Source organism: Dactylosporangium sp. NPDC000244, from assembly GCF_040300725.1.
Lineage (GTDB): Bacteria > Actinomycetota > Actinomycetes > Mycobacteriales > Micromonosporaceae > Dactylosporangium.
Genome location: NZ_JBEPEH010000042.1, coordinates 8,797 through 115,747, shown reverse-complemented (window position 1 = coordinate 115,747; position 106,951 = coordinate 8,797). Strand labels below are relative to the sequence as shown.

Sequence of the window (106,951 nt, the reverse complement as noted above, 5' to 3'; positions counted from 1 at the left end):
CGGGCGGCGCGAACCGGGCGGCGCGAACCGGGCGGCGCGAACCGGGCGGCGCGAACCGGGCGGCGCGAACCGGGCGGCGCGAACCGGGCGGCGCCCGGGAGCTGTGCGACGCGGTGCGGGGTCAGCCGAGGATCGTGGCGAGGTAGTCGCGCACCGGGCTGGCCGGGCGCCCGATCAGCTCCTCCAGCGCCGGCCCGGTCGCGGCGAACTCGCCCCGCCGGGACGCCTCGAACATGCCCAGGAGCAGGCGGGCCTGCTCCGGCGGTACGCCATGGGCGACCAGGCCCGCGGTCCACTCCTCGTCGTCGGCGACCACGCGGCGCACCGTGCGGCCCGTGAGGTCGGTGACGAGCGCGGCGACGGCCTCGAGGTCGAGCGCGACCGGCGCGGTGAGCGGGGGAGTCGGGCCCTCGAAGACCGCGCCGGTCAGGATGGCGGCCGTCGCCTCGGCGAGATCGGCGTGCGCCGTCCACGACACCGGCCCGTCCGCCGGCGCGACGAGCTCGCCGGTCTCCAGCGCGCCGCCGAGCAGCCGCCCGATCGTGCTCGTGTAGAACCCGTTGCGCAGCGACGTCCACGGCGTGCCGGTCGAGGCGAGGTGCGCCTCGGTCGCCGCGTGGTCGGGCATCGGCGCGAACCGGGAGTCCACGGCGGCGCCCTGGTGGCTGGTGTAGAGGATGCGCCCGGCCCCGGCGGCGTGCGCGGCGTCGACCGCGGCCCGGTGCTGGGTCAGGGCGGCCGCGCCGAGCGTGTTCGAGGAGACGATGAGCACCTGCCCGGCGCCCGTGAAGTCCAGCGTCTCCGGCGCGGTGAAGTCGCCCTTCCGCACCTCGACGCCGTCGAGCGCCACCTTCTGCGGGTCGCGCACGCTCACCGCGATCCGCTCGGCCGGCACCCGCCGCAGCAGGTGCTGCACGACCTGGCTCCCGAGCGCGCCGGTGGCCCCCGTGACGATGATCAGATCATTGTTCATGGCTCCAGCATAACGCCGTTAATAACGTCGTTAGCAAGCCTGTGTTATCGTCGTTACATGGATTCGCGGCGGCAGGGCATCGTGGAGGTCGCCGCGCGGCTGCTGCACGAGCGGGGCGCGGCCGCGGTGACCATCCGCGCGGTCGCCCAGGCGGCCGGGATGCAGGCCCCGACCATCTACCGCTTCTTCGAGGACAAGGACGCGCTGCTCGACGCGGTCGCCGAGCACGTCTTCGCCACCTACGTCGCCGGCAAGGCCCAGTCCGCGGGCGACCTCGACCCGGTCGCCGACCTGCGCGCCGGCTGGCACACCCACGTCGGCTTCGGCCTGGCCAACGGCGCCCTCTTCGCGCTGCTCAGCGACCCGGCCCGCACCCACCCGTCCCCGGCCGCGGAGGCGGGCGCGGCCGTCCTGCGCGCCCGCGTGCACCGGGTCGCCGCCGCGGGCCGGCTGCGGGTGCCGGAGACGCGGGCCGTGGAGCTGATCCACGCCGCGGGCACCGGCGTGGTGCTCACGCTGCTCGCCACGCCCCCCGAGGACCGCGACCCGTCGCTGGCGGACGAGATGCTCGAGTCGGTGCTCCGCACGATCCTGCACGACGCCGCACCGGTGCCGCGCGACGACGCCACGGCTCTCGCGGTGGCCTTCCGCGCCGTGGCCCCGACCCTGCCCACGCTGACGCCCGGCGAACGGTCCCTGCTGACGGAGTGGCTGAGCCGGTAGGCGCTGATCCTGGCGGCGGGCTAGTGCTGCTCGCGGGCGAGCCGGCGCAGGGCCGCGAGCCGGGTGTCGTCGGCCCGGGACCACTGGGCCAGGTCCTTGAGCCGCTTGGCCAGGGCCGCCTTGTCCCCGATGGTCGCGGCGAGCAGCTCGAGGACCGCGAAGTCCTCGTTGCGCGCGGCCGCGGCCACGGTGTCGAGGCTCGTGACCGCGCCCCGGGCGAGCAGGTCCCGCGCCAGGTCCAGGCTCACCGCGGCCGCGCCGAACCGCAGCGCGTTCGTCGCCGGGGCGTCCCGGGCCAGCAGCCACCGGGCCGTGCGCTCGCGGCCGTGCTGCACGGCCACGTCGAGCGGGGTCAGGCCGGAGCCGACGTCCTCGGACAGGTCGCAGCCCAGGCTGGCCAGCCGGTCCAGGAGCGCGAGGTCGTCCGCGGCCGCGGCGTGCTGGAGGGCCAGCCGGCGCAGCCGCGCGTCCCCGCGCACGGTGCCGCGCTCGACCGCGGAGCGCCAGTCGAGCACCGCGCCGCGGACGATCGCGCGGAGCTTGTCGCCGAGGCCGCCGCCGAGCTCGTCGACGGCGTCGCGGAGGCGCTCGCCGCTGTCGCCGTCCGCCCACGGGTCGGTCTCCAGCGCCAGCCGCGCGAACAGGCCGTGGACGTCGTCCGCGACGCGGCCCGCCCGGTCGCCGGGGCGGATCTGCCACGCGGGCGGCAGGCCCTGCTGCCACGCCATGACGCTGCCGCGGTCCGGGCCGGCGGTGGTGGCGTAGACGCGGTCCAGGTACTCGAAGCCGCCGAACGGCAGGTAGGTCAGCCGCTCGACCTCGCCGATCTCGGCCTCGTGGTCGATCCAGCCCCACAGGTCGCGGTAGCCGTCGCCCGGGCGGAACAGCTCGCTGCACGAGAACGGCACGTCCACGCCGCCGAGCTCGACCCGCAGGTCGTAGTCGAGCCACCCGCCGAACGACACCCGCCACAGCGCGACCAGGCCCTCCGGCACCGGCCCGGCGCACCGGTCCCGCACGGCCGCGAGCTCGTCGTCGCCGATGGGCGGCCGCGCGTCGAGGATGACCCGCCCTGCGAAGACGGCGATCCCGGCCTCCCGCGCGCCCCGGGACTCGGCGTCATGCAACGGCTCCATGGCCCGAGCCTAGGCCCAGGGAGCGGCTGACCGCGGTGGTGCCGAACGCTACTGGGCGGCGAGGACGTCCACGACGAAGCGCAGCGCGCCCGCCGGCTGGCCGCCGGTCGGGTTCTCGCCGTAGGCCAGGGCCGGCGGGATGTCCAGCTGGACCCGCGAGCCGACCTTGATGCCGACGAGGCCCTGGTCCCAGCCCTTGATGACCTGGCCGCCGCCGAGGCTGAACGTGAACGCCTGCTTGTGGTCCCAGGAGGCGTCGAACTCCTTGCCGTCGGCGTAGGTCACGCCGACGTAGTTCACGGTGATCGACTGGCCCGCCGCGGCGGCCGGGCCCGTGCCCTCGATGACCGTCGTCTTCACGAGGCTGGTCAGCGTGCCGCCGCCGGCCTTCACGTCCGGCTTCTTCGACAGGGCCGGGTCGGCACCCTCGGGGACCGGCGGGAACGGGGCCTCGGTCGCGGCGACGGACGGGCTCGCCGCCGGGTCCGAGGAGCCGCCGTAGCGGACCACCAGGATCGCCAGGGCTGCGATCACGGCGAAGACGGCCACCGCGGCGCCCACGGTGGTCAGCACCCGCCGGCGCTGGGCGGCGCGCGCGGCACGGGCCTTGGCGGCCTTGACGGCGGCGCGCTTCTCGGCCTTGGACAGCAGATCCGTTCGCTCGGTCACCGCAACACCGTACGGCACCGTTGCCGAGACCCTCCGTGAGGGGACGGCCACGGTGACGTCCCGGCGCTCACGGCTCCCGCAGCGCCCGCAGCCCGCGCCGGGCGGCGGCCAGCGTCGGGTGGCGCGGGTCCACGACCGGCTCCAGCACGGCGATGGCCCGCTCGTAGTACTCGGGCCGCCTCCGGGCCCCGCCGAGCCCGACGAGGGTCGCGGCCAGCTGCGGATGGTCCGGCCCGAGCAGTCGTTCCTTGAGCCGCAGCGCCCGCTCGTAGCCGTCGGCGGCCGCGCCGAGGTCGCCGAGCCGGTGCCGGACGGCGGCGAGATTGTGCGTGACGAAGGCGACCTCGACGGGATCGCGCATCGCCCGCAGCGCGCGTTCGAGCTGCGCCGCGGCCTCCTCGGTGCGCCCGCACCCGTCGAGCAGCGCCGCCCAGGCGGCCCGGTCGGCGGCCGTGGCCGGGTGGTCGGCCCCGTGCAGCGCGGCCCGGATCCCGACCGCCCGCCGCGCGGCCGGCTCCCCGGTCGCGTGCCGCCCCTGCGCGTGCGCGACCCCGCCGAGGTTGTGCAGCAACGTGGCGAACCGGTCGAGGTCGGGCCGCCGCCGTGCGCGCAGCCCGCGCAACGCCCGCCGATACCAGGTCTTCGCCTCGCCCAGCCGTCCGGTGAGCTTGTGCAGCACCCCGAGCTCGCCGCGGATGTCGACGGCGGGCAGGCCGTGCCGCCCGTGCCGGCTCTCCGCGTGCGCGAGGGCGAGCCGCAGCAGCCGTTCGGCGGCGCGGTAGTCCCCTCGGTCACGCCGGCGCACGGCGAGCACGAGCATCCGCCGCACGCCGGCGCGCATCGCCGCCTACTCCTCGACGACGGTCTCGTTGTGGTTCGGCGAGATCCGCCAGTCCCAGACCAGGTCGTCCCACGACCCGTTGCCCGGCGCGACGGGCTTCTCGACGGGCTCCTCGACGACGACCTCGTTGTGGTTGGGCGAGATCACCCACTCCCAGAACCGCTGACCCTGCTGGCGCATCGGCGTCCTCCGATCTGTCCACGACCTCCGAGTAAGGCCGTGCACCAAGACGGCGTTCCGTGCCGTTCCATCAGGGGCCGGTCCGTCAGCCGGGGGCCGGGGCCGCGCCGATGTACGCCAGGGCGAATCCCGCCGTCGGCACCCCGAACAGCAGTGACAGCAGGGCCATGCGGAAGATCGACGGGCGCCGGGTCAGGGCGGCGTAGGCGGCCGCGAGCACGGGCGCCATCAGCAGCTGCGGCACCAGCGTCGCGCGCGGGACCAGCGCGTCCAGCGCCGCGCACACCAGCGAGAAGGCCAGGGCCGCGGCCCACAGCGCGAGGCCGACCGCGAAGACCACGCCGCGGCCGAAGCGCACGGCGACCGTCGTGTAGCCGGCGCTCGCGTCCGCGGCCAGGTCCGTCACCGTGGTCGGGATGTAGAGCGCCGCGGCGAAGAGCAGGCCGATCAGCGCGAACTGCCACGGGAACTGCCACGGCGGGCGGGTGATGGACCAGCCCGCGGCCGGGGACACCACGCCGACGACCAGCGCGTTCACCGCGACGTCCCAGCCCGGGCGGGTCTTGAGGCGGCCAGAACCACGGCCGGGACACGGCGACGAGCAGCACCGCGGGACGATCCATGACCCCCGTCATGGCTACTACGATCCTCCATGTGGACTGTGGTGATGCTGTGACGTTCGTCAAGACCGTCGACTACCACACCGGTGGCGAGCCGTTCCGGATCGTGCCCCATCCGCCGGTCGAACTGCGCGGGGCCACGGTCGCCGAGCGGCGCGTGTTCGCCGGCCAGGATCCCGCCGCCGACGGGCTGCGGCGGCTGCTGTGTCACGAGCCGAGGGGCCACGCCGACATGTACGGCGGGTTCATCACGGACCCGGACGACGGCGGGGCCCGGTTCGGCGTGCTGTTCTGGCACAAGGACGGCTTCTCGACCGCGTGCGGCCACGGCACCATCGCCCTCGGGGCCTGGGCGGTGCGCTCCGGGCTCGTGACCGCCCCGCCCGACGGGTCCGTGGACGTGCGGATCGACGTGCCGTCCGGGCGGGTCACCGCGCGCGTCCACCTGGCGCAGGGGCGGGTCGTCGCCGTCGACTTCGTCAGCGTCGCGTCCTACCCGATCGCGACGCGCAGGCTCACCACGAGCCGCGGGGAGATCGAGGTCGCCGTGAGCTTCGGCGGGGCCATCTACGCGCAGGCGGATGTGGCGGGCGTGGGGCTGCGGGTCGTGCCCGAGCATCACCAGGAGCTCATCGCGCTCGGCCGGGAGATCAAGCGGGCCCTGCACGGCGACCCGGCCGCCCGCCACCCCGTCGACGAGCGGCTCAGCGGGGTGTACGGCACGATCCTGTACGAGTCCCTGGGCACCACGGACGCGGGCGAGCTGCACCAGCGCAACGTCACGATCTTCGCCGACGGGGAGCTGGACCGCTCGCCGTGCGGCTCCGGCACCGCCGCCCGGGTCGCGACCCTCCGCGCCACCGGCGAGCTCGGCGAGCGCCAGACCCTCGTGCACGACTCGATCGTCGGGTCGCGCTTCACCGCCGTGGCGACCCCGGGCCCCGGCGGCTCGGTGATCCCCGTGATCACGGGCATGGCCTACCCGACCGGCGAGCACGTCTTCACCGTCGACCCCGAGGACCCGATGACGCCCGGATTCGTGCTGCGATGACGATCCCGTACTACGACGCGGCCGCCATCGCCCGGCTCCTGCCGCCCGCCGCCGCCGTCGCGGCCATCGAGGCGGCCCTGCGCGACGGCCTCGACCCGTCGGCCGGGGTGCCCCGCTCCTCGGTGCCGCTGCCCGCGGGGGAGCTGCTGCTCATGCCGGCCGCGTCGGCGACGCACGCGGGCGTGAAGCTGGCCACCGTCGCGCCCGGCAACCCGGGGCGGGGACTGCCGCGGGTCAACGCGGTGTACGTCCTCTTCGACGGCGAGACGCTGCGCCCCGCGGCCCTGTTCGACGGCGCGGCCCTGACGACCCTGCGCACGCCGGCGGTGTCGGTCGCCGCGGTCCGGCCGTTTCTCAAGGACACGCTCGGCGTCGTCGTCTTCGGCGCCGGGCCGCAGGGCCTCGGCCACCGCGACACCCTCGCCGCCGTGGCCGAGCTGTCCCATGTGGACATCGTGCGGCGCGGGACCGGGGTGCCGGCGTCGATCCGCACCGCCGACGTGGTCGTGTGCGCGACGACCGCCCGCGAGCCGCTGTTCGACTCCGCGCTCCTGCGCGACGACGTGGTGGTGATCGCGGTCGGCTCGCACGAGCCGGACGCGCGTGAGGTCGACACGGCCCTGTGCCGCAGCGCCACCGTCATCGTCGAGGACGTCGCCACCGCACTGCGGGAGTGCGGCGACGTCATCCTGGCCGGACTCGCCCCGCACGACCTGCACCGGATCGGCACGGTCGCCACGGCGAGGCGAGTCCTCTTCAAGGGCTCCGGAATGGCGTGGCAGGACCTCGTCGTGGCCGAGGCCGTGCTACGCGCCGACCAGGGTGCGGACCCGCTGCGCGCCGAGTGACAGCAGCAGCGTGGGCAGCCGCGGGCCCGACTCGCGGGAGACCAGCAGGCGGTACAGCAAGGAGAAGAACTCCCGCTGGGCGACCTTGAGCTCCGGGGTCGGCTTGGTGTCCAGGGGCAGGCCGAGGCGGATCTTCGGCACGCCGTACACCAGGCTGGTCAGCCCCTCGAGCGACCACTGGTCCTCGAGGCGTTCGGCCAGCAGGGCGAGCGCGGCCCGCTGCTCGTCGTCGAGGGACGCCAGCAGCTCGGCGTCGGGCTCGGCGCGCACGTGGGTGCGCTGCTCGTCGGCCACGTAGCTGGTGACCCAGCGCACCGCGCAGTCCAGCCGCGGCCGGGCGTCATCGAGCGTGACGATCGGGTTCGCGGGGTCGACGTCGGTGAGGATCCGCAGCATCTGGGCCGGGTCGCCGACGGTGATGTCGGCGACGGAGGCGAGCATGCGGAAGGCGAGCGGGCGCGGCGTCACCGGCAGCGGCCCGGCGGCGGTGCCGACCGCGCGGTGGTAGGCGGCGGCGTCGGCCGGCGCCGCGGTGCCCTCGCCGACCTTGCGCCCGAGCGTGTCCCACTCGTCGTAGATGCGCTGGATCTCGTCGTCGAACGCGACCTTGAACGCCTGGTTGGGGCGGCGGCGGCTGTAGAGCCAGCGCAGCAGCGGCGCCTCCATGATCTGCAGCGCGTCGGCCGGGGTCGGCACCCCGCCCCGGGAGCTGCTCATCTTCGCCTGCCCGGCGATGGCGACGAAGGCGTACATCGGGCCGATCGGGGCCTTGGCGCCGAAGATCTCGGCGACGAGCTGGGTGCCGACGACGTACGACGAGCCGGGGGAGGTGTGGTCGACCCCGGACGGCTCGAAGTGCACGCCCTCGTAGGCCCAGCGCATCGGCCAGTCGACCTTCCACACCAGCTTGCCGTTGTGGTGCTCGCCCAGCAGGATCGTGGCGCCGTGGCCGTAGGAGCAGGTGTAGGTCAGCTCGGTGGTCTCGTCGTCGTAGGCGGTGACGGTGGTGGTGTCGCGGTTGCAGACCGAGCAGTAGGGCCGGTACGGGTAGTAGCCGGTCGCGCCCTCGCCGTCCTCGTCGTTCTCCTCGGGGGCGATCTTCGTGCGGTACTTGCCGAGCACCTCGTCGATGTGCTGCCGTTCGCGCATCGCGAGCAGGATCTGCTCGACATACGCCCCCGAGCGGTACATCTCCGTCTGGCTGATCCCGCGGTACTGCACCCCGAGCTGCTCCAGCGAGGCCGCCATCGCCGCCTTGAAGTGCTCGCCCCAGCTGGCGTAGGGGCTGCCGGGCGGCGCGGGCACGGCGGTCAGCGGGCGGCCGATGTGCTCGCTCCACGACTCGTCGACGCCCTCGATGCCGGCCGGCACCTTGCGGAAGCGGTCGTAGTCGTCCCACGACAGGATGTGCACCACGTCGTGGCCCCGGCGCCGGATCTCGTCGGCGACCAGGTGCGGGGTCATCACCTCGCGCAGGTTGCCGAGGTGGATCGGGCCGGAGGGGCTCAGGCCGGACGCGCAGACGATAGGCTTGCCGGGCGCGCGGTCCTTCGCGGCCTCGATGACCTCGTCGGCGAAGCGGGCAACCCAGTCGTCAGCGATACTGTGCGTCACCCGACCATCTTGCCCGACCCGGTCGACCGAATTTCAGTCGACCCCCGACTGCTCGAGCAGCGTTTCGATCCGGGACATCAGCTCGCTGGGCTCGAACGGCTTCACGAGATAGTCGTCGGCGCCGGCGTCGAAGCCGGTGCTCACGTCGAGCCACTGCCCGTGCGAGGTGAGCATGAGCACCGGCATGAGCTCGGTGTCGGCCCGCTCGCGCAGCGCCCGGCAGACCTCGATGCCGTTGATGCCGGGCATGCTCACGTCGAGGATGGCCAGGTCCGGGTGCTCGCGCCGGGCCGTGTCCAGCGCGCTGCCGCCGTCGGCGCAGGCCAGCACGTGGTGGCCGGAGGTGTCGAGCAGGAAGGTGAGCAGATCGCGGATGGCCAGATCGTCCTCGGCAACCAGGACCGTCGACATGACTTCCTCCCCGAATCGCGCTGAGACCAGTATACGGAGAAAACCGGTCAAATATGGTTGAGAGGTGCATTCGGGGCGACGGTACGTACCGCTCGGGCTGGCCGCGGTCGTGCTGCTGCTCGGGCTGCTCGCGACCGCGGGGGTGAGCGTCGCCCTCGCGCAGAAGGAGGGCCGCTCGGCCGCCCAGGCGATGGACCGGCAGGTCGACCTCGCGCAGGCGGCGGTCGGCGGGGAGGTGCAGCGCTACCTCGACACGATCGACACGATCGCGGCCGCCCTGGGCTCGCACGACGCGCTGACCCCGGCCGCCTTCGACCGGGCCACCGTGCGGGTGCCGGGGGAGAACCTGGCCGGGGCGACCGCCGTGGTCTTCGTGGTGCCCGCGGCCACCGCCGAGGTGCGCGCGGTGCAGGACGCCTGGCGGGCGACCGGGGCGGCGGGCCTGACCCTGCAGCCCGCCCCCGGCACCGACCGGCACTACTTCGCCGTCTACGGCCGCCAGCTCGACGGGCGCGTGCCGGCCGCCGGGGGCGCGGATTTCGCGGCGGTACCGGAGGTCGCCGACGTCCTGGGCGAGGCCCGCAGTCTCGGCGGGGCCGCGGTCTCCACCGCCGCCGTCGACGCCCGCGACACCGCGCTCCCGCCGGCCCAGCGCCGCCGCACGCTGAACCTGGCCACCCCGGTGCTCGCCGTGGACGGGCGGCTACGCGGCTTCGTGCTGCTCGGCCTGCGCGGGCCGGACTTCTTCGGCGGCGCGATCGGCTCGGTCCTGCACCCGCGGGTCACCGCGACCCTCTCGGCCGCGCAGGAGGGCGGCGGGCTGCTGCCGATCGCGACCGTGCACCCGATCGCGCCCCCGTCCGACGCGCTGGAGCGGACCCGGGACCTCGACATCGCCCAGCGGCGGTGGCGCCTGGAGGTGGCCGCGGACCCGCACGAGCTGCCGGGCGCCTTCACCGACCGCCCCCTCGTCGCGGCCGCCTCCGGGGTGCTGCTCAGCGTCCTCATCGCCGCGCTCGTGCACGTGCTGGGCTCCCGGCGGGCCAAGGCGCTCGTGCTGGTGCGGGCGGCGACCCGGGACCTGCGCGCGGCCGGGCGGGAGGCCCGCGGCCAGGCCGCCCTGCAGCAGGCGATCCTCACCAGCGTCGGCGAGGGAGTGACCGTCGTCGGCGAGGACGGCCGGGTGCTGCTGCACAACCCGGCGGCCCGGGCGCTGCTCGGCACCGCCGACGACGCCGAGCACCTCGAGGACTGGCCCGCGCACTACGGCGCCTTCCGGCCCGACCGGGTCACCCCGTTCCCGGCGGCCGAGCTGCCCATGGTCCGGGCGCTGGGCGGCATCCCGGTCGACGGGGTGGAGATGGTCATCCGCAACGCGACCCACCCCGACGGCATCCTGGTGAGCGTCAGCGCGCGGCCCCTCGACCGCTCCGGCGGGGGCCCGGGCGGGGCGGTCGCGGTGCTGCACGACATCACGGCGCTGCGGCGCTACGAGACCGAGCTCGCCCAGTTCGCGGCGGTCGTCGCGCACGACCTCAAGAGCCCGCTCACGGCGGTGCACGGGTTCGCGGCGGTCGCGGCCGACGCGCTGGGCGGGGTGCCGCCGCGCACCGGGACGGCCGGGGCGGCGCTGCAGCGGGTCCGGCAGGGCGCGACCCGGATGCGGGACATCATCGACGACCTGCTCGCCTACACCACCGCCCGCGACGCCCCGCTCAACGTGGCCGAGATCGACCTGCGGGCGCTGGTCGAGTCGGTGGTGGCCGAGCGGACCGCGCCCCGCCCCGCGGCGTACCTGTCGCCGGCGGTACCGGATGCCGCCCCGCCCGCGCCGTCGGTGTGGATCGGGCCGCTGCCCGCGGTGCGGGCCGACGCCGGGCTGCTGCGGCTGGTCGTGGACAACCTCGTCGGCAACGCCATCAAGTACACCCCGGCCGGGGTCGCGCCCCGGGTGGAGATCTCCGCGACCGAGGGGCCGGACGGCGTGCGGCTCGAGGTCGCCGACCGGGGCATCGGCATCCCGGACGAGGAGAAGGGGCGGGTGTTCGAGTCGTTCCGCCGGGCCCGCGCGCTGGACTACGGTGGCACGGGCCTCGGCCTGGCCATCTGCCGGCGGATCGTGGAGCGCCACGGCGGGGCGATCGCGGTGCAGGACAACCCCGGCGGCGGTACCCGCTTCAGCGTGCTGCTGCCGCACCGGACCCCGGGCGGGGAGCCGGACACCGGCGAGGGCTGGGAGCGTCTGCAGCGCCCGGCCGCCGCCGTCCGGGCCGCGAACCATAACGTGAAATGAAGTCTCATTTAGGAACCTTGACATCGAGGCACTCCGATCAAAGGATCTGGCAGGCAGCTTGCCTGACAGACTTCCTCCGGAGGCACCTCGTGAACCACCCCCTCAGGCTGGCCGGCCTGGGCGCCGCGGCACTGCTCACCGTCGGCACCGTGACGACCGTCGTCGTCATGCAGGGCGCCGACGCCGCCACCGAGACCCTGCTCTCCCAGGGCCGCCCGGCGACGTCCTCGTCGGTGGAGAGCTCGTCGCTCGGCGCCGCCCAGGCCTTCGACGGCAACACCGGCACGCGGTGGGCCAGCGCCGAAGGCTCCGACCCGCAGTGGATCCGCGTCGACCTCGGCGCGGCCAAGCGCATCACGCACGTGAACCTGAACTGGGAGGCGGCCTACGGCAAGGCCTACCGCATCGAGACCTCGGCCGACGGCAACGCCTGGACCACCGTCTACAGCACCACCACCGGCGACGGCGGCACCGACGACCTCACCGGCCTGTCGGGCACCGGGCGTTACGTGCGGCTCTTCGGCACGGCCCGCGGCACCCAGTGGGGCTACTCGCTGTGGGAGCTCAAGGTGTACGGCAGCAGCCTCACCGAGGGCACCCCGACCGCCTCGCCGTCGGCGTCGCGCACCGGCGGCCCCTCGGCCTCCGCCTCGCCGTCGGCGTCCCCGTCGCGCAGCGCGTCCGCCAGCGCCTCGCCCACCAAGAGCCCCACCGGCACCCCGGGCAAGGACCTGACCGACCCGCGCAAGAAGGACATCGCGATGCAGCTGGTGTCCTCGGCGGAGAACTCCTCGCTGGACTGGAAGGCGCAGTACAAGTACATCGAGGACATCGGCGACGGGCGCGGCTACACCGCCGGGATCATCGGCTTCTGCTCCGGCACCGGCGACATGCTCGAGCTCGTCCAGCTCTACACCCAGCGGGTGCCCGGCAACGTGCTGGCGAAGTACCTGCCGGCGCTGCGCAGCGTCAACAACAGCGACTCGCACGCCGGGCTGGACCCGAACTTCACCAAGGACTGGCGCACCGCCGCGGCCGACCCGGCGTTCCAGCAGGCCCAGAACGACGAGCGGGACCGGGTGTACTTCAACCCGTCCGTCAGCCAGGCCAAGGCCGACGGCCTGCGGGCCCTGGGCCAGTTCATCTACTACGACGCGATCGTCATGCACGGCCCCGGCAACAGCTCCGTCAGCTTCGGCGGCATCCGCAAGGCCGCCATGGCCAAGGCCAAGACCCCGGCCCAGGGCGGCGACGAGGCGACCTACCTCAACGCCTTCCTCGACGCGCGGGTCGCGGCGATGAAGACCGAGGAGGCGCACAGCGACACCAGCCGGGTCGACACCGAGCAGCGGGTGTTCCTCAACAACCGCAACTTCGACCTCGACCCGCCGCTGTCGTGGAAGGTGTACGGGGACCCGTACAACATTTCCGCTTGAGGTTTCACGACTGCGGGACCCGGGCGTCGCCGAGGATCGAGGAGATCTCGTCGGCGGCGCCCGGCCGCGCGAACAGGTACCCCTGCCCGAACTCGCACCCGAGATCCTGCAGCGTCGACCACTGCTCGGCGGTCTCGATGCCCTCGGCGACCGTCTGCAGCTGCAGCGCCCGGCCCAGCTGCACGACCGCCTCGGCCAGCGTGGCGTCGCCGCGCTCGGTGTCGATGCCGTCGACGAACGAGCGGTCGATCTTGAGGATGTCGACCGGGAAGCGCTTGAGGTACGACAGCGACGAGTACCCGGTGCCGAAGTCGTCGATGGCCAGGCGCACGCCGAGCGCCTTGAGCCGGCCGAGGGTCTCGATGGTGGAGTCGGTGTCCTGCATGAGCAGCGACTCGGTGATCTCCAGGACGATCTGGTGCGGGTCGACGCCGGTCTCGGCCAGGATGCCGGCGACCTCCTCGACCAGCCCCTCGTGCTGGAACTGCCGCGCCGAGAGGTTCACGTTGACCCGGATCCCGGCCGCGGCCGGGAACTGCTCGCACCAGGCGGCCAGCTGCTCACAGGCCTGGCGCAGCACCCAGCGGCCCAGCGGCACGATGAGCCCGGTCGACTCGGCCAGGGGGATGAACGTGTTCGGGCCGACCAGGCCGTGCACCGGGTGCTCCCAGCGCACCAGGGCCTCGACGCCGATGAGGCGGCTGGTCGGCAGGTCGACGATCGGCTGGTAGTGCACCAGGAACTCGTCGTGGGCCAGGGCGCGCTCGAGCTCGGCGCGGTCCTCGGCCTCGCGCATGATGCCGGCGTACATGGCCGGGTCGAACAGGGCGTAGCGGTCGCGGCCGGCGCCCTTGGCGGCGTACATGGCCAGGTCGGCGTTACGCAGCAGCTCCCCGGGGTCGGGCCCGTCGTCGCCGTCGCCGGCCTTGGCGGTCGCCACGCCGATCGACGCCGAGCAGACGACCTCGCGGTTGCCCAGCCGCAGCGGCCGGCGGATCGCGGCCAGCAGCCGCTCGGCGAGGTCCATCGCCTCGATCTCGGTGATGTCCTCCACGAGGATCGCGAACTCGTCGCCGCCGAGGCGGGCCAGGGTGTCGGCGGCGCGCAGCTGCTGGTGCAGGCGCAGCGCGGTGGTGGCGATGAGCTGGTCACCGGCGGTGTGCCCGAGGCTGTCGTTGACGAGCTTGAAGTCGTCGAGGTCGACCAGGAACAGGGTGATCCGGCCGCCGCCGCGCCGGTTGCGGGCGATGGCGTGCTCGAGCCGGTCGCGGAACAGGGCCCGGTTCGGCATCCCGGTCAGCGAGTCGGCGAACGCCTGCCGGGTCAGCTCCTCCTCCAGCTCCTTGCGGCCGGTGATGTCGCGGATGCTGATGACCGTGGCGAAGAGCGGCGCCTCGGTGGTCCGGTTGGTGCCGATGACCTCGGCCCAGATCCAGGCGCCGTCGGCCCGGCGCACGCGGGACTCGGTCCGGGCGGTGTAGCCGGGCCCGCCGCCGATGACCCGCTGCCACCACTCCTGGGACACGGGCAGGTAGTCGGGGTGGGTGATGTCGGAGAGCAGCTCGCTGGTCACGAACGCGGTGTCGTAGCCGAGCACGGTGCGCACCGACGGGCTCGCGTAGGTCACCCCGAGGCCGTCGCCGCGGATCGCCAGCACCGCGTCGGACGAGGCCTCCAGCAGCGCCTCGATCTTGTTCTCGGCGCGGCGCCGGGCCCGGTCCATCCGGCTGCGGTTGCTCGCGGTCTGGGCGCAGAACCAGGTGACGCCGAGCATGAGCGAGACGGTCAGCGCGGCCAGGGTGGGCCCGACGGGCCGGTCCCGGGTGATGACCAGGGCCAGGTACCCGGCGATGCTGAGCGTGCCGAGCCCGATCACGGAGCCCTTGTCGGCCAGCGCGGCCGTCGAGGCCAGGATGAGCATGACGCCCGCCGGGTAGATCGCCAGCGCGGCGGTGTCGTAGGCGGTGAACCCCAGCAGCAGCACCAGGTTGGCCAGCCACCACCCGACGAGCGCACGGGGGAGCCAGGGGGCCTGGATGTACCGCTGCCACGGCAGCATCGCCAGCCCCGCCTGCCCCAGCGCGGCCACGAGTATGGCGGCGACGATCCACGGCCCGCCGTGCCAGTCCAGCCGGACCCGCACGGCGCCGATCAGGATGACCCCGACGCCGATCCACGTGCCCAGCCTGACCTGGCGGGCCCGGTAGTCGATCTCGTGCTGCTCGAGCGCGCTGTCCGGCATGGCCACACCGATCGGTGCGCGGGCGGCGTTTCTGAGTGCGGTTCTGGTGCAGTATGGGGTGACGGGCCGGTGGCTACCGCAGCCGGTCGCGTACGAGCGGCCACGCGTCCAGCGGTGCGAGCCGCACCGGCGGCTCGTCCTCGCCGTCCGCCCCGGCGACCACCGCGACGAGCGCGCCGCCGTCGCGGGAGAACCTGATGCCGGTCTGCTCGCCCCAGATGGTCGCGCTCCCGCCCGCCGGCAGCAGCGGCAGGTACGCGCCCGCGAAGACGGCGGGGGACTGCCGGCCCGGCGGCGGCTCGAACGGACCGGACCAGCCGGTCCGGTCGACGTGGGCCGCGCGCTCGCCCGCCGGGAGCGGGTGCGGGGGCGCGGCCGCGAGCTCGCCGGCCCGGCGCACCTGCCAGGCCATCTTCACCTCGATGCGGATCGCCGGGTCGCCGCTCCAGGCCACCGCGAGCCCCTCGTCGGCGAGCGCGTCGGCGATCTCCCGGCCGGCCGCCGCGATGGCCTCGCCGTCCTCCGCGCGGGCCCCGTAGGCGATCGACAGGCCGCCGCTGGCGACGCAGGAGCCCTCGTCCTGCTCGTGGTAGAAGGCGAAGCCGCGGGCGCCGGGCCGGTCGCGCAGGATGGCCCGGATCTCGTGCCCGCCGTCGGTCAGGGTCTGCGTGAACGACTCGCGGGCCACGATCCCGGCGGCGTCGAGGCGGGCGAAGGCGGTCGTGAGGCGGTCGTTGTCGGTGACGGCCGGCCAGGTCGCCGCGTCCGCGCGGTGCTCGGCGAACGCCTCGGCGACGAGCACCCACGCCGTGGCCGGGTCGCCGCCGCCCGCCACGACCTCGCGCACGATCTCCACCGCGGTGCGCCGCCCGCGCGGGACCTCGTGGCGGATGTACCGCCGCAGGTATTCGTCCACGGCGGCAGGGTAGCGGCGATCCGTCGCAACCGGCGTCGCGTTCACGACTGCACGGCGGGCAACTGTCCGTCTCGATAGGCTTCCGCTCATGGATCTGTGGCGTTTGGGTGCCGGCGCGCTGGCCGCCGTGCTGTCGGCCGGTCCGTTGCCGCTGCTGGAGCCGTCCGGGTCCGCCGCCGCCGACACGGCCGCCGCGGTGCCGTGCCCCTACACGTCCATCGCCACCATCCCGCCCACCCCGCCCTCACCCGAGCGGGACCCGGCCGCGCCCGTCGTCGGCGGCGCGCAGCTGGCCACGAAGGGCCTGGCCGTGCCGCCCGGCGCCCCCGCCCCGCCGGTCACCTCGGCGATGGCGTGGGTGGTCGCCGACCTCGACACCGGCGAGGTGCTCGGCGCCTGCGCCCCGCACCTGCGCCGCCGTCCGGCCAGCGTCCAGAAGCTGCTGCTCGCCGCGACGGTCCTGCCCAAACTCGACCCGAACCAGGTCGTCGAGGCGACCCCGGCCGACCTCGACCTGCCCGGCGACAGCTCGCTGGTCGGCATCATCGCCGGGGGCCGGTACCCGGTCTCGACGCTGTGGTACGGCCTGCTGCTGCAGTCCGGCAACGACGCCGCGAACGCCCTCGCCCGGGTCGGGGGCGGCGACGGCGGCGTCCCGGCGACGATCGCGGCCATGAACGCCGAGGCGCACCGGCTCGGCGCCGACGACACGCACGCGGTCACCCCGTCGGGGCTGGACGCTCCCGAGCAGTACACGAGCGCCTACGACCTGGCCCTCATCGCCCGGGAGAACCTGGACCGGGCGGCGTTCCTGCAGTACGACAGCGCCCTGACCTTCCAGTGGCCGGCCCAGCCGCCGAAGGACCCGAAGGGCTTCCAGATCCAGAACGAGAACAAGCTGCTGACCGAGTATCCGGGCGGGATCGGCGGCAAGACCGGCTTCACCGACGAGGCCAGGCACACGTACGTCGGCGCCGCCAAGCGCGGCGACCGGCGCCTCGTCGTCACGATCATGGGTGCCGAGATCGTGCCCGCCCGCGCCTGGAAGCAGGGCACGACGCTGCTGGACTGGGGCTTCACCCGGCCCGCCGGCGCCTCGGTCGGGCACCTGGTCACGCCCGAGGAGGCGGCCCGGCTGCACGCCCCGCCGCCGTCGGCCGCCGCCGCGGCCGCGGCCGCCCGGGGCACCGCGGGCGCGCAGGCCCCGGCGCCCGGCCGCTCGCTTTCGTTCAGCGTCGTGGCCCTGGCCGTGCTGGTGGTGCTGTTCGCGGCCGGCACCGTCGTGATGCTCCGCCGCGCCCGCCGGATCCGGACCTGAACCGCCGGTAGAACTGCCGTCGTGATCCCCGCGGCGGGACCCCTAGGTGGCGCCCGGTACCGCGGTACTAATGGCCCGGCGGAGATCGGGACCGCGGTACCAGGGATCGGGGCCTCGGCGAACCTAGCGTTCACGGTGAGAACGCGGGAGCTCCGAGGGGGAGACGATGATCGAGGCGCGGCAACTGACGAAGCGGTACGGCGACAAGACGGCCGTCGACGGCGTGACCTTCACGGTCCGGCCGGGAGCGGTCACGGGCTTCCTCGGGCCGAACGGCGCCGGCAAGTCCACGACGATGCGCATGATCATCGGGCTGGACGCCCCGACGAGCGGCTCGGTGAGCGTGAACGGCAGGCGGTACGCGCGGCACGCGGCGCCGCTGCACGAGGTCGGCGCGCTGCTCGAGGCGCGGTCGATCCACCCGGGCCGGTCCGCGTTCGACCACCTGATGGCGCTCGCCCACACGCACGGCATCCCGCGCGGCCGGGTGAGCGAGCTGATCGAGCTGACCGGGCTGCAGCCGGTGGCCCGCAAGCGCGCCGGGGCGTTCTCCCTCGGCATGGGGCAGCGCCTCGGCATCGCCGCCGCGCTGCTCGGCGACCCGCAGACGATCATGCTCGACGAGCCGGTCAACGGGCTCGACCCCGAGGGCGTGCTGTGGATTCGCAACCTGCTCACCGACCTCGCGGCCGCCGGGCGCACCGTGTTCGTCTCCTCGCACCTGATGAGCGAGATGGCGCTCGTCGCCGACCACCTCATCGTCGTCGGCCGCGGGCGGGTGCTGGCCGACACCACCGTGCAGGAGCTGGTCCGCACCGCCGGCGGTGACACCGTCGCCGTCGCCACCGCCGACCCGGAACAGCTGCGCCGGGTCCTGTCCGGTCCCGGCGTCGAGATCACCGGCCGGCCCGGATCGGAGCAGCTGAGCGTGACCGGCATGTCGCCGCGGGCCATCGGGCTCGCCGCCGCCGAGCACGGCATCGCCCTGTTCGAGCTCACCGCGAAGGCGGTCTCGCTCGAGGAGGCCTTCATGGAACTGACCAAGGACGCCGTCGAGTACCACGCCACGACCACCCCTGCGAGGGCAGCCGCATGAGCATCGCCACCGAGACCCGCCCGAGCGCCGCCGTGCCGGCGCGCACCGCCGACCCGGCCCGCAAGGTGACCGGCGCCCGGGTGCTGCGCTCGGAGTGGTACAAGCAGTGGTCACTGCGCTCGACCTGGATCACACTCGGGCTCGGCCTGCTGTTCCTGCTCGCGTTCGGGACGATCGCGTCGCTGCGGTACAAGTCGATGACCGGCTCCGGTCAGCAGATGGACCCGGACTTCGCCGACGCCACGACGTACAGCCTCGCCCTGTTCGGCACGACGTTCGCGACGATCGCGCTCGGGGTCCTCGGGGTGCTCTCGACGTCCGGCGAGTACACGACCGGCATGATCCGCTCCACGCTCGCCGCCGTCCCGCGCCGCCTGCCGGTGCTGTGGTCCAAGGCCGCCGTGTACGGCGTCGTCGCCTTCGCCGTCGGCGCGGCCGGCGCGTTCGGGGCCTTCCTGATCAGCAGCGGCGTGCTGTCCGGCACCGCCAAGGCCATGGGCATCTCGGCCGACGGGGTCGTGACGGGCCTGCTCGGCGCCGCGGTCTACCTGGGCCTGGTCGGCGTCATCGGGGTGGCGCTCGGCGCGCTGCTGCGCTCCACGGCCGGCGGCATCTCGGCGTTCGTCGGCCTGTTCCTGCTGGTGCCCGGCCTGATGATGCTGCTGCCGAAGTCCTGGCGGGCGGACATCACGCCGTACCTGCCCAGCAACGCCGGCGAGTCGATCTTCGCCCTGCATCACGTCACCGGGACGCTCACCGCCGGCAACGGGCTGCTGGTGCTGCTCGGCTGGACCGCGCTGGCCCTGGCCGGTGCCGCGATCCGGCTGGTCCGCTCGGACGCCTGAGCGGACTCCCAGGGCCGCTGTCCGGGGGCCGCGCCGTGCACGTTCACGGCGCGGCCCCCGCTGCCGCGGGGAGAGGATGGGAACGTGAGCGCCGAGGACACCGCCTGGCTGTTCCGGGCCGGGCAGCGGGTGCGGCAGTGGGACGCCCGGCACCCGTGGGCGCTGGACACCGCCGTCGTGCTCGTGGTCTTCCTGGTGTTCTGCGTGCCCGACCTCGTCCCGGGCCGGGAACATCGCGACTCGCCGCTGATCCTCACGCAGCGGCCGGTGCCGCAGATGCTGCTGCTGCAGGGCGCGCTGCTGGTGCCGCTGTGGTGGCGCCGCCGGGCCCCGCTGCTCGCGTGCTGCGCCGTCGCGGCGGTCTTCATCGCCGAGTGGGCCGCCGGCGTCATGCTGCGCGCCGACGTCGCCCTGCTCGTCGCCGTCTACAGCCTCGTGCTGCACGGCCGGCTGAGCCGGCTGCCGTGGGCGGCGCCCGCGCTGCTGGTCGCCTCCGCGCTGGTGGTCGTGCGGGCCTCCGGCGTCCTGTCGGCGTGGGACGTGCTGTTCTTCGTCGCCAGCGTCGGGACCGCGGCCGTCGCGCTCGGGTTCGCGGTGCGGGTCCGCCGCGCCCAGCTCGCCGCGCTGCGCGACCGCGCGGTGCAGCTGGAGATCGAACGCGACCAGCGCAGCCGCCTGGCCGCCGCGACCGAGCGCACCCGGGTGGCCCGCGAGATGCACGACATCCTCGGCCACAGCCTGTCGGTCATCATCACCCTCGCCGACGGCGGCGCCTATGCCGCGGACGTCGCGCCCGAGCGCAGCAAGGAGGCGCTGCGGCTCATCGGCGACACCGGGCGCCGCTCGCTGGGGGAGCTGCGCCGCATGCTGGGCGTCCTGCGCGAGCAGGCGGACGGGCTCAGCCCGCAGCCCGGCATCGCCGACCTCGAGCCGCTGTGCCGGCGCGTCCGCGCGGCCGGGCCGGAGGTCGAATACCAGAGCGGCGGCGAGCTGGAGGCGCTGGATCTCGGAGTACAGCTGGCGGCCTATCGCATCGTGCAGGAAGCCCTCACGAACACGCTCAAGCACGCCGGCCCCGGCACGCGGGTCCGCCTGGCGCTGCGCGTGGAGGGCGCCAGGCTGCGGATCGTCGTGCGCGACACCGGCCCGCCCGGCGGCGCGGACCGCACGGCCCGGCCCGGCGAGCAGGGGCACGGCCTGATCGGCATGCGGGAGCGCGCGGCACTCTACGGCGGGTCCGTGACCGCCGGCCCGGACCCCGGCGGAGGATGGAGCGTGGTGGCCGACCTCGACCTGACCCCGCCGCCCGCACCCGGAGGCGACCCCGCATGATCACCGTCCTCATCGTGGACGACCAGCCCCTGCAGCGGCTGGGCTTCCGCATGCTGCTGGAGAGCAACCCGGACACGGAGGTTCTCGGCGAGGCCCAGAACGGCGCGGATGCGGTACGGCGGGCCGCCGAACTGCATCCGGACGTCATCCTGATGGACGTGCGGATGCCCGGCATGGACGGCATCGAGGCGACCCGCCGCATCGTCGAGTCCGGCGGGCGCTCGCACATCCTGATGCTCACGACGTTCGACCTGGACGAGTACGTGCACGCCGCCCTGCGCGCCGGCGCCAGCGGCTTCCTGCTCAAGGACGCCCACCCCGAGGAGCTGCTGGCCGGCATCCGTGCGGTCGCGGGCGGCGACGCGGTGATCGCGCCCGCCCTCACCCGCCGCCTGCTGGACGCGTTCGCCCACCACCTCGGTGGCGGCGCGGCCCGCCCGGCGCCGGACCCGCGCCTGGACACGCTGACGGACCGCGAACGCGAGATCCTGGTCGCGATCGGCAACGGCTGGACCAACGGCGAGATCGCCGAGCGCCTGGTCCTGGCCGAGTCGACGGTGAAGAACCACGTCGGCCGGGTGCTGGCCAAGATCGGCGCGCGCGACCGCGTGCAGGCGGTCATCATCGCGTACGACCTGGGCCTCACCCGGCCGCACTGAGCCGCCTCAGCGGCAGGCCTCCCGGGCGGCCTGGATGTGCCCGCTGAGCGCGTCGCCGAGCCGCGCGGCCTTCGCGGCCCGCTCGCCCCGGTCGCCCTGGGCGTCGAGCCGGACGTCGAGCAGCGCGTCCGTGCCGTCGGCGATGCCGATGAGCGCCGCCCGCAGCTTCGGGTGCAGGAAGAGGCTGTCCGCGAAGGCGCGGTTGTGCGCGTCCTCCCGCCGCTGCCGGTCGATCTCGCCCGCGTCGATCGGCAGGTCGAGGAAGGCGGCCCCCTGCTCCGCCGTGGCGTGCGCCGGGCCGCTCCCGCCCAGCTCGCCCACCACGATGGTGATCACGCCGCAGGCCTGGGCCTTCTGCCGATGCTCCCGCATGACGGTCTTGCCGGCGCCGATCAGCAGCAGGACGACCAGAACGGCCCCGGCGACCTTGAACCCGGGCCGCGTGCGGCGCTTGGGCTTCTCCGGCGGCAGGAGGTAGGCGACGGGCGGTGGCGGTGGCTCGTACGCGGGCGGCGGGGGCTGCTGCGGGTACATGTTCTGCGGCTGCCCGGCCGCGTCGAGGTCGACGTAGGTGGCGTACGGGTTCGAGGAGCGGCCGGTCGGCGCGGGGGTCATGGGCACTCCGGGGTGGGGGCGGGCCCTCTAGCTCGGCCCGGCCCCGTCCGACCTGAGCGTTTCGCCGGATCCCGGTGCCAGCGTGTGGACAGCTGTTGGCAGGGTGCCAAGAAGCGTAGAGTGCCGGGGCATGGGCTACCCGCCGGAGCCGTGGTCGTTGTGCGGCCGCATGACCGTGTCGGTGTGGGCGATCCCGGTCGCCGAGGTGCCCGCGCTGCCGGCCGAGCTCAGCCGGGCCGTGCGGATCGTGCGGGCCGGGTCGCGGGCGCTCGTCGGCGCGGCGTGGGTGGACTACCGGCCCGGCGGCGACCTGAGCTACCGGGAGCTGCTGGCCGCCGTGCTCGTGCGGGCCGGGCTGCGGACCCGGGTGACGATCTCGCACATCTGGGTCGACAGCGCCGACTCCCGCGACGGCGGGCGGGAGCTCTGGGGGATTCCCAAGGACCTCGCGGCGCTGGAGATCACCGACGCGCGGGCCGCGGCGGCGTCGATCGCCTCGGCCGAGTTCGCCGCCGCGCGGCCGCGCTTCCGGCTGCCGATCCGGTTCCGGTGCACGCAGGCGTTGCACGGGCGGCCCAAGACGACGCCGGTCCGGGCCACGGCCAAGTGCGGGACGGCGAAGGTCGAGTGGGAGTTCGAGCGGGGCGGGCCGCTGGGGTTCCTCGCCGGGCGCAGGCCGCTGCTCTCGCTGGTCGCCGACGACTTCCGGATGTCGTTCGGGGCCGCGGCTCAGCGGTAGTCGGAGCGGGCCAGGCGGGCGGTCCGGGCGCGGTACTCCGAGGCCATCCCCGGCCAGTTGGTCACCACGCGGCCGGCGGCGGTGCGGTACCAGCTCGTGCAGCCCGTCCACACGCTTCCGCCCAGGCGGCGCTGCATCTCGGCGTCGAAGGCCGCCGCGACGTCGGCGCGCACCTCCAGGGGGCCGGACTCGGCCACCGCCCGGACCGCCTGGACGATGTAGCGGGCCTGGGACTCGTGGAAGTACACGACGGAGGTGTTGCCGGTGTTCGTGTTCGGGCCGTACATGAGGAACAGGTTCGGGAAGCCCGGCACCGTGATCCCCAGGTGGGCGTAGGCGCCGTCGCGCCACTCGTCCTCCAGGCGGCGGCCGTCGCGCCCGGTCACGGCCAGCGGGGCCAGGAACTCGGTCGCCGCGAAGCCCGTCGCGTAGACGAGCAGGTCGCAGTCGTACGCCGAGCCGTCCGCCGTGCGCACGCCCGCGCTCGTGACCTGGACGATGTCGTGCGTCACGAGGTCCACGTGCTCGCGGTGCAGCGTGCGGAACCAGTCGCCGGTGAACAGGACCCGCTTGCACCCCATCGCGTAGTCCGGCGTCACCCCCGGCCCCAGCCGGCGGGCCTGGAGCAGGCGCTGGGCCTGCGAGACGGCGCGCACGAAGCGGCGGGCGATCGGGCGGCCGGTCATCGCGCGCCCAGTGACCACGGTCAGCAGCCAGGTGCCGGCCCGGGCCGCGCGCATGAGCGGCGGGACACGGCGGTTCAGGGCCCTGCGGATGCGGCCGTACCGCCGGTTCGGCTTCGGCAGCGTCCAGGGCGCGGAGCGCTGGAACACCGTGACCCGCGCCGCCCGGTCCGCGATCGCGGGCACGAGCTGGACGGCGCTCGCCCCGGTGCCGATGACCCCGATGCGCCGGCCGGTGACGTCGATCGCCGGGTCCCAGGCCGCGGTGTGCACGGCGAGCCCGGCGAACGCCTCCGCGCCGGGCAGCGCGGGCACGACCGGCCGCGAGAGCTGTCCGGTGGCCGGGATCAGGATGTCGTACTCCGCGGTGCTCTCCAGCCCCGTGGCCTGATCGGCGAGCGTGAGGCGCCACGCGGTGCCGGTCCACGCCGCGGCCGCGACGGCGGTGCCGAGGCGCAGATGCGGCCGCAGCCCGAAGCCGTCGGCGCACGTCCGCAGGTACCGCAGGATCTCGGCGTGCGGCGGGAACCGCTGCGACCAGTCGGGGTTGAGCGCGAAGGAGTACGAGTACAGCGGCGCGGGGATGTCGCACGCGCAGCCGGGGTAGGTGTTGTCGCGCCAGACCCCGCCGACCTCCGCCGCCCGCTCGTAGATCGTGACGTCGCCGAACCCGGCCCGGCGCAGCAGATGCGCGACCGCGATCCCCCCGAACCCGGCCCCGGCCACGGCGATCCGCGTCACGAGGGTCCCCGGGGGAACACCTCGCGGACGAGGGTGATGAGCGTGGTCGCGAGCATCGCGTGGACCTGCTCGCGGGTCAGGGCGCCGCGCTCGAGCCACTCGCGGGCGGTCGCCTTGGCCAGGCCGCAGTACGCGCGGATCATCGCCCGGCGCTCGTCGCGGTGCCCGTCCTCGCCGGCCAGGCCGATCGCGACCAGGATGCTGTCCGCGGCGACCTCGTCGGCCTCGGCCAGGACCCGGCGCACGTCGGGGTCGCCGGCGTCGACCGCGGCCAGCCAGGAGGCGCTGTGCCGCGCGACGACGTCCAGGAACCAGGTGACGCTGGCGTCGACCCGGGTCGCCAGACCGCCCGCGGGCAGCTGCTCCACGGCGACCGGCGGGATGGTGACGAGCACCCGCACGGCCTCGACGTAGAGGTCCCGCTTGGTGCCGAAGTAGTGGTTGATCAGCCCGCGGGCCACGCCGGCCGCCTCGGCGATGCCGGTCGTCGACACCTCGGCGTAGGGGCGCTCGCCGAAGAGCCGCACCGCGCACGACAGGATCTGCGCGCGCCGCTGGTCGGGCTCGAGGCGGCGCCCGCGCTCGGCGACGGTTCCGGTCACGCGGCCGTCCCCAGCACCGGGTCGCGGGCCGCCACGGCGTCCACGCGGACATAGGGCGCGCCCAGCGGCGGGCGCGGGTCCGGGTCGCCGTGGTTCGGCCACAGGGACAGGGCCCGCTCGGCGAGCGCGGTGATGGTCAGCGACGGGTTCACGCCGAGGTTCGCGGTCACCGCGGCGCCGTCGACCACGTGGAGCCCGGGGTGGCCGAAGACGCGGTGGTACGGGTCGATGACGCCGTGCTCCGGGTCCGCCCCGATCGCGGCCCCGCCGATGAAGTGCCCCGTCACCGGCCGGCCGGCGAGCTCGGTCACGGAGCCGAGCGCCACGCCGTCGATCTTCCCGGCCACGCGCCGGGCGACGTCGTGGGCGACCGGGAGGTACACCGGATTCGGCTCCCCGATCCCGCGCCGGCTCGTCAGGCGCCGCCCGCCGAGGGGGCCGCGGCGGGGGCCGACGGTGATCGAGTTGTCCTTGGGCTGCATGGCGAGCAGCACGATCGTCTGCTGCGACCACCGGCGCGGCCAGAACAGCCGCGGCCAGTCCCGCCAACCGGCCAGCGTCCGGCCGAGCCCGGCCAGCCAGCGCGGGGTCCGGCCGGTGTCGCCGACGAGGACGGCGGCCATGAGCCCGAGCAGGTTGCTGCCCGGGCCGTAGCGCACCGGCTCGATGTGCGTGTCCGCGTCCGGGTGGATCGAGGAGGTGATCGCCACCCCGTCGGTGAAGTCGGCGTCGCGGCGGCGGGAGCGCGGGCCCAGGATCGACTCGGAGTTGGTCCGGCTCAGCTCGCCGAGGCGGGGCGAGAGGTTCGGCAGGTCGCCCCGCCGCCGGGCGTGGTGCAGGATGCGCTGGGTGCCGAGCGCGCCCGCGGCCAGGATCACCTCGCGCGCGGTGAACGTGCGGGCGCGCCGGCGCAGCTTGCCGCCGGTGCGCACGGCCCGCACGGTGTAGCCGCCGCCGGGGCGGGGCGTCACCCGGGTCACCGTGGTGCGCTCGTGGACCTCGGCGCCGGCGCGTTCGGCGAGGTACAGGTAGTTCTTCACCGTCGTGTTCTTCGCCCCGACGCGGCAGCCGGTCATGCAGCAGCCGCAGAACGTGCAGGTGGTGCGCGCGGGGCCGGCGCCGCCGAAGTACGGGTCGGGCACCGTCTCACCCGGGCGCTCGCCGAAGAGCACGCCGACGGGGGTGCGGCGGTAGGTGTGCGCGACGCCGAGGTCCTCGGCCACGGAGCGCAGCACCTCGTCGGCGGCGGTGGTGCGCGGGTTCTCGGCCACCCCGAGCATGCGCGAGGCCGTGTCGTAGTGCCCGCCGAGCTCGGCCTTCCAGTCCGTGATCCCGGCCCACTGCGGGTCGGCGAAGAAGACGTCCGGCGGCCGGTACAGCGTGTTGGCGTAGCCCAGCGAACCCCCGCCGACGCCGGCCCCGGACAGCACGAGCACGTCCGGCAGCAGCGTCATGCGCAGGATGCCGTAGCAGCCGGCGGCGGGGGCGAACAGATAGTCGCGCAGCCGCCAGCTCGTCTTCGCGAAGTCCGCGTCGGCGAAGCGGCGGCCGGTCTCGAGCACGCCGACTCGGTAGCCCTTCTCGGTCAGCCGCAGCGCGCTCACGCTGCCGCCGAACCCGGATCCCACGACGATGACGTCGTACTCCATGCGAGCCACCTTGAGCCCTTGTTGTCGGGCTGTCAACAAGTACGATACGCAGGTATGGCGCCGCTGGTCCTCCTGCACGGCCTGGGCAGCCGCCGCCAGGTGTGGGACCCGCTGCGGCCCGCACTGCCGGCGCGCCTCGCCGACGTGCGCGCGCTCGACCTGCCCGGCTTCGGCGCGACCCCGGCTACGGGGGCCGCCTCGGTGCCCGCGCTCGCCGACTGGGTCCTCGCGACCGTGCCGCCGCCCTTCCACGTCGCCGGCAGCTCGATGGGCGCGGGCGTGGCGCTCGAGCTCGGCCGGCGCGGGGCGGCGCTGTCGGTGACGGCCTTCGCGCCGATCGGCTTCTGGGGCCCGGTCTCGCGGCGCTGGTGCCAGGCCTCGGTGACCGCGGCGCGGGCCTGCGCCCGCACGTGCGGCCCGGCGCTGCCCCGGCTGGCGTCGGCGGCGGCGGGGCGGGTCGCGCTGTTCGGGCTGTTCTTCGGGCACCCCACGCGGGTCGATCCGGTCGCGGGGGTGGCCGACGCGCGGGCCCTCGCGGCGGCGCCCGGCTTCGCGGCGGCCCGGGACGCCTTCGCGGGGCACCGGTTCGGCGACGCCGGGGCGCTGGCCGACATCCCCGTGACGGTCGTGTGGGGCTCGCGGGACCTGATCCTGCCCGCGTTCCAGGCGCGCCGCGCCGCGCGGCTGCTGCCGGGCGCCCGGCACGTGCGGCTGCGGGGCTGCGGCCACCTGCCGTTCAACGACGACCCGCACATGTGCGCCGAGCTGATCGCCGCCACGGCGTAGCGCTTTGTTCTTGCCACCGCGGAGGCCGGGATGCCTGGCGGGAGCGACGGTCCGCAGGTGACGCGGGCCCGAGCCATGATGCTCTTCCGCCTTTACCCTTGACGCATTCCCTTATCGGCATATGATTGACGCATGGCACGAGCGGCTACCACCACGGACGCGTTCAACGCCGTCGCCGAGCTGCGGCGGCGGCAGATCCTCGATCTGCTCGCGCAGGGCGAGCGGCCGGTCGGCGACTTCGTGGACCTGCTCGGCCTCGCGCAGCCCCAGGTGTCCAAGCACCTGCGCGTGCTGCGCGAGGTCGATCTGGTGCGGGTGCGCGAGGTGGGCCGGCAGCGGGTCTACCGGCTCAACCCCGGGCCGCTCAAGCCGCTCTACGAGTGGCTCGCGACCTACGAGCGGCGCTGGAACGAGCGATTCGACAGCATGGACGACGTCCTGGACGACCTCAAGGCGAAGGAGACCGACTGATGACGACGACGACCAGGGGCACGGCGAAGGTCACGCTCCCGACCGACCTGCAGATCCTCATCACCCGTGAGTTCAACGCACCCAAGGCGCTCGTGTGGCGGGCCTACACCGAGCCCGAGCTCGTGAAGCGCTGGTGGGGTGCGGGGATGGGCGAGATGCAGTCGGCCGAGATCGACCTGCGCGTCGGCGGCACGTGGCGGTACGTGCAGGTCATTCCGGGGGGTGCCGAGGTCGCGTTCCACGGGGTGTACCGCGAGATCGAGGCCCCCGACCGGCTGGTGAACACCGAGGTCTTCGAGGGCCTGCCCGACCCCGACGCGCACACCGGGCTCATCACGGTCACGCTCGCCGAGACCGGCGGGCGGACGCTGCTGGAGATGCGCTGCGAATACGGCGACCAGGAGACCCGCGACGCGATCATCGCCTCGGGCATGGAGGTCGGGCTGCAGCGCTCCCTCGACAGCCTGGAGTCGGTCGCGGTGGAACTCTAGGTTCCCAGCAGCGGCGGCAGGGCGAACAGCATGACCGTCGACCACGTCACGTGGGTGAGGATCGGGGCCAGAATGCCGCCGGACGCGCGGCGCTGCAGGCCCAGCACGGTGCCGAGCACCGCGGCGGCGAAGACCAGCATCGGGTTGGCCGTCGCGATCGTGGCGAGGGCGTAGACGACGGTCGAGATCAGCACCGGGTGGCGGCGGCCGATCGCGGCGAACAGGGCGCCGCGGAAGAAGACCTCCTCGGCCAGGCCGTTGAGCAGGGTGACCGCGGTGATCGGGACGATCGCGCCGTAGCGGGCGTGGTCGAGCACCTCGCCGGTGAAGGCGCGCAGCGGCGGGATGTGCGCCACGACCAGCGCGCCGGCCACGAACACGCCCCCGACGAGCAGGCCCGTCGCGATCGGGGTCAGCACGGGGCGGCGCAGCTGGTCGCGGTAGAGGATGCGGCCCAGGTGCAGGCGGCCCGACAGCAGGCTGCCCGCCACCCAGGTCGCGGCGACCGCGAACGTCGTGGCGTAGAACAGCGGGTCGCCGGGGCGGATCGTCAGCGACCAGCCGAGCAGCGCCGCGCCCACGACCAGGGTCACCGCGACCACGATCCGGCGGCGGCGGAAGGCCGCGTCCGGCTCGTCGTGGGTGCGCGGCACGCGGTCGACGAACGCGGCCCGGGCGAGGTCGCGCAGGGCCCTCACGAGCCGCTCACACCCAGCTCCGCGCGGACCTCCTCGACCCGCCGGCGGGCCAGCGAGGCGGCCTGCGCGGCCTCGGTCGCGGCGGTCGCGGTCCGCTGCGCCTCCTGCCCGGTCACGTCCGCCTCGCGCTCGGCCAGCGCCAGGCGCACCGCGTCGTCGTAGCCCAGCGCCGGGCCGGTGAACAGCTCGGCGATCGGGTGCTCGCGCACCACGGTCTCGGCGCTGAGGGAGTCCACGAGGGTGCGCGCGGTCGGGATGTCCACGTCGGTGACCAGCGACAGCCACATCGACGACAGTCGCGGGGTGAGCAGCGGGACGGTGACGTTCGGCAGGAACTTGCCGCGGATCGCCGCCACCCGCTGCAGCATGTCGGCGAAGCTGAGCACGTCCGGGCCGCCCACCTCGAAGACGCGGCCGCGCGCCGCCTCGCTGTCCGCGACGCCGGCGAGGTAGCGCAGCATGTCCGGCAGCGCGACGGGCTGGGTGCGGGTGGTGACCCACTGCGGCGTGATCAGCGCCGGCAGGTGGTCGACGAGCTGGCGGGTGATCTCCCACGAGATGCCGCCGTGCCCGACGATGACCGCCGCCCGCAGCGTCGTCACCGGCACCGGACCCGCCTGCAGGATCCGCTCGACCTCGCGCCGTGAGCGCAGGTGCTCGGAGAGCGCGTCGCCGTCGGCGCCGAGGCCGCCGAGGTAGACGATCCGCTCCAGGCGCGCCTCGGCGGCCGCGGCGGCGAAGTGGCGCGCGGCGGCGGCGTCGCGCTCGGCGAAGTCGTCCAGCCCGAGGGAGTGCACCAGGTAGTAGGCGACGTCCACGCCCTCGAGCGCGGTCCGCAGGCTCGCCGGGTCCGTGACGTCGCCGGCGACGGGCTCGCCCTCGCCGGTGTACTGCCCCGGCCGGCGCGTCATCGCACGCACCCGGTGCCCCCCGGCGAGCAGCCGCGGGACGAGTCGCGACCCGACGAACCCGGAGGCGCCGGTCACCAGGACGGTCAAGGTCATGTCTTCTCTGATACCACGGCGGTGGAACGTTCATGCCCCATGACGCCCGGGCGCACCGGCGGGTCGTCCCGGGCGTTGCGCGTCGGCCGCGGCTCGGCTATGTTAGCGCTCACATTCACGGCGTTCCATCCGTACCGCCACACGGAATGAGGTCGAGAAACCATGCGCAAGGCCCTCCTCGGGGCCGCCTTCGCGGGTGCGCTCGTTGTGAGCGCTCTCGTCGGGGTCGGCACCTCTCAGGCGGCGACGTCGCAGCCCTGCGACATCTACGCCACCGGCGGCACGCCCTGCGTCGCCGCGCACAGCACCACCCGGGCGCTCTACGGCACCTACAACGGCCCGCTCTACCAGGTCCGGCGGGCGTCGGACAACGCCACCCAGGACATCGCGCCGGTCGCCGCGGGCAGCTACGCCAACGCGGCCGCCCAGGACAGCTTCTGCGCGAACACGTCCTGCGTGATCACGATCATCTACGACCAGTCCGGCCGCAACAACCGGCTCACCCAGGCCCCGCCCGGCGGGTTCAACGGCCCGGCGGCCGGGGGCTACGACAACCTCGCCAACGCCACCGCGGCGCCGGTGACGATCGGCGGGCACAAGGCGTACGGCGTGTTCGTCGCCCCGGGCACCGGCTACCGCAACAACAACACCAACGGCATCGCGACCGGCGACCAGCCCGAGGGCATGTACGCCATCTTCGACGGCACGCACTACAACGCCGGCTGCTGCTTCGACTACGGCAACGCCGAGCGCAACAGCCGGGACAACGGCAACGGCACCATGGAGGCCATCTACTTCGGCAACATCAAGGCCTGGGGCTACGGCACCGGCAACGGCCCGTGGATCATGGCCGACCTCGAGAACGGGCTGTTCTCGGGCGTGAACCCCGGGTACAACAGCAACGACCCGAGCATCGCCAACCGGTTCGTGACCGCGATCGTCAAGGGCGAGCCGAACCACTGGTCGATCCGCGGCGCCAACGCGCAGTCCGGCGGCCTGTCGACCTTCTACAACGGGGCCCGGCCGAACGCGTCCGGCTACAACCCGATGAAGAAGGAGGGCGCGATCATCCTGGGCATCGGCGGCGACAACAGCAACAGCTCCGCCGGCACCTTCTACGAGGGCGTCATGACCTCGGGCTACCCGAGCGACGCCACCGAGAACTCGGTCCAGGCCAACATCGTCGCCGCGAACTACAACACCTCCGGGCAGGGCAGCGGCACCACGCTCACGCCGGGCCAGTCGATCTCGCTGCGGGCGACGACGGCGTGCTGCACCACGCGGTACATCAGCCACTCCGGCAGTGCCGTGAACACGGCGGTGGTGAGCGCGTCGAGCGCGGCCACGGACAAGGCCAACGCCTCCTGGATCGTGCGCGCCGGCCTCGGCAACAGCTCCTGCTACTCGTTCGAGTCCAAGAACACCGGCGGGCAGTACCTGCGGCACCAGAACTACCAGATCTCGTTGCAGGCCAACGACGGCAGCGCCCTGTTCGCCCAGGACGCGACGTTCTGCTCCGAGGCCGGCAAGAACGGACAGGGCAACGCGTTGCGGTCGCTCAACTTCTCCGACCGGTACATCCGCCACTACAACAACCTGCTCTACATCGCGAGCAACGGCGGCTCGAACACGTGGGACGCCGCGGCGCTGTGGTCCGACGACGTGAGCTGGGTCGTCACCGCCCCCTGGACCCCCTGAGGCCCTATCCAACCTCCATCGAAGTCGGTAAGTTCGGGCGACATGAGGTCTCGCATCGTCGCGATCACGCTCGGACTTGCCGTCGTCCTCGGTGCCGGCGGCTTCGGATGGCCGCCGGCACCGTCGTGGCGGCTGCTCGACACCGGCTCCACCGCGCGCCTGCGCGGCCTCGCCGCCGTGAGCGACCGGGTGGCCTGGGCCTCCGGCACCGGGGGCACCGTCCTGCGCACCGTCGACGGCGGGCGTAGCTGGCGCTCCGTCGGGCCGCCGGACACCGCCGGCCTGCAGTTGCGCGACATCGAGGCCTTCGACGCCGAGCACGCCGTCGTCCTGTCGATCGGCAATGGCGAGGACTCCCGGGTGTACCTCACCGACAACGGCGGCCGCACCTGGACCGAGACCTTCCGCAACACCGACGAGGCCGCGTTCTACGACTGCTTCGCGTTCTTCGACCGCCGCCACGGCCTCGCCCTCGGCGACCCGGTCGACGGCCATTTCCAGCTCCTGGCCACCGAGGACGGCGGCCGGCACTGGGCGCCGCAGCGCGCCGAGCTGCCCGCGGCCCTCGACGGCGAGTTCGCCTTCGCCGCCAGCGGCACCTGCCTGGTGACCGCCGGCCGCCCCGGCCCGGACGCCTGGTTCGCCACCGGCGGCGGCTCCGCGTCCCGGGTCCTGCGCACGACCGACCGCGGCCGCCACTGGACGGCCGCGACCACCCCGGTCCCGTCGGGCGCCTCGGCCGGCATCTACTCCCTCGCCTTCCGCGACCGGGCGCACGGCCTCGCGGTCGGCGGGGACTTCGCCGCGCCGGCCGCGGCCCCGGACGGCGCCGCCACGAGCCGCGACGGCGGGCGCACGTGGACGGTCGCGCGCACGGTCCCCGGCGAGTACCGCTCCGGCGTGGCCTGGCGCTCGCCCCGCGACGACACCGCCTACGCGGTCGGCCCGACCGGCAGCGACTGGACCCGCGACGGCGGCCGCACCTGGACCCGCTTCGACACCGGCAGCTTCGACGCCGTGGCCTGCGCGGACGGCGCCTGCTGGGCCTCCGGTGAACTGGGTCGCATCGCCCGCCTGCGCTGACCGGGCTCGCCCCCTGAGCCTCGTGACGGCGTTCACGCGCCTGCTCGGCGTGCGGCATCCGATCGCGCTCGCCCCGATGGGCGGCTCGGCCGGGAGCTGCCCCTGCTCGCGGCCCCCGGCGGCCCGTGGGGAGCCGGCTCCGCGATCACCGGGGCGCTGCTGGCCGGCCGGGGCGAGGACACCTCGCGGAGCCGCATCCTGGACGTGGCGCGGGGCGCGATCCCGCCGCTGCCGGTCTGGGCCGGCGAGGCGGTGGACCTCGTCGGCTCCGTGGCGTCGGCGACGGACCTGGTGCGGGACATGGCCGGGCAGGCCGAGCGGGTGCTCACCCGGGCGGGCCGGCCGGGCTGAGCCGGGGCCGGCGGCACGGGCGCGGACGGCCGATCGCCCCCGTCTTGTCGATCGGCCGTCCGCGGTCCCGCGGGCCGGTGCGCTCCGGCCCGATACGCATGACACGCCCTGGCGCGCCGCGAGGTTACAAAGCGGATCGTGCCGCATTCACGACAGTGACGACGGCGCCGCGAGCCAGGCGAGCATCGCCGCCCAGTGGGCCGGGGCCGGGGTGTGGCCGGCGTCGGCGGCGATGCGCACCTCGGCGCCGGGGATGCGCGCGGCGACCAGCGGCGCGTCCGGCACCGCGCGGCCCCGGTCGCCGGCGCCGGCCCAGATCAGGGTGCGGACGGCCGCGTCGCGCAGGCGGAAGCGCCACGGGTGGATGTCGGTGGCCAGCCAGTCCGCGGCCACGCCGGCCGAGTGCGGGGCGAACGCGGCGGCGGCCCGCGTGACGTGCCGGCGGCCGAGCCCGGGGACGTGGCGCAGCCGCCAGGCCTGCCGCCGCTCCCGGCCGTGGACGGTGTGCAGCTCCCGGTCCGGCCCGGTCAGGCTCGCCGCGACCACCCCCGTGAGGCGGTGCGGGTGGCGGGCCGCGCACGCCAGGGCGAAGGGCGCCCCGCCGGAGAAGCCGAGCACGCCCCAGCGCTCGATGCCCAGGGATCGCCGCAGGTGCTCGACGTCGTCGGCGACGCCGAGCAGGGCCGGGCGCGCGGCCGGGTCCGAGGCGCCGTAGCCGGGGCGGTCGACGCAGAGCAGGCGGATGCCGGTCGCGGGCGGGCGGTCGCCCGGCGCGCCCGGGGTGCCGTGCAGGAACAGCACCGGCGGGGCGGCCGGGTCGCCGTGCTCGGTCCAGCTCAGCCGCCGGCCGTCGGGAAGACGCGTCTGCATGGGTCTCACCTTCGCCGTGTGTACGCTTCCGAGACCATGGAACCGTTTCCCCTCCCGCCCTGCGAGCCCGGCGGCCAGGACCTGCGCGAGGTGGCCGCGGCCGCCGACGCGTGGGCGGCGTCGCCCGCGATGGGTGAGCTGGTGGCCGAGTTCGGCGGCGCGGCCGGGCAGTCGCTCGCGGAGCTGGCCGGGTTCTGCGCGGTCTGGGACTACCGCGGCGGCGTGAAGGAGCGCTTCGACACCGAGCGGATCGACTTCGAGCCGGAGCGGGACCGGCGCGTCCGCGACCTCCTGCACGCGCTCGGGATGGGCGGGCGGCCCGCCCCTGCGCACCGCGCATACGATCACGTGCTCGTCCTCGGGGGTGGAATCCGGGTGACCCTCGGGCGGACCGACTACACGGCCCGCCTGCTCGACGCGGGACTCACGACGCGAACGCTCACCGGGCTCGCCAGCCTGCGGTGGCGCGACGACCGCGAGTTCCGCGAGGGGGCGCGGCTCGGGCTCGGGCCCGTCGACACCGAGGCCGACATGATGGCCGAGGCGTTCAAGCGCTTCCTCGGCATCGGCGAGCCCGCGGCGGCGCACGAGCATCACCGGTCGTGGGACGGCGGCATCCACGTGCTCGCGGCGCCCTCGACGCGGCCGGGGCTGCGGGCCAACACCGCCGACACGCTCACCGGGTGGGCGGAGATCGTCGAGCGGCCCCGCCCCGGCGACCGGGTCCTGCTCGTCACGAACGCGCCCTACGTGCGCCACCAGCACTGTGACGCGATCCGGCTGCTCGGCACGCGGTACGGCTGTGGCATCGAGACCATCGGCTTCGACGACGCCGCGATGACCGAGTGGGGGCGGCCGCTGAGCACCACCGAGCTGCTGCAGGAGGTGCGCTCGTCCATCCTGTCCATGAGCAACCTGCGGCGGCACGCTCAGGACAGCGCGGCGACCACGTCCCGGTAGGCGTCGGTGCCGACCGAGAACGCGCCGTAGTACGGGAAGTTCATCTCCACCACCAGGTAGAGGTTGGTGGCGATGACCGCCGCGGCCAGCACGAGCAGCGTGCGGCGCACCGCGGTGTCGTCGAGGCCGAACAGCGGGCACAGCGCCAGGAGCGCCAGCGTCGCGGTGAGCACGCCGATCCACATCACCGGGGACATCTGGCGGTCGTCGGCCTCGGACTTCGCCGCCTGCCGCATGGCCTCGGCGTGGCCGATCGTGCGCAGCGCGTCGGTGACGAACGCCTTCTGCGCCTCCGTCGCCGGCTGCAGCCCGGCGATGACGCCGGTGAGGTGGTCGAGGTCGGCGATGCGGCGCGGGTCCGGGTCGGCGTTCAGGTGCGCGGGCCAGCCGGCGATGATGTCGCGCTCGTACCGCACGATCTCCGCCCGGACGGAGCGCTGCACGTCGGCGCCGAAGACCGCGCTGCCCGGCACGAGCGGGGTCAGCGCGACGGCCTCCTCGCGGGCGGTGTCCTGCGCGTCCTTGTAGCCTTCCCACAGCGACACCACGCACAGCCCGATGACGATCGCGTAGGCGACGCCGACGGTGGCGACGATGACGCCGGTGACCTCGTTGTGGCGCTTGAGCCGGCGGTGCGGCAGGTGCCGGTGCACGGAGGTGTCGAAGGCGAGCGTGAGGCCGGGCAGCCCGGCGATGAGCAGGACTCCGACGAGCCACGCGGGGGCGTCCCGCACGAGCCACAATTCCACGCGATCACACGGTAATGGGCCCCGGGTGCGGCCGGCCCGGAACGCGCGATCCGGTCACTCGCGGTGATCATCTTGCTACGGTCGGCGCCATGAGCTCGCAGGCGCTGGACACCGCCCTGACCCTCGAACCCGGACGAGCGCATCCGTTCGGGGCCCGATGCGACGCCGAGGGCGTGAACTTCGCACTCTTCTCGGAGCATGCCACCGGGGTCGAACTGCTGCTGTTCGACTCGTACGACGCCGAGCGGCCCGCGCACACGCTCCGGCTCGACCCGCTGACCAACCGGAGCTTCGCGACCTGGCACGGCTACGTGCGCGGGCTGCGGGCGCCGGCCTTCTACGCCTTCCGCGTGACCGGCCCCGAGGGCGGCGGCAACCGCTTCGACCCGCAGAAGGCGCTCGTCGATCCCTACGCCAAGGGCGTCTCCCGCGCCCGCTGGGACCGCGACGCGGCCTGCCGCCCGGGCGACAACACCGCGAGCTCGCTGCGCTCGGTGGTCATCGACGTGGACGCGTACGACTGGCGCGGCGACCGCCCCCTGAACCGCCCGCTCGCCGACCAGGTGATCTACGAGCTGCACGTCGGGGGCTTCACGCGCTCGCCGAGCGCCGCGGTGGCGCACCCGGGCACGTTCGCCGGCGTGGTGGAGAAGATCCCGCACCTGCGCCGGCTCGGGGTCACCGCGGTCGAGCTGATGCCGGTCGCGGACTTCGATGACACGGGCCGCAACTTCTGGGGGTACAGCACCGCGGCGTTCTTCGCCCCTCACGCGCGGTACTGCCGCAACCCCGAAGGCGGCGAGCACCTCGACGAGTTCCGGGACATGGTGCGGGCCCTGCACGCGGCCGGCATCGAGGTGATCCTCGACGTGGTGTTCAACCACACCGACGAGGGCAACCACCTCGGCCCGCTGTTCGCCTTCGCCGGCCTGGACAACGCGAACTACTACCACCTCGACCCGGCCGACCCGCGGTACTACGCCGACTACTCCGGCTGCGGCAACAGCCTCATGGCCAACCACCCCATCGTCACCAAGCTCATCCAGGACTGCCTCGAGTTCTGGGTGCGCGACATGCACGTGGACGGGTTCCGCTTCGACGAGGCCGCGGTGCTCACCCGCGGGGCCGGCGGCGCCGTGCTCGACGAGCCGCCCGCGGTCTGGCAGATCGAGCTGTCCGAGACCCTCGCCGACACGAAGATCATCGCGGAGGCGTGGGACGCGGCCGGCGCCTACGAGGTCGGGCGCTACCCGGGCTACCGCTGGGCGGAGTGGAACGGCCGCTTCCGCGACACCATGCGCCGGTTCGTGCGCGGCGACGCCGGGCTCGTGGGCGAGGTCGCCGACCGGCTCGGGGGCAGCGCCTCGCTGTACCAGGCCCGCGGGCACGCCCCGTCCAACTCCGTCAACTTCGTCACCTGCCACGACGGCTTCACCCTCGCGGACCTGGTCTCCTACGGCCACAAGCACAACGAGGCCAACGGCGAGGGCAACCGCGACGGCAACGACGACAACATGAGCTGGAACTGCGGCGCGGAGGGACCGACCGACGACCCCGGCGTGCTGGCGCTGCGTGAACAGCAGATGAAGAACCTGGCGACCCTGCTCATGCTGTCCCGCGGGGTGCCGATGATGCTCGCGGGCGACGAGTTCGCCCGCACCCAGCAGGGCAACAACAACGCGTACTGCCAGGACAACCCGATCGGCTGGGTCAACTGGCACCTGGCCGGGAGCAACGCCGGACTGCTGCGCTTCTGGCGCGGCCTCATCGCCTTCCGGGACCGCCACGCGACCCTGCGCGCCGCCGAGTTCTACACGCCGGACGAGGCGGCCTGGCACGGCACCGACCTCGGCGCCCCGAACTGGTCCGATCCGCAGGCCCGGGCGCTGGCGTGCACCGTCCGCGGCCGCGCGGGCGGGCCCGACCTGCACGTCATGATGAACATGTACTGGGAGCCGCTGGACTTCCAGATCCCCGTCGACGGCCGCCGCTGGGTGCGGGCCATCGACACCGCCCTGCCCGCGGGTGACGACCTGCGCGACGAGGGCGCCGAACCGGCCGTCGCCGGTCCGCAGTACACCCTGCACGGCCGCAGCATCGCCGTGCTCCTGTCCCACGCGTAAGAGGAGCCACCCCGTGCCCAACGCCATCGACTTCACGTTCTCCGATCTCATCGCGGGCTACGTCATCAGCTACGACGACACCAGCCGCACCATCGAGCTGAACACCTCCGACGGGCGCCCGTACCGGATCACGCTCACCGACACCACGACGGCCGAGATGGTGCGCAACCTCGGTGACGGCTACCTCGACGCCACGGCCCAGCTCGGGAAGATGCTGCAGCACGGGCGCCTGGTGCACATCTACGGGATCTTCTACCCGCAGCAGGAGCACACGGCGTTCGAGGCCAAGCACGTGCTCATGTTCGGCAAGGAGCCCGACGAGTTCCGGTTCGAGGCGCCCGGCTGGTGGGTCGACCAGATCGCGCGGATCGCCGACTTCTACCTCGACGAGGAGTTCGGCCCGGGCGCGACCGCGTTCGACTACCGCGCCTACCGCACCGACCTGTCGATGGAGGGCGCGAAGACCGGGGTCGCGCGCCAGGAGACCGACACCGTCTCGCGGCTCGTCTACGGGCTGGCCACCGCGCACCTCATGACGGGGCGGGAGCGGTACCTGCGGGCGGCGGTCGCGGGCGCCAACTACATGATCGACAACCTGTGCAGCATCGACCGGAGCCAGCAGATCGCGTACTGGTACCACGCGCTCGTCATCAACCCCGACGGCACCGAGCGCAAGGTCTTCGCCTCCGAGTCCGGCGACGACTTCGACGCGATCCCGTGCTACGAGCAGATCTACGCCCTCGCCGGCATCACGCAGGTGTACCGCATCACCGGCGACCCGCGCCTGCGCGAGATCATCGACCTGACCGTGAACCTGTTCCAGCACTACTTCAAGGACCCCGAGCGAGGCGGGTACTACTCGCACATCGACCCGGTCACGTTCGACCCGCACAGCCCGTCCCTCGACGACGGCACCCGCACCAACGCCGACCGCAAGAACTGGAACTCGATCGGCGACCACATCCCGGCGTACCTCATCAACCTCTACCTGGCCACGGGGGAGCGCCGCTACGCCGACGAGCTCGCCGAGCTGTGCGACATCATCACCGCGCACTTCCAGGACTACGACAGCAGCCCGTTCGTGCAGGAGAAGTTCCACGGCGACTGGAGCCACGACCGCGAGTACGGCCAGCAGCTCGACCGGGCCATCGTCGGGCACAACCTGAAGATCGCGTGGAACCTGACCCGGGTCAACAACCTGCGCCCGAACGCCGACTGGGTCGCCTTCGCCCGGCGCATCGCCGACCTCATGCCCGCCGTCGGCATGGACCGCCAGCGCGGCGGCTGGTACGACATGGTCGAGCGGCACACCGCGCCCGGCGAAAACGTCCACCGGCTCGTCTGGCACGACCGCAAGGCCTGGTGGCAGCAGGAGCAGGGCATCCTCGCCTACCAGATCCTCGACGCGGTCTTCGCGCACCCGTTCTACAGCAAGTACGCCCGGGAGAGCTCCGCCTTCTACAACGGCTGGATGCTCGACACCACGGCCGGCGGCGTGTACTTCAACGTGCTCGCCAACGGCAACCCGTTCATGCTCGGCGGGGAGCGCAGCAAGGGCTCGCACTCGATGGCGATGTACCACAGCGCCGAGCTGTGCTACCTCTCCGCCGTCTACCAGAACCTGGAGACCGAGGGCCAGCCGCTGGAGCTGTACTTCGCGCCGCGGCCGGGCGCGTTCGGCGGGACCCTGCGCGTCGCGCCCGACCTGCTGCCGCCCAGGGCGGTGCGCATCGCGCAGGTGTGGGTCGACGGCCACGAGCACGCCGACTTCGACGCCGGCGCGATGACGGTGAACCTGCCGCACAGCACCGAGCCGCAGACGGTGCGCGTGCGCCTGACCGGCCGGACGGTCGCGTTCAGCGCCGACACGCTGCGCATCGGCGACGGTACCGCGAAGATCAGTCTCGCCGGGTCCCTCACCCCGCCGCGAATGGAGGTGCTGCGCTCGGCCCTGGACGGCGCGCTCGACCACGGCTGCCGGCGGCTCGAGCTCGACGCGGCCGAGCTGGTGTACCTCGACCCGGAGGCGACCCGCTACCTCGCGATGCTCAAGCAGCAGCGCGAGGTCGAGCTGCGCGTCACCGGCGCGGCCGGGCAGGTCGAGCGGGAGCTGCGCGACAGCCGGCTCGACCAGGAGCTTGTCCGGTGAGGCTCGCCGGCCACCGCATCGCGGTCCTCATCGAGAGCGACTTCTACGAGCACGAGATCTGGTACTACTCCTACCGCTTCCCGGAGGAGGGTGCGGAGGTGCACTTCCTCAGCCGCCTGTGGGGCCGGCCGCGGCTGACGTTCACCGGGCACGAGTACAAGGCGCCGTTCGTGTGCGAACGGTCCTTCGAGGACCTCGACGACGCGGCGCTGCGCGGCTACTCGGCGGTCATCGTGCCCAGCGCGTTCGTCTCCGACCGGCTGCGCTACAGCGAGGACCTGCACGACCTGCCACCGGCGACGCGCTTCCTGCAGCGGGCCTTCGCCGAGCCCACGATCGTCAAGGGCGTCATCTGCCACGGCCTGTGGCTGCTCTCGCGGACCCCGGAGCTCGTCCGTGGCCGCGAGGTGACGTGCCATCCCAACCTGTACGGCGACGTGCTCAACATGGGCGCGCGCTACGTCGACCGGGACGTCGTCGTCGACGGCGACCTCGTCACCGGGCGCACCGGCGCACAGGCCGGCCTCTTCGCCCGGGCCGTCATCGACCGGGTCGCGGCCGCGGTCCCGGCGCCGGTGTGAGGGGGAGGATCATGACCAAGCAAGCGGCGGAGCGGCTCATCGAACCGTTCTACGACCTGTTCCGCAGCAAGCGGCGGGACTGGGACGCCGGGTTCGCCGTCCTGGCCGACGACTGGCGCTCGTACTACACCAACGGGCGCTACCGCACCAAGGCCGAGACGCGGCCGTACATCGAGGGCCTCTTCGACCTGGTGCCCGACATCAACGTGGAGATCCTCCACCTCAGCGCCGACGGCGTCTACATCGCCGTGCGCAGCGAGCTGTCGGGCACCCCGGCCGGCGACTTCATGGTCCCGCACACCGGGCGCTCGTTCAGCATCATGACCATCGACGTGCACGAGATCGGCGACGACGGGCGGCTGTCGGTCCTGCACCACCTCGAGGACTGGGGCGCCGCGATCCGCCAGTTGCAGGGTTCGGACTCGTCGCAGGAGGAACAGTGAGAATTCTCGTCATCGCCTCGAACTACGGCGTGTGGGCCGAGGAGCTGCAGGGTCCCTGGGACGCGCTCAAGGAGGCCGGGCACGACCTCACGCTGGCCACCTATCTCGGCAAGACCCCGCTGCCCGGCGTCATCAGCATGGACCCGCAGTTCGTCGACCCGATGCAGAAGGTGAAGATGAACCCGCCGGAGCTGCTGGCGCGGGTCAACCAGATCCTCGACACGGGCGAGTGGGCGGACCCGATCCGCACCCGCGACGCCGACATGGGCGACTACGACGCGCTCGTCATCGTCGGCGGGGCCGGGTCCGCGCTGGACGTCGCCGGCAACGGGCTCGTGCACCGGCTCGTGCTCGACGCGTACCGGTCCGGCAAGACGATCGGCGCGCTCTGCTACGCCGTCGCCGCGCTCGCCTTCACCCGGGACCCGGACGACGGCATGCGCTCCGTGATCCACGGCCGGCACGTCACCGCGCACCCGCACGCCTGGGACTTCGTCGAGGATCTGGAGTACGACGTGGTCCGCGCGACCCCGGACAACCCGCGGCTGCAGCTCAAGACGAGCGGGTTCGTGTTCCCGTTGCAGTACATGGTGCAGGACGCGGTCGGCCCGGACGGGACGGTCGCCTCGGACCCGAGGACCTCCCGCGAGCACCCCAGCGTCGTGCACGACCATCCCTTCGTCACCGGGCTCTCGGTCGAGTCGGCGCAGGCGTTCGGCGCCAAGCTCGTCGAGGTCCTGGCCAGGAATCCGGTGAGCGCCCATGCCTGAGCTACCCGATCCGTCGACGTCGTCCTTCGTGCGCGACAACCTCACGGTCCACACGTTCACGGCGCCCGACGAGTTCCTCGCCAACTCGACCCATGTGCTCGAGACCGCCGGCGCGCTGGTGGTCATCGACGGGCAGTTCGTCGCGCCCTACGCGATCGCCTTCCGGCGCTTCGTGGACGCGCTGAACAAGCCGATCCGCAAGCTGTACCTCAGCCACGCCCACGTCGACCACTGGTTCGGCCTCAGCACCGCCTTCCCCGACGTGCCCGTCTGGGCCGCCGAGGCGACGATCGAGGAGCTACGCCACACCGGGGAGGCGCAGCGGGCGGAGCGGCAGGCGCAGTACGGCCCGTTCGTCCCCGACGCCGTCGTGATGCCGCAGCACGTGGCCGAGCCCGGCTTCGACACCGTCGACGGGGTCGACTACCGCATCGACGTCGTGCGCGACGCCGAGTGCTCGGCCCAGCTGGTGCTGACCCTGCCCGGGCACGGCGTCACGATCGCGCAGGACCTCGTCTACAGCGGCACGCACGTGTACGTCACCCGCGCCGCCGCCAACACCGTCGCGCTACTGCGGGTCATGGCCACGTCCGGCTCCGACGTGTTCCTCGCCGGGCACGGCCCCGTCGCCGACGCCGCCGAGGTGCTGCACAACGCCGACTACCTCGCCTTCGCCGAGCAGCGCCTGGCCCACGACGACCCGGCCGCCTTCCGCGAGGCGCTGGTGGCCGCCTACCCGCAGCGGCGCTGCCCGCAGCTGCTGGACATCTTCATCCCGCGCCTGTTCGAGTCGTCCACCGTGGAGGTCAACCCGTGAGCAAGAACGTGCTGTGCGTCGTGTCCGAGCACGGGTTCTGGGCGCAGGAGCTGCTGCTGCCCGTCGACCGGCTCGAGGCGGCCGGGATCAGCGTGCACTTCGCCACCCCGACCGGCGCGCAGCCGCTGCCGGACGGCGGGAGCCTCGACAGCTCCTATGTGGACCCGCCGCTCGGCCGGCCGGTCACCTCGCCCGAGATGGGGGAGCGGGCCCGGACCACGGACTGGGAGACGTACTTCAAGGACCGCCAGAGCCTCGCCGAGCTACTGCCCGTCCGGCCGTACCTGAGCTCGGGAAGCTACATCGCGGCGATGGAGGAGTACTACGACCGGAGGCAGGCGGCCTGGGACGCGATCGTGCCCCGCTACGACGCCCTGCTCCTCGTCGGCGGCAGCGGCCCCATCGTCGACATGGTGAACAACCCGCGCGTGCACGACCTCGTGCTCGGCTTCCACGCGGCCGGCAAGCTCATCGCCGCCGAGTGCTACGCGGTGACCTGCCTGGCCATGGCCCGCGAGCTCGACGACCGGCGCCCGATCATCGAGGGGCGGCACGTCACCGGGCACACCATGGAGTACGACTACACCGCGGGCTGGGCCGTGAGCGCCAACGGGGCGCCGCTGGTGTTCGAGGCGCCGCCGTTCTCGCTGGAGTACATCCTGCGCGACGCGGTCGGGCCGCACGGGCGCTTCCACGGCAACGTCGGGCACCGGCTCTCCGTGATCCTCGACCACCCGTTCCTGACCAGCCGCTCGGTGGGCGAGAGCGACCTGTGCGGCTCCGTGATGGTGCGGGCGCTGACGGAGGACCTGCGGGTGTACGGCTTCGCCGATGCTCTCGTCTGAGCGCTCCCTCGCCGCGGCGCTTTCGTCTGAGCGCTCCCTGAGCGCGGCGCTTTCGTCTGAGCGCTCCCTGAGCGCGGTGCTTTCGTCTGAGCGCTCCCTGAGCGCTCTGAAGGCGCTGGAGCTGCTCGGCGCCCGCACGCCGCACCCCGACCAGGTGCGGGCCGAGGTGCTCGCGCTGTGGCCGGCCGGGGGTCCGGTGCTGGCCCTGGCCGGGGCGGTGCTGCGGCTGAACATGGTCGGCGGGGCCGGGGACATGCTGGGCCCGACCCTCACGGAGATGGCCTCGCGGGCGGCGACCCGCGAGGAGCACTTCATGACGATCGCGGTCGCCGACGAGTGCTCCTGGCCGGACAGATCCACAGTGGACGGCTCGATCGCGTTCTTCCGGGCCATGGAGCGCGAGGACGGCACCTTCGGCCCGGACCCGCTCGACAACGCCATCGCCGCGAGCGCCCTGCTGCGCATCGGGTGCTCGCTGCGTGATCCGTCCACTGTGGGCAAGCTGCTGCTGGATGCGCTCGATGGCGATCTCTGGCTGCGGTACTGCGCGATGCGGGCCCTGTCCCTGCTGCGCATGACCCCGATGCCGGTCGCCGTGCCCGTCGACGACGGCATGTCCGCCGACGAGCTCTACCAGCGGCTCAGCATCACCGAATGGCTGACCGGCCCCGTCTTCGCCGCGGCCCGGGCCGGCGACCTCGACGCCCTCGCCCGCCACCTGCGCGGCGGCGGCGACCCGGACCTGCGCGACCCGCGGGGCTGGACGCTGCTGTGCGCGGCGGCGGTGCGCGGGCAGGCCGCCGCGGTCCGGATGCTGCTGGACGCCGGCGCCGACCCCGGCGTGCGGGTCGCCGACGCCGACGCGCTGCCGGTCTTCTGGGCCGCCCAGCACGGCGACCTCGCCACCGTGCGGGCGCTGCTGGAGCGCCACCCCGAGCACGTCCACGCCACCAGCGCGGTCAACGGCCACACCGTGCTGCTGCAGGCGGTCTTCTTCGGCAGCGCCCGGCACCGCGACCTCGTCGCCTGGCTGCTCGAGACCTTCGATCCCGCGGCGCTGCTCGTGGCCTGCAACGTCCGCGGCTACACGGCCCGCACGATGGCCCAGCTGTGGCACAACGAGCCCATCCTGGCCCTGCTGCCCGACCTGCCGCTCGCCGAGGAGCAGGCCGCCTACCGCGCCCGGCTCCTCGCCTCGATCGCCGGCGAGCCGGACCCGCCCCTCGACGCGCTCGTCGCCGCCCTCGCCGACCCGCGCGACGAGGCCCGCATCGCCGCCTGCCTCGCGGCGCCCGGCCTCGACCTGAACCGCCAGGGCGGCCCGCTCGGCCAGACCCCGATCATCGCCGCGGTCACCGGCACCGACCCCGACGAGGAGACCGCCGCCGCCCGGCTGCGCGTGGTGCGCGACCTGCTGGCCCGCGGCGCGGACCCCGATCGGCCCGAGCGGCACCCGATGGCCGTCGACGCCGTCATCCGGGCCGCCGTACTCAACCACTTCGCCTGCCTGCGGGCGATCGCCGAGCACATGCCGCCGCTCGCCTTCGCCGCCGCCCTCAACGAGCGTCCGGCGATCAACGGCCAGACGGCCCTGGACGACACCGTGCACCGCGCGCTCACCGCCCCGCCGTCCACCGTGGACAGCCACCTCGAGCAGATCCGCTGGGCCGTCGCGCACGGGGCCCGCGCCGACATCCCCGACCACACCGGCGTCACCCCGCTCGGCCGGGCCACGGCGGCGCTCGCCGACCCGGTGCTCAAGCCGCACGCGGCCGCCGTCCTCGCCGCCCTCAGCGCACCCGCCGATCCGTCTCGGGGTGCTCACTCAGGGTAATCGGGTCGGCGGGGCGGCGGTCGGGTCCGATAGCATCGATGTGTGCCGAGACACGGGGAGGTCGGCATGACATCACCCATCGATCCAGCGCATCTGATTCCAGAACCGCCCGGACCGCAGCCGCCGCCGGGTTTTGTTCCGTCGGCCTTCGGCGCGGCGCGCTACTGTGCGTTGTCGCGGCCGAGCCCGGGCTGGTGACCAAGGTCCAGGCCTACGCCCGCACCCGGCTCACCGCCGGCGGGTTCGCCCGCGCGGAGCGCAGACCCGAGCCGGTCGACGCGTCGTCGCGGGGCGGCGTATAGGTTGGCGGAGGTCGTACGGGACCGAACGATGCCTCCACGCGCGGCGCGGCCCGAACCGTGCACATCCGGGACGGGTGCCGCGCGCCGCGCCGGGTATGGGGGCACGAGCCGTGCGGGGTTCCGTGTCGGCGCGGGAGCATGAGGGCTTCGGAGGGCACATGTCGTACCGCTGGGAGATCTGGACCGACGGGCCGTCTCGGTTATCGACGGCGGCCGAGGGGGCCGGCCGCCTGCTCGAGACCATGCGCGCCCTGGCCGCCGTGTTCCCGGGGGAGGCCGACACCGTGCGGATGACCGCCGGCGGCGGCCAGCTGCCCGTGGCGGACGACGCGACCGCCGAGGGGCTGCGGGAAGCCCTCGCCGCCAGCGGCAACACCGGCGTCGAGGTCCTCGGGCTCGGCCGCGGGCGGCTCTGGATCACGTGGCGCGACCCCGATCCGGGGCGGGCCGGGGCGCGGGCGGAGCTGCGGATCGGGACCAAGCCGCTGATGAACCCGGCCCTGGAGGAGCGGCTGCCCGGCGTCGCCGCGCTCGTCGCCGAGGCCGGGCGGATCTGGGCGGCCGACTACGCCTGGATCGACCTCGTGCACGTGCGGCAGGACTGGAACCACTGGCGCCGCGGGCTGCCGGTGTTCTCCCTGGCGACCTGGCTGCGGGACACGGCCGCGCGGGTGGACACCGCCGGGCTCGACGTAGACACCACCGACGTCGGCGGCGGGCGGCTCGTCACGCTGCGGGTGCCGCCGGCCGCGGTCGGCAACGACGAGGACGGGGCGGTGAGCGGCGGGCGGGCCCTGGTCCGCGCCCTGGCCGCCCGGACGGTGCTGGCCGACGGGCGCCGGCTGCTCGAGGCCAACCCCGCCCTCGCCGACTGAGCACCGGCACACGCCACCGCCGCCCGTCCGTCGCTGCCAAATCGCTGCCGCTCGTCCGCCCGTCCGCCGCCCGACTGCCCGGTGGTCGCCGCTCGTCTGCCGCCACTCGTCCGCCGTTCGGCCGCCGCCACTCGTCCCCGCCGCCGCGGTCCGGCCGCCGTCGCTGTCCGTCTGACGCGCCGGGCCATCGCAACTGGTTCGCCGCGGTCCGGCCGCCGTCGCTGTCCGTCCGACGGGCCCGGCCATCGCAACTCGTTCGCCGCCGTCCGCCGTCCGCCGTCCGCCGTCCGCCGTCCGCCGTCCGCCGTCCGCCGTCCGCCGGGGTCGGGGAGTGCCGACGCCGCTTCGGAAGCCGGCGCGGGGCCCGGCGCGGACCCGCGTTCGCGTGCCGAGCGGTGCGGTGCCGCGCGGCGGCGTGTGCGCCACGGCGCCGGCAACGGTCGTACCGCACCTGCGCGGCGCGATCGGCCCCGCCGTGGTCGCGGACCGTATCGGCGCCCTGCCGTGCGAGTGATTTCCGGCGCACCCTATCCTGAGACCATGGTCGATATATGGGTCAGCCTTGTCTGAGGTGTCGGCCGCGTGCATCTCGTGTGTGGACACGATCGTCGCCATCGTGCGCAAGGTCACCCCGCCCGAGGCCGTCCGCTCGGTGCTGCTGGCCGAGGTCGACGACCACTACACCGGCGCGCGCATGGAGTTTCACTCGGCGACCGGGCCGCTGGACAGCAGCGGCTGGGTGGCGTTCGCCGATCCGTGGACCGACGAGCTGAGCGACACGCTGCTCGCGCTGCGCGCCGCGATGGTCGCCCGGGGCAGCCCGTCGCGGTTCGGCCTGACCTTCACGGTCGAGGGGGACGGGGGGTTCGACGTCAGCGTGACGTACGAGATGCCTCCGGATCTTCCGTGGATCCACTGACCGGTGCGGCGAAGAACGCGGCGAGCGGCTCCACGATCGAGTCCGGCGCCCGGTTGATGCCGTCGTGCCCGCTGCGCGCGACGGGCAGCACGCGCGCGTGCGGCAGGGCGTCGGCGAGGGCCGCGTTGAGCTGGACGTAGTAGGGCGGGCCGGCGGCCCCGTAGGCCAGCAGCACCTCGGCCCGCACCGCGGCCCAGCGCGTGGCCGGCCCGCCGGCGAGGCGGATCTGGTTCGACTCGTCGAGCGTCGTGGCCAGCAGCCCGCCCATCATCCGCCCGATCGAGGTGCGCAGGAACAGCCGGCAGATCGCGATCTGCATCCCCAGCGGCAGCCGGGACGTCCCCGAGTGCGTGTTGATCCCGGCGCTGGTGAGCGCCATGGCCCGCGCGGTCTGCCCGGCCCGGGCCGCGGCCATCGCCGCGTCGAGCCATGCGGCCGGGAACATGCCGTCGATGTTGACGGCGGCGTCGTAGAGCGCGAGCCGCCGGATGGGCAGCCGGAGCGCGGCCTGAAGCGCGATGAACCCGCCGGAGCTGTGCCCGATGACGTTGCCCGCCCCCGTATGTGCGAGCACCGCCCCGAGGTCGTCGATGTCCTGCTCGAACGTGTAGGGCTCCCGGCGCGGCCCGGCGTCCTCCCGCCCGCGCCGGTTGTAGCGGTGCACGGTGAACCGGTCGGCGAGCTTGTTCGCCAGCCGCTGGTAGATCCCGATCGTGACCCCGCCGCCGTGCACCACGACGATGCCGGGCCCGCTGCCAACACTGTGCACCACGATGTCCGCCCCGTCGGGCGCGACGATCCGCTGCTCCATGCCTCCCCCTCGCGTACGGCAACTGCGAACGATGTTAGCAGTTTAGCGGGCCGCGAGACCAGGGCCGCCGGGCCGGTGCCCGGCCCGGCGGGCATGACGGGTCAGCGGATGACGCGGCAGACCAGGGCGTCCGACGCGCCGCGGGACGCGCTCATCACCACGTCCGGCGTCAGGTACTTGCACGCCAGGTACGGGTCGCCGCTGCCCACGTACTGCAGCGGGCTCGAGCCCGTGTAGCAGCGCAGCCCGCTGCTCTCGTAGAAGCCGATCCATGCCGTGGAGTAGCGCGAGTGGCAGTAGTCGCCGATGGACAGCGGGCCGAAGGGGATGTCGACGGTGGCGGCCTGCGCGGGGGCGGCGAAGGCGACGGTGGCGGCGCCCGCGAGGACGGTGCCGGCGGCGAGGGTCAGGAGACGGCGCATCTTCATGGCGGGAATTCTCGGCAGAACAAGTGGCACCCATCAATGGCTGCCGAGCCGTCATATGCAAAAGAGGAGCACATATCGCTCCTCCATTCTTAACGTATACCGCAGGTGGGGGCTTGCGGCAAGGCCCCGGTCGGGGCGCAGAATCGGCGGTCTCGTGCCAATAAGGGGGAATTCGCGCATGACCGAAGTGTTCGCGCTGTCCGAGCCGGCCAAGGACGATCCGGCGCTCGTCGCCGCCGACGAGAAGCACTTCGCGGCCATCGCCGCGCGGCTCGGGCAGGTGACCGCGGAGCTCGAGGCGCGGCTCGACGCCGAGCGCCGGGCGCCCGGAGGGATCGGGCAGGCCGCGATGGACCGGGACCAAGAGGTGTACCGCCTGACCGCCCGCCTGCGCACCCTGCGCCGCTACAGCCTGGACCTGTGCCTGGGCCGGATGGTCGCCGAGGACGGCGGCGAGCCGGTCTACGTCGGCCGGCTCGGGCTCACCGGCGCCGACGGCGGGCGGCTCCTGCTCGACTGGCGCTCGCCGGCCGCGGAGCCGTTCTTCGGCGCGACCCACGCCAACCCGATGGGCCTGGCGAGCCGCCGCCGGTACCGCTGGACCCGCGGCCGCATCACCGACTACTGGGACGAGGTGTTCACCGCCGCCGGGCTCGAGGGCCACGCCGCGCTCGACGACCAGTCCGCGTTCATCGCGAGCCTCGGCGGCGACCGCTCGGCCCGGATGCGCGACGTGCTCGGCACCATCCAGGCCGACCAGGACGCCATCATCCGGGCCGGCTCCGGCGGGGCCCTCGTCGTCGACGGCGGGCCGGGCACCGGCAAGACCGTCGTCGCGCTGCACCGCACCGCCTACCTGCTCTACGCCGACCCGCGGCTCGGGCACCGCCGCGGCGGCGTGCTCTTCGTCGGGCCGCATCAGCCGTACCTCGCGTACGTCTCCGATGTGCTGCCGAGCCTCGGCGAGGAGGGGGTGCAGACGTGCACGGTGCGCGACCTCGTGGCCGAGGGCGAGGCGGCCGCGGCCGAGCCGGACCCGCGGGTGGCCCGGCTCAAGTCCTCGGCGCGGATGGTCCACGCGATCGAGGAGGCGGTGCGCTTCTACGAGCGGCCGCCCACCAAGCCGACGCTCGTGGCGACCGAGGACGCCGACCTGCGCGTCACCGCCGAGGACTGGGCCGAGGCGTTCCTGGCGGCGGAGCCGGGCATCCCGCACAACGAGGCCCGCGACCTGGTCTGGGCCGAGCTCGTCGAGATCCTGGCCGACCGGCACGAGGCCGACCCGCGGGAGCTGCGCCGCAACCGGGACCTGGGCTCGGCGTTCGGCCGCGCGTGGCCCCTGCTGGAGGCGGCGGACCTGGTCGGGGACCTTTATTCGGTACCGGCCTATCTGCGCAAATGCGCGCCGTGGCTGAGCGACGAGGAGGTACGGCTGCTGCGGCGATCGGAACCGTCGGCGTGGACGGTCTCGGACCTGCCGCTGCTCGACGCCGCCCGGCAGCGCCTCGGCGACCCGGACGCGGTGCGGCGCCGGCACCGGCAGTCCGCGGAGGCGGCCGTCGAGCGGGAGCGCATGCGCGAGGTCGTGGACGACATCGTGGCCGTCGCCGACGACGAGTACGGTGCCGGGCTGGTCTCGATGCTGCGCGTCGAGGACTTCCACGATGCCCTCGTCGACGAGGCGGCGCTCACGCGGGTGGACCCGGACTCGCTGGCCGGCCCGTTCGCGCACATCGTGGTCGACGAGGCCCAGGAGCTCACCGACGCCGAGTGGCAGATGCTGCTGCTGCGCTGCCCGTCGCGCAGCTTCACCATCGTGGGGGACCGGGCCCAGGCGCGGCACGGGTTCACCGAGTCGTGGCGGGAACGGCTCGAGCGGGCCGGGTTCGACCGGATCGAGCTCGCGTCGCTGACCGTCAACTACCGCACGCCGGCCGAGATCATGGCCGAGGCGGAGCCGGTGATCCGGGCCGCGCTGCCCGACGCGAACGTGCCGGTGTCGATCCGCCAGGGCGGGGTGCCGGTCGCGTACGGTACCGCGGCCGAACTGCCGTCCATCGTGGACGAGTGGCTCGCCGGGCACGCCGGGGGCGAGGGCGTCGCGTGCGTCATCGGCGCCCCGGGGTTCCCGGGCACGGACCGGGTGCGCTCGCTCACCCCGGAGCTGTCCAAGGGGCTCGAGTTCGACCTGGTCGTGCTCGTCGACCCGCAGGCGTTCGGCGAGGGCGTCGAGGGGGCGGTCGACCGGTACGTCGCGATGACCCGCGCCACCCAGCGGCTCGTCATCCTGACGAGCTGAGCGGCTGCGCCCCGAGCGCCAGCACCAGGCCGTCGTCGTGGTGCTTGACGTCCTCGGGCCAGTCCAGGTCCGCGGACGCGACGAGCTCGGCGCAGGCCCGGTCGGACCAGTGCAGCACCCCGCGGATCGGCAGGCAGCCGGTGAGCCGTCCGGTCCGCGGGTCCTCGGCCATCGGCCAGCCCCGGGTGCGCAGGTGCGCCGCGACCGTCGCGGCGATCTCGTCCGGGGACTGGCCGGTCTCGCTCCAGAACTCGATCAGCTCGGTGCACACGCCGGTGCCGGTCCGGCAGTCGACGTCGACCCGCCGGTCTTGCAGGGCCGCGGGGAACGGCACCAGGTCGTTGCGGTCGATGTCCACGTCACCGGAGCCGGGGCGCTGCCCGCCGGGGCCGCCCGCGACGATCCCGGCCAGGCACAGCAGCACGACGGCGCCGCCCGCGCCCGCGAGCAGGACCGTCTTGCGCCGCTCGGGATCGGCCGCGACCACCCGGGCGGCGAACGCGGCGATCCAGGCGACGAGGGCCAGCGCGAGGTACGGCAGCAGCCAGTCGGTCTGCGGCGGGCGCAGCGAGTCCGGGCGCTCGGTGGAGAACAGGACGAGTCCGGCGAACGCCACCAGCAGTGCCCCGGTCACGGCCGCCCCCGAGCGCCACGCCGGGGCGATGAGCGCGGCGATGATCGGCGGCACCACGAGGAACAATGCGGTGGTGAACCACTCGCCGACGGGCCCGGCGGTGAACCAGGCGGTCCACAGCGCGGTGGCGAGCGAGACGGCGGCGGCGCCCCGGCGCCAGTGACGAGCGAGCACGGCGCATTGGATCACCCGGCCCGGGGCGACGCCAGAGGAATTTGGTGCCGGAAGAAATTCGGGCCCGGCGTGCAACCCGGTGGAGGGCCGCGACCGTGAGTAGCGCATGACGGATCGGGACACGGCATTCGCCGAGTACTTCGCCGCGCGGTCGGACGCGATGCGCGGCACGGCGTTTCTGCTGTGCGGCGACTGGCACCGGGCCGAGGACCTCACCCAGACGGCGTTCACGAAGCTGTACCTCGCCTGGAACCGGGTCTCGCGGCACGAGGTGCTCGACGGGTACCTGCGGCGCACGCTCGTGCGCACGTACCTCGACGAGCGGCGGCTCGGCTGGTGGCGGCGCGTGCGCACCAGCGACACGCCGCCGGAGCCGCCGACCGTGGACACCGGGCCCGAGGAGCGGGTCGCGGTGCTGGCCGCCCTGAGCGCGGTACCGGCCCGGCAGCGCGCCGTGCTGATCCTGCGCTACTGGGAGGACCTCTCCGTCGAGGAGACCGCCGAGCTGCTCGGCTGCTCGGCGGGCACGGTCAAGAGCCAGGCGGCCCGGGGACTGCAGACCCTGCGCGCCCGGCTGAGCCCGACGTTCACCACCGACTGACCACCGCTGCGACGAAAGAGCGCGAACATCATGGACGAACTGGAGTTCCGGGCCTCGCTGCGCGACGCCCTCGACCACACCACCGCGCCGCCGAGCATGCCGCCGGGCGGTGCCCTGCAGGCCGGCCGCCGCGCGGCCCGGCGCCGCACGCTCGCCACCGGGGCCGCCGGGGCCGGCGTGCTCGCCATCGTCACCGCGCTCGGCCTGGTGGTGGCCACCGCCGGCTCGGGCGCCCAGCAGGCCGCCGGCCCCGGCGCCCCGAGCCCCGTCCCGCTGGCCAGCGGCAACGGCCCCAGCGCGAACGGCACCCCCAGCCCGGTGCCGATCGGGATCGGCGGGGAGACCAAGCCCGTCTGGCCCACCGGCGTGGACGGCTCGCCGCAGGGCGACCGCACCGCCCGGGCCGGCCGCAAGGCCGACGCCGCGAAGGCCCTCGCCGCGCACGTGATCTCGCTGGTGCCGGCCGGCTACACCGCCGTTCCCGACGCGCCGATGAACATCGTGCAGGCCCAGTTCGAGGACAAGGTCGGCGGCCAGGACCGCTGGAGCTACCTGGTCACCCTGGAGATCCGCAAGGGCGCCACCGCCGGGCAGCTGATCGTGGAGGTGTACGAGCCGGGCCTGCGCCCCGGCGCCGGCCTGTGCGACCTGATCTTCTGGTCCGCGCCGGGCACCTGCACGACCGTGCAGTCCGGCGGCCAGACCGTCGCGCTGTCGACCGGCAGCAAGACCGACGACCGGCTCGACAAGTGGTCGACGTACCGCTACCCCGACGGCACGACCGTCTACGTCGCGCAGTCCCGGCAGGGCAACTTCACGCCGGAGAACACCGCCCCGCCGCTGACCGACCTGCCCTTCGACGACCAGCGGCTCGCCGCGCTCGCCCTGGACCAGGCCTTCCACATCGTCGCCTGAGCGCCCGCACCGGAGGCGGCACCCGGGTCGCCCGGCCCGGGTGCCGCCGCCGTATCGTGCCGCCCATGACCGAACCCGTGCAGACCCGCGGCGAGCAGCGCACCGAGCTGCTGGCCGTCGACACCAACCACGACGGCGTCAACGACGTCCTCGCCATCGACACCGACGGCAACGGCAAGGCCGACCTGTTCCAGCTCGACAGCGACGGCGACGGCCAGGTGAACGTCACCATGGTCGACCTGGACGAGGACGGCGTCATGGACACGAAGGTCGACGGCGACGGCGGGCACCCGCTGCCGTAGCCGGTCGCGCCACCCGACCGAGGGCCGCCCCCCGCCGCACCGGAGGCGGCCACCACCTCGGAATCGCCCTCGGCTCCGCGCCGCCGCGCGGCGGCCTTCCCGCCCTGTCGGCCTCGATCGCCTTCGCTTATGTGTTCACACGCAAGTACCGGTTGGCCCGGGCTCGACGTGTACCTGGGGGAGTTCGGCGTTGACGGCCTCCCAGGAGATGTCGCCGGCCGGTAGGTGCCGCGCGTTGGCGCGCGCGGCTGCCGCGGCGACGCGCAGCGACTCCGCTACGTCCACGGCGGTCCCGCGCAGCCGGTGCGCGGCGAAGCCGGCGAGAAACGCGTCGCCGCTGCCGACCGGCAGCGCGCCGGCGATCGGCTCGTGCGTCACGGCGAGCCGGGTGCCGTCGTCGCCGAGGTACCGGGCCCCGGAGGAGCCATCGGTCACCACGACGGCATGAGCCCCCATCGACCGGAGCGCGGCCAGCGGATCGGCCGCACCGTGCGTCGCGGCCGCCGCCTCGTGCGCGTTCACCTTGACCAGCGCCGGCCCGCGCCGCACCGCCTCAATCAGCGCCGGGCCGTCGGAGTCGACGACGACGGCCACCTTCCGGGCCGCCGCGAGATCCACGATCTGGGCCAGCGCGTCGACCGGCAGTCCCGGGGGCACCCGCCCGGACACCGCGACCAGGTCGCCCGGCTCGAGCGCGGTGATCTCGCCGGCCAGCACGTCGCGCAGGACGGGCCAGACGGTCGGCGGTACGGGCGGGACCGGCTCGTACACCTCGGTCAGCACGCCGGCGTCGTCGAGCAGGCACAGGCACTGCCGGGTCTCGGCGCCGCTGTCGACGAACCGCACGTCCAGTTCGCCGGCGAGCGCCCGTACCGTGCGGCCGGTCTCGCCACCGACCAGGGACACCGACCGGACCCGCACGCCGAGCCCGGCCGCCGCGCGGGCCGCGTTGAGGCCCTTGCCTCCGGCCTGGACCAGGATCTCGCGGGGCCGGTTGATCGCGCCGAGCCGCGTCTGCGGCAGCCACGCGTACCGGTCCAGTGACGTCGCCAGGCCGACGACGAGCAGGCGGCTCACCCGGCGAGCAGGGCGGGGTCGGGCACCACGGTCATCGGACCCTCGGTGCGGATCGCGGCGGCGGCGACGCGGACACCGGCCCGGGCCGCCGCGACCGGGTCGGCGCCGGCGAGGGCCGCGGCGATGAAGCCCGCCGCGAATGCGTCGCCCGCCCCGTCGGTGTCGACCGGCTCCCCGGCCAGGGCGGGGACGTGGGTCGTGCCGGAGGCCCCGGCCACCGATGCGCCGCCCGCCCCGTATGTCGTGCATACGGTCGCGCCGGCCGCGACGAGGGCCCCGGCGTCGACGCCGAGCGCCTCCAACTCGCCTTCGCTGGGCAGCAGCACGTGCGCGAGCCGCAGCGCGTCGACGAGCGCCGCCCGCGAGGCGGGGTCGAGCGCCTCCGGTCGCACGTTGGGGTCGACGGAGATCCGCGCGCCGGCCGCGTGGGCCCGGGCCAGGGCCGTCAGCGCGGTGCTGGCCAGCGGCTCGCCGAAGATCAGCGCCGAGCCGGACAGGTGCAACCAGGCCGCCCGCTCTGGCAGATCGGCGAGGTCCGCGACGGTGACCCGGGCGGCGGCCGTGCCCGCCACCCGGAAGTCGAACTCGCGGTGCTCGCCACGGTACGTGATGTAGGCCGTGGCGGTCGGCGCGTCGTCGCTGACCGCCAGCCGGTCGATGGCGACGTGGCCGGCCGCGAGGCCGTCGGCCATCACCTTGCCCAGAGGGTCGCGGCCGACGCCGCCGACGAAGCTCACCGGCACGCCGAGCCGCCCGGCCACGTACGCGGCGATCGCCGGCGAGCCGCTGGCCCACGGCCCGGTGTAGGGCGCGTCCGAGTCGGCCGTGACGTCGCGCTGGTACGCGACGATGGCCTCGCCCACGATCAGCAGCATGGGTTCATCCTCAACGCCCGGCCGTGTCCGTGTCCACGGGGTGGCCGCCGTGCACGATCGTCCGCAGCCCGGCCAGGACGGCCTCGGGGCGCTCGGCGCGGAACACCCGGCGGCCGAACATCACGCCCGCGGCGCCGGCGGCCATCGAGTCGGCGGCGAGCCGCATCGTGTCGCTCTCGTCGTCGCCGCCGGGGCCGCCGGCGACCAGGATCGGTGCGTAGCAGCTCTCCGCGACCGGCGCGAACGCCTCGACTGAGCCGTTCCAGACCGCCTTGACCAGGTCGGCGCCGATGTCGGCGGAGATCCGGCAGTACAGCGAGAGAACATCGGTCCCGAGCGCCTCGGCGCCCTCCGCCTCGAGCGCCGAGCGCGGCTCGATGATCACCGCGACGCCGACCCGCGCCGCGTCCCGGACGATGCGGGCGTTGCGCTCGATCTCGGCGCGTTCCAGCCGGCTGTCGCGCTGGCCGATGTAGAGGTATGTCATGACGGCGTCGACCCCGGCGGCGGCGACCTCGTCGAGCGTCGCCAGCTGGGCGAGCACGCCCTCGCTGCGCCCGTCCTGGCCCGGTGTGTAGATACGGCGGCCGTGATTCTTCCAGTCGAGATGGAGCACGAGGGCCGGCCGGTCACGGCCGACGAAGGTGTCCTCGACCAGCGGGAGCATGCCCGGCGTCACCATCACGCCGTCGGCGGTGGCGAGCCTGGCGAACACCGACTCGATCTCGCCGCGGGTCCGCAGCCCGGCCGGCGGCCCGCTCATCACGCCGTGCGAGGCGGCCACGACGATTGCCTTGCCGGTGCTCGGGTCCAGCAGCCGGCCGAGCCTGATCCTCTTGCCCGTACGGGAATCCATGTCTTGCCTCTCTTGAGTGGCCCGGGCGGCTCCGGCCGCCCGGGCAGGGTGCTCACGCCGCGGGGCAGGTGAAGCTGTAGAGGTACTTCTGCACCTCGGGCGAGTTGAGGTTGTCCTTGGTCGCCACGACCGCGCCGGTCGAGATCTTCTTGGTGACGGGCTTGCCGGTGAGCGCGTTGATCGCCTGTTCGCCGGCGCTCACACCTTCGTCGTACGGCTTGAGCACGACCTGCGCCGCGACCTCACCGTCCTGGATCTGCTTGACGCCGGGCGGGTTGGCGTCGAAGCCGACGATGGTGACGTTGTTGTCCTTTCTCGCCCGCAGCGCCGCGACCGCGCCCTCGGTGTTGAACGCGGCGGTGGAGAAGATGCCGACCAGGTCGGGGTGCGCGGCGACGGTCGAGGAGACGATCGAGGACGCGGTCTGCACGCTGTTGTTGGAGTACTGCTGGCCGAGGTCCTTGAGCGCGGGCGTGGCCTTGAGGCCCTCGGCGAAGCCCTTGAACCGGTCGTCCGTGGTGGTGACCCCGGCCGAGAGGTTCACCGTGAGCACCGAGCCGGACTTGCCGCCGAGCAGTTCGATCAGCTTCGCGGCGGCGGTCTTGCCGGCCTCGATGTTGTCGGAGCTGACCTCCGCCTCGGCGATCGACGGGTCCTCCAGCGTGGTGTCGACCAGGACCACCTTGATGCCCTGCGTGGTGGCCTGCTTGAGCGGCGCGTAGAGGGCCTTGCTGTCGGTCGGCGCGATGATGATGACGTCCGGCTTCTTGGCGATGACCGCCTGCAGGATCGGGATCTGGTCGGTCGGGCTGAACGTCTTGGGCGCCTGCACGTCGACGGTGGAGCCGGTGGCCTTGGCCGCGGCCTGGACGCCGCAGGCGACTGAACCGTAGTAGGCGTCGTTGGCGACGCCGGGGATCAGCGCGATCTTGAAGGCGCCGGTCTTGCCGTCGCCGCCGCCGTTGCCGGAGTCGGCTCCGCAGGCGGCCAGGGAGGTCAGGAGCAGTGCAGCGGCGGCGGTTGCGCTCCATCGAAGCATACGCATAGGGGTGTCCTTTCGACCGAGGGGCTAGCGTTTGGTGCGGGAGCGGCGGCGGAGTTGGTCGAGGTAGACCGCGACGACCAGCACGACGCCGACGGTGAAGTCCCGCCAGAAAGAGTTGAGGCCGACGATGACCAGGCCGTTGGCGAGGACGGCGGGGATCATGGTGCCGACCAGGGTTCCCCACATCGTGCCGATGCCGCCGAAGAGGCTGGTGCCGCCGATGACGACCGCGGCGATCACCGCGAGGTTGTCGGTGCTGTGCCCACTGAGCGTGGTGGAGCCGAACTCGGCGTAGCTCATGATTCCGGCGAGGCCGGACAGCAGGCCGGCCAGGGCGTAGACGCTGATGAGGTGGCGGTCGACGTTGATGCCGGCGCGGCGGGCGGCCTCGAGGTTCGAGCCGATCGCGTAGGTGCGCCGGCCGTACCGCGTGAAGGCGAGGACGCCGCCGCCGGCCAGTGCCACGAGCAGCGCCACGATGACCAGCCAGGGCAGCCCGAGGAGCCGGCCGACGCCGAGGGTGTCGATGAGCTCGTTGGGGATGTCCTTGAGATCGTTGCCGTCCGCGACGATCTGGGCCAGGCCCTGCGCGGCGCCGAACGAGCCGAGGGTGGCGATCAGCGGCGGTACCCGCAGCTTGGTGATGACGATGCCGTTGATCGCGCCCCAGAGCGCGCCGGCGAACAGCGAGACGGCGATGCCGGCGATGCTCGCGGCCCAGCCGTGCGGGCCCATCGCGACCATGACCTTGCCCGCGATGACGCCGGAGAAGACGAGCACCGAGCCGACCGACAGGTCGACGCCGCCGGCGACCAGGACGAATGTCGCGCCGGCCGCCATCACGATCAGCAGGGACGCGTTGATCAGCACGTTGATGAGGTTGGCGCTGGTCAGGAACGCGCCCGGGTTGAGAGCGCCGAAGATGACCACGATGACCAGCAGGATCGCGGTGATGTCCGTGGCCGAGCCGAGCAGCAGCCGGCGGCCGCGGCCGCGGACCGGCGATCCGGCCGGCGCCTCGGTTGTGGTGCCCGTCGTGGTCATGCTGCGTCCTCGCTCGTGAAGGCGCCGGTCATCGCGGCGACGACCTGCTGCTCGTTGGTGTCCCTGGTGACGAGCCGCGCGACGCGCCGCCCGAGCCGGAGCACCTCGATGCGGTCGGAGACGGCCATCACGTCGGGCAGGCTGTGGCTGATCAGCACCACGCCTCGGCCGGAGTCGCGGACCTGGCGGATCAGGTCGAGCACGGCGCGGGTCTGCGGCACCCCGAGCGCCGCCGTCGGCTCGTCCATGAGCACCAGCTGGTCGGCCCACGTGACCGCCCGGGCCACCGCGACGCTCTGCTGCTGACCCCCGGAAAGCGTGGCAACGGGCGCCGCCGGGTCCTTGATGTTCACCTTGAGCTCGGCGAGCACCTCGCGGGTCCGGTCGGCCATGCGGCGCTTGGCGAGCACGCCGAGCCGGCCGAGCACCCCCCGGGCGAGCTCTTCGCGGCCGAGGAAGAGGTTGGCCGCGGTGTCCAGGTCCGGGGCCAGCGCGAGGTCCTGGTACACGGTCTCGATGCCGAGGCCGTGGATCTGGCTCGGTGTGAGCCCGGCGATGGACCGGCCGCGGAACAAGATCTCGCCCTCGTCGGGTGCGTGCACGCCGCAGATCGTCTTGACCAGCGTGCTCTTGCCGGCCCCGTTGTCTCCCATCAGCGCCACCACCTCGCCCGCGTTCACCGAGAAGCTGGCGCCGCGCAGGGCCTCCACGGCGCCGAACCGTTTCCTGATCCCGCGTGCCTCGAGCAGTGGGGTTGCTGTCACCGCTTCTCACCTTCCCGTCTGGGAGCCGGGCCGTCGGACCATCGGCGAAAATTCAGAAATCTGTTTGTTGAGCCGAGGCTAGGAGCGATGATCGGAGCGTGTCAAGCACGAGATTGCACCTCGCCCAGTCCTTGACAGTTCAGTTTTTTGAGGATTGAGTGAGCGCATGTCCGACCCATCGAGCCACCCCCTTTCCCCAGTGATCGACGCGCTGCGCCGGTCACTCGGCCCCGACGCGGTCCGCATCGACGACGCCGATCTCGATGCCCGCAGCCACGACACCTGGCCGGTCGCGACGGTCTGGGCGAAGCTCGGCCGCCATCCGTACCGGCCGGACGCCGTGGTGCTCGCCCGCGGCCTGTCCGACGTCGTCGAGACGCTGCGCATCGCCGCCGCGACCGGCACACCGGTCACCGCGTGGGGCCTGGGGTCCTCGGTGACCGGCCAGCCGCTGCCGGTGCGCGGCGGCATCGTGCTGGATCTGTCCGGGTACGTCACCGAGCCGGAGCTCAACGAGACCGACCGGACGGTGACGGTCGCAGCCGGGCTGCGCGGCAGCGACCTCGAGGCCTGGCTCAACGAGCGCGGCCGCACCCTGAACCACTTCCCGCAGTCGCTCGGCCGCTCCACCGTCGGCGGCTGGGTCGCCACCCGTGCCACCGGCCAGTTCTCCTCCCGCTACGGCGGCATCGAGCAGCTGCTCGTGGGCTGTCAGGTGGTGCTCGCCGACGGGACCGTCGCGGACCTCGGCCAGCGCCCGCGCTCCGCCACCGGGCCCGATCTCAAGCAGCTCTTCATCGGCTCCGAGGGCACCCTGGGCATCGTCACCCGGGTCACGCTCAAGGTGTACGCGCTGCCCGAGCACCGGATCGTCGAGGCGTTCACGCTGCCGGACGTCGAGGCCGGGCTGGCGGCAATGCGACACGTCAGCCAGGCGGGCCTTCGGCCGTTCCTGGTCCGTTTCTACGATCGGGACGAGGCGGCACACGCGGTGCCCGGCATGCCGGCCCCCGGACCGGTATTGTTCCTTGGGCATGAAGGCATGACCGCCGTCGCCGTCGCCGAGCACGCCGCTGCTACGACGATCGTCGAGTCGCTGGGAGGGACGAGCATGGGGGCGGCACCGGTCAACGCCTGGCTCGAGCGCCGCTTCGACTTCTCCACCGTGGAGCGCCTGCTCGCCGAGCACGGCGGATACGCGGAGACGGTCGAGGTGGCCAACGTCTGGAGTCGTCTCGCGCCGATGTACGCCGAACTGAAGCACGAGCTGGCGCCACTGGCCGGCGAGGTCCTCGGGCACTTCTCCCACGTCTACGAGCAGGGATCGTCGCTGTACGTCATCCTGCTCGGCCGTGCGCCCGACGACGAGACCGCGCTGAGCCGGCTGCAGGAGATCTGGGCGCGCGCCATGAAGGTCGTCGTCGCCCACGACGGCGAAATCTCCCACCACCACGGCGGTGGCCTGGCCCGTCAGGCCTGGGTCGAGGAGTCGCTCGGCACCGGCTTCCCGGTGCTGCGCAGGCTGAAGGAGAGCCTCGACCGCGCGCAGCTGCTCAACCCCGGCAAACTCGGATTCGGACCGCGGCCTTGACGTCCTCGAAACCCGACGTCCGCGCCTACGTCGCCCGGTTACTGCTGACCCGGGAGGTCGGCCAGCGCATCCCGACCGTGCAGGAGATGCAGGCCAGCACCGGCGCCGGCACCGGCACCGTGGTCAAGGCGCTGCGCACCCTGCAGGACACCGGTGCGGTCACACTGACCGCCCGCGGACACCAGGGCACCGTCGTGGTCAGCCGCGACGTCGGGCAGCTGTGGAACACGGCCGGGCTCGGCAACTTCCGCATGGTCCTGCCGCCGCAGGGGCCGCTGGAGCAACAGGGCATCCTCGACGTCCTCCAGGACGCCCTGCACGCGGTGGGCGTCTCCGTCGTCGTCAGCTTCCGGCCCGGCGCGCTCACCCGGCTCGAGGACGTCTACCACGAGCGGGTCCACGCCACCGTCACGTCGGCCGGCGCGCTGGCCCGGCACCGGGAGAACCTGCCAGGCCTGACCGGCCTCGACCTCGGCCCGGGGACCTTCTACTCCAACGGCTCGCTCGTCGTCGTCGAGCACGCCACCCGCGCGCCGCGCACACCGCTGCGGGTGGGCATCGACCGCAACTCGTACGACCACCAGCGGCTCAGCGAGGCCGAGTTCCGCGATCGGCAGCCCGAATACGTCGAGTGCCCGTTCGTCCTCGCACCGGCGGCCGTCCTGGCCGGCGACGTGGACGCAGCCGTCTGGCACTCCATGCCGACGGTGATCCCGCCGGAGCTCGCTGGGCTGCGGCTCGGCCCGCTCGCCACGACGGCCGGCCGTGAGGTGGTCCGCCAGATCTCACCCGCGGCGATCGTGACCCGCGGCCTCGACCCCGGCGTCAACGCCCTGCTCCGCCACGTGCGGCCGCCCGACGTCGCCGCCAGGCAGAACAAGATGCTCAAGGCCGCCGCGAGCGACGGCTACCTCGGAAGCTTGCGCCTGCACTGAACGCTCCGCGAGCCAGATGAAGGTGGCCGACTCAGCCGGACTACCGGCATGCGCGTGGATCTCGTTGAAGGTCACCCGGGAATTGGCCGACGTGGAGGGGTGCCGGCCGCACGACGTCGTCGCCCTCGGCGTCGCCCCGGGCGGCACCACGCGCAGCATGCAACTGGCCGTCACGGTCACGGCCGCCGGTGCGAGCGGCACCACGACGCTCGCCACCACCGGTCGCGACCGCAGCGGGCCGCTCGCCACCGCGCTGCTGGCGATCGCCCTCGGTGTCCCGCTGCGCCTCGGCCGCCCGGGCCGCCCGAGGACCTGACGGCGCCGGGCCGAGCGCCCGCTACGCGGACAGGGTGAGGTTCTGGAACGTGGCGGTGCCGTTGTAGGTGTTCACGCCCACGGAGCCCGAGCCGTACGTGCCGTCCGAGGCGTCGATCACCTTGGTGCCGTTGAGGTACACGGCGATGCTCGGCCCGCGGGCGACGACCTTGAGGTGGTACGTGCGGCCCTCCAGGATCGGGGTCGCGGAGACGGCGATGTCGCGCCCGGGGCGCCACAGCTTCACCAGGCCGCCGGTGTCGATGTTCGCGGTGTAGTGCTGGGTGCCGTCGGCGCTCGCGCGGAAGGTCAGGGCCGCGGCCACGCCGTTGACGACGCGCACGTCGCCCTCGTAGGTCAGGTCCGCGGCCGCCGAGGCGCTGAGGTAGAACGCGTCGCCGGCCGCGTTGCCCTTCAGGCCGGTGCCCGGCACGGTCCAGGTGCCCGCGGCCGGGTGCCAGGGGCCGGCCAGGTTGGTGCGCAGGCCCACGCCGTTCAGGGTCGGGCCGGCCAGGACCGCGGTGCCGTGGAAGACGTTCAGGCCCAGGCGCCCCGAGGTGTACGTCGTGTCCGTGGCGTCGATCACGGGACCGGCGCCGTGGTCGAGGTACACGCGGATCCGCGAACCCGTCGTCACGACCTTGAGGTGGTAGAAGCGGCCCGTCGCGATCGGGGTCGCGTAGGTGGCGATCTCGCGGCCCGGGCGCCATAGCTTGACCACGCCGGTGGTGTCGATGTTCGCGGTGTAGTGCTGGGTGCCGTCGGCGCTGGCGCGGAACGTCAGGGCGGCGGCGGTTCCGCTGACGATCTTGACGTCGCCCTCGTAGGTGAAGTCGGCGGCGGTCGTACCGCTGAGGTAGAACGCGTCGCCCGTCGCGGTGCCCTGTTTGCCGCCGGCGGTGTCGGTCCACGTGCCGCCGGCGGCGCTCCAGGGACCGGCCAGGTTGCTGTCCAGTGTGGACTCGGCGGTGCCCCAGGCCTTGCCCAGGCGGTAGAACTGCAGGGACACCAGGTTCACGGTGCCGCCCTCGGCGTACACCTGGATGCCCTGGCTTGTTGACGCGGAGTTGAAGCCGACGTTGTCGCTGACCGAGAGCCGGCCGTCGTTGCCGAACACCTCCAGCTGCCCGCGGTCGACCAGCACGCGCATCTTGACCCGGCCGTTCACGGGCGCCAGGGCCCGGCCGTACAACGTCTGCGCCGCCCGGTCGTAGCCGACGGACCGGTCGTAGGAGCCGTCGGCGCGGGTGTGCAGCCGCAGGCCGAACGCGCTCGCGGTGGCGCCGTTGACGTCGAACTCGGCGGTCACCTCGTACGTGTCCGCGGTCGCGACCGCGAGCGGGCTGCCCGCGCCGACGGCCCGGTTCGCGTAGGACACTCCGCCGGAGCGCAGGGTGGAGATCTCGCCGATCGGGTTGCGGGTCAGGCGCACGCCCTCGGGGAACGTCCTGAGCGCCAGCTCCGCCGGGAAGGTCTGGTCGCCGGTCCAGGTGCTGCCGTGGTTGCCGGGCTGCCAGCTCATCTGGATGCGCCGCCCGTCGGGGACCCCGGTGAAGGTCTGCCCCGCGTAGAACGTGCCGTCGGCGGTGTTCGCGCCCATGTCCATCCGCTGCGGCGACGACCAGTCGGAGCGGAACGTCGTGCCGTCGAAGCTGCCGATGACGTACTCGCCCGAGGCGTCGGTGAGCACCCATTTCTGGTTCGCCGGGTTCCCGTCCACGGCCAGCGGGAACATGTCCGGGCACTCGAAGAACCAGCCGGCCGGGAAGCGGCTCGCGAAGGTCCAGTCGAGCAGGTTCGCCGAGGTGTAGAACGAGGCGCCATTGCCCCCGCCGTCGGTATTGCCCCTGCCGTCGTTCCAGACGACCATCACCCACCGGTTCGAGGCGGCGTGCCAGAACACGTGCGGGTCGCGGCTCGTCCCGCTCGGCACGGCGACCTTGCGCCCGTGGTCGAAGCTCTGGAACGTCCTGGCGCCGTCGGTGCTGTAGTGCACGGTGACGCCGTTGGTGCCCGCGAACACGAGGATCGGGTCGTCGTCGCCGCTCTTGAGCCCGGTGACGTTCGCGGTGTCGACGACACCGTTGCCGGACCACAGGTCGCCGGGGTGCACGCCGGGCTCGAGGGCGATCGGGCGCTGGGTCCAGTGGACCATGTCGGGGCTCGTGGCGTGGCCCCAGTGCATGGTGTCCCAGGCCAGGCCGTGCGGGTTGTGCTGGAAGAACAGGTGGTAGGTGCCGCGGTAGTAGACCATGCCGTTCGGGTCGTTCATCCAGCCGGCGCGCGGGCTGAAGTGGTACTGGCCGCGCAGCGGCTCGTCGTACGCGGTGGCCGGATAGGGGAACTCGGGATAGTCGGCGACGGTGCCGGCGGAGGCGGCGGCGGGCGGCAGCGCGACGAGCGCGGCCACGGCCAGCAGCAGCCCGGCGGCACAGGACAGCAGGCGTCTTCTCATGATGGCCCTCCCGGTGGCGGCCGGAATCGCGAACCGCGCTTTGACAACGTTGTCAAAACCGGCCCGCTGGAGCCGCGGTCATAAGCCGCGGACTGGGACGTCAACGTTGTCAGTCTTCGCCTTACTGCGACGGCGGTCAATATGTTTGGCGCGAAGAGCGGCCGGCCCGCCCCCGGCGCCGGCGGCTGGGCGCCCGCGGGACGGCCTCGGGACGGCCCCGGGACAGCGCTGCGTAACTTTCATGGCGCTCGTCATCGGGCCCGGAAGCGCTTCGACTGGGAGAGCCGTTGTCAGCCATCGATGGATCTCCAAAGTCCCGGGGGCCGCCCCGCGGGGGGCTTGATCGACATTTCCGGGTCCGGCGATTCGTGGCAGCATCCTCAGCCACGTGGAGCCCTCACGTGGGGAGACGGGCGTTCTGGCGAAAGCTGATCTTCCGAGGGCTCCACGCCGCCACCCCTCCCGGGCGTCCCGGCGGATCTTTCCGGCGTAAGTTTCAGGCCCGCTACCAGGCACTTACGAGGTAAACGCGGTCCTCGCCGACGATCACCTTGACGCGGTCCCGGGACGGTACGGACGGTAATCGCACCTCGATTCCGACCCGTCAATGTTAGGAGAGTCGATGAGGCGCAAGATCGCCCTCATATCGGCCGCCGCCGTCGTGGCGACCGCCGGTACCGTCGTGGTCGCCAATCAGGCGTTCGCGGCAGCCGGGTGTTCGGCCAAGTACACGATCGTGGGCTCATGGCCGGGCGGGTTCCAGGCCCAGGTCGACGTCACCAACCTCGGTGACGCGCTCACCAGCTGGAACGTCGGCTGGGACTTCGGCAACAGCTCGCAGACGATCACCCAGATCTGGAACGCCAACAAGACCCAGTCCGGTGTGCACGTCAACGCCACCAGCCTGAGCTACAACGGGAGCGTCGCCACCAACGGCGTGATCTCGTTCGGCTTCACGGGTGCGTGGAGCGGCAGCAACCCGGCCGGGACCAACTTCACGGTCAACGGCACCGCCTGCACGGGCGGCACCACCGGCGGCCCGTCGTCGCAGTCGCCGTCCCCGTCGACCTCGCCGTCGAACCCCAGCGGCATCCCGAGCGTGACGCTGACCAGCCCGACCACCGGCTCGACGTTCACCGCGCCGGCCACGGTCAGCCTGGCCGCCAACGCGAGCGTCACCGGCAGCACCATCAGCAAGGTCGAGTTCTACAACGGCACGACGCTGCTGGGCACCGACACCAGCGCGCCGTACACCTACAGCTGGACGAACGTCGCGGCCGGCAACTACACGGTGAGCGCGAAGGCGTACACCGCGGCCAACCAGACCGCCACCAGCTCCTCGGCGGCGATCAGCGTGACCACCGGGGGCGGCAACAACGGCACCCACGTGGACAACCCCTACGTGGGCGCCAAGGTCTACGTGAACCCGGACTGGTCGGCCAAGGCCGCCGCGGAGTCCGGCGGCAGCCGGATCTCCAACCAGCCCACCGGTGTCTGGCTGGACTCCATCGCCGCCATCACGGCGCCGGCGGGCTCGGGCTACACCACCAGCATGGCCAAGCACCTGGACAACGCGATCGCCCAGGGCGCGACGGCGGCGCAGTTCGTGATCTACGACCTGCCCGGCCGTGACTGCGCGGCGCTGGCCTCCAACGGCGAGCTCGGCCCGACCGAGATCGACCGCTACAAGACCGAGTACATCGACCCGATCGCCGCGATCGAGGCGAACCCGAAGTACGCGGGCATCCGCATCATCAACATCATCGAGATCGACTCGCTGCCGAACCTCGTGACCAACGCGGACGGCCAGGCCGGTGCCACGGCGGCCTGCGCGACGATGAAGGCCAACGGCAACTACGTGACGGGCATCCAGTACGCCCTGAGCAAGCTGCACGCCGCGGGCACGAACACCTACAACTACATCGACGCCGCGCACCACGGCTGGATCGGCTGGGACAGCAACTTCAACCCCTCGGCCGCGCTGTTCGCCAGCACCGCCAAGGGTGCTGTCGGTGGCGTCGCCACGGTCGACGGCTTCATCACCAACACGGCGAACTACTCGGCCCTGTCCGAGCCGTGGGTGCAGCCGACGACCACGGTCGGCGGCCAGAACATCCGCCAGTCGAAGTGGGTGGACTGGAACCAGTACACCGACGAGCTGACCTTCGCGCAGGCCTTCCGCAACCAGCTGGTCTCGCAGGGCTTCAACTCGAACATCGGCATGCTGATCGACACCTCCCGCAACGGCTGGGGCGGCTCGGCCCGGCCGACCGCGGCGAGCACCTCGACCGACATCAACACCTACGTCGACGCCTCCCGCATCGACCGGCGCATCCACGCCGGTAACTGGTGCAACCAGAGCGGTGCGGGCCTCGGCGAGCGTCCGCGGGCGACTCCGGCCGCCGGCATCGACGCCTACGTGTGGATCAAGCCCCCGGGCGAGTCCGACGGCTCCAGCTCGCTGGTCCCGACCGGCCCGAACAACCCGGGTGGCAAGGGCTTCGACCGCATGTGTGACCCGACCTACACGGGTAACGGCCGCAACGGCAACAGCCTGAGCGGCGCGCTGCCGAACGCCCCGGTCTCCGGTGCGTGGTTCTCCGCGCAGTTCCAGCAGCTGATGCAGAACGCGTACCCGGCGCTCTAGCCGGCCGCGGCGTCACGAAACGCCACACGGCTCCACCGCACGTCCAGGAGGGCTCCCGGTCACCCGGGGGCCCTCCGCCCGTGTGCGGACGTTTCAGCGGGCGATCGTGCGGTACAGGGGCAGTCGTGACGTCTTTCGTGGTGGTGGCCAACCGGCTGCCGGTGGACGCGAGCCCCGGTGGCCTGGTCAGCGCCTTGCAGCCGATCGCCCGCAGCTCGGGAGGGGCCTGGGTGGGCTGGGCCGGTGAGCCCGACGATCGGCCCGAGCCGTTCGAGCACGAGGGCGTGCGCATTCACCCCGTCGAGCTCAGCGGCGACGACGTGGACCGGTACTACGAGGGGCAGTCCAACTCGACGATCTGGCCGCTGTTCCACGACAGCGTCGAGCCGCCCGTGCACCGGCGGGCCTGGCGGGTGGCGTACGAGCAGGTCAACCGGCGCTTTGCCGAGGCCGCCGCGGCCGCCTCGGCGCAGGGGGCGACGGTCTGGGTGCACGACTACCAGCTGCTGCTCGTGCCCGGGATGCTGCGCGAGCTGCGGCCCGACCTGCGCATCGGGTTCTTCCTGCACATCCCCTTCCCGCCGGTCGAGCTGTTCATGCAGCTGCCGCGGCGGGCCGAGTTCCTGCGCGGGATGCTCGGGGCGGACCTGGTGGGCTTTCAGCAGACGCTCGCCGCGCAGAACTTCCTGCGCCTCACCGCGCAGCTGCTCGGGCTGCACCCGGAGGGTGAGCGGGTGGAGTACGAGGGGCGCACGGTCACGGCCCGGGCGTTCCCGATCTCGATCGACGTGGCCGAGATCGAGACGCTGGCGGCCGACCCCGCCGTCCAGGACGATGCCCGGCGGCTGCGCAAGGACCTCGGCGGCGACCGCCGGCTGCTGCTGCTCGGCGTCGACCGGCTCGACTACACCAAGGGCATCGACCAGCGCATCGAGGCCTACGGCGAGCTGCTCGCCGACGGCACCATCACCAACGACGAGGCAGTCCTGGTGCAGGTCGCCACGCCGAGCCGGATGCGGGTCGAGCAGTACCGGCAGCTGCGCGAGCGGGTCGAGCGCGAGGTGGGCCGGATCAACGGGGAGTTCGGCGACGTCGGCCGGGTGCCGCTGCACTACCTGTTCCAGACGCGGACCCGGGCCGAGCTGGTCGCGCTCTACCTCGCCGCCGACATCATGCTCGTCACCCCGCTGCGCGACGGGATGAACCTGGTGGCCAAGGAGTACGTGGCCGCCCGCCGGGACGAGGGCGGCGCGCTGGTGCTCAGCGAGTTCACCGGCGCCCACTCGGAGCTGAGCGAGGCGTCCGGCGGCGCGTTCTCGGTGAACCCGTACGACGTCGACGACCTCAAGCGCGGCATCGCCGCGGCGATCGCGGCCGGCCCCGCGGACCTGGCCGGGCGGATGCGCCGGATGCGCGAGCAGGTGCTGGCACACGACGTCGACCGGTGGGCCCGCGCGTTCCTCGAAACGCTCGGGTGAGTCACGCCGCGCCGAGGCCGGGCGCCGGGGCTAGGGTGTTGGCGTGGCCGAGCTGACCTGCGACCTGTTCGTGAGCGCCGACGGCTACGCGGCCGGCGACAACACCGAGGCCTTCTTCGGCTACGACGGCCCGGATCTGCAGGCCTGGATCGCCTCGGCGGGCGACTACCGCATCCTCATGGGCCGCAACACCTACGAGGCCTTCCCGGGCCTGGCCGCCGCGGTCTACTCCAACACGCTCACCTCCGCCGGCTCCGCGCGGCTGCTCAGCGGCGACCTGGCCCGGGCGGTCACCGCGTTCAAGGCCGGCTCGGACGGCCCGATCCGCACCATCGGCAGCCTGCGGCTGGTGGCCGGGCTCCTGGCGGCGGGCCTGGTGGACCACCTGCGGCTGATGGTGTTCCCGGTGACCATGGGCGCCGACGGCCGCGAGCACATCGAGCTGCCCCGCGCGGGCTACGAGCTCGCCGAGTCCCGGGTCCTCGACGGCCGCCTGGTCCTGCTCGACTACCGCCCGGGAACCGCGGGAGCGCCCGCCGCGTCGTAGGGCCATGCGAAGCGCCGCCGTCCTCGCCGTCGCCCTGCTCGTGCTCGCCGCCTGCGCCCGCCCGCCGACCGCCCCGGCACCGCCGGCCGCGCCGCCCGAGATTCACCCGGCCTGGGTGGCGTGCCCGGCCGGCGAGGGCGACCCCACGGATGCGCTCGGCCTGCCCCGGCTCCCCACCGGCTTCGTCCCCGCCGAGGTGATCGTCTGCGCGGACGGCCTGCAGACCCGCGACGACGGCGGCGAGGACCAGGTGCGCCGCGAACGCCGCGGCTCCGACGTCGCCGCCCTGACCGCGGCCCTGAGCCTGCCGAGCGCGCCGCGGACCGCCGAGGCCTGCGACCTGAGCCTCGTCGGCGTGGTCTGGTTCGCGGTCCTCGACGCGCAGGGCCGCTGGCTGCGCCCGGGCGTGGCCGCGGACGCGTGCGGCAAGCCCCGCATCGAGGTGCGCGACGCGCTGGAGCACCTGACCCTGACGACGGTCCGCACAACGGTGCTGGGCGAGATGAAGTCCTCGGCCGCGGCGAAGAGCGGGTGCGAGCAGGGGTGGAGCGACATGGCCGGCGCGGTCGCGGCCGACTCGGCCCCGCCGACCGGCGCGGCGGACGCGTCACAGGGCCCGGTGCGGCTGTGCGTGTACACCGTGCCGGCGTCGGAACAGGGCAGTGGCAAGCCGGCCGGCGACTTCGCCCGGGGCGGCCTGCTGCCTGAGGCCCGCTGGACCGCCCTGCGCGCGAAGCTGCTGGCGGCCGGCCCGGCGGTGCCGTGCCCCGCGCACGCGAGCCGCTTCGCGCTGTTCCGCGCCCCGGACGGCGTCGGCGGCGAGGTGTACGCCGAGCTGGACGGCTGTCACCGCCTCCTGTTCACGACGCCGTCGGGCACGGCCCTGCGCCAGGGCAGTGCCGCGCTGGCCGCGGAGATCGACCAGTCGCTCTGACCGCGGCTGTCCGTTCGGTGGTGCCGTTCCGGTGGCCTCGCGATTACCGTCGGTTCCGGTGACGCGGCTGGATGGGGGTTCGGGGCGTGGGACTGCTGCTGGAGGCCGTGACCGTGACGGGCCGGTCGCGGTGGCGGTGGCTACTGTCCGACGAGGCGACCCGCACCCCGCTGGCCGACCACACGGTGAGCTTCGAGGAGCGGGACGGCCGCGAGGTCGAGGCGTTCCGGGACCTGCCGCGCTTCCTGCGATGGAACGCGGAGCCCGACCGGCGGGTCGAGTCGGAGGCGGCGCTCGTCGACCGGCTGGGCGCGTGGATCGGCGAGCGTGTCCTCGGACCGTCGATCGCGGCCCGGATCCTCGCCGCGGCGCCGGTGACCGTGCGGGTGCGCGTGCCGGCCGAGGCCGACTTCCTGGTGTACGCGCCGCTGGAGCTGGCGCACGTGGGTGGTGTGCCACTGGCCCGGCGCGGTGACGTGAGCCTGGTCTTCGACGTCGGCGGCCCGCCGGTCGCTCGTGCGGCCGGGGCGGATCGGCTGCGGATGGTGGCGGTGTTCAGCCTGCCGACGCAGAGCACGGCGCTGGCGCTGCGGCGGGAGCGGTACGAGCTGGTGCAGCAGGTGCGGGCCCTGGCGGCGCGGTCGCGGCGGATGGTCGAGCTGGAGGTGCTGCAGTACGGGGTGACCCGGGAACTGCTCGAGCGGCGGGTGGCCGCGGGTGGCGGCCCGGACGTGGTGCACCTGTCCGGGCACGGCGGCTCCGGGATGGTGCTGCTCGAAACGGCGGACGGGGGCGCCGACCCGGTGGAGGCCGGGGAGCTGGTGAAGGTTCTGGCCGCGGCGCGGGGCCGGCTGCGGCTGGTCGTGCTGTCCGCCTGCCAGTCGGCCGCGGCGTCGACGGCGGAGACCCTGCGATGGCTGCGGCTGGACGAGGCGGCCGACGCGGCGCAGGCGACGGCGGACGCGGAGGCGGACGGGGCCGAGGTGGTGACGGGCCTGGCGCGGATGGTGGCCAGCCGGGTCGGGTGTGCGGTGGTGGCGATGCGGTATCCGGTGGTGGACGACTTCGCGATCGCCTTGACGTCGTCGTTGTACGAGGGCCTGTTCGACCTGGATCTCGCGGTGGACGCGGCGCTGCGGCGGGCGCTGCCGGTGGCGGCGGGTGCGCAGGCGTCCCCGGCGCGGCCGGCGCTGTCGATCGCGACCCCGACGCTGCTCGGCCCGGCCGGCGGACTGCTCCTGGCGCCGCCGCGTGGCCGCCCGCCGCTCGATCCGGCCGAGGTGCGGATGGCGGCGTTCCCGGACGAGCCGGCCCGGTTCGTCGGCCGCACGGGCCCGATGGCGCGGGCCAGCCGGTCGCTGGCCAGCGACAGCGACCGCGGCGGGGTGCTGTTCCACGGGATGGCCGGCGGGGGCAAGACGTGGTGCGCGCTGGAGGTGGCGTACCGGCATCAGGATCGTTTCGACCAGCCGGTGTGGTGGCGGGCGCCGCTGCGGGACGAGGAGTGGCCCACCGCCCTGACCAGCCTCGCCCTGGCACTGGAAAACCAGCTGGCCGAGCGCGGGTTCGCGATGGTGGACAAGGTCGGCACCGCGGACGGCCTGGCCCGGTTCCTGCCCCAGCTGCGGGCACTGCTGCGCACCAACGGGCTCCTGGTGGTCCTGGACAACCTCGAGACGTTGCTGACCCCGGACGGTGGGTGGCGGGACCCGCGCTGGGCCGACCTGATGGAGGTGCTGTCCGGGCACGGCGGCCTCTCGCGGCTGGTGCTGACCAGCCGCGTCGTGCCCGCGGGACTGTCCGGGATGCTGGTGGAGCCGGTGCACGCCCTGTCCCGCGACGAGACGGTGCTGCTGGCCCGGGAGCTGCCGAACCTGCGGCGGCTGCTGCACGCCGAGCCCGGCCCGGAACGCGCGAGCCCGGTCCAGGTCGACGCGGACCGCGGCCGGGTCCGCCGGGTGCTGCAACTGGTCCAGGGCCATCCCAAGCTGCTGGAGCTGGCGGACCGCGCGGCGGCGGACGAGGCGACGCTGGCCGCGCACCTGGAGGCGGCCGAGGACGCCGCCGGAGGGCAGCCGCTCGCGGCGTTCTTCGCCCGGGGCGAGTCCACCCTGAACGACAGCGGCTTCACGCGGGTGCTCGCCTCGTGGACCACCAGCGCCATGCAGACCCTGCCCGACGACGCCCGGTTGCTCCTGCAGCTGCTGGCCGGCATGGAAGAGGACGACCGGCTGCTGATCCTGGCCGACCTCGCGTGGGCCGGGCTGCATCAGGTGCTGGGGCTGGCCGGCCCCGGCGAGGACTTCGGCGCCGCGGCGGCCCCGCTGCTGGCCGCGGCGCTGGTCGAGCAGCGCGAGCTCGCCCCGCCCCCGGGCGGGGCCGACCGGGTGGGGTGGCGATACGGGCTGCATCCCGGTGTCGCGGAGACGGTGCGGGCGCTGACCCCGGACGGGGTCCGCACCGCCGTCGACACCGTGCTCTCCGGCTTCTGGACCGGGCTGATCCGCGCGCAGATCGGGCGGGAGGGCGGCGAGGACACCGCGACCGTGGTGCGGGCCGGGCTCGCCGCCGCCCCGTACCTGCTCCGGCTCGCCGACTGGGACACCGCCGCCTGGGTGGTGGAGCTGGCCCTGATGCGCGACGAGACGGCGGGTGTCGCGCAGGTGGCGGTCGCCTACCTGCGCCGCGTCGCGGACGCCACCGGGGCACCGGACGACATCGCCACGCTGGGCCGCGCGACCGGCCGCATCGACGCCGCGGCCGGTGAGCGGCTGGTGCGGGCCGGGCTGGAGCGGGCGGTCGCGGCCGAGGACCATCGAACCGCCAGCGCCATCGCGGGGGAGCTGGTCAACCTGCTGCGCGACTCCGGGCGGCTGCAGGAGGCGCTCGAGCTCGCCGACCGCAAGGTCGAGATCGCCGAGCGGGCCGGGCTGGGGCCGTGGACCCGGCTGTCGGTCCAGGGGCAGCGGTTGCAGATCGCGTATCTGATGGGCCAGCCGGAGGAGGTGCTCACCGAGGCCCGCCGCCTCGTCGCCGACATGGCCCGGCTCCCGGAGCAGAAGGGCGCGAACGAGACCGTCAACCCGTTCACGGTGCGGGAGGGCCTGCTCAACCTCGGCGTCGCGGCCGCCGCCTCGCTGGGGCACTGGCAGGAGGCGCTGGACTTCAGCGCCGAACAGCTCGCCAGCATGCGGGCCCGGGGCGCCGGCGACCACGCGGTCACCGTCGTCAGGTTCAACGAGTACTCGTCGCTGATCCGGCTGGGCCGGTTGGACGAGGCGGAGCTGCTGCTGACGTCCTGCCAGCAGGTCTTCGAGGACTACCAGGACATCGTGGGCCTGGCCCGGGTCTTCGGCGGCCGGGCCGACCTGGCGAACCGGCGCGGCCGTCACGATCAGGCGGTCGAGCTCGAGTACGCCGCCCTCCGTCTCACGTACGCCAGCCCGTTCCCCGACGCGATCGCCATGTCGCACAACAACCTGGCCGGCTACCTGGTCCGCGCCGGCGCCGACCCGGCCGACCGGATCGCGCACTGGATCGCGGCCGCCACCATTCGCCGTCTGATCGGGCAGCACCACGGGTTCACCGGCACGGTGCGGGCGCTCGCTCGCGAGATGCGGGAACACCCGGGCGCGGCGGTCCCGGCCACCGTCGCGGACCTGGCGCTCACCGTCGAGCGGGTCGAGGGCGCCCGGTTCGCCGCCCTGACGGCCGCGCTCACCAGCGACCCCGGCGTCGCCGCGCACGCACTCGCCACCGTGCTTGACGCCGCCCGCACCCTGCCGGCCGACGACGCCTACGACGTGCAGCGTCATCGCAACGAGTGGGAGCCGGAGCTCGCCCTGCTGGTCGCCGCCGTCCGCGGTGACCAGGACGCCGCCGCGACCATCGACGCGATCCTCACCGGGCTCGCGCGGCGCGAGGACTGGGCGTCCCTGGCCGCGGTGCTGCGCCGGATCCTCGACGGCGAGCGCGACCCCGACCGGCTGCTGCCCGGGCTCGACCCGATCGACACCGCCATCGCCACCCGGGCCCTGGACGCGCTCGCCGGCCGGATCACCCTGCGCCCCGTCAGCATCCCGCCCGCCGGCACCGACCCGACCACCGTCGAGCCGTGGCCGGCCATCATTGCCGCCGTGGCCGCCGCCGCCAGCGGCGACGGGACCGCCGGCGGCGGCATCTCCGGATTCCTCGAGGAGCTGGCCGCCCGCAACGAGTGGGCTTCCCTCGCCGGCGTCCTGCACCGCATCATCGCCGGTGCCCGGGACCCGCGGCAGCTCCTGGCCGGGCTGGACCCGACCGACACCCGCATCGCCGCCGCCGTGCTCGAACGCCTCAACGACGCCGCCCGCAACGCCGAGGAGACCACGTGACCGCATCCCTGCCGGATCTGACCGCCCTGCCCGACACCGACGCCGTGCGGCTGCTCGCGCTCGTCGCCGACTACGCCAGCGCGCTGCCGGACCTCGCTCACCAGCGCCGGACGGCCGACCGTCTCGGCGAGGCCGCCGCCGACGTCACCGCCGACTTCGGGGACGCGGTCACCGACGGCGACCTCGCGCGCGCCGCGCTCGCCTACCTCGCCACCACGCCGGAGGGCACGCCCGCGCTCTCCGCCGCCGCCGCGATCCCGGCCGGCACCACCCGGTTCGACCCCACCGGCCTGCTCGTCGGTGCGCTGGTCGTGGCCGTCCTGCAGACCGACGTCGACCTCACCCGCGACAGGGACGGACGCTGGAAGCTGCACATCCGCAAGCACGCGATGCGCGACTCCACGCTGGCCGCCCTCGTCGCCAAGCTGCTCAGCTACTACCGGCAGAACCGCCCGTAGCAGGCTATGACCTAGTTTCCTAGGACAGCGTAGGGGGTGTGGCGGGCGCGGACGGTTTGTCTCAAGGAGGGACGAAAGTCGCCGAACAGGCCGGTGATCAGCAACGCGGCGGCACCCGAGGAGCAACCCGTGCCCGAATCCACCGGTCTCGTCAACGACAACGCGACGCCGGCGCTGGCTCAGGCGGCGATCGCGCTGCTGGTGCAGGAGCGCCTGGTCATCGTGCTCAACGCGAAGAACGGCGCCGTCATCTCGGTCAACGACCGGGTGCTGGAGACCACGGACGCGCCGATCGAGGAGATCGTCGGGCGGCGGCTCGAGGACATCTGGAAGCTGCAGTCGCAGACCGTCGACCAGCTTCTCGACGCCGCGCGGGCGCACAAGTTCATCGAGATGGTCAACTCGATCGTCGACAGCGGCGGGCGCCAGCGCTGGCTGCGGTTCAACTGCGGGCCGGTCGGCGGGGCGGGGCGGGAGACCGAGGCGATCCTCATCACCGCCTACGACATCACCAACGACCGGCGGCTGGTGGCGGAGCTGCGCGGGAAGTACTCGGCGGTGGACCGGGCCCAGGCGGTCATCGAGTTCGACCTCAACGGCGAGATCCTGACCGCGAACGAGAACTTCCTGACGCTCACCGGCTACGCGCTCGGGGACATCGTCGGGCAGCACCACCGGATGTTCGTCGAGGAGGGGACCGCCAGCAGCGCCGAGTACGCGGAGTTCTGGGCGAAGCTCGCGCGCGGCGAGGTGGAGAGCGGGGAGTACAAGCGGATCGGCCGGGGCGGTCGCGAGGTGTGGCTGCGCGCGACGTACAACCCGATCTTCGATCTCGAGGGCCGGCCGTACAAGATCGTGAAGTACGCGCTGGACATCACCGACACCAAGCTCACCAACGCGGAGTTCATCGGCAAGGTCGCGGCCGTCGACCGGGCGCAGGCGGTCATCGAGTTCGATCTCGACGGCACGATCAGGGCGGTCAACCGCAACTTCTGCAACGTCACCGGCTACGAGCCCGACGAGCTCGTCGGGCGCCACCACAAGATGCTGGTGAGCGAGGACGAGGCCCGCTCCAACGCCTACCGGGGCTTCTGGCAGCGGCTGTCCAAGGGACAGTTCGAGTCCGGGGAGTACAAGCGCTATGGCAAGGGCGGCCGGGAGGTGTGGCTGCAGGCCAGCTACAACCCGATCTTCGACCTCGAGGGGCGGCCGTACAAGGTGGTGAAGTACGCCACCGACATCACCGACACCAAGAACCGCAACGCCGAGTTCGAGGGCAAGGTCGCCGCGATCGACCGGGCGCAGGCGGTCATCGAGTTCGACCTCGACGGGATGATCCTGGCGGCGAACCGGAACTTCCTGGAGACGATGAACTACGGCTCGCCCGACGAGCTCAAGGGCAAGCACCACCGGATCTTCGTGGACCCGATCGTGGCCGCGTCGGAGGACTACCGGCAGTTCTGGCAGCGGCTGGCCCGCGGGGAGTTCGAGTCGGGGGAGTACAAGCGGTTCGGCAAGGGCGGCCGGGAGGTGTGGCTGCAGGCGACGTACAACCCGATCTTCGATCTCGAGGGGCGGCCGTACAAGGTGGTGAAGTACGCCGTCGACGTCACCGAGCAGAAGGCGCGCAACGCGGAGTTCGAGGGCAAGGTCGCCGCGATGAACCGGGCGCAGGCGGTCATCGAGTTCGACACGAACGGCGTGGTGCTCGACGCCAACCGGAACTTCCTGGACCTGCTGGGCTACGGGCTGGAGGAGATCCGGGGCAAGCACCACCGGCTCTTCGTGGACCCGCAGGAGGCGCAGTCGGAGCAGTACGAGGACTTCTGGGAGCGGCTGCGGCGCGGTGAGTTCGACTCGGGGGAGTACAAGCGGGTCGGCAAGGACGGGCGGGAGGTGTGGATTCAGGCGACGTACAACCCGATCCTGGATCTCGACGGCCGGCCCTACAAGATCGTGAAGTTCGCGGCCGACGTGACGCAGGCGAAGCTGCGCACGGCCGAGTTCGAGGGGAAGGTCGCGGCGATCAACCGGGCGCAGGCGGTGATCGAGTTCGATCTCGACGGCAACGTGCTCGTCGCCAACGACAACTTCCTGCGCACCATGGGCTACTCGATGCGGGAGATCCTGGCCCAGCACCACAGCATGTTCTGCACGCAGGATTACATCACGTCGCAGGAGTACCGCGACTTCTGGCTGCGGCTGGGGCGGGGCGAGATCCTGAGCGGGCGGTTCCACCGGGTCGGCAAGTACGGCCGGGACGTGTACCTGCAGGCGACGTACAACCCGATCTTCGACCTCAAGGGCGACCCGGTGAAGGTGATCAAGTTCGCCACCGACGTCACCCAGCAGGTCGAGCTGGAGCAGCGGCTGAGCGTCAAGACCCGCGAGATGAGCAAGGCGATCGACGAGCTGAGCACGTCGATCGCCACCATCGTCGGCAACGCCGGGCAGGCCAGCGAGCTGGCGGGGGAGACGCAGACGAACGCGCAGCGGGGCTTCGAGGAGCTGCGCAAGTCCATCGAGGCGATCGACCTGATGGAGCGCTCCTCGGACCAGATCGCCGGGATCGTGCAGGTGATCGGGGAGATCGCTTCGCAGACGAACCTGCTGGCGTTCAACGCCTCGATCGAGGCGGCCCGGGCCGGCGAGCACGGGGTCGGGTTCTCGGTCGTGGCCGGTGAGGTGCGCAAGCTGGCCGAGCGGTCGTCGGACTCGGCGCGGGAGATCAGCCGGCTCATCCAGGAGTCGGCGACCCGGATCAACCAGGGGTCGCAGGTGGCGCAGCGGGCGCAGGACGCGTTCGAGGAGATCCTGCGCAGCGTCGGCAAGACCGCGGAGTCGATCCACCACATCGTGACGCAGACGCAGATGCAGCAGGACGCGTCGCGGACCGTGAACTCGCTCATCGGCGACCTGGTGGGGGCGGCGCCGCAGGCCGAAATCGGCATCGAGGGATGAGCGGCGGGATCCTGTACGGGGTCTTCATGGTCGCGGACGTGCACGTCGCGCTGCCGCTGTCGGAGCTGCGCGAGGTCATTCCGTGCCCGTCGTCGTTCAACCCGCTGCTGACCACGGCGCCCGGCCTGGTCGGTGCGGTGAACCTGCGTCACCAGGTGATCCCGGTGCTGGATCTGCGCCGGATGTTCGGGGTGGAGTCGCCGTCGGGGCAGGACGTGGTCGTGGTCGCCTCCTACGAGGGGTCGGTGTTCGGGCTGCTCGCCGACGCGGTGCGGGGTGTGGTGCAGGTCGAGGAGCGCGAGCAGCTGGGGATCTCGGTCAACGGCGAGCTGCCGCAGGTGTTCGCGCGCACGTTCGAGCGGCCGGATGACGGTGCGGTCGTGTGCGTGCTGGACTGCGCGGCGATCCAGCGTCTGCCGGGCATGGTCCTCGCGACCGACACTGGCGGCCCGAGCGGTGCGATGGCGCAGGCGCAGGAGCAGGGGCGCGACGGTGGTACGGGCAATCGCTGCATGATGATGCTGCTGCGGGCCGGCGAGATCGGCCTGTGCGTGGACGTGTCGCACATCTACTCGGTCGTGCCGGAGCTGGTGCTGAAGTCTTCGCCGATCGACGGCGGGATCATTCAGGGTGTCATCGAGCTCGCCGAGCACTACGTGCCGGCCGTGGACGCGCTGGCGGTGCTGGGGCTGGGCGCGCTGGCCCCGGTCGACGTGAAGCGGGGCGTGGCGCTGGCCTACGAGCGGGGGCTGCTGACGTTCGCGGTGACCGAGGTGGTGTCGATCGTCTCGGTGGCCGACGGCGATGTGCTGCCGATGCCGAGCTTCGGGCTGCCGGCGTCGCAGTACGCGGTCGGCATCCTGCCCGGCCAGGACGGCGGCTCGTATCTGGTGATCGACGGGGCGCGGCTGCGGGCCGACGGGGAGCTCGGCACCCTGGCGGGGCTCGGCACGCCGGTCGGCGGGGCGGGGGCGGCGCCGCGGCGCGAGACGGCCCGGGAGGACGAGCCGCCGCCGAAGGACGGGCGGGTCATCGAGCACCGGGTCCGCAAGTACCTCACGTACCTCGCCGGGCCGGAGGTGGCCACGGCGCTGACGCAGATCGCCGAGATCGTGCCGCACCCGGACGACGTGATCCCGTTCGTCGGCGGCGGCCCGCTGCGCGGCGTGTTCACCCACCATCGCACGTCGGTGCCGCTGGTGGACCTGCCGGCGCTGCTCGGTGAGCGGGCCGACATCGACCCGGCGGCGGCGCGGGTGCTGCTCGTCGGCGGGGTCGGGTTCATCGTGCCGGCGCTGCGCGCGATCGAGGAGTCGACGTGGGAGGAGCGGATCGCCGGTGAGGGCCCGGCGCCGACGACGCTGGCCGGCAGCCCGCTGGTGAAGATCGGCACCCGGATGCTCGCCCGGCTGGATCTGGAGGAGTTCGCCCGCACTATGGTTGGCGATCGTGGAGCCGATCCGGGTGGAGATTGACGGCCGGGAGCCGACGGTCGCCGAGCTGTCCCACGCGCTGCTGTCCAACTACGGCCACTTCACCGCGATGCAGGTGCGCGGCGGCCGGGTCCGCGGCCTGGAGCTGCACCTGAGCCGCCTTGCGGACGCGTCCCGAGAGCTGTTCGGCGCGTCCCTGGACGTTGGGCTCGTGCGGGGCTATCTCGGACAGGCGATTCGCGGGGTGCCGGACGCTTCTGTGCGCGTCAATGTGTACCGGCGCGAGGAGCTGATGACCGTGGTCTCCGTGCGGCCGCCGGCCCTCCCGCCGGCGGGGCCGCTGCGGCTGCGCTCGGTGCCGTATGTGCGGCCGGCGGCGCACCTGAAGCACGTGGGCGGCTTCGGGCAGAGCTACTTCGGCATGCGCGCCCGGGCCGAGGGCTTCGACGACGCGCTGCTGGTCGACGCGGGCGGCGCGGTGTGCGAGGCGGCCATCGCCAACATCGCGTTCTTCGACGGTACTGCCCTGACGTGGCCGTCCTCCCCGCACCTGCCGGGGATCGCGATGCAGCTGCTGAAGCCGTTGCTGCGGTCCGTCGACGCGCGGGTGGCGCTCGCGGACCTGGGTTCGTTCCGTGCGGCGTTCGTCGCCAACTCCATCGGGGTGGTCCCGGTGGCGGCGGTCGACGACGTGCGCTTCGGCGTCGACGCCGCGCTGATGCGTGCGGTCGCCGACGCCGGGGCGAGCGTTCCGTGGGACGTGATCTAGGGCAGTTTGCGCAGGTGGGTCCGGCGGCCGTCGTGGTCGAAGATGCCGAGGATCTCGGCCGGGCCCTCGTGGCTGCCGAACGCGTGCGGGACCATCGTGGAGAACTCGGCGGCCTCGCCGGTCTCGACGATGATGAGGCGCTCGGCGAGGCGCAGCGCGATGGTGCCGGACAGCACCGTGAACCATTCGAAGCCGGGATGGGCCTTGAGCTGGTCGGGCCCGGGGAGCGGCCGGTCGATGCGCATCTTCGCGACGGTCGTGCCGCCCGGGCCCGCCTCGTGCCGCAGGGTCCAGGTCGTGATGCCGCGGGCGGGCTCGTGCCGGGGCCGGATGACGACGTCGGCGTCGGCGGACTCGACGAGCTGGTCGAGGGTCGTGCCGAGCGCCCGGGCGATCGCGGTGAGCTGGTCGAGGCTGATGCGCCGGTGCCCGGTCTCGATGCGGCTGAGCGTGGACGGGCTGATGAAGCACGCGGCGGCCAGGTCGTCGAGCGACATGCCGAGCGCGGCGCGCAGTCCCCGGATCCGCTTGCGGACGAGCGCGTCGAGGTCCCCGTCACCTGCTTCTTGCTTCATACGCAAGATGCTATGCGATTGCGGCAAGGCGCGGCTACAGTCGGCCGTATGCACACGCACGGTCACCCCCAGGGCCATGCCCAGGGCCATGCCCACGGTCATGCCCACGATCACGCCCGCACGCACGGTCACGCCCAGGGCCACGGGCATCATGAGCACGGGCACAACGAGGGGCTCGCCGAGCTGCTCGAGCTCGACGCCGAGGTCCTGCACGACTACCACGCCGGCATCTTCGGCTGGGTCCGGGAACACGACCCGTCCGGCCGCGTCCGCAGCGTCGCCGACCTCGGGGCGGGCACCGGCGCCGGCACCCTCGGGCTGCTCGCGCAGTTCCCCGGCGCGACCGTCACCGCCGTCGACGCCGACGAGGCCATGCTGCACCGCCTCGCCGGCAACGCCGCCGCCCGCGGCGAAGGCGAGCGGGTCCGCACGCTGCGGGCCGACCTCGACGCCGGCTGGCCCGCCGGGCTCGGCGGGCTGGACCTGGTGTGGGCGGCCAACTCGATGCACCACATGGCCGACCCGCCGCGCGTGCTCGCCGACATCCGCGCCGCCCTCGCCCCCGACGGGCTGCTGGCCCTGGCCGAGCTCGACTCGTTCCCGCGGTTCCTGCCCGAGGGCGCCGAGGGCGGCCTGGAGGAGCGCTGCCACACGGCGATGGCCCGCCGCCGCGAGCAGGACATGCCGCACATGGGCGACGACTGGGCCGCGGCCCTGGCCGGGGCGGGCCTGAAGGTCGAGGCCGAGCGGCGCTTCGAGGCGGCGCTGAGCGCACCGCTGCCGGAGGCGGCCGCCCGCTACGCGCACGCGTCGCTGAGCCGCACCCGGCAGGGCCTCGCCGACCTGCTCGACCCCGCCGACGTGGCCGCGCTGGACGAGCTGCTCGGCGACGGCCCCCGCTCGCTGCGCCGCCGGGCCGACCTCACCGTCCGCGCCGCCCGCACCGTGTGGATCGCCCGCCGGGTCAGCTGACCGGCTCCGCCACGCCGGGCGGGACCTGGGCCAGCAGGCGGGAGATCTCGGCGCCGTAGGGCTGGCCGATCGACAGCGCGTAGGTGGCCTCGTCCTGGTAGAACGTGATGTCGGCGGGCCGCAGCAGCGCCGCGGCCACCGGGCCGGCCGTGGCGCAGCGCAGCAGCTCCACCTGCCAGCGCGGCGGCAGGTGCCCCAGGATGGACTCCATGCGCGCGAGGTCGTCGGCGTCGATCGTGCCGGCCGCACAGCGCGCCGTCAGCCGGGCCGCGTGGTCGATCGGCGTCCAGCCGGCGAAGAGGTCGCTGTCGCCGGCGGCGAAGACCTCGTCGGCCTTGCTGCTGCCGAGGCTGCTGTGCACCCAGGCCCGGGTCACGTCGTTGGCGATCTCGTCGACCGCGCCGAGCTCGGCGAGCCCGCGGTCGAGCCCGACGCCGAGGCGCCTGATCGTGCGGGCCAGCCAGCCGAACTCCTGCCAGTGCCGATCCGGCGAGACGACGAACGTCCGGGCGGCGAGCGCGCCCAGGGTGGCGGCGGCCTCCCGCGCGTGGCGGTAGCCGAGCCGGCGGTCGCAGAGGTCGAGCGCCGCGAGCAGCGAGGTGGCCGAGTGCGCGTCGACGACCTGGGTCGCGTGCAGCGGCACGGCGGCGGCGATCTCGTCGGCGGCGTGCCGCGGGCCCCACTGGTGCAGCGCGTGGATCAGCACCGGCACGCGCTTGAGGTCCGAGGCGTAGCCGTTGCGGATGCGGGTGGCGATGCGGTCGATGCGCAGCTGCTCCGCCCACTCCTCGGCCACCTGCTCGAGGTAGAAGAACGCGGCGAAGCCCCGCAGCAGGCTCTGCACCGCGTTCGGCGAGCGCAGGTACTCCGCCTGGGCGGTCCAGGACCGCAGGACCTTGCTCGCCACCGACTCGGGCAGCAGCACCCGCACCTCGGCCGTCTTGCGCATCAGGTCCCCGATCAGCACGGGGTTGTCGCTGTCCATGAGCGCGCGCGCCCGCTGCGGCCAGAGGGGCTCCTTGGCCAGGGCCTCGCCGACGACCCGCGCCCAGTCGTCGTTGATGGCGTCGATCGCCCGGATGAGCTCGATGGCCTCGGCGGGTGGGAAGAAGCCGCGCCGCACCACGGACAGGATGCCGCGCAACTGGGGCGCGCGCTCGCGGCCGGCCTTGCGGGCGAGGTCGGACGGGCTCGGCCGGGCCGACGGGGCCGCCGCCGGAGCCGGCCCGCCGGTGCGCTGCTGCGGCACGCGCGGGGTGGCCGGGGCGACGGTCCGGCCCAGCAGCAGGTCGTCGAGGCGGGACACGCAGTCGGCGGTGAACGTCCGGGGGGCCAGGCGCCGCAGCAGTACGAGCGCGTGCGCCATCTTGCCCGGATGGTGCAGGGTCTGGATCCGCGCCGCCCAGACCTGCGGGCTGGTGCTGACGTGCTCGATGAGCTCGAACGCGGTGATGTCGACGTCCTCGGCGTCCTTGAGCACCTCGGCGTAGACGTCGATGGTCTTGAGCGCGTCGAGGACGTTGCCCTTGCGGATCAGCTCCGTCAGGCCCTTGCGGTAGCCGGTGGAGAAGTCGACGACGAAGTTGCCCTCCCGCATGAGGCGCAGCGCGGCGGCGAGCCGGATGTAGCCGATGCGGGCGTCCGCGGTCTGGCTCTGGCTGATGTGCCGCAGCAGCACCCCTTCGTCGAGACGTTGGTTGAGGGCCGCCAGGAAGGCCGGGCCGGCGGACTCGTGCGCGCCGAGCAGGAGCGCGAGCCGGGGCGTGTGGTCCTTGTCGTGGTCGTTCGCCTCGGACACCACGATGTCGGCGCACCGCTCGAGGAACGGCCGGAGGTGCTCGGTGGAGATGTCCGCGTTGATCAGCGCCTCCATCGTCTTGTAGACGACGCTGCCGCGCAGCTCTCCGTTGAAGGCCTGGCCGACGAAGGCGACCAGGCGGGCACACAGCTGCGCGCTGGCGTTGCTGCTGCCGCCCGGGCCCCACAGGGTGTCGAACGCGGCCAGGGCGGACAGGATGTGACCGACGCCCTTCACGTCGCCGGTGTCGATGACCCGCCGGGCGAGCCCCTCGACGACCATGCCGTCGGCGCAGTCGCGGTCCGGCCCGTACAACGCCTCGGCCACGGTCTGCCAGTTGGTCGCCGTGACCTTGCGGATCAGCTCCGCCGCCTCCCACGGCGAGGCGTGGCGGCGCGTGGTGCTGCCCCAGCCGCCGGTCCGCTCGTCGATGCGGCCCAGCGTCGAGCGCAGCCACGGCGCCATGACGATGCGGCGCACGATCTGGCGGGCCGAGACGATGTCGACCCGGCGCAGCTGCTCCAGGCCGAAGGCGACCCGTCCCGGCCCGGAGCGCTCCAGGGCCTCGCGGACCTCGTCCGCCACGCGCTCGTGCAGGGCGGTGGTGTCGGGCTCGGCCCGCTCGTTGACGAGGAGGTTCAGCGCGGCGCGGGCCAGCAGCGCGCCGGCGTCGCGGTGGGCGTCGTAGGTGATGAGCCGCTGCACGCCCTCGGCGCCGGCGAACGCCTCGGTGATCTCGGTGCGCAGCGCGCCGTAGCGGCCGAACCGCACCGCCGCCTGGACCAGCGAGATCGCCGCCGCGTAGTCCTCCAGCCGGCGCGGGTTGCACCGGCTGGTCGCGAGGGTGGCGAGCTCGGTGATGTGCTTGGCCGTCTCCTGCTCGTAGAACTGCCCCAGCTCGTAGATGACCAGGACGCCCTGCACGGGACTGCTGCGGGCCAGCCCGCGGCGCACGCCGGTGCTGATGGCGTTGCGGACGTGGATGTAGAGACCGTTGAGGTTGTGCTGGCCGACCTCCGGGCCGGTGTGCAGGTCGCGGCAGGACCGGATGGCGTTGAGGCACGTCGAGACCTCCCGGGCGCTGAGCCGCTCCCAGCCCTGGGCCTTCAGCGCCTCGAGCAGGACCCGGAACAGGGTGATCCGGTAGGCCTGGCTGTACTGCTCGTCGCCGCCGAGCAGGGCCCGGGCGATGAGGGTCGGCGGCGAGCCCGGCCCCAGGGCGGCGATCATCGACTCGGCGATCTGCGGCAGCAGCCGGCGGTGCAGCTTCTGGTCCAGGGACGCGGCGGCGGTCAGCAGGGCGGTGGTGTAGCCGACCGCCACCGGGTCGCCGGACTCGAGGATGTGTTGCAGGAACGGCAGCAGCGCGTCGGCCTGCTGCTCGGTCGTGCGCCGCCACACGGCCTCGCCCTCGGCGGTCAGCGGATATCCGCTGCGCGGCGTCAGCAGCGCCCGGCACATCGCGCTGCGCGGGATGTACCAGCGGTTGCTGCCGTCACGCATCGCGCCCGCCTTGGGCAGCCGCTCGCGCGTCGAGCCCCGCAGCATCGAGTCCGGCACGGCGATGCGCAGCAGGCTGCTCGCCGCGACGATGCGGATCTCGTTGAGGTCGCCCGCGGAGATCCCGTAGCTCCACTTGGCCGCGTACTGGTTGCGCAGCTCGACGACCCGCCGGATGTCGGTCGCCTCGTCGACCGGGTCCGCGGCCAGGGCGGAGGTCGCCGCCCGCACCCGCTGGTCCGCCGCGGGCTCGGCACGGCCCGGCGCCGGCTCGAGGAGCAGGCGCGTCAGATACCACAGGTCGCCACTGGCGGCGCGGCACAACAGCCCCAGCGTCCCGGGGTTCGGCTTCGGCAGCGCGTTGGCGTCGACGAACTGCTCGGCGAACTGCCGGACGTGGTCGCGGCGGCTGACGGCCGGCGCGGTCGCCACCTGATCGGTGCGCCAGCGGGCCGCGCCGCGCCCGCTGTAGACGCAGACCGCGATCAGCAGCGTCGCGGAGTCCTCGGCGACGGCGGTCAGCACCGTGTCGAGGTCGACGGAGTCCTCGTGCGGCACGAGGTCCTCGAGGATGACGACGATCTCCTGGTCCGCGGGGTGGCCGTGGGCCAGGCGGGCCAGGTCGACGAGGTGGCGCAGCTGCGTCTCGTCCGGCAGGCGGCCGTCCTTGAGCTGCAGCTCCAGCACCGGCACGCGATGCCGCCCGCTCCACGCCAGCGCGACCTGCCGCGCGGCGGTGGTCCGCCCGGACGAGGTGGGGCCGCCGATGACGAGGACGCGCTCGCCGACGTCGAGGCGCCGATGCGCCTCCGTCGTGGTCCGGGTCCACTCCACCAGCGTGAAGGGGGTCCCGTCCTGGGAGATGTTCGTGCCGATGTCGGTGACCGCCGACAGTTCGTGGCCCTGCGCCTCCAGCCCGGCCAGTGCGGTCCGCCGCACGACGCGGTCCCAGAGCTGCGGCCACAGCTGCGCGCACGCCTCGTCCAGCGGGGCCGGGGCGATGTAGGCGGCGAGCGTCCGCCCGCCGCGCCGGACCGCCTCCTGCTTGGCGTGCCACTGGCTGTCCTCGATCGGCTCGATCCGGCCGTCGACGACGTCGCCGGTGACGACGGTCGTGGTGGCGGGCAGATCGAGCAGCGCGCCGACGATCGCGACCGCCGTCGGCGCGGCGGCCGACCGGTCCTCCAGCCGGTAGCCCCTGGGCACGCCGAACACGGCGACCGGTGTCATCGACTCCCAGGGCTCGATCGACTCCGGCCGGCAGCCCAGATAGGCGGCCAGGTCGAGGCCGGCGTGCAGGCCGGTCTGGACCGCGTCGAGGAACGGCCGGGTCAGCTCCGGAAGGTCCGCCTCGTCGGGCGCGGCATCGGTGCCGGCGGCGAGGATCAGCTCGACGGTCAGCCCGTTCGCCGAACGCCCGACCACGACCGGGATCGGTATCCGGATCATGGTGCGTTGCCCGCCGGCCGGTTCCGTTCCCGGCAAGGCGTCCGGGGCCGGTGACACGGGCTCGTCGGTCGGCCAGTCCTCCTCGATGTTGGCCAGCCGCGTCACCCCGCCGAGCGTGCCGAGGTGCTGTGCGAACGCCGGCCACGGATCGTCCGTCCGGCCGAGCGACCCGCGCAGCAGCCCCAGGCCGGCCTCGGGATTGCCCGGCTGCAGCCACGCCGGCAGCCGGTTCGGGGCGGCCGGGTCCTCGTCGAGGAGCGCGGTCTGCAGCTCGTTGTACACCGCGTCGAGGCAGGCCCGGACCTTCTCGGCCAGGGCGGCCGGCTGGGCGTCCGGCGCGGCGTGGCGGACCCGCTGGTCGAGGTCGAGCAGCGCGGCCTGCAGGCGCAGCGCCGAAGGGCAGGCCGGTCGCGGCGCGGACCTACTCATGGTCGCGGCCCTCCTGCGGCTCGGTCGGCTCGCCGGCAACGGCGTCGGTGTCGTCGACCAGCCAGAGCACGTCACGGAGCAGGGCCGACGGCGGCAGCCCGTCCGGGTTGGGCACCGCCAGCTCGGGCTCGCCCAGCATCGGCAGCGGCTCCATGGTCGGCTGGAAGACGACGGTGGCCTTGCCGACTCCGGGCAGCTGCCACAGCCGGAGCCGGCCGCGGGCCCGGGCGACCTCGATGCGTGCGGCCGGGGCGGCGTCCTCCACCAGGTTGTAGCGGGCGATGTGCTGCTGCTGGGTGGCGACGGACGCGACGAGCGCGCGCGTGTCGTCGTCGTAGGCCACGGTGACGATGCGGTCGACGGGCCGGGCCCGCGGCCGGAACTGGATGATGCTCGCGGACGGCGCGTCCTCGGCGGCTTCGTCCTCGGCGAGCCGCCGGACGATCTGCAACCCCAGCCCGGTCAGCGCGGGCCGGTTGTGCTCGAGCACCTTCAGGGCCTCCAGCAGCAGCCGCGAGCCGGGACCGACACCCTCCAGGGCGATGCTCTGCCCGGCCGGCGACAGCAGATCCAGCCGGGCCAGGAACTGGGCCAGTGAACCGGGGAGCGCGGCCAGGACGGCGGCGTTCTCCTCCGGCATGCTCGACGCCGACTCACCGAAGTGATCGCGACCAGTCATGTGCGACACCTTGTCATTGCGGTCGGTACGCGGCGCTGAGTTGGGCCGCGCCTCTCTTCCCCTAGTACGCATGCGTGGACCTCCGTGGCCACCGCCGGTGCGCGGAAAAAATGTTCATCGCCGGCTCACGCGACCTCGACGAGGTACTGCTCGAACCGGGCCAGGCACTTGCCCACCGCGCTCTTGCTCATCCCGACCGCCTCCGCGACGGCGCGCTGGGTGGCGTCGGCGTCGGTCCGGCGCGCCTGGTTCAACCACTCGTGCACGACGTTCACGACCGACATGTCCCGGCGTTGCACCGCCAGCGCGAGCGCCGAGCGCACCTGGCTCTCGGAGGCGAGCTGCTCGATCAGGCGATCGGCCTCGTCGTCGCCGGCGCCCGACCAGATCCGGTCGAGGTCGGCGTCGGGGATCGGCGACGGGGGCAGCCCCGGGCGTTTCAGGTCGCTCGCGACGGTCGTGGCGATCTTGAGCAGGTAGCCGGACGGCGAGCGGTCCGGGTCGACCCGGCCGGACCGGATCGCGTTGATGAACTTCAGCAGCGCCTGCTGGGCGATGTCCTCGGGCTCCAGGCCGGGACGGTCGTCCCGGCGGATGAGCCGGGGCAGGCCGTCGGTGACGGACCGGAGGGCGGCCGCGTACTGCTCCTCCTGCTCGGCGTCGAGCCGATGCCGGTCCTGCTCGAGAATCAGCCGCACCAGCGTCACGCACTGCTCCGTGAAGCCGGTCTTCCTGTCGGCCGCGGTCACGTGGGCCCCTTCCCTCGATCAACCTTGGTGTGCCGGTCCCAGCGCCGCCGTTCGAACTCGACCGTCAGGATCTCCGCGACCTCGTAGGCCGCGACCTGCCGCTGGTGTGTCGTGGCCAGCCGGTCGGTGACGACGTCCATGCCCCGGCGCAGCTCGGTCAGGCAGACCAGCGCGTGGTCCTTCTGCGTCTTGCGAGCGCCGTTGCGGGACTCCCGGCCGAGGACCACGGCGAGCTCCTCGGCGCTGGCCAGCAGCCGGGGGTAGCCGGACGGGTCCAGCTTGAGCTGTCTGAGCTCGGCATGGATGCGCCGGGCGGACTCCGCGTCCATGCGCCGGCACATCCGCTCGTACACCCATGCCAGCGCCGAGTCGACGCGGGCCGAGCCGGCGGTGGAGTCGCGCTCGCGCGGCGGCCCGGGGCGCAGGTGCGTGCGGCCGACCCGGGCCCGCAGCAGCGCGGCCGCGGCCACCCCGGCCAGCACGCCCTGGCCGAGCTGCTCGATGACCGTCGTGCCGGTCACGACCGGCCAGGCCGCGAGCAGGCCGGCCAGCACCGGGACCGCGCTGAGGGCCAGCCGGCGGGCGTAGTAGCGGCGCCGGCCCAGCCAGAGCCGCCAGTACGCGGTGTCCTGCGGCTCGAACATCAGTTCACTGAGGCACACCGCGACGGCGGCTGCGCCGAGATATCCGATCACCGTTCGCTCCGTCGCTCGGTCCGGTACGTTCACAGCCGAGTACGCCGGGCGGGCCGGGCCTGGCCACCGGCGGAGCTGGGCAGACGGCGGGAAGCGACAGGTATCGACGGAGCGTGGTGGCCGTGACAGGAATCTGTGATCAGCCCCACAGGGAGGATCGTAGGTCGGCCCGTGCCGGAATCGCTTCGGCCGATCGGCGGCACGCAGGGCGGTTTTGGGCGCCGTACGGTGGTGGCGGAGCTCGGTCGTCCGGTCGGCGGCTGTTCCTGAGCGAGGGCTCGGTGAGCAAGTACCCGACGCAGATCTTCGCGAAGCTCGGGCTCGACCAGTCCCCGGACACCCATCGCCGGGTCCTGGCCGTCCTCGCCTACCTCGATTCGAAGCCCTGAAAACGCCGAAAAGTTTTCAGCGGGCCGGCGCCACACCCGTCGACTCGCGGACCACGAGACGGCCCGGCTGCCGTACGACACCCGAATGCTGCTCGCCGTCCAGCACCGCGAACAGGTGCTGCACCGCCTGCGCCCCCAGCTGCTCCAGGTTCAGGTCCACCGTGGTCAGCGGCGGCCGGCACTCGGTGGCGAAGACCTCCCAGTTGTCGTAGCCGACGAGGGCCACGTCGTCGGGGACCGAGCGGCCCAGCTCGCGCAGCGCCTCGGCGACGCCCGAGGCGATCTGGTCGTTGCCGCAGAAGATCGCGTCGACGTCCGGGTGGGCGGCCAGCAGCCGGGCGCCCGCGTGGCGGCCCCAGCGCTGCGACCACTGCCCGAACAGCGGCTCCCCGGCCGGGGCGAGCGCGGCCGCGTCCAGGACCTCGGCGAACGCGGCGGCGCGGTCGCGGGCGGCCCGGTAGCCGGGGTCGCCGGTGATGTGGGCGATCCGCTTGCGGCCCAGCGACACGAGGTGCTCAGCGGCCAGGCGGGCGCCGCCGGCGTCGTCGGCGATGACCGAGATGTCATTGGGGTCGTCGGACTCGCAGTACGCGTACACGACCGGCACCGGGATGTCGCGGGTCAGCGACGGGCGCAGGTCGTTGGCGTCGCCGAGGATGATGAAGCCGTCCACCTGCCGGGCCAGCAGCGTGCGGATGTAGTGCCGGCGGCGGATCGCGTCGCCGCGGGCGTCGCACAGCAGCACGCTCATCTGCTCGTTGCCCAGCGCGTTCTCGGCGCCGAGCAGCACCGGGATGGCGAAACGGGCCGCGGACAGCTCGTCGGTGAGCAGCCCGATGGTGCGGGTGTTGCCCGAGATCAGGCCGCGGGCCAGCACGTTGGGCTGGAACGACAGCTCCTCGGCGGCCTGCTGCACCCTGCGGCGGGTCGCCGGGGCCACCTCGCCGCGCGAGTTGAGCGCCTTCGACGCCGTCGCGATCGACACCCCGGCCCGCTTGGCGACGTCGGTCAGGGTGACCTGCGCGCGCTTTCTGCCCACGTCAGACGCATCCTCTCGAAAACTTTTCGAAGACTATAGCGAACGAGTGGACGTCGTCACAACTGTCACACAGATGCGAGCACGGGAAATAGACCGTTGACAGGTCTGTAACCTGCTGCCACCATTCCCGAAAAGGTTTTCGAGATTGTCGAGAAAGGTGGTGGCCGTGACAGTCCATCCGGGACCTGTCGCGCCCGCGCGCGGGGCGCTGCGGCCCGTCGGAACGCACCAGGTGCGGCTCACCGGCGGGTTCTGGGGACAGCGCCAGGCGGTCAACGGCACCGCCACCATCGAGCACTCGAAGTTCTGGCTGGACCGCCTCGGCTGGACGGGCAACTTCCGCGACCCCGAGGCCGCGCTGCGCCGCCGCGGCCGCGAGTTCTCCGACTCCGAGGTCTACAAGCTCGCCGAGGCCGCGAGCTGGGAGTCCGCCCGGCCCGGCGGCACCGACCACACCGCGCTGCTGGCCGAGCTCACCGAGCTGATCGCCGGGGCACAGGACGCGGACGGCTACCTGCACACCGCCTACGGGCGCCCGGGGCAGCCGGAGCGCTACGGCGACCTCAACTTCGGCCACGACCTCTACTGCGCCGGGCACCTGCTGCAGGCCGCCGTGGCCGGCGCGCGCACCGGCGCCGCCCCCGGGCTGCTGCCGGTCGCCCGCCGGGTCGCCGACCACGTCTGTGAACGTTTCGCGGCGGAGGGCTTCGACGGCCACCCCGAGGTCGAGCCCGGGCTCGTCGAGCTGTACCGGCTCACCGGCGAGCGCCGGTACCTCGACATGGCCGCGGCCTTCATCGACCGGCGCGGGCACCGCAGCCTGCCCGAGCACGAGTTCGGGTGGCGGTACTTCCAGGACGACACCCCGATCCGCGACGCCGAGGTGTTCGGCGGCCACGCGGTCCGCGCGCTCTACCTGGCCTGCGGCGCCGTCGACGTGGCGGTGGAGACCGGCGACGAGGAGCTGCTCGCGGCCATCGTCCGGCAGTTCGACCGGACCCTCGCCCGGCGCACCTACATCACCGGCGGCATGGGCTCGCGCCACCTCGACGAGGCCTTCGGCGACGACTTCGCCCTCCCGCCGGACCGCGCCTACTCCGAGACCTGCGCCGGCGTGGCCACCGTCATGCTCGCCCACCGGCTGCTGCTGGCCACCGGCGACACCCGCTACGGCGACATCGTCGACCGGGTGCTGCACAACGTCGTCGCGGCCGCGGTCGCCGACGACGGCCGCGCCTTCTTCTACGCGCACACCCTGCACCAGCGCACCCGCGCCGAGGTGCCGCCGGCCGAGCACGAGCAGCTGCGCTTCGGCGGCGGCCAGCGCGCGCCCTGGTTCGAGGTGTCGTGCTGCCTCAACAACGTCGCCCGGCTCGTCGCGTCCCTGGGCACCTACTTCGTCACCGAGGACGACGAGGGTGTCCAGATCCACCAGTACGCCCCGATGACCATCGAGGCCGCCGGCTTACGCCTCGAGGTCGACACCGCGTACCCCGAGGACGGCGCCGTCACCGTCACCGTCCTCGAAGCCCCGGCGGGGGAGCGCACCATCACCCTGCGCGTGCCCGGATGGGCCGGCGGCGGGCAGCACACCGAGCGGCGGGTCTTCGCCGCCGGCGAGCGGCTGCGCCTCGACCTGCCCGTGCGCCCCCGCTGGACGTTCCCCGACCCGCGCGTCGACGCCGTGCGCGGGTGTGCCGCCGTCGAGGTCGGCCCGGTCGTCATGTGCGCCGAGTCGATCGACCAGGAGGACGGCGTCAACCTCGACGAGCTGCAGGTCGACACGGCGGTCGCCCCCGAGTCCGGCGCGGTGAAGGGACGCGCCATCCGGCCGGTCGAGCACGCCTGGCCGTATCGCGACCGCACCACGACGACCGAGCGCCCCGAGCCGATCGTCGTGCCGCTCGTGCCGTACCACCGCTGGGCCCGCCGCGGCCCGTCCACCATGCGGGTCTGGCTGCCCACCACACCGTCGTAACACCGACCGCATTGGAGGTGACGCGATGCCACACCCCCGCTGGAAATCCAGGCTGGCACTCGCGTTGACGACCGCACTGACCGCGTCCGGCGCCGTTGCCGTCACGACCGCCACGCCGGCGGCAGCGGCCCAGACCATCGGCTACCCCACGTTCACCGGCTCGGTCCCGGCCGCGCCGGTCGGCTACACCACCGGCAACATGATGCAGACGATCTACAACGCGGAGAGCGGCGGCACCGACTTCTGGGTCGACCGCATGCTCGGCCGCAGCGGCGCCAGCGACCCCGCCGACGCCGACGGCGCCATCCTCATGACCCGCGGCCGGGCGGTGTTCATGAAGACGTACAACCCCGGCGTGCTCGGATTCGCCGGGCACGTGGCCTACTGGGAGAGCATCAGCGACGCGAACGCGTACTCGATCACGGCGAGCCCCGGCACGTTCACCGAGCAGCCCTCGCAGCGCTTCCAGGCGCCCAGCTACGCCAAGAGCGTGTTCAGCAGCGGCTCGGTCGCGATCACGCAGCAGAAGTTCATCACCAACAACAACGTCGCGGTGACGAACCTGTCCATCAAGAACAACGGCACCGCGTCGACCACGATCTCGTTGCGGGCCGTCTCGCCCTACGCGACCAGCGGCAGCGGCAACGAGCTGACCGGCTCGACCGGGGTCAAGAACGGCCTCACCACGCTCACGACCAAGCTCTCCGGCGACGGGTTCAGCGTCTCCTCCGGCGGGCTGAACCGGTCGATCACCATCGCGGCCGGCGCCACCGCCACGGCAAAGGTCGTCATGGGCTTCATCGCCGCCGAGCTCCCGGAGTCCTCGACGGAGTACTCGGCGTACGCCGGCTACGACAACGCGACCGCCTTCGCCACCCACGTGCGCGCGTACAACAAGTGGTGGGCGGACAACATCCCGTTCTTCGACTCGCCCGAGCCGGCGCTGACGAAGAACTACTTCTACCGCTGGTGGCTCATGCGGTTCAACAACCTCGACGCGAACATGCCCGGGCAGACGTACCAGTTCCCGACCTCCGTCGAGGGCGCGCTCGGCTACAACAACGCCATCGCGCTGACCCAGCCCATGCACATCGACGACCTGAAGTACCTGCGCACGCCGCTGTACGCGTACGGCGACTGGCTCTCCGTCGGGCAGGTGTCGAAGAACGGCCGGTTCGTCGACAACCCCGGCGACCCGGAGAACTGGTCGAACAGCTACACCCAGTACATCGCCGAGGCGGCCTGGCGCAGCTACCAGATCCACGGCGGCCAGCCGGCGCTCGCGGCCAACCTCGCGAAGTACGCCGAGGGCGACGTCAAGGGCCAGCTCGCGACGTACGACAGCAACAACAACAAGCTCATCGAGTACGACTGGGGCGCCCTCACCGGCAACGACGCCGACGCGGTGTCGTTCCACTGGCGGGCCGGCAAGATGGACCGCGGCGAGGCGGCCTACCAGTACAGCGGGGCCCGGGCGGCGGCCCAGGCGTACGCGGCGGTGGGCAACACGGCCAAGGCGAACGAGATGAACGCGCTCGCCGACCAGATCGGCAACGCGATCGTCAGCGTGCTGTGGAACCCCAGCCACAACCTGTTCGAGAACCGGATGGCCTCCGACGGGGCGTTCAACCCCTGGAAAGAGATCAACATCTACTACCCGTTCGCGGTGGGCGCCATCCCGAACACCACGCAGTACAAGCAGGCGCTGCGGCTGTTCGACGACCCGGCGCAGTACCCGATCTTCCCCTTCTACACCGCCAACCAGGCGGACAAGGCGGCCTCGGGCACCGGCAGCAACAACTTCTCGACCATCAACTCCACGGTGCAGTTCCGGCTGCTGAGCTCGGCCCTGCGCAACTACCCGACCACGTACCTCACCAACGACTGGTACAAGAAGCTGCTGTACTGGAACGCCTGGGCGCAGTACGTCAACGGCAACGTCGCCTACCCCGACGCCAACGAGTTCTGGGCGAACTGGAACGGCTCGTCGATCACGTACCGCTCGTGGATCCACCACAACATCCTGGGCAGCAGCAACTGGACCGTCATCGAGGACGTCGCCGGGCTGCGGCCGCGCAACGACGCCAAGGTCGAGCTGTCCCCGATCAACATCGGGTGGGACCACTTCACCGTCAACAACCTGCGGTACCGCAACGCCGACCTGACCATCGTGTGGGACGACCCGGCCGACGGCGTGACCCGCTACCCGGGCGTGCCCCAGGGGTACTCCATCTTCATCAACGGCACGCGGGTGGCCACCGTCAACTCGCTCGTGCCGTTCACCTGGGACCCCGCCACCGGCACGGTCACCACCACCGGCACGGTCGCCTACAGCCAGGCCTACGCCGGACTGCAGGCGCCCGCCCAGGTCGTGCAGACCGACAGCCGCGTCGTGGACATCATGGCCAAGGCCGGCGTGGACGACGCCACCAGCGCGCCGACCAACCTCGCCGCCGGGGCGACCGTCTCCGCGTCCTACACCGGCTCCGGCTCGTCCACCGGCGGCGCGGTCGACGGCTACCCGACCAACGAGCCCTTCTGGGGCGCCGGCGGGTCGCCGAACGCCCAGGACTGGTACGAGGTCAACTTCGGCCAGGCCCGCACGTTCAACGAGGTCCGGCTGTACTTCAAGGACAGCCGCCCGGCCTCGGCCACGTACCGGGCGCCGTCGTCGTACGACATCCAGTACTACAACGGCAGCACCTGGGTCAGCGTCGCCAGCCAGGCGAAGAACCCGAGCACCCCGAGGGGCAACTACAACCTCGTCACGTTCCCGGCGGTGAGCGCCCAGCGGGTCCGGGTGCTGGCCACCAACGCCTCCGGGGCCAAGACCGGGCTCACCGAGGTGAAGGTCTACAACCGCGGCGGCACCCAGCCGCCCCCGGTGACCAACCTCGCCCTGAGCGCGACCCCGGTCTGCTCCTTCACGTCCTCGTGGGAGAGCTGCGCCGCGATCAACAACGGTGACGAGCCGGCGAGCTCGAACATCGGCACCACGAACGACGGATCCCGCTGGGGCACCTGGCCGCAGACCGGCACCCAGACCGCCGAACTGCAGTGGTCGACGGCGCAGTCGGTCAACAAGGCGCAGGTGTACTTCTTCGACGACGAGGGCGGCATCGACATGCCCTCGGCGTGGAAGCTGCAGTACTGGAACGGCTCCGCCTACGTCGACGTGCCGGGCGCGAGCTCGTACACGCTGACGAAGAACGCGTACAACACCGTCACCTTCACCGGGGTCTCCACGACCCGGCTGCGGGTCTCGCTGACCGCGACGGGCACCGCCTCCCTGGGGCTGCTCGAGGTCAAGGCGCTGGGTTGATGAAGGTGCGGCGCTGATCATGCACACCGTGCGGAGACCACCGGCGATGCGGGACGTCGCCCACCTCGCCGGGGTCTCCCACCAGACCGTCTCGCGGGTGGTCAACGACCACCCCAACGTCCGGTCGGAGACGCGGGCCAGGGTGCTGGCCGCGATGCGGGCGCTGGACTACCAGCCCAACGTCGCGGCCCGGACCCTGGCCACCAACCGGAGCCAGACGGTCGGCCTCGTCACGTTCGACACCACCCTCTTCGGGCCCTCGTTCATGGTGCACGCCATCGAGCGAGCGGCCCGGGAGGCCGGCTACTTCGTCAGCATCGCCAGCGCCCGGGAGCCCGATGTGCCACAGGTCCGCGACGCCATCCGGCGCCTGCGCGAGCAGGCCGTCGAGGGCATCGTGACGCTCACGCCGGTCGCGGCGGCCTGGACGGCGCTGCGTCAGGAGCCGCTCGACGTGCCGATCGTCGGGCTCGGCATCGTCGGCGTCGACGGCGAGGAGGCCGACGTGCCGATGGTCGCGATCGACAACGCCGCCGGCGCGGCCCTGGCCACCCGGCACCTGCTGCAGCTGGGGCACCGCACGGTGCACCACGTCGCCGGCCCGGCCAACTGGCCGGAGGCCCGCGAGCGGCAGGCCGGGTGGCGGGCCGCGCTGGAGGACGCGGGGCGCCCGGCCCCCGCGCCGCTGGCCGGGGACTGGAGCGCGGCGGCCGGGTACGCCGCCGGGCTCACCCTCGCCCAGCGGCCCGAGGTGACCGCCGTGTTCTGCGCCAACGACCAGATGGCGATCGGGGTGCTGCGCGCCCTGCATGAGGCCGGTCGCCGGGTGCCCCGCGACGTCAGCGTCGTGGGCTTCGACGACGTGCCCGAGGCGCCCTACCTCCTGCCGCCGCTGACCACCGTGCGGCAGGACTTCGCCGAGCTGGGCCGCCACAGCCTGGCCCTGCTCGTCGACCAGATCTCGACAGGCTCCCGCGGCGGCGAGCAGTTCCGCTCGGCGCCGAGCCTGATCGTGCGCAGTTCCACCGCCACACCCCTTGCTTCTTGAGAACGCTCACAAACAATGAATGGCCTAGGGAAGGAATGATCGTGAAACGCTGGATGGGCAGCATCGTCGCTGCGACGTTAGTGCTCGGCGCCGCCGCGTGCGGCGAGGACAAGGCGGCCGACACCCCGGCCACTGCGGACAGTGGGGCAACGCTCACCCTCTGGACGCGCGCCGCCACCGAGACCCAGTCAAAGGCCTACGCGGCCGCGTACAACGCCACGCACAAGAACCAGGTCCAGGTCACCGCGTACCCGAACGAGGAGTACCCGGCCAAGCTCGCCTCCGCCGCGGGCGCCAAGGCCCTGCCGGACCTGTTCGCCTCGGATGTCGTCTTCGCGCCGCAGTACGCCTCCCAGGGCCTCTGGACCGACATCACCGACAAGTTCAACGCGCTGCCGTTCAAGGACAAGGTCGCCCCCGCGCACGTGCGCAACGGCACCTGGAACAAGAAGGTCTACGCGGTCCCGCACACCATCGACATGTCGGTGATGCTCTACAACAAGGACCTGTTCACCAAGGCCGGCCTCGACCCGGAGAAGCCGCCGACGACCCTGCAGGAGTTCGCCGACGACGCCCGCGCCGTGGACAAGCTCGGCGGGGACATCAACGGCACCTACTTCGGCGGCAACTGCGGCGGCTGCAACGTGTTCACCATGTGGCCGTCGGTGTGGGCGGCGGGCGGTGACGTCATGAACGAGGACGGCACCACCAGCAGCATCAACGGCAAGGAGATGTCCGACGTCTTCGCGCTGTACCGCAAGCTCTACGAGGAGGGCGTGGCCGCCCCCGCGTCCAAGGACGAGGCCGGCCCGACCTGGCTCGGCGCCCTGCAGAGCGGCAAGATCGGCATCGCCCCCGGCCCGGCCGCGTGGCTCGGCCTGATCGAGGAGAAGGCCAGCTTCAAGCTCGGCGTGGCCCCGATCAGCGGCCTCAACGGCGGCGAGTCGACCTTCGTCGGCGGCGACGCGATCGGCATCGGCGCCACCACCAAGCACGCCACCGAGGCGTGGGACTTCCTGTCCTGGACCCTCGGCGACGAGGCCCAGGTCGAGGTCATCGCCAAGGGCAAGGGCGTGCCGGTGCGCACCGACCTGGCGGAGAACAAGTACTCCTCCGCCGACCCCCGCGTCGTGAAGATCAACAGCCTGATGGGCAAGGGCAAGACCCCCTACGCCAAGAACTTCAACGCCACCTACAACGACCCCCAGAGCCCGTGGGTGACCGCCTTCCGCGGCGCGCTGTACGGCGACGCGAAGAAGTCCCTCGACGACGGCGCCACCGCGCTGACGGCCTCGCTGAAGAAATAAGAGACACGATGACCCTGCTCCTCGACGAGCGGCCGGCGGTCACCCCGCCGGCCGCCCGGCCCCGCCGGCGCGCCCGCCGCTGGGTGGGCGCGCTCTACGCCGCACCCACCGCGTTCATGGTCGGCCTGTTCTTCCTCGTCCCGCTGGGCCTGGTCGCGTACATGTCGCTGCACCACTGGCCGCTGCTCGGCGCACCGGAGATCAACGCACCGGAGAACTACGCCGGCATGGCCGACGACGAGCTGCTCGCCACCGCGGCCTGGTTCACGCTCAAGTACACCGTCGTGGTCACGGTCCTGCTCTTCGCGCTGTCCTTCGGGCTGGCACTGCTCGTGCAACACCCCGGCCGCGGCATCGGCCTGCTGCGCACCGCGTACTTCATCCCCGCCGCGGTCGGCTTCGCCAGCGCCTCGCTGCTGTTCCTGGGCATGCTCAGCGACGAGATCGGCCCGGTCAACGACATCCTGCGCTCGCTGGGGATCGTCGACGGCTACGTGTCGTTCACCAGCGGCAGCCCCAACACCGCCCTGGGCTCCGCGGTCGGGCTCGTGCTGTGGCGCTTCGCCGGCTTCAACATGCTCATCCTGCTCACCGGGCTGCAGTCGATCCCGGTCGAGGTGTACGAGGCCGCCCGCCTCGACGGCGCCGGCCGCTGGCAGACGTTCCGCCGGATCACCGTGCCGCTGATGCGCCCCACCCTCGCGCTCGTGCTGACCATGATGGTCACCGGCTCGCTGCTCGCCTTCGACCAGTTCTGGATCCTCACCCGCGGTGGCCCCGACAACAGCACCACCTCGCTGGTGATGGTCATCTACCGCAAGGCGTTCATCGAGCTCGACCTCGGCTCGGCCGCGGCGATCTCGGTCGCGCTCCTCTTCGTCCTCATCGTGTTCAACGTGGTGCAGCTCGGCATGCTGCGCAGAAGGGGCTGACATGCGACGGCTCACCGGCGCCGCCCTGGCGATCCTGTTCCTGTTCCCGCTCGCCTGGAGCGCGTTCGCCTCCGTGCGCACCAAGAGCGGGTTCGGGCTGGAGAACTACGCGCGGCTGTTCACCTCCGACAACGGCATCCATGCCGAGCACGTGTTCAACTCCATCGCGGTCAGCCTGCTCACCGTCGGCGGGACACTGCTCGTGAGCACCCTCGGCGGCTACGCCTTCGGCCGCTTCGAGTTCCCGGGCAAGAACGCGTTGTTCCTGCTCACGCTCGCGATCCTCATGGTGCCCTACGCGACCATTCTCATCGCGCTGTACGTCCTGCTGGGCTGGATCGGCCTGCAGGACTCGATCATCGGGCTCAGCCTGGTACTCATCATGTTCCAGCTGCCGTTCTCGGTGTTCATGATGCGCAACTCGTTCGAGGCGGTGCCCAAGGAGCTCGAGGAGGCCGCGCTGCTCGACGGCTGCGGCAGCTTCCGCGCCCTGACCCGCATCATGCTGCCCGCGGTGCAGCCGGGCCTCATCACCGTCGGGCTCTTCGCCTTTCTCACCTCGTGGAGCGAGTTCTTCGCCCCACTGATCCTGCTCAATTCGACCGACAAGTTCACCATGATGCTCGCCGTGGTGAACATGCGCACCGCCACGTTCGGAGCCATCGACTACGCCGCGTTGGAGGCCGGCGTCACGTTCATGGCGGTGCCTTGTCTGGTGCTGTTCCTCATCCTGCAGCGCAGCTACGTCCGCGGCTTCATGTCGGGGGCGCTGCGCGGCTGACCTGGTCTTGGAGGAGCTATGCCCACCCGCCGCACCATCCTCGCGGCCTCGGCCGGTGCGACCGCCATCGCACTGGTGAAGCCTGGCATCGCCCAGGCGGCGTCCAGGCCGGACACCGGAGTCTCGGCCTACGCCTTCCCACTGTCCGCGGTCCAACTGCTGTCCAGCCCGTTCACCGCCAACACCGCACGCACGCAGTCCTACCTGCTGTTCCTCGACAACGACCGGATGCTGCACACGTTCCGGCTCAACGTCGGGCTCAGCTCCAGCGCCACCGCCTGTGGCGGCTGGGAGTCCCCGACCACCGAGCTGCGCGGGCACTCGACCGGCCACCTGCTCAGCGCCCTGGCCCAGGCGTACGCCAGCTCGGGCAACACCGCGTTCAAGACCAAGGGCGACGCGCTCGTGACCGTGCTCGCCCAGTGCCAGGCCCGCGCCGCCACGGCGGGCTTCAACACCGGCTACCTCAGCGCGTTCCCGGAGAGCTTCATCGACCGGGTCGAGGCGCGGCAGTCCGTCTGGGCGCCGTACTACACCCTGCACAAGATCATGGCCGGGCTGCTCGACATGCACCTGCTCGCGGGCAACACGCAGGCGCTCACCGTGCTGACCGGCATGGCCTCCTGGGTCAAGTTCCGCAACGACCGGCTGACGCAGACCCAGCGCCAGAACATGCTCGACACCGAGTTCGGCGGCATGAACGAGGTGCTCACCAACCTGTACCAGCTCACCGGCGACGCCAACCACCTCGCCGCCGCCCAGCAGTTCGACCACGCCGAGATCTTCGACCCGCTGGCGAGCAACACCGACGCGCTGAACAACTACCACGCCAACACCCAGATCCCGAAGATCATCGGGGCGATCCGCGAGTACCACGCCACCGGCACGACCCGCTACCGCGACATCGCCGTGAACTTCTGGGACATCGTCACCCGGCACCACACGTACGCGATCGGCGGCAACTCCAACGGCGAGTACTTCAAGGCCCCCGACCGCATCGCCAGCGAGCTGTCGGACACGACCGCGGAGTGCTGCAACACCTACAACATGCTCAAGCTCAGCCGCCAGCTGTTCCTCACCAACCCCGCCCGCGCCGACTACATGGACTTCTACGAGAAGGCGCTCTACAACCACACGCTCGCCTCCCAGGACCCGAACTCCGCGCACGGGTTCCAGTGCTACTACGTGCCCCTGCGGGCGGGCGGCATCAAGACGTACAGCAACGACTACAACAGCTTCGTGTGCTGCCACGGCACCGGGATGGAGAGCAACACCAAGTACGGCGACTCCATCTACTTCCACGACGGCGGCAGCACGCTGTACGTCAACCTGTTCATCCCGTCCGTGCTGACCTGGTCCGCCCGCGGCGTCACCATCCGCCAGGACACCACGTTCCCGGACGCGGGCGCCACCAAGCTCACCGTGACCGGCGCGGGAACGTTCACGGTCAAGGTGCGCATCCCGGCCTGGGCCACCGGCGCCGCGATCACGGTGAACGGCACGGCCCAGGCCGCGCCGCAGCCCGGCACCTACGCCACCATCAGCCGCACCTGGGCCTCCGGCGACGTCGTGAACGTGACGCTGCCGATGGCCCTGGCCCGCGAGTCCGCCAACGACAACAGCACCGTGCAGGCCGTGAAGGTCGGCCCGATCGTGCTCGGCGGGCTGTTCGGCACCAGCAACCTCTCCGCCCTGCCCGTGCTCGACCCCGCGACGCTCACGGCGACGAGCACGCCGCTGCAGTACACCGCGAACGGCGTGACCCTCCAGCCCTTCTACAAGGTGCACGGCCAGCGGTACTCGGTCTACTGGTCCGTCACCGGCGGCCAGACCCTGCCCGCGTTCGTCGCGCACTACCCCTTCGACAACAGCGCCGCCGACGCCACCGGCAACGGCAAAACGGCGACGCTGTCCGGCACCAGCTATGTCACCGGCCGCACCGGCTCCGCCGTGAGCCTCAACGGCACCAACGGATACGTGTCGCTGCCGGCCGGGATCCTCAACGGCGCCACCGCGTTCTCCATCGCGCTGTGGGTCCGCATCGACACCCTCGCCGCCTGGACCCGGGTCTTCGACTTCGGCACCGGCACCGGCGTCAACATGTTCCTCACCCCGCAGTCGGGCAGCGGCACCGCCCGATTCGCCATCACCACCGGCGGCTCCGGCGGCGAGCAGCGCATCGACGCCCCCGCGGCCCTGCCGGCCGGCGCCTGGACCCACGTCGCCGTGACCCGCAGCGGCAACCTCGGCATCCTCTACGTCAACGGCGCCGAGGTCGCCCGCAACACCGCCATGACCCTGAGCCCGTCGAGCCTGGGCAACACGACGCAGAACTGGCTCGGCCGCTCGCAGTACGCCGACCCGTACCTCAAGGGCGCCTTCGACAGTGTCCGGCTCTACAGCCGCGCCCTGTCGGCGTCGGAGGTCTCCGGCTTCTTCTCCGCCGGGAGCTGAGGCACTCGGACCACGGCCCCCGTCCTGCCGGGCGGGGGCCGTGCGCATCAGGAGGCGACGTCCACGACAACGCGGGCCGGGCTGTCCAGGAGCGTCACCCTGAAGCCCCGCGCGTACGCCGTCGTGATGTCCGCGGTCATGATGTCCGCGGTAGTGGTCGCGCCGTCCCGGCCGAAGGTGACCGATCGCAGCGCGGGCCGGCCGAACGTCGTCGCCGGCGGGACACCCGCGGCGCGCTCGGTGCCGGTGAAGCGGACCCGGATCGTCGGGCCGGAGCCGAGGTACGCCGCCTCGAGCGTCGGCCATCCGGTCCCGGCCAGGTCGAAGACGATCCGGTCGTAGCCGGGGTGGCCGCCCGCCCGCACGGCCCGCACGACGGTGCCGGAGGCGTCGCCGGTGTGGGAGAACGGCTCGGCGGTGAACGCCTGGGTGGGCTGGTGGGCCACGTCCACGGCGATGCGATCGGGCCCGTGCAGCACCAGCACCCGGAACCCGGTCCGGTCGCGCACGCCGAGGCCGAAGCTCGCGCGGCCCTCGAAGAAGCCGCCGGACTTGATCTGCCGCAGCGTGGGCAGGTTCACCTCGTACACGGTGCCGAGGTCGACCGCCGGCGTGCCCGCGTCGGTGAACACGACGAGCAGGGTCGCCGCGCCCGCGACGGGGATGGTGTTCCCGCGGCCCTGCTCGACCAGCGGGGCATACGCGACCCGCCAGCCGGGCGTGCCGCCGCTGAAGTCGAAGACGGTGCGGTCGTACTCGTCGTGCCGTCCGGTGCGGATGCCGGTCAGCACCGGGCGGCCGGAGCCGGACGGGTCGCCGGCGATGGGGGAGGTGCTCGTCGGGGCGGGCAGGTCCGCGGCCTGGGCGGCGACCGGCAGGGCCACCACCAGCCCGGCGCAGGCCGCCGCGGCGAGCAGTGATCGACGCATGGCGTGTGCTCCTTTCCCTCTCGGGGGATGTGGGTGCACACAAGACGCCGGATCATGCCGGCCGGTTGTCCTGCTTGTTCAGACGCGGCTTGTCCTGCTTGTTCAGACGCGGCGCAGGACGGCCACGACCTTGCCGAGGATCGTGGCGTCGTCGCCGGGGATGACCTGGTAGGCCGGGTTGCGCGGCACGAGCTCCACGTGCCCGTCGCGGTTGCGGTAGGCCTTCACGGTCGCCTCGCCGTCGAGCATCGCCGCGACGATGTCGCCGTTCTCGGCCACCTGCTGCTGGCGCACGACCACGATGTCGCCGTCGCAGATCGCCGCCTCGATCATCGAGTCGCCCTTGACGTTGAGGGCGAAGAGCGTGCCGTGCCCGACCAGCGTCGTCGGCAGCGTCAGCTCGTCGTCGGGCACCTGCTGCTCGGCCAGGATCGGCCCACCGGCGGCGATCGTGCCGACCAGCGGCACCGGCACGCCCGGGTCGGCCCCGCGCCCGGCGCCGTCGTAGGGCCCGCGGATGTCGACCGCCCGCGGCCCGTGCGCGTCGCGGCGGATGAGCCCGCTCTTCTCCATCGCCTTGAGGTGGTGGGCGACGGAGGACGGCGACCCGAGCCCGATCGCCGCGCCGATCTCCCGCACCGTCGGCGGATAGCCACGCTTCTCGATCGACTCGCGGATCACCGTCAGGATGCTCTGCTGGCGCGGGCTCGTCATGTCAGCACGATACCGTAGAGCTTCGATCAGATGTACGAAACGTAACCAAATTTGATCCGACAGTGGGACGATTTCGGCGCTGTTCGGCCCAGTACATCGACGCTCACGAGGCTTATGCTTGCCGCCATGCTCGACAGGCCCCTGGCGTCCCGGGACTCGTATCCGCACCGCGTCGCCCGCATCCACGGCCTGGTCGAGGCGGGCGACGACGACGGCCTCACCGGCGAGCTGGTCGAGCTCGCGGCGGTCAACGGCGACGTCTGGCGCTACGACGGCGCCGAGGTGCGCAAGGAGCTGCAGGTCCTGCCCGACGGCCGCCGCTCCGCGCTGATCCTGCGCCTGATCGAGCGCGCCCCGGCCCCGCCCGAGGCGCTGCTGCTGCAGTTGCTGGAGGGTATCCCGGCCGACGCGGTGTCCTGGCGGGCCGGCCGGTACCTCATCGACGCCGCCTCCACCCGGGTCGCCATCGCCCCCGAGACCCTCGCCGTGCTGGCCGCCGTCGCCGAGCGCGAGACCGGCGAGTGCCCGCCCGCGCTGCTCGCGGTCATGCGGCGCACCGCCCACGAGGGCGACAAGCACTGGCCGGCCTGGTACCGCGCCCCGATCCAGCCCTGGCTCGACCGCGCCGCCGGACGGCTCAACGTCGGCGAGCCGTGGGCCGAGGCCGCGAACGCCGCGACGCCCGGCCCGGCGCTGCTCGCCCACGCCCTCGCCGCGTCCGGCGCCAAGCCCGCGTCGCGCTGGACCCGGCAGGCCCGGGCGCTGCTGCCCGAGATCGGCGGCGACGAGACCCGCGCCCTGATCCGCGGCTGGTTCGCCCTCGTCCCGCACCCCCGCACCATCGCGCTGCGCCCGCTCGACGATCGTTGGGACCCGAACGAGATCCCGGACGCGTACAACGCGCGGGCCCTGCGCGGGCTGCTGTACCTGCTCGCCGTGACCCCGCCGCACGACGACGACACGGCGGCCGTGGGCCGGCTGGTCCAGCACTGCGCGGAGAAGGTCCCCGGCCACGGCCCCCGCAGCCAGATGATCGCGCACGCGGGCATTCACGCGCTGGAGCGGTTCAGCACCGTGCCGGCCCTGCGCGAGCTGGCCCGCCTGCGCTCGATGGGCCAGCCCCTCGGCATCGCGTCGGCCCTGACCGCCGCGATCGCGCGCCGCGGGGTGGCCCTGAGCGTCGACCCCGCCCGCCTCTGACCCGGCCGTACTCACCCCCGGCCGGGAATGCCCGGGCGCACCGCGGCGTCGTACTCGGCATGAGTTCGCGGATCGTGTCCTGTGTCCGGTGCGGGCAGCGCAACCGCGTGCCCGCCGCGGCGAGCGGGAAGCCGGTGTGCGGCAAGTGCCGCGCGGCGGTGCCGTGGATCGTCGACGTCGGCGAGGCCGACTTCGGCGAGGTGGCCGAGCGCTCCTCGACCCCGGTCCTGGTGGACCTGTGGGCGCCGTGGTGCGGCCCGTGCCGGATGGTCGGCCCGGCCCTGGAGCAGGTCGCGGGCGAGCTGGCCGGCGCCGTCAAGCTCGTGAAGGTCAACATCGACGACGCGCCCGGCCTGCAGCGCCGCTTCGACGTGCGCGCGGTCCCGACGCTGCTGATCGTCAAGGACGGCGCGGTGATCGCGCGCCAGGCCGGAGCCGCCTCGCCGGCCGCCCTGCGCTCCTGGGTCGAGGGCGCCCTCCAGAAGAGCTAGCGCGCGGCGCGGGCGGCGACGTCGGCCATCGTCGCGCGGTAGGCCGCCGGCGCGAGCTCCCCGCGCAGCAGCCGCTCGATCGCCTCGGCCTCGAGGCGGTCCAGGGCGTCGGGGGAGCGCGGCTGCGGCAGCGGGCCGAACCGGGACGCGAGCCAGAGCGCGGCCCGCGGCTCGTAGGCGCCGCGGCGGCGGTCGCGGCGGATCAGCCGGGCGTGCGCGGCGATCAGCCCCGCGTACGCGAACGCGATGACCAGGGCCACGATCAGTGGTGCGGGCACCGGACGAGTCTCCCACGCGTAGTCTGGCCGCCGTGGCCGACATCCGGGTGTACCGCGCCGAGCCCGCCGACCTCCCGGCGATCCTCCCGCTCGTGGCGGAGTTCTGCGCCGAGGACGGGCACGACTTCGACGAGGCGCGGGTCACCCGCGCGCTCGTGCCGCTGCTGCGCGGCGACGAGCACGGCCAGGTGTGGCTGGCCGCAGAGGCGGCCGGGTACGCCGTCGTCACGTGGGGGTGGAGCCTCGAGTCGGGCGGCCGCGAGGCGCTGCTCGACGAGATCTACGTGCGCGAGCGCGGCAACGGCACCGGGGCGCACCTGCTGCGGCGGGTGGTCGCGGCCGCGGCCGAGGCGGGCGCCGCGGTCATGTTCCTGGAGACGGAGGCGCACAACGAGCGCGTCCGCGGCTTCTACGCGCGGCACGGGTTCGCGGCCGAGGACTCCGTGTGGATGAGCCGGGTGCTGCGCTGACCGGCGGGTAACCGTACAGTGTCACGTGCGGGAGCGTCCAGGGCACGGCACCGCACTGGACGCTCCCCCTAGTCATGCAGCCGATCCAACTCCGCCGACCACGCCACGATCTCCGCCGCTGCCACAGCGAACATCATCCATGCACAGTCAACCCGACTGCCGTTGCAGTACTAGCCGCGGGCCTTGACCAGGCCGGACTCGTAGGCGTAGACGACCGCCTGTACGCGGTCGCGGAGGTTGAGTTTCATCAGGACCCGGGCCACGTGGGTCTTGACCGTTGCCTCGCCGACGGCGAGGGCGGCGGCGATCTCGGCGTTGGACTGGCCGCGGGCCATCAGGCGCAGCACGTCCGTCTCGCGCGGGGTCAGGGCGGCCAGCTCCGGGGGCGGCTGCGGGCCGGGCGCGCCGGCGAAGGCAGAGATGACGCGCGTGGTCACGGCCGGGTCGAGCAGCGCCTCGCCGGCCGCCACCACGCGGATCGCGGTGATGAGGTGCTCCGGGGAGGAGACCTTGAGCAGGAAGCCGCTCGCGCCGGCGCGCAGCGCGTTGTAGAGGTTCTCGTCGGTGTCGAACGTCGTGAGCACGATGATCCGCGGCGCGCCCGGGGCGGCGAGCAGGGTGCGGGTCGCCTCCAGGCCGTCCTGGCGGGGCATGGCGATGTCCATGAGCACCACCTCGGGGCGCAGCCGGCGGGCGAGGGCGACCGCCTCCACGCCGTCGCTCGCCTCGCCCACGACCGTCATGTCCGGCTCGGTCTCGATGACCATGCGCAGCCCGGCCCGGACCATGCGCTGGTCGTCGGCGATCACCACACGCACGCCGCTGCGCTCCGGACCGCTCACGCCGTCCCCTCCGCTTCGCTCCGGCGACGACGAACATCCTGAGCCCACCGGTGAGCGGCCCCTCCGCTGCGCTCCGGACCGCTCACGCCGTCCCCTCCGCTTCGCTCCGGCGACGACGAACATCCTGAGCCCACCGGTGAGCGGCCCCTCCGCTGCGCT

93 protein-coding genes and 1 pseudogene are annotated in these 106,951 nt (G+C 73.2%); 56 read left to right on the top strand and 38 right to left on the bottom strand.

All coding sequences use genetic code 11. The annotated features are described in order from the left end of the window. Window positions 1-121: 121 nt before the first annotated feature. Entirely contained in the window at window positions 122-973 is an 852-nt protein-coding gene (locus ABT369_RS45170; protein WP_350622554.1) for an NAD(P)H-binding protein, read from the bottom strand. 57 nt (window positions 974-1,030) lie between these two features. Here ABT369_RS45170 and ABT369_RS45165 point away from each other — a divergent pair, with 57 nt between their 5' ends. Continuing rightward, the gene (locus ABT369_RS45165; RefSeq protein WP_350622552.1) at window positions 1,031-1,696 is read left to right on the top strand and encodes a TetR/AcrR family transcriptional regulator; all 666 of its coding nucleotides are present in this window, start codon (window positions 1,031-1,033) and stop codon (window positions 1,694-1,696) included. A gap of 20 nt (window positions 1,697-1,716) precedes the next feature. Here the strand turns inward: ABT369_RS45165 and ABT369_RS45160 are convergent, their stop codons facing one another. The 5 genes from ABT369_RS45160 to ABT369_RS45140 form a co-directional block, all read right to left on the bottom strand. After that, a complete protein-coding gene (locus tag ABT369_RS45160; protein ID WP_350622550.1) occupies window positions 1,717-2,832 on the bottom strand; it encodes an ankyrin repeat domain-containing protein in 1,116 nt (371 codons plus the stop codon). A gap of 48 nt (window positions 2,833-2,880) precedes the next feature. Then, window positions 2,881-3,501, bottom strand: coding sequence for an FKBP-type peptidyl-prolyl cis-trans isomerase (locus ABT369_RS45155; RefSeq protein ID WP_350622548.1), 621 nt, complete (start codon window positions 3,499-3,501; stop codon window positions 2,881-2,883). Between the two features lie 67 nt (window positions 3,502-3,568). Next, complete coding sequence (locus tag ABT369_RS45150; protein ID WP_350622546.1) at window positions 3,569-4,342, bottom strand: tetratricopeptide repeat protein; 774 nt, start codon at window positions 4,340-4,342, stop codon at window positions 3,569-3,571. Between the two features lie 6 nt (window positions 4,343-4,348). Beyond that, window positions 4,349-4,522 carry a hypothetical protein gene (locus tag ABT369_RS45145; RefSeq protein WP_350622544.1) on the bottom strand — a complete coding sequence of 58 codons (174 nt, stop codon included), beginning with the start codon at window positions 4,520-4,522 and terminating at the stop codon, window positions 4,349-4,351. Window positions 4,523-4,607: 85 nt separating this feature from the next. Continuing rightward, a complete protein-coding gene (locus tag ABT369_RS45140; RefSeq protein WP_350622542.1) occupies window positions 4,608-5,060 on the bottom strand; it encodes a hypothetical protein in 453 nt (150 codons plus the stop codon). A 134-nt stretch (window positions 5,061-5,194) separates the two neighbouring features. Here ABT369_RS45140 and ABT369_RS45135 point away from each other — a divergent pair, with 134 nt between their 5' ends. Both ABT369_RS45135 and ABT369_RS45130 read left to right on the top strand, forming a co-directional pair. Beyond that, a complete protein-coding gene (locus ABT369_RS45135) occupies window positions 5,195-6,193 on the top strand; it encodes a proline racemase family protein (RefSeq protein ID WP_350622540.1) in 999 nt (332 codons plus the stop codon). Continuing rightward, the gene (locus ABT369_RS45130) at window positions 6,190-7,041 is read left to right on the top strand and encodes an ornithine cyclodeaminase family protein (protein ID WP_350622538.1); all 852 of its coding nucleotides are present in this window, start codon (window positions 6,190-6,192) and stop codon (window positions 7,039-7,041) included. Before ABT369_RS45135 ends, ABT369_RS45130 begins: the two co-directional genes overlap by 4 nt. On the opposite strand, the gene lysS is transcribed toward ABT369_RS45130, so the two are convergent. Then, the gene (lysS, locus tag ABT369_RS45125) at window positions 7,000-8,655 is read right to left on the bottom strand and encodes a lysine--tRNA ligase (protein ID WP_350622536.1); all 1,656 of its coding nucleotides are present in this window, start codon (window positions 8,653-8,655) and stop codon (window positions 7,000-7,002) included. The genes ABT369_RS45130 and lysS overlap by 42 nt on opposite strands. 33 nt (window positions 8,656-8,688) lie before the next feature. Further along, complete coding sequence (locus tag ABT369_RS45120) at window positions 8,689-9,066, bottom strand: response regulator transcription factor (RefSeq protein WP_350622534.1); 378 nt, start codon at window positions 9,064-9,066, stop codon at window positions 8,689-8,691. Window positions 9,067-9,130: 64 nt separating this feature from the next. On the opposite strand from ABT369_RS45120, the gene ABT369_RS45115 reads away from it, so the two are divergent. After that, window positions 9,131-11,359 (top strand): ATP-binding protein, encoded by a 2,229-nt coding sequence (locus ABT369_RS45115; protein ID WP_350622532.1) that lies wholly within the window; start codon window positions 9,131-9,133, stop codon window positions 11,357-11,359. A gap of 89 nt (window positions 11,360-11,448) precedes the next feature. Beyond that, complete coding sequence (locus tag ABT369_RS45110; RefSeq protein WP_350622531.1) at window positions 11,449-12,795, top strand: chitosanase; 1,347 nt, start codon at window positions 11,449-11,451, stop codon at window positions 12,793-12,795. 4 nt (window positions 12,796-12,799) lie between these two features. On the opposite strand, the gene ABT369_RS45105 is transcribed toward ABT369_RS45110, so the two are convergent. Continuing rightward, window positions 12,800-15,037: a putative bifunctional diguanylate cyclase/phosphodiesterase gene (locus ABT369_RS45105; RefSeq protein ID WP_350622530.1), complete on the bottom strand. Its 2,238-nt coding sequence runs from the start codon at window positions 15,035-15,037 to the stop codon at window positions 12,800-12,802. A 73-nt stretch (window positions 15,038-15,110) separates the two neighbouring features. Beyond that, window positions 15,111-15,953 (bottom strand): DUF6891 domain-containing protein, encoded by an 843-nt coding sequence (locus ABT369_RS45100; RefSeq protein ID WP_350622529.1) that lies wholly within the window; start codon window positions 15,951-15,953, stop codon window positions 15,111-15,113. An 88-nt stretch (window positions 15,954-16,041) separates the two neighbouring features. On the opposite strand from ABT369_RS45100, the gene ABT369_RS45095 reads away from it, so the two are divergent. The 5 genes from ABT369_RS45095 (at window position 16,042) to ABT369_RS45075 (ending at window position 21,203) form a co-directional block, all read left to right on the top strand. Continuing rightward, entirely contained in the window at window positions 16,042-17,271 is a 1,230-nt protein-coding gene (locus ABT369_RS45095) for a D-alanyl-D-alanine carboxypeptidase family protein (protein ID WP_350622527.1), read from the top strand. Between the two features lie 166 nt (window positions 17,272-17,437). Further along, complete coding sequence (locus ABT369_RS45090; RefSeq protein ID WP_350622525.1) at window positions 17,438-18,367, top strand: ABC transporter ATP-binding protein; 930 nt, start codon at window positions 17,438-17,440, stop codon at window positions 18,365-18,367. Continuing rightward, window positions 18,364-19,212 carry an ABC-2 transporter permease family protein gene (locus tag ABT369_RS45085; protein WP_350622523.1) on the top strand — a complete coding sequence of 283 codons (849 nt, stop codon included), beginning with the start codon at window positions 18,364-18,366 and terminating at the stop codon, window positions 19,210-19,212. The genes ABT369_RS45090 and ABT369_RS45085 overlap by 4 nt, the downstream gene beginning before the upstream one ends. 84 nt (window positions 19,213-19,296) lie before the next feature. Next, the gene (locus ABT369_RS45080) at window positions 19,297-20,544 is read left to right on the top strand and encodes a sensor histidine kinase (protein ID WP_350622521.1); all 1,248 of its coding nucleotides are present in this window, start codon (window positions 19,297-19,299) and stop codon (window positions 20,542-20,544) included. Further along, window positions 20,541-21,203 carry a response regulator gene (locus ABT369_RS45075; RefSeq protein ID WP_350622519.1) on the top strand — a complete coding sequence of 221 codons (663 nt, stop codon included), beginning with the start codon at window positions 20,541-20,543 and terminating at the stop codon, window positions 21,201-21,203. The genes ABT369_RS45080 and ABT369_RS45075 overlap by 4 nt, the downstream gene beginning before the upstream one ends. A 6-nt stretch (window positions 21,204-21,209) precedes the next feature. On the opposite strand, the gene ABT369_RS45070 is transcribed toward ABT369_RS45075, so the two are convergent. After that, the gene (locus ABT369_RS45070; RefSeq protein ID WP_350622517.1) at window positions 21,210-21,818 is read right to left on the bottom strand and encodes a hypothetical protein; all 609 of its coding nucleotides are present in this window, start codon (window positions 21,816-21,818) and stop codon (window positions 21,210-21,212) included. A gap of 130 nt (window positions 21,819-21,948) precedes the next feature. On the opposite strand from ABT369_RS45070, the gene ABT369_RS45065 reads away from it, so the two are divergent. Further along, window positions 21,949-22,557: an acetoacetate decarboxylase family protein gene (locus tag ABT369_RS45065; protein ID WP_350622516.1), complete on the top strand. Its 609-nt coding sequence runs from the start codon at window positions 21,949-21,951 to the stop codon at window positions 22,555-22,557. Here the strand turns inward: ABT369_RS45065 and ABT369_RS45060 are convergent. The 3 genes from ABT369_RS45060 to ABT369_RS45050 are packed head-to-tail and all read right to left on the bottom strand — an operon-like array spanning window position 22,548 to window position 26,232. After that, window positions 22,548-23,981 carry a flavin-containing monooxygenase gene (locus ABT369_RS45060; protein ID WP_350622514.1) on the bottom strand — a complete coding sequence of 478 codons (1,434 nt, stop codon included), beginning with the start codon at window positions 23,979-23,981 and terminating at the stop codon, window positions 22,548-22,550. The two genes, ABT369_RS45065 and ABT369_RS45060, sit on opposite strands and share 10 nt — an antisense overlap. Further along, entirely contained in the window at window positions 23,978-24,583 is a 606-nt protein-coding gene (locus ABT369_RS45055; protein WP_350622512.1) for a TetR/AcrR family transcriptional regulator, read from the bottom strand. Before ABT369_RS45055 ends, ABT369_RS45060 begins: the two co-directional genes overlap by 4 nt. Further along, on the bottom strand, window positions 24,580-26,232 hold the full coding sequence (locus ABT369_RS45050; RefSeq protein WP_350622510.1) for a GMC family oxidoreductase N-terminal domain-containing protein: 1,653 nt from the start codon (window positions 26,230-26,232) through the stop codon (window positions 24,580-24,582). The genes ABT369_RS45055 and ABT369_RS45050 overlap by 4 nt, the downstream gene beginning before the upstream one ends. 54 nt (window positions 26,233-26,286) lie before the next feature. Between ABT369_RS45050 and ABT369_RS45045 the strand changes: the two genes are divergently transcribed. The 3 genes from ABT369_RS45045 to ABT369_RS45035 all read left to right on the top strand — a co-directional run bounded on the left by ABT369_RS45045 (window position 26,287) and on the right by ABT369_RS45035 (window position 27,980). Next, complete coding sequence (locus ABT369_RS45045) at window positions 26,287-27,018, top strand: alpha/beta fold hydrolase (RefSeq protein WP_350622508.1); 732 nt, start codon at window positions 26,287-26,289, stop codon at window positions 27,016-27,018. Window positions 27,019-27,150: 132 nt separating this feature from the next. After that, window positions 27,151-27,489 carry an ArsR/SmtB family transcription factor gene (locus ABT369_RS45040; RefSeq protein WP_350622506.1) on the top strand — a complete coding sequence of 113 codons (339 nt, stop codon included), beginning with the start codon at window positions 27,151-27,153 and terminating at the stop codon, window positions 27,487-27,489. Further along, on the top strand, window positions 27,489-27,980 hold the full coding sequence (locus tag ABT369_RS45035; protein WP_350622504.1) for an SRPBCC family protein: 492 nt from the start codon (window positions 27,489-27,491) through the stop codon (window positions 27,978-27,980). The genes ABT369_RS45040 and ABT369_RS45035 overlap by 1 nt, the downstream gene beginning before the upstream one ends. Here the strand turns inward: ABT369_RS45035 and ABT369_RS45030 are convergent. Then, entirely contained in the window at window positions 27,977-28,678 is a 702-nt protein-coding gene (locus ABT369_RS45030) for a CPBP family intramembrane glutamic endopeptidase (protein ID WP_350622502.1), read from the bottom strand. The two genes, ABT369_RS45035 and ABT369_RS45030, sit on opposite strands and share 4 nt — an antisense overlap. After that, a complete protein-coding gene (locus ABT369_RS45025; protein ID WP_350622500.1) occupies window positions 28,675-29,682 on the bottom strand; it encodes an NAD(P)H-binding protein in 1,008 nt (335 codons plus the stop codon). The genes ABT369_RS45030 and ABT369_RS45025 overlap by 4 nt, the downstream gene beginning before the upstream one ends. Window positions 29,683-29,844: 162 nt before the next feature. Between ABT369_RS45025 and ABT369_RS45020 the strand changes: the two genes are divergently transcribed. The 3 genes from ABT369_RS45020 to ABT369_RS45010 all read left to right on the top strand — a co-directional run bounded on the left by ABT369_RS45020 (window position 29,845) and on the right by ABT369_RS45010 (window position 32,814). Further along, complete coding sequence (locus ABT369_RS45020; RefSeq protein WP_350622498.1) at window positions 29,845-31,380, top strand: alpha-L-arabinofuranosidase B; 1,536 nt, start codon at window positions 29,845-29,847, stop codon at window positions 31,378-31,380. 42 nt (window positions 31,381-31,422) lie between these two features. Continuing rightward, the gene (locus ABT369_RS45015; protein ID WP_350622497.1) at window positions 31,423-32,463 is read left to right on the top strand and encodes a WD40/YVTN/BNR-like repeat-containing protein; all 1,041 of its coding nucleotides are present in this window, start codon (window positions 31,423-31,425) and stop codon (window positions 32,461-32,463) included. A 204-nt stretch (window positions 32,464-32,667) separates the two neighbouring features. Then, a complete protein-coding gene (locus ABT369_RS45010) occupies window positions 32,668-32,814 on the top strand; it encodes a hypothetical protein (RefSeq protein ID WP_350622495.1) in 147 nt (48 codons plus the stop codon). 147 nt (window positions 32,815-32,961) lie between these two features. On the opposite strand, the gene ABT369_RS45005 is transcribed toward ABT369_RS45010, so the two are convergent. After that, entirely contained in the window at window positions 32,962-33,684 is a 723-nt protein-coding gene (locus ABT369_RS45005) for an alpha/beta fold hydrolase (RefSeq protein WP_350622493.1), read from the bottom strand. Window positions 33,685-33,720: 36 nt separating this feature from the next. On the opposite strand from ABT369_RS45005, the gene ABT369_RS45000 reads away from it, so the two are divergent. Then, window positions 33,721-34,644 carry a hypothetical protein gene (locus ABT369_RS45000; protein ID WP_350622491.1) on the top strand — a complete coding sequence of 308 codons (924 nt, stop codon included), beginning with the start codon at window positions 33,721-33,723 and terminating at the stop codon, window positions 34,642-34,644. Here ABT369_RS45000 and ABT369_RS44995 read toward each other — a convergent pair. Beyond that, on the bottom strand, window positions 34,614-35,393 hold the full coding sequence (locus tag ABT369_RS44995; RefSeq protein WP_350622489.1) for a bestrophin-like domain: 780 nt from the start codon (window positions 35,391-35,393) through the stop codon (window positions 34,614-34,616). The genes ABT369_RS45000 and ABT369_RS44995 overlap by 31 nt on opposite strands. 89 nt (window positions 35,394-35,482) lie before the next feature. Between ABT369_RS44995 and glgX the strand changes: the two genes are divergently transcribed. The 10 genes from glgX (at window position 35,483) to ABT369_RS44945 (ending at window position 47,051) form a co-directional block, all read left to right on the top strand. Further along, window positions 35,483-37,516: a glycogen debranching protein GlgX gene (glgX, locus tag ABT369_RS44990; RefSeq protein ID WP_350622487.1), complete on the top strand. Its 2,034-nt coding sequence runs from the start codon at window positions 35,483-35,485 to the stop codon at window positions 37,514-37,516. 13 nt (window positions 37,517-37,529) lie between these two features. Then, window positions 37,530-39,665, top strand: coding sequence for an AGE family epimerase/isomerase (locus tag ABT369_RS44985; protein ID WP_350622485.1), 2,136 nt, complete (start codon window positions 37,530-37,532; stop codon window positions 39,663-39,665). Then, window positions 39,662-40,246, top strand: a complete 585-nt coding sequence (locus ABT369_RS44980; protein WP_350622483.1) for a DJ-1/PfpI family protein — start codon at window positions 39,662-39,664, stop codon at window positions 40,244-40,246. The genes ABT369_RS44985 and ABT369_RS44980 overlap by 4 nt, the downstream gene beginning before the upstream one ends. 11 nt (window positions 40,247-40,257) lie before the next feature. Further along, on the top strand, window positions 40,258-40,689 hold the full coding sequence (locus ABT369_RS44975; RefSeq protein ID WP_350622481.1) for an ester cyclase: 432 nt from the start codon (window positions 40,258-40,260) through the stop codon (window positions 40,687-40,689). Then, a complete protein-coding gene (locus ABT369_RS44970) occupies window positions 40,686-41,459 on the top strand; it encodes a DJ-1/PfpI family protein (RefSeq protein WP_350622479.1) in 774 nt (257 codons plus the stop codon). The genes ABT369_RS44975 and ABT369_RS44970 overlap by 4 nt, the downstream gene beginning before the upstream one ends. Beyond that, on the top strand, window positions 41,452-42,276 hold the full coding sequence (locus tag ABT369_RS44965; RefSeq protein WP_350622477.1) for an MBL fold metallo-hydrolase: 825 nt from the start codon (window positions 41,452-41,454) through the stop codon (window positions 42,274-42,276). Before ABT369_RS44970 ends, ABT369_RS44965 begins: the two co-directional genes overlap by 8 nt. After that, window positions 42,273-43,121, top strand: a complete 849-nt coding sequence (locus tag ABT369_RS44960) for a type 1 glutamine amidotransferase domain-containing protein (protein ID WP_350622475.1) — start codon at window positions 42,273-42,275, stop codon at window positions 43,119-43,121. Before ABT369_RS44965 ends, ABT369_RS44960 begins: the two co-directional genes overlap by 4 nt. A 76-nt stretch (window positions 43,122-43,197) precedes the next feature. Further along, complete coding sequence (locus ABT369_RS44955; protein WP_350622473.1) at window positions 43,198-44,955, top strand: ankyrin repeat domain-containing protein; 1,758 nt, start codon at window positions 43,198-43,200, stop codon at window positions 44,953-44,955. A 460-nt stretch (window positions 44,956-45,415) separates the two neighbouring features. Further along, a complete protein-coding gene (locus tag ABT369_RS44950) occupies window positions 45,416-46,132 on the top strand; it encodes a hypothetical protein (protein ID WP_350622471.1) in 717 nt (238 codons plus the stop codon). Between the two features lie 562 nt (window positions 46,133-46,694). Beyond that, window positions 46,695-47,051, top strand: a complete 357-nt coding sequence (locus ABT369_RS44945) for a hypothetical protein (RefSeq protein WP_350622469.1) — start codon at window positions 46,695-46,697, stop codon at window positions 47,049-47,051. Here the strand turns inward: ABT369_RS44945 and ABT369_RS44940 are convergent. Both ABT369_RS44940 and ABT369_RS44935 read right to left on the bottom strand, forming a co-directional pair. Next, complete coding sequence (locus ABT369_RS44940; protein WP_350622467.1) at window positions 47,005-47,862, bottom strand: alpha/beta fold hydrolase; 858 nt, start codon at window positions 47,860-47,862, stop codon at window positions 47,005-47,007. The two genes, ABT369_RS44945 and ABT369_RS44940, sit on opposite strands and share 47 nt — an antisense overlap. A gap of 101 nt (window positions 47,863-47,963) precedes the next feature. Then, window positions 47,964-48,290: a hypothetical protein gene (locus ABT369_RS44935; RefSeq protein ID WP_350622465.1), complete on the bottom strand. Its 327-nt coding sequence runs from the start codon at window positions 48,288-48,290 to the stop codon at window positions 47,964-47,966. Between the two features lie 178 nt (window positions 48,291-48,468). Between ABT369_RS44935 and helR the strand changes: the two genes are divergently transcribed. Beyond that, entirely contained in the window at window positions 48,469-50,589 is a 2,121-nt protein-coding gene (gene helR, locus ABT369_RS44930; protein ID WP_350622463.1) for an RNA polymerase recycling motor ATPase HelR, read from the top strand. Here the strand turns inward: helR and ABT369_RS44925 are convergent. Next, the gene (locus ABT369_RS44925; protein WP_350622461.1) at window positions 50,573-51,397 is read right to left on the bottom strand and encodes a hypothetical protein; all 825 of its coding nucleotides are present in this window, start codon (window positions 51,395-51,397) and stop codon (window positions 50,573-50,575) included. The two genes, helR and ABT369_RS44925, sit on opposite strands and share 17 nt — an antisense overlap. Before the next feature lie 106 nt (window positions 51,398-51,503). Here ABT369_RS44925 and ABT369_RS44920 point away from each other — a divergent pair, with 106 nt between their 5' ends. From ABT369_RS44920 to ABT369_RS44910, 3 genes are all read left to right on the top strand, one after another. Beyond that, window positions 51,504-51,998 (top strand): SigE family RNA polymerase sigma factor, encoded by a 495-nt coding sequence (locus tag ABT369_RS44920; RefSeq protein ID WP_350622459.1) that lies wholly within the window; start codon window positions 51,504-51,506, stop codon window positions 51,996-51,998. A gap of 30 nt (window positions 51,999-52,028) precedes the next feature. Continuing rightward, window positions 52,029-52,913, top strand: a complete 885-nt coding sequence (locus ABT369_RS44915) for a hypothetical protein (RefSeq protein WP_350622457.1) — start codon at window positions 52,029-52,031, stop codon at window positions 52,911-52,913. Between the two features lie 65 nt (window positions 52,914-52,978). Then, complete coding sequence (locus ABT369_RS44910) at window positions 52,979-53,215, top strand: hypothetical protein (RefSeq protein WP_350622455.1); 237 nt, start codon at window positions 52,979-52,981, stop codon at window positions 53,213-53,215. Between the two features lie 135 nt (window positions 53,216-53,350). Here the strand turns inward: ABT369_RS44910 and ABT369_RS44905 are convergent, their stop codons facing one another. Genes ABT369_RS44905 through ABT369_RS44880 form a run of 6 tightly spaced genes read right to left on the bottom strand, consistent with a single transcriptional unit; the run spans window position 53,351 to window position 58,876 of the window. After that, a complete protein-coding gene (locus ABT369_RS44905; protein ID WP_350622453.1) occupies window positions 53,351-54,292 on the bottom strand; it encodes a PfkB family carbohydrate kinase in 942 nt (313 codons plus the stop codon). Continuing rightward, a complete protein-coding gene (locus ABT369_RS44900) occupies window positions 54,289-55,167 on the bottom strand; it encodes a carbohydrate kinase family protein (protein ID WP_350622451.1) in 879 nt (292 codons plus the stop codon). The genes ABT369_RS44905 and ABT369_RS44900 overlap by 4 nt, the downstream gene beginning before the upstream one ends. A gap of 10 nt (window positions 55,168-55,177) precedes the next feature. After that, on the bottom strand, window positions 55,178-56,023 hold the full coding sequence (locus ABT369_RS44895; protein WP_350622449.1) for a class I fructose-bisphosphate aldolase: 846 nt from the start codon (window positions 56,021-56,023) through the stop codon (window positions 55,178-55,180). 52 nt (window positions 56,024-56,075) lie between these two features. Continuing rightward, the gene (locus ABT369_RS44890) at window positions 56,076-57,068 is read right to left on the bottom strand and encodes an ABC transporter substrate-binding protein (protein ID WP_350622447.1); all 993 of its coding nucleotides are present in this window, start codon (window positions 57,066-57,068) and stop codon (window positions 56,076-56,078) included. A 24-nt stretch (window positions 57,069-57,092) separates the two neighbouring features. After that, window positions 57,093-58,112 carry an ABC transporter permease gene (locus tag ABT369_RS44885; protein ID WP_350622445.1) on the bottom strand — a complete coding sequence of 340 codons (1,020 nt, stop codon included), beginning with the start codon at window positions 58,110-58,112 and terminating at the stop codon, window positions 57,093-57,095. Then, a complete protein-coding gene (locus tag ABT369_RS44880) occupies window positions 58,109-58,876 on the bottom strand; it encodes an ATP-binding cassette domain-containing protein (protein ID WP_350622443.1) in 768 nt (255 codons plus the stop codon). The genes ABT369_RS44885 and ABT369_RS44880 overlap by 4 nt, the downstream gene beginning before the upstream one ends. A 166-nt stretch (window positions 58,877-59,042) precedes the next feature. Here ABT369_RS44880 and ABT369_RS44875 point away from each other — a divergent pair, with 166 nt between their 5' ends. The 3 genes from ABT369_RS44875 to ABT369_RS44865 all read left to right on the top strand — a co-directional run bounded on the left by ABT369_RS44875 (window position 59,043) and on the right by ABT369_RS44865 (window position 61,718). Next, window positions 59,043-60,467 (top strand): FAD-binding oxidoreductase, encoded by a 1,425-nt coding sequence (locus ABT369_RS44875; RefSeq protein ID WP_350622441.1) that lies wholly within the window; start codon window positions 59,043-59,045, stop codon window positions 60,465-60,467. Beyond that, complete coding sequence (locus ABT369_RS44870) at window positions 60,464-61,402, top strand: YhfZ family protein (protein ID WP_350622439.1); 939 nt, start codon at window positions 60,464-60,466, stop codon at window positions 61,400-61,402. The genes ABT369_RS44875 and ABT369_RS44870 overlap by 4 nt, the downstream gene beginning before the upstream one ends. Before the next feature lie 82 nt (window positions 61,403-61,484). Then, window positions 61,485-61,718, top strand: a complete 234-nt coding sequence (locus tag ABT369_RS44865) for a hypothetical protein (RefSeq protein WP_350622437.1) — start codon at window positions 61,485-61,487, stop codon at window positions 61,716-61,718. A 21-nt stretch (window positions 61,719-61,739) separates the two neighbouring features. Here the strand turns inward: ABT369_RS44865 and ABT369_RS44860 are convergent, their stop codons facing one another. Beyond that, a complete protein-coding gene (locus tag ABT369_RS44860; RefSeq protein ID WP_350622435.1) occupies window positions 61,740-64,172 on the bottom strand; it encodes a glycoside hydrolase family 32 protein in 2,433 nt (810 codons plus the stop codon). A 622-nt stretch (window positions 64,173-64,794) separates the two neighbouring features. Between ABT369_RS44860 and ABT369_RS44855 the strand changes: the two genes are divergently transcribed. The 9 genes from ABT369_RS44855 (at window position 64,795) to ABT369_RS44815 (ending at window position 79,772) form a co-directional block, all read left to right on the top strand. Continuing rightward, complete coding sequence (locus ABT369_RS44855) at window positions 64,795-66,819, top strand: glycoside hydrolase family 6 protein (protein WP_350622433.1); 2,025 nt, start codon at window positions 64,795-64,797, stop codon at window positions 66,817-66,819. A 125-nt stretch (window positions 66,820-66,944) separates the two neighbouring features. After that, window positions 66,945-68,297, top strand: a complete 1,353-nt coding sequence (locus ABT369_RS44850; RefSeq protein WP_350622431.1) for an alpha,alpha-trehalose-phosphate synthase (UDP-forming) — start codon at window positions 66,945-66,947, stop codon at window positions 68,295-68,297. A gap of 43 nt (window positions 68,298-68,340) precedes the next feature. Further along, window positions 68,341-68,844 carry a dihydrofolate reductase family protein gene (locus ABT369_RS44845; RefSeq protein WP_350622429.1) on the top strand — a complete coding sequence of 168 codons (504 nt, stop codon included), beginning with the start codon at window positions 68,341-68,343 and terminating at the stop codon, window positions 68,842-68,844. Between the two features lie 4 nt (window positions 68,845-68,848). After that, the gene (locus tag ABT369_RS44840; RefSeq protein WP_350622427.1) at window positions 68,849-69,778 is read left to right on the top strand and encodes a hypothetical protein; all 930 of its coding nucleotides are present in this window, start codon (window positions 68,849-68,851) and stop codon (window positions 69,776-69,778) included. An 86-nt stretch (window positions 69,779-69,864) separates the two neighbouring features. Then, window positions 69,865-74,151 (top strand): CHAT domain-containing protein, encoded by a 4,287-nt coding sequence (locus ABT369_RS44835; RefSeq protein WP_350622425.1) that lies wholly within the window; start codon window positions 69,865-69,867, stop codon window positions 74,149-74,151. Further along, complete coding sequence (locus tag ABT369_RS44830; protein WP_350622423.1) at window positions 74,148-74,609, top strand: hypothetical protein; 462 nt, start codon at window positions 74,148-74,150, stop codon at window positions 74,607-74,609. Before ABT369_RS44835 ends, ABT369_RS44830 begins: the two co-directional genes overlap by 4 nt. A 129-nt stretch (window positions 74,610-74,738) precedes the next feature. After that, entirely contained in the window at window positions 74,739-77,570 is a 2,832-nt protein-coding gene (locus ABT369_RS44825; protein ID WP_350622421.1) for a methyl-accepting chemotaxis protein, read from the top strand. After that, the gene (locus tag ABT369_RS44820) at window positions 77,567-79,045 is read left to right on the top strand and encodes a chemotaxis protein CheW (protein WP_350622419.1); all 1,479 of its coding nucleotides are present in this window, start codon (window positions 77,567-77,569) and stop codon (window positions 79,043-79,045) included. Before ABT369_RS44825 ends, ABT369_RS44820 begins: the two co-directional genes overlap by 4 nt. Beyond that, on the top strand, window positions 79,020-79,772 hold the full coding sequence (locus tag ABT369_RS44815; RefSeq protein WP_350622417.1) for an aminotransferase class IV: 753 nt from the start codon (window positions 79,020-79,022) through the stop codon (window positions 79,770-79,772). The genes ABT369_RS44820 and ABT369_RS44815 overlap by 26 nt, the downstream gene beginning before the upstream one ends. Here ABT369_RS44815 and ABT369_RS44810 read toward each other — a convergent pair. Next, the gene (locus tag ABT369_RS44810) at window positions 79,769-80,347 is read right to left on the bottom strand and encodes a helix-turn-helix domain-containing protein (protein ID WP_350622415.1); all 579 of its coding nucleotides are present in this window, start codon (window positions 80,345-80,347) and stop codon (window positions 79,769-79,771) included. The two genes, ABT369_RS44815 and ABT369_RS44810, sit on opposite strands and share 4 nt — an antisense overlap. Window positions 80,348-80,395: 48 nt before the next feature. Between ABT369_RS44810 and ABT369_RS44805 the strand changes: the two genes are divergently transcribed. Continuing rightward, window positions 80,396-81,319 carry a class I SAM-dependent methyltransferase gene (locus ABT369_RS44805; RefSeq protein WP_350622413.1) on the top strand — a complete coding sequence of 308 codons (924 nt, stop codon included), beginning with the start codon at window positions 80,396-80,398 and terminating at the stop codon, window positions 81,317-81,319. Here the strand turns inward: ABT369_RS44805 and ABT369_RS44800 are convergent. The 4 genes from ABT369_RS44800 to ABT369_RS44785 form a co-directional block, all read right to left on the bottom strand. Beyond that, a complete protein-coding gene (locus ABT369_RS44800) occupies window positions 81,312-86,495 on the bottom strand; it encodes a hypothetical protein (protein WP_350622410.1) in 5,184 nt (1,727 codons plus the stop codon). The two genes, ABT369_RS44805 and ABT369_RS44800, sit on opposite strands and share 8 nt — an antisense overlap. Further along, entirely contained in the window at window positions 86,488-87,174 is a 687-nt protein-coding gene (locus ABT369_RS44795) for a hypothetical protein (protein WP_350622408.1), read from the bottom strand. The genes ABT369_RS44800 and ABT369_RS44795 overlap by 8 nt, the downstream gene beginning before the upstream one ends. Window positions 87,175-87,299: 125 nt before the next feature. Next, entirely contained in the window at window positions 87,300-87,923 is a 624-nt protein-coding gene (locus ABT369_RS44790; protein WP_350622406.1) for a sigma factor, read from the bottom strand. Further along, window positions 87,920-88,618 (bottom strand): hypothetical protein, encoded by a 699-nt coding sequence (locus ABT369_RS44785; RefSeq protein WP_350622404.1) that lies wholly within the window; start codon window positions 88,616-88,618, stop codon window positions 87,920-87,922. The genes ABT369_RS44790 and ABT369_RS44785 overlap by 4 nt, the downstream gene beginning before the upstream one ends. A gap of 254 nt (window positions 88,619-88,872) precedes the next feature. On the opposite strand from ABT369_RS44785, the pseudogene ABT369_RS44780 reads away from it, so the two are divergent. Further along, a pseudogene (locus ABT369_RS44780) lies at window positions 88,873-89,007 on the top strand (DNA-binding response regulator); the annotation flags it as partial. A 16-nt stretch (window positions 89,008-89,023) separates the two neighbouring features. Here the strand turns inward: ABT369_RS44780 and ABT369_RS44775 are convergent. Further along, window positions 89,024-90,046, bottom strand: a complete 1,023-nt coding sequence (locus ABT369_RS44775) for a LacI family DNA-binding transcriptional regulator (protein WP_350622402.1) — start codon at window positions 90,044-90,046, stop codon at window positions 89,024-89,026. A 166-nt stretch (window positions 90,047-90,212) separates the two neighbouring features. On the opposite strand from ABT369_RS44775, the gene ABT369_RS44770 reads away from it, so the two are divergent. From ABT369_RS44770 to ABT369_RS44740, 7 genes are all read left to right on the top strand, one after another. Next, window positions 90,213-92,024: a glycoside hydrolase family 127 protein gene (locus ABT369_RS44770; protein ID WP_350622400.1), complete on the top strand. Its 1,812-nt coding sequence runs from the start codon at window positions 90,213-90,215 to the stop codon at window positions 92,022-92,024. A gap of 64 nt (window positions 92,025-92,088) precedes the next feature. Then, the gene (locus ABT369_RS44765) at window positions 92,089-95,346 is read left to right on the top strand and encodes a discoidin domain-containing protein (protein ID WP_350622398.1); all 3,258 of its coding nucleotides are present in this window, start codon (window positions 92,089-92,091) and stop codon (window positions 95,344-95,346) included. A gap of 19 nt (window positions 95,347-95,365) precedes the next feature. After that, window positions 95,366-96,394 (top strand): LacI family DNA-binding transcriptional regulator, encoded by a 1,029-nt coding sequence (locus tag ABT369_RS44760; RefSeq protein ID WP_502891906.1) that lies wholly within the window; start codon window positions 95,366-95,368, stop codon window positions 96,392-96,394. Between the two features lie 41 nt (window positions 96,395-96,435). Beyond that, a complete protein-coding gene (locus ABT369_RS44755; RefSeq protein WP_350622394.1) occupies window positions 96,436-97,701 on the top strand; it encodes an ABC transporter substrate-binding protein in 1,266 nt (421 codons plus the stop codon). 8 nt (window positions 97,702-97,709) lie between these two features. Next, complete coding sequence (locus ABT369_RS44750; RefSeq protein ID WP_350622392.1) at window positions 97,710-98,633, top strand: carbohydrate ABC transporter permease; 924 nt, start codon at window positions 97,710-97,712, stop codon at window positions 98,631-98,633. 1 nt (window position 98,634) lies between these two features. Next, a complete protein-coding gene (locus ABT369_RS44745; RefSeq protein ID WP_350622390.1) occupies window positions 98,635-99,414 on the top strand; it encodes a carbohydrate ABC transporter permease in 780 nt (259 codons plus the stop codon). Between the two features lie 18 nt (window positions 99,415-99,432). Next, window positions 99,433-101,868, top strand: coding sequence for a glycoside hydrolase family 127 protein (locus tag ABT369_RS44740; RefSeq protein WP_350622388.1), 2,436 nt, complete (start codon window positions 99,433-99,435; stop codon window positions 101,866-101,868). Window positions 101,869-101,915: 47 nt separating this feature from the next. Here ABT369_RS44740 and ABT369_RS44735 read toward each other — a convergent pair whose 3' ends face one another. Both ABT369_RS44735 and lexA read right to left on the bottom strand, forming a co-directional pair. Beyond that, on the bottom strand, window positions 101,916-102,797 hold the full coding sequence (locus ABT369_RS44735) for an AMIN-like domain-containing (lipo)protein (protein ID WP_350622386.1): 882 nt from the start codon (window positions 102,795-102,797) through the stop codon (window positions 101,916-101,918). A 102-nt stretch (window positions 102,798-102,899) separates the two neighbouring features. Next, window positions 102,900-103,511, bottom strand: coding sequence for a transcriptional repressor LexA (gene lexA, locus ABT369_RS44730; RefSeq protein ID WP_350622384.1), 612 nt, complete (start codon window positions 103,509-103,511; stop codon window positions 102,900-102,902). A 126-nt stretch (window positions 103,512-103,637) separates the two neighbouring features. Between lexA and ABT369_RS44725 the strand changes: the two genes are divergently transcribed. Together ABT369_RS44725 and trxA are read left to right on the top strand one after the other, a co-directional pair. Further along, window positions 103,638-104,711: a hypothetical protein gene (locus tag ABT369_RS44725; protein WP_350622382.1), complete on the top strand. Its 1,074-nt coding sequence runs from the start codon at window positions 103,638-103,640 to the stop codon at window positions 104,709-104,711. Between the two features lie 59 nt (window positions 104,712-104,770). Next, the gene (gene trxA, locus ABT369_RS44720) at window positions 104,771-105,202 is read left to right on the top strand and encodes a thioredoxin (protein ID WP_350622380.1); all 432 of its coding nucleotides are present in this window, start codon (window positions 104,771-104,773) and stop codon (window positions 105,200-105,202) included. Here trxA and ABT369_RS44715 read toward each other — a convergent pair. Next, the gene (locus ABT369_RS44715) at window positions 105,199-105,480 is read right to left on the bottom strand and encodes a hypothetical protein (RefSeq protein WP_350622378.1); all 282 of its coding nucleotides are present in this window, start codon (window positions 105,478-105,480) and stop codon (window positions 105,199-105,201) included. The two genes, trxA and ABT369_RS44715, sit on opposite strands and share 4 nt — an antisense overlap. Window positions 105,481-105,512: 32 nt before the next feature. Between ABT369_RS44715 and ABT369_RS44710 the strand changes: the two genes are divergently transcribed. After that, window positions 105,513-105,950 carry a GNAT family N-acetyltransferase gene (locus ABT369_RS44710; protein ID WP_350622376.1) on the top strand — a complete coding sequence of 146 codons (438 nt, stop codon included), beginning with the start codon at window positions 105,513-105,515 and terminating at the stop codon, window positions 105,948-105,950. A 170-nt stretch (window positions 105,951-106,120) separates the two neighbouring features. Here ABT369_RS44710 and ABT369_RS44705 read toward each other — a convergent pair whose 3' ends face one another. Next, window positions 106,121-106,792, bottom strand: a complete 672-nt coding sequence (locus ABT369_RS44705) for a response regulator (protein ID WP_350622374.1) — start codon at window positions 106,790-106,792, stop codon at window positions 106,121-106,123. Between the last annotated feature and the right edge of the window lie 159 nt (window positions 106,793-106,951).

Excerpts from the sequence above, each read along its gene's own strand:
- ABT369_RS44940 (WP_350622467.1), bottom strand. The coding sequence starts at position 47,862 with ATGGAGCAGCGGATCGTCGCGCCCGACGGGGCGGACATCGTGGTGCAC.
- ABT369_RS45075 (WP_350622519.1), top strand. The coding sequence starts at position 20,541 with ATGATCACCGTCCTCATCGTGGACGACCAGCCCCTGCAGCGGCTGGGC.
- ABT369_RS44965 (WP_350622477.1), top strand. The coding sequence starts at position 41,452 with ATGCCTGAGCTACCCGATCCGTCGACGTCGTCCTTCGTGCGCGACAAC.
- ABT369_RS45095 (WP_350622527.1), top strand. The coding sequence starts at position 16,042 with ATGGATCTGTGGCGTTTGGGTGCCGGCGCGCTGGCCGCCGTGCTGTCG.
- ABT369_RS44795 (WP_350622408.1), bottom strand. The coding sequence starts at position 87,174 with ATGACTGGTCGCGATCACTTCGGTGAGTCGGCGTCGAGCATGCCGGAG.
- ABT369_RS45000 (WP_350622491.1), top strand. The coding sequence starts at position 33,721 with ATGGAACCGTTTCCCCTCCCGCCCTGCGAGCCCGGCGGCCAGGACCTG.
- ABT369_RS44950 (WP_350622471.1), top strand. The coding sequence starts at position 45,416 with ATGTCGTACCGCTGGGAGATCTGGACCGACGGGCCGTCTCGGTTATCG.
- trxA (WP_350622380.1), top strand. The coding sequence starts at position 104,771 with ATGAGTTCGCGGATCGTGTCCTGTGTCCGGTGCGGGCAGCGCAACCGC.
- ABT369_RS44885 (WP_350622445.1), bottom strand. The coding sequence starts at position 58,112 with ATGACCACGACGGGCACCACAACCGAGGCGCCGGCCGGATCGCCGGTC.
- ABT369_RS45070 (WP_350622517.1), bottom strand. The coding sequence starts at position 21,818 with ATGACCCCCGCGCCGACCGGCCGCTCCTCGAACCCGTACGCCACCTAC.
- ABT369_RS44900 (WP_350622451.1), bottom strand. The coding sequence starts at position 55,167 with ATGCTGCTGATCGTGGGCGAGGCCATCGTCGCGTACCAGCGCGACGTC.
- ABT369_RS45130 (WP_350622538.1), top strand. The coding sequence starts at position 6,190 with ATGACGATCCCGTACTACGACGCGGCCGCCATCGCCCGGCTCCTGCCG.
- ABT369_RS44725 (WP_350622382.1), top strand. The coding sequence starts at position 103,638 with ATGCTCGACAGGCCCCTGGCGTCCCGGGACTCGTATCCGCACCGCGTC.
- ABT369_RS44975 (WP_350622481.1), top strand. The coding sequence starts at position 40,258 with ATGACCAAGCAAGCGGCGGAGCGGCTCATCGAACCGTTCTACGACCTG.
- ABT369_RS44910 (WP_350622455.1), top strand. The coding sequence starts at position 52,979 with ATGACCGAACCCGTGCAGACCCGCGGCGAGCAGCGCACCGAGCTGCTG.
- ABT369_RS44915 (WP_350622457.1), top strand. The coding sequence starts at position 52,029 with ATGGACGAACTGGAGTTCCGGGCCTCGCTGCGCGACGCCCTCGACCAC.
- ABT369_RS45105 (WP_350622530.1), bottom strand. The coding sequence starts at position 15,037 with ATGCCGGACAGCGCGCTCGAGCAGCACGAGATCGACTACCGGGCCCGC.
- ABT369_RS45160 (WP_350622550.1), bottom strand. The coding sequence starts at position 2,832 with ATGGAGCCGTTGCATGACGCCGAGTCCCGGGGCGCGCGGGAGGCCGGG.
- ABT369_RS44890 (WP_350622447.1), bottom strand. The coding sequence starts at position 57,068 with ATGCGTATGCTTCGATGGAGCGCAACCGCCGCCGCTGCACTGCTCCTG.
- ABT369_RS45165 (WP_350622552.1), top strand. The coding sequence starts at position 1,031 with ATGGATTCGCGGCGGCAGGGCATCGTGGAGGTCGCCGCGCGGCTGCTG.
- ABT369_RS45150 (WP_350622546.1), bottom strand. The coding sequence starts at position 4,342 with ATGCGCGCCGGCGTGCGGCGGATGCTCGTGCTCGCCGTGCGCCGGCGT.
- ABT369_RS45085 (WP_350622523.1), top strand. The coding sequence starts at position 18,364 with ATGAGCATCGCCACCGAGACCCGCCCGAGCGCCGCCGTGCCGGCGCGC.
- ABT369_RS45025 (WP_350622500.1), bottom strand. The coding sequence starts at position 29,682 with ATGACCTTGACCGTCCTGGTGACCGGCGCCTCCGGGTTCGTCGGGTCG.
- ABT369_RS44855 (WP_350622433.1), top strand. The coding sequence starts at position 64,795 with ATGAGGCGCAAGATCGCCCTCATATCGGCCGCCGCCGTCGTGGCGACC.
- ABT369_RS45045 (WP_350622508.1), top strand. The coding sequence starts at position 26,287 with ATGGCGCCGCTGGTCCTCCTGCACGGCCTGGGCAGCCGCCGCCAGGTG.
- ABT369_RS45065 (WP_350622516.1), top strand. The coding sequence starts at position 21,949 with ATGGGCTACCCGCCGGAGCCGTGGTCGTTGTGCGGCCGCATGACCGTG.
- ABT369_RS44935 (WP_350622465.1), bottom strand. The coding sequence starts at position 48,290 with ATGAAGATGCGCCGTCTCCTGACCCTCGCCGCCGGCACCGTCCTCGCG.
- lexA (WP_350622384.1), bottom strand. The coding sequence starts at position 103,511 with ATGACGAGCCCGCGCCAGCAGAGCATCCTGACGGTGATCCGCGAGTCG.
- ABT369_RS44860 (WP_350622435.1), bottom strand. The coding sequence starts at position 64,172 with ATGAGAAGACGCCTGCTGTCCTGTGCCGCCGGGCTGCTGCTGGCCGTG.
- ABT369_RS44920 (WP_350622459.1), top strand. The coding sequence starts at position 51,504 with ATGACGGATCGGGACACGGCATTCGCCGAGTACTTCGCCGCGCGGTCG.
- helR (WP_350622463.1), top strand. The coding sequence starts at position 48,469 with ATGACCGAAGTGTTCGCGCTGTCCGAGCCGGCCAAGGACGATCCGGCG.
- ABT369_RS44805 (WP_350622413.1), top strand. The coding sequence starts at position 80,396 with ATGCACACGCACGGTCACCCCCAGGGCCATGCCCAGGGCCATGCCCAC.
- ABT369_RS45020 (WP_350622498.1), top strand. The coding sequence starts at position 29,845 with ATGCGCAAGGCCCTCCTCGGGGCCGCCTTCGCGGGTGCGCTCGTTGTG.
- ABT369_RS44740 (WP_350622388.1), top strand. The coding sequence starts at position 99,433 with ATGCCCACCCGCCGCACCATCCTCGCGGCCTCGGCCGGTGCGACCGCC.
- ABT369_RS45145 (WP_350622544.1), bottom strand. The coding sequence starts at position 4,522 with ATGCGCCAGCAGGGTCAGCGGTTCTGGGAGTGGGTGATCTCGCCCAAC.
- ABT369_RS44810 (WP_350622415.1), bottom strand. The coding sequence starts at position 80,347 with ATGAAGCAAGAAGCAGGTGACGGGGACCTCGACGCGCTCGTCCGCAAG.
- ABT369_RS45090 (WP_350622525.1), top strand. The coding sequence starts at position 17,438 with ATGATCGAGGCGCGGCAACTGACGAAGCGGTACGGCGACAAGACGGCC.
- ABT369_RS44820 (WP_350622419.1), top strand. The coding sequence starts at position 77,567 with ATGAGCGGCGGGATCCTGTACGGGGTCTTCATGGTCGCGGACGTGCAC.
- ABT369_RS45040 (WP_350622506.1), top strand. The coding sequence starts at position 27,151 with ATGGCACGAGCGGCTACCACCACGGACGCGTTCAACGCCGTCGCCGAG.
- ABT369_RS45035 (WP_350622504.1), top strand. The coding sequence starts at position 27,489 with ATGACGACGACGACCAGGGGCACGGCGAAGGTCACGCTCCCGACCGAC.
- ABT369_RS45120 (WP_350622534.1), bottom strand. The coding sequence starts at position 9,066 with ATGTCGACGGTCCTGGTTGCCGAGGACGATCTGGCCATCCGCGATCTG.
- ABT369_RS44750 (WP_350622392.1), top strand. The coding sequence starts at position 97,710 with ATGACCCTGCTCCTCGACGAGCGGCCGGCGGTCACCCCGCCGGCCGCC.
- ABT369_RS44840 (WP_350622427.1), top strand. The coding sequence starts at position 68,849 with ATGCGAAGCGCCGCCGTCCTCGCCGTCGCCCTGCTCGTGCTCGCCGCC.
- ABT369_RS44745 (WP_350622390.1), top strand. The coding sequence starts at position 98,635 with ATGCGACGGCTCACCGGCGCCGCCCTGGCGATCCTGTTCCTGTTCCCG.
- ABT369_RS45050 (WP_350622510.1), bottom strand. The coding sequence starts at position 26,232 with ATGGAGTACGACGTCATCGTCGTGGGATCCGGGTTCGGCGGCAGCGTG.
- ABT369_RS45015 (WP_350622497.1), top strand. The coding sequence starts at position 31,423 with ATGAGGTCTCGCATCGTCGCGATCACGCTCGGACTTGCCGTCGTCCTC.
- ABT369_RS44735 (WP_350622386.1), bottom strand. The coding sequence starts at position 102,797 with ATGCGTCGATCACTGCTCGCCGCGGCGGCCTGCGCCGGGCTGGTGGTG.
- ABT369_RS44875 (WP_350622441.1), top strand. The coding sequence starts at position 59,043 with ATGTCCGACCCATCGAGCCACCCCCTTTCCCCAGTGATCGACGCGCTG.
- ABT369_RS44760 (WP_502891906.1), top strand. The coding sequence starts at position 95,366 with ATGCACACCGTGCGGAGACCACCGGCGATGCGGGACGTCGCCCACCTC.
- ABT369_RS44895 (WP_350622449.1), bottom strand. The coding sequence starts at position 56,023 with ATGGATTCCCGTACGGGCAAGAGGATCAGGCTCGGCCGGCTGCTGGAC.
- ABT369_RS45170 (WP_350622554.1), bottom strand. The coding sequence starts at position 973 with ATGAACAATGATCTGATCATCGTCACGGGGGCCACCGGCGCGCTCGGG.
- glgX (WP_350622487.1), top strand. The coding sequence starts at position 35,483 with ATGAGCTCGCAGGCGCTGGACACCGCCCTGACCCTCGAACCCGGACGA.
- ABT369_RS44800 (WP_350622410.1), bottom strand. The coding sequence starts at position 86,495 with ATGAGTAGGTCCGCGCCGCGACCGGCCTGCCCTTCGGCGCTGCGCCTG.
- ABT369_RS45005 (WP_350622493.1), bottom strand. The coding sequence starts at position 33,684 with ATGCAGACGCGTCTTCCCGACGGCCGGCGGCTGAGCTGGACCGAGCAC.